Below are 115343 nucleotides of genomic sequence, written 5' to 3'. Positions count from 1 at the left end.
GGCACAAAGCATTGGGTCTGGGAGAAGAAAACTACAGATTCCACGACCATATTAACCTGGCGCACTACGCCAATGCGGCCACCGATGTGCAGTTCAACTTCCCAATGGGCTTTAAAGAGTTGGAAGGAATTCACTCAAGAACCGATTTCGACTTAAAAGCACACGAAGAGCACTCTGGTAAGAAGCTTCAGTTCTTCGACCCTGAGGAAAATAAATCTTATGTGCCTTATGTAATCGAGACATCGATTGGTTTGGATCGTATGTTCCTGGCCATACTTTCGGCCTCGTACACTGAAGAAACTTTAGAAGATGGCAGTGAAAGAACTGTATTGAAAATTCCTGCGGCTTTGGCTCCTTATAAAGTGGCAGTACTTCCATTGGTGAAGAAAGATGGGCTTCCTGAAAAGGCCAGAGAAATCCTTTCAGACCTGCAGTTCGACTTTAACTGTCAGTACGATGAGAAAGATGCTATCGGTAAGCGCTACAGAAGGCAGGACGCCATCGGTACTCCTTTCTGCGTTACTGTAGATTACGATACACTGGAAGATAACACGGTAACTATCCGAGATAGAGATGACCTGTCTCAAATCAGGGTTTCTATCGATGAGCTGAAAAGCAAGTTGAAAGAGAGCTGTGCGCTGGAGGGATTGTTGAGGAAACTGTAACATTTATGTCATTCCCGCGCAAGCGGGAATCTCCTCTTCAATTATTCATTTTCAATGAGTATTTAGATTTGAACGCTTGGATTTCCTCATAAGAAAGATTTTCTCCTAAGTATGTTCTACCATCCATGTACTCCTTGATTGGAACTCCATTCTCATAAATCTTTTCTAATACTTTAAGAAGTTTCTGTTGTGAGGCTGGCCCCCATTGCATGAAATGATATTTGTGGAGATTGCCTTTCTCTTGAAAGGAAAGATAATTTTCTGTTCCACTTCTCAAATTATAAAAGCTCCATGCACTGTATTCTTTCTTTTTGTAGAAGGATTCGAAATGTATGGTCAATTCATAGAGTTGATCTAATTTGAATTTTTGATTTTTAAGAGCTATAAATTCTGGAGTTATGGTTAATGATCCAATTATTCTTCCTGCGATTGGCTTTTGCTTATAATCAGCCCACCTAGCGAAAGAAATAAAACCTGCTCCAACCAACCCCGCTCAAAGGAATTTGGGATACCCCATTTCGAACAGTAAATAGCTAAGGGCACAAATAAGTGCTCCTATTAAATCCAATAGGTGCTTGGTGAGGGGCTTTTATGTGATGGTGGGTTATATATGTCCGCTTCAAAAATTGGAGAATTGGTCTTTCCATATCTAGTCTTAGAGCAACCCTTTAAATGTGTTATTTATTAATTTCAAGGCTTAAATAATACCTCGTAGCCTTTCTTTCTCCAGTCCTTTTTAAAGCCCCCATTTCTACCAGAGACTGTAAATCCCGGGTAGCGGTGGAGGCAGTGGTTTGAGCTATTCTTATATAGTTGGCGGCACTTAGGCCTCCTTTAAAGCCTTCCAGCCCTTCCCTAAAAACACGGTCTATGACTTTGGCCTGGCGCTCATTCAAATGCTTGTCGAACTTTTGGTATAACTTGGTTTTCTCTATCAGAAAGTCAATCAACTTTTGCGTGTATTCCTGGGCCTTAAGTACCGTCTGGGCATAGTATTCCAGCCATGGGTTAATGTTCAGGTCGAAACTGTTTTTGTTCAAGGCCTCGTAATAGTCCTTCTTATTTTGCTGAATCACTTTTGAGAAGGCCAGCAAAGCCGGTTTTCCCATTTGCTGTGAAATGGCCTTGATGGAAAGTGCCCTGCCAATCCTGCCATTACCATCCTCAAAAGGGTGTATACTCTCAAAGTAAAGGTGAGCTATTCCTGAAAAGACTAGAGGGTACAGACCGGCCTCCTCAGATGTAGACATGCGATTGAACCAACCAACAAACTCTTCCATTTCTTTCGGTACTCTTTCTGAAGGAGGAGCTTCAAAATGAACCTTTGGCTTATTGATAGAGCCTGAAACTACCTGCATAGAATCTTCATGGGTTCTGTAAGCACCAATGTCAATCAAGTCTCTACGGCCTAGAGTCAGCATTTTGTGCCATTCAAACATCATTTCGTGCGTAAGAGGCTTCTCATAGGTTTTATAAAGACTCACCATCATATCCGCTATGCCTTCTTCAGCCGGAGGCACACGCTTCATGTCTGTTTTAAGCCCTAAGTGCTTCCTGATCGATGATTTAAGCGAATCCCTGTTAAGTATTTCTCCTTCTATTTCTGAAGTATAAAGTGCCTCATCAATGAGTAGTTCAAGTTTCAGAGATTCATCTTCCTGGCTATCTAGGTGCTTTAAGCTGCCATCTAAGAGCCCTGAATTGTGTAAATACTTCTTTTCGAAAGAAGCGAATCTAGTCAGGTCATATTTAAAATGAGGCCAGCCTTTTTTCTTCCAGTTCCAGGGCATGAGCTATAAATTCTATTTTTATAGCTCAAATATAGTATATTTTATGAGCTATAAATAATCCGTTTATAGCTCATTATCTCAATACGCTGTACTCAATATCCGATACAATTTTCACCCCCCTTCCCTCTGCCAGTATATAAGAGGAGGCTAATAACCTCCTCTTACCATTTCCAACGCTCCGTTTTCTTTAACAAAGAGCAAAATCAATTCTCCATTTACTTCGGCCATACCTGTAGCCCCCGAAGCATAGGCTCCCAATATAGCTGACTGCTCCGACCAGCCGGCCTGAGCCAGTGTTCCATAACCGGAATTAGTTGTGGCCGATTGCGCAGGGTCGTACGAAATGGGGTGTTCCGGAGTCATTAATCCATGAATCGAAAACGATTCGGTAAGCAACAAATCGTTGCCAACTCCGCGATGCACCAGGTGCATCACTCCATCGAGCGTAGCACAAGCCAGCTCGCCTGAGCCCAAATAGGGTTGAGAAACAGGCTCTTTCTCCTTTGGTGTTCCTGCATAGGCTGCAGCAGAAAAATGGGCGACCGGATAGACATTGGGCGACCACTTGTCTTTAGAGGTGTTGCTCTGCGGACCATTATAGGCTGAAGTCTCAAGGGTGACTACATTGAAATCGGCCGTATTGTACGAACACACCTGAATTTGATGACTGTTTGTATCTTCCATCATCAGATAAATGGAAGCACCCAAAACTCCCAGCTCAATATCGCCATTGCTGGAAAAGCCAACGGAAACAGCCGTCTGCCAATGGTCTTGTGCATCGGTAGTCATGGAATAAACAGCCCCGGTGCTGTCCGTATAGGCCAGCATAAGTTGTGTAGCCTCGTTGTAAGACACAAGGCTGAGTTTATCGGCATTTTGCTGCAAGGTCTGAGGGTTCTTACTCCATCCGGTCTGTTCTGTATAAGTCAGTGTTTTTAGGGTGCTGCCTTCCACATAGGCAAGAGTGAGACTATGGTTCACAACGGCAAGTGCTATAGAGCCAGAAGCAGCAACGCCTACCGACTGTGTATCGCTCCAATTATCTCCATCGAATGTCGCATAGTGCAAGTTTCCGTCTGGAGCAGCATAAACCAGATAGAGTGCATCTTTGTAGTTGGCCAAGGCCATGGCGCCCGTTAGGGTAAAAGGTGTGGGTTCCGGAGCTTCCCAAATAAACGTTTCGCCCCACAAAAACTTAAACCAGTTGGCCTCTTTATCATTCTTACCCAAAGATCCCAAGCCAAAATTGTGCTCAATGGTTTTGATTAAACTGTAGTGGTTGTAGCCTTCCAAAGCTACTCCTCCTGCCTGTACCATATCTCCAAGAAGGACGGTATAAATCTGGTTGGGACCATCATAGAAATACTTTTTGTCTTTGGGCAGATCGTATGCCGCTTCAAAATCGGCCTCATCGAAAGTCACTACGACAAGCGTGTTGGGGGGAAAGTGTGAGTTGGGCCCTGGAAAGTTGAGCGAATTAAAAAAACCTTCCAGCCAAACGGCTGCCTGATCGACTAAAGTAGGGGCGCGCTCCTTGGGCTGCTTGTCTTTATCGGCCGGAATATCGATCGGATTTGTTCCGTCCAGATAGTGCCCATCGTTCCACATATTGGGAGTAAACCAGCTGTAGGCCGGAAGAGTACCATTGAGCAAATCGGAGTAAAGGGCTGCTTCGTTCTGGATTTTCTTCCACCTGGACTCATTCTCAATAATGTTTTTGAAAGAAGAGAATGGGTTATGTTTAATCATATACGGATACTCGTCTTTGGGCTGCATGCCTTCAGACCACGGTTGGTTTTGAGGTATGTAGCTATCCATATATGCCTTCCAGTCGAGTCTATAGGGCGATTCTTCTATCAGGTCTACGATGGTGCGCTGCTCAAGTGGGCTCGGAGGTGGATCATCGTCTGTCATATTACATAGCTCGGCAGCAATCGAAGCAATGTAGTTGGTTTGCGAGGGATGCATTACCCCAAAGTAGTTAGCCATGTCTATACCTTGCCTGGCGAGACCCCGGAAATATTCGTTTTCCATAACATAGCTCCGGTATTGGTTCTCGAACATGATAATGAATACATGGTCAAAAACCCGATTTGTGTTTGTGTTCATTGTAGTACGCTTAATTTAGTTGGTGCGTATGAAGATAAGAAATTAGAAGGAGTAGGAAAATGCTATGCTACTGACTATAAACATATGGCTCACGAAACTATCCATTCATAAGCTATAAACAATCCATTTATGGCTCATTTTCTTGCTAAAAACCACTCCTAAAACAAGCCCATTTGCCCCCTTTTGGTTTTCACGAATAAATCTGTCCTTAGAGGGGGCCTGTGATGTGAATTTCCAAAGTATTTGGTCTTGCTTATAGCAAACAGCTTATGAATCGATTCAACCATTATACCCTCTCCCTGCATTCGCTTTCCAAAACGGCTGTCGTTGAGTTGCCCGCCATGGGCTCCCTTTATTTGGTTAAGTATTTTAGTGGCTCTATCGGGAAAAGCCTTTTTCACCCAATGCTCGAAAACCTGACCAATTTGACCGTTTAGCCTGACCATGGTAAAGCCTGCACTCCTTGCTCCGGCCTTTGAGGCGGCCTCCATAATATTGGGGATTTCATGGTCGTTCAGCCCGGGAATAATTGGGCCAATCATAATGTTGCCGTTTACACCCAAACGGCTCAGCGTCTCTATTGCCCTGAGTTTCTGCTGTGTAGTAGCTGTTCGGGGTTCAAGTTTTCGCCTTACTTTTTCATCCAGCGTTGTTACAGAAAAGATAACAGTAGCCAAATCGTCCTTAGCCAGATCACTGAGAAGGTCGGCATCTCTGGTTGCTAACACATTTTTGGTAATAATGCCCACCGGATGTTTATATTTTAAAAAGACCTCCAGAAGTTTTCGGGTAATGCCGAGCTTGCGCTCTATTGGCTGATAGCAGTCTGTGTTGCCTGAAAGTACAATGGTGGCCGGCTCATAGCTGGGTTTCTGAAAATAGCTTTCGAGCAGGGAAGGGGCATTCTGCTTATAAAGGACTACGCGTTCGAAGTCAAGCCCGGCATTATAGCCCCAGTACTCATGGGAGTTTCTCGCATAACAATAAATGCAGCCGTGCTCGCAACCCTGATAGGGATTTAGCGAAAACTCCATGCCCACATCGGGACTTACCACTTTGTTGACTATGGTTTTGGGGAATATGGGAACATATTGGGTAGGAGGAGCCCCCTCATCGTATTCATCTATTCCTTCCAGATGCTCCTGTACGTACTCGTGCAGCAAAAACCTATTCTTCACCTGAATCTGTGCTCCTCTTCCTTTTATCATAGTATTATTTTTAGTATTGCTAAATATAATAGCAATTAACTAAATATTATCGGATGGGTGCTAAAAATGCGCTTCCAATAACTGGTGAAATCAGGTTTTTTGATCAGAGGAAAAAATAATTTGAAGCGAAGGACTAACTTGTTCTTTTGTCAGAATCAAACTCATTCTATTCATGAAAAAATATTTGCCCTACTGGCTTGTACTGGTAGTCCTTACCTGCTCCTTCTCATGGTATGAGGCACAAGCCCAAAGAAGAAATCAAAAAACGGAAAGTGCAGCGGTTCAAAAAGACCCTTCCGATGGCTTTTCATTAAACACCCTTCGTTTCAGAAGCGTGGGTCCGGCCCTTACATCGGGTCGAATAGCTGACCTGGCGGTGAACCCTGATAACCCTGCCGAGTTTTACGTAGCCGCTGCTGCCGGGGGGGTATGGAAAACCACGAATGCCGGTACTACATTCGATCCCATTTTTGATAATTATGGCAGCTACTCTATAGGAGCCCTGGCCATGGACCCCAACAACCACAATGTGATTTGGGTAGGAACCGGAGAAAACAACAACCAGCGCTCGGTTTCTTATGGTGACGGCATTTATAAATCCATTGATGGAGGAGCCTCATTTAAACACATGGGCCTAAAAAAGTCTGAGCATATTGGCATGATTGCTATAGACCCCAGAAACTCGGATGTAGTATATGTGGCTGCTTATGGCCCCTTGTGGAGTGCAGGAGGCGACAGAGGTCTTTACAAAACAACCGATGGTGGCGAAACCTGGGAAAAGGTACTCGAAATATCGGAGCATACGGGGGTAAACGAGGTACACCTTGACCCCAGAAACCCCGATGTAATTTATGCCACCGCGCATCAGCGCAGGAGAAGACAATGGACCTACCTGGGTGGAGGCCCTGAGTCGGGCATATACAAATCTACCGATGCCGGCAAAACTTGGGACAAGATAAACCGCGGACTTCCGGGAGTGGACAAGGGACGTATAGGTATGGCCATTTCTCCCGCCAACCCTGAAGTACTTTATGCCATTGTAGAAGCACAGAACGGGCAAGGCGGCTTCTACAGAAGCACGAATCGTGGCGCCTCCTGGCAAAAAATGAGCAACCATTCTACCAGCGGAAACTACTATCAGGAGATTGTAGCCGATCCGGTAGATGTAGACCGTGTGTACTCTCTCAACACATTCACCATGGTGACGGTTGATGGAGGAAAAACTTTCACCCAACTGGGAGAAAAGAGTAAGCACTGGGATAACCACGCCATGTGGATTAACCCTAAAAACAACAAGCACATTCTTCAGGGCTGCGATGGCGGTGTGTATGAAAGCTTTGATCAGGGAGAAAACTGGAAGTTTTTTACCAACCTGCCGGTAACGCAGTTCTATAAAGTTTCGGTAGACAATGCAGAACCCTTTTACAACATAATGGGCGGAACCCAAGACAACTACAGCCTACATGGCCCCTCGCAAACGGTGAGCCGACACGGAATTATTAGTTCCGATTGGATTGTGACTCAAGGAGGCGATGGTTTTGAGTCGGTACCCGACCCTGTTGAACCCAATATTGTGTATGCTCAATCGCAAAATGGAGGCCTCATTCGTTTCGATAGAAAAAGTGGAGAAAGTGTAACCATTGTTCCCCGTCCGGAAAAAGGAGAAAAAGAATATAACTTCAACTGGGACTCTCCCCTTATGGTGAGTCCACACGACCATAAAACCATATACTTTGCCGGAAACAAACTTTTCAAAAGTACCGATCGCGGGAACTCCTGGGAGGTGATTAGCGGAGAGTTAGATCAGGATATAGACCGGAACCTGTTGCCTGTAATGGGTAAAATATGGCCTATGGATGCAGTAGCCAAAAATGGATCTACTTCCAGATACGGTGCCGCAGTATCGCTCGATGAGTCCAGACTTCAGCAAGGGCTAATTTATGTGGGTTCTGACGATGGGCAGATTAGCGTAACGGAAGATGGAGGCAAGAACTGGTTTAAGATAAACCGCTTTCCCGGAGTACCTGAAAACACTTATGTATATGACCTTATTGCCTCAAAACACGATGTAAACACTGTGTATGCGGCATTTAATAATCACAAAAGTGGAGACTTTACTCCATATGTCTATGTAAGTAATGACAAAGGCAGAACCTGGCGAAGTATAAGCAGTAACCTGCCCGAAGGAGCGGTGTATGCTCTGGAACAAGACCATGTAAATGCCAACATTCTTTTTGCGGGCACTGAATATGGCGTACATGTAAGCCTGAATGGAGGTCAAAGCTGGAAAGCCCTAAAGGCCGGGCTACCTACAATTAACGTGAGAGACATGGCTATTCAGGAAAGAGAAAACGATCTGGTACTGGGCACCTTTGGCCGAGGGTTTTATGTGCTTGACGACTACAGCATTTTAAGAGAATTCTCTGAGGAGATTGCCGAAAAACAAGCTCATATATTTTCTATTTCCGAAGCCAAAATGTTCAACGAATGGACTCCACTAGGCTCTTTGGGATCGAGAGAGCACGGTTTTCAGGGCGAGATGCACTATTCTGCTCCCAACCCTCAAACGGGAGCTATTATTAACTATTATCTCAAAGAAGGCACTACCACTCTGAGGGCCGAAAGAAACAGGCGGGAGTCTGAAGCCTTTAAAAAAGGAGAGGCCATTCCGTATCCTAGTTTGGAGGAATACAAAGCCGAGCAAAATGAAGCCCCCTCTTACATGATATTCACTATTAAAGACCAGGCCGGAGAAGTAGTGAGTGAGCTGAGAAGTCCGTTGCGCAAAGGACTAAACCAAATAGTTTGGGATCTTACATACATGAACTTTTATAGCGTAAATGCCCGTCAGGCCAACCCTTCATCGAGCCTCAGCTCTACGGGCGTGTTTGTAGTGCCGGGTACTTACACGGTAAGCATGAGTCAGGTGCTGAAAGGCGAGCTTTCGGAGCTGGTTAGTAACGTACCTTTCCGCGTGTCGGAGCTCAATAACCGCACCTTGCCTGCCGCAAATTGGTCGGCCATGGCAGAGTTTAAGAAGAAAGCAGCCCGTCTGGTAGCAGCCATGAACGCCACTAGGTCGGTCCTTTCTGAAATGGGCGGTGAGCTGGATGTCTTCAGAGCATCGGCTAAAGCCATGCCTATTCAGGAATCGCTACAATTGCTCAAAGAAATTGATGAATTAGAAAAAGAACTGGAAGCCATAAACATAGCAATGAATGGAGACCCCAACCTGGGGAGGCTCGATATGGATGGTGACTATGACATGCGCCAGCGCGCCCAAAGTGCCGCCTACGACATCTATGGCTCGCTCTCAGATGTTACGGGCACATCCATTAAAAACTATGAAATTGCGGCCGATGAGTTTACTCCGATTTTGACCTCGGTGCGAGCTCTTCAAAGCCGAATGGAGGCAATGCACCGAAAGCTTGGCAGCAGAAACAGCCCATGGCTGGCAGGGGCTTTGCCTAACTGGAGCAAGTAAAAGCTATTTAGACTTTGCAAAGCGGCTCAATAGAGAAGTCTGCCGAATAGTGGCTAACCGAAGCCACTATTTACCACAACAGACCTAATCTCTAAAGAGCCGCTTTGTTTTTTGGGATTGTGCCAGGAATATCCCAGTTTTATCCGCAACGTATTGAATTACACCCTGATAGACACCTGTTTCGATTAAAAGCGTGTCAAATACATTTTTTTATATTTAAGTGTCTTGAAAAGAGGTGTATATTTAATTCTCATTCAAGCCTCAACTTTTTAATAGAATCTCTCAAATCTTTTAAATTTGCCACTAGCGGCAAGGCTGGATCATTGAAATATGTCGTCATCATATTGGTTTCCCTCTTAACCGAGCACGCTCGTGCGCAGGACCTGATTTCTGTGGCGAACACCTTCCTCAACGACAAGAACTATGTGGAGGCCAAAGCCGCGATAGATGAGGCCTTTCAAGCTGCGGAGGCTAAACAAAACCCAAGGGCATGGTACACTAAGGCAAGGGTGTATCATGAAATCTTGAAATCGAGCGACCCGGCCATTCAGGAGATTAAAGCCGATCAAAAACAGCTGGTTACCACCATAGCCGAAGCCTACAAGAAAACTAAAGAACTCACGGACCCTTCCAACAATCTTCACATTTTGGCGAACAATCAGATTGAACTACTGTGGGCTGACTTTATTAATAACGGCATCACCGATTTCCAAAGCAGCAAGTTCAGTAGGGCCTCCGAGTTGTTCGAGAAAGCTCAAATACTAAAGCCGGCAGATTCTACCGGCTATTTATATGCGGCCCTAAGTGCTCAAAATGCAGGTCAATACCAAAAGGCTATAGATAATTACCTGGCACTTAGAGATTTTATGCGCCTTTCTAAAAATGCTTACAACGGCCTCATTGTATGCCAGCAGGCTTTGGGTGTGCCCGATACACAGCAACTGGACATTGTGGAAGAAGCCCTTTTTGAGTATCCCAATCACTTGCCCTATATCTTTCAGGAAATCAGCATTCTCATTCGTCTCAAGCGATTTGAAGCAGCCGAGTCGGTGCTTAAAACCTCCATACAGCGTAACCCCAACAACGCCATGCTGGTGCTTAGACAGGCCGACCTGTACGATCGGATATTTAAAGAAGCCTACCTGAATGGCGAGCCTGAGCGATCGGAGCGCTACTTTGAAATGGCTTCCAGAAGTTACGAGCGTTATCTGACAAGCTTTCCAAACGACTTTACAGCCAACTACAATTATTCGGTAATGATTAACGAACAGGCCAATAGGGTTTATGTGCGCGTAAACCTTATGAGCAAGGAAGAATACGAAATACGCGGCAAAGAAACCGAGCAGATTGGCCATGATTGGACCCGAAGAGCACTGCCATATATGGAGAAGGCCCGGGAGGTTAACCCGAAAGATGAGAAAGTAATGAGGGCACTCAAGGTATACTATGAGCGCCTTGGCATGACGGAGAAACTGGCAAAGTTGAATGAAGGAAATTAAAGTAGTTGTTGCTTCTAAAAACCCGGTAAAGATTAACTGTACGGCTGCTGCCTTTAAAAAGGTATTTCCCGAGAGTCGTATACTAGTGGAGGGTATTTCGGTTCCATCAGGAGTGGCCGACCAGCCCATGACCGACAAAGAAACCTTGCAGGGAGCCCAAAACCGGGCCGAAAATGCCAGTAGGCTTGTTCCTGAGGCTCACTACTGGGTGGGTATAGAAGGTGGTATTGATGAGGTACACCAGAGCATGGAGGCTTTTGCCTGGGTATACATTGTTTCTTCCACCCGAAGGGGAAAAGCACGAACAGCCAGTTTCGATCTTCCTCCACAAATTCAGCAGCTCATTCATAAGGGCATAGAGCTCGGAGTGGCAGACGATATGGTTTTTAAGCGTTCCAACTCTAAGCAGAAAAATGGTGCGGTAGGTATTCTCACTAAAGACCTGATCAACCGAGCCGAATACTACGAACCGGCCGTAGTCTTCGCCCTCATTCCTTTCGTAAATCAGGATTTATACTAGCCCTCAGCCCGATAGTCTGACTTAGTAGGTGGCTTTTTTTAAAGGCCTAAACCTGTGGGCAATGGCATATAAAACAACTGCCGACCCTTGGCAGAGTCGGCAGTCTATAATGAGTTTTACTTGCAGTAGTTTACAAGCTATCTGCTTCTGTTAAGGTTATCAAATACCTTAGGCTTTCTAGGCATTTTCTGATCCATATTGGCGGTTTGCATTACCATTGTAGCAATGATCACCGCATTTTTTCTCAAGTCGGCTGCCTGTAGTCTTTCGTACAAATCCATATTGGTGTGGTGGGTTCTTGTACCGTAGTCTATAGGATCTTGAATAAACTGGAAGCCCGGCAAACCAATACCATCGAAAGCCTGGTGATCGGTTCCTCCGGTATTTCTAATGGTTACAGTACTGGCACCCATGTCTTCAAACACCTTGAACCACTCGGTGAAAATGGTACGAATGGCTTCGTTGCCCTGAAGGTAAATACCTCTGATGGCTCCTGTTCCATTGTCCATATTGTAGTAGGCCGAAAACTGCTCGTGCTTTTTGTTAGGCATACCATTGTTCATAAATTCTTTCTGAACATAGTTTCTTGAACCGTAAAGACCCTGCTCTTCACCGCTCCAAAGAGCAATTCGCACAGTTCTCTTTAACGGCACGCCCGACTCTTTAAGTATTCTTATGGCCTCCATCATGGTGGCCGAACCAGCCGCGTTGTCTGTGGCTCCTGTGCCCGCAAACCAAGAATCGAGGTGGGCACCAAGCATTACAACTTCGTCTTTAAGCTTAGGGTCTGAACCCGGAATTTCTGCAATTACATTGTAGCCCTGCAGGTCTTTGGTGTGAAATTCGGTTTTTGTGTCGGCTTCTATTCTAACCGGCTCACCTTTCACCAAAAGTCTTACCATTCGGTTGTAATGTTCCGGAGCTATTTCCATTTCAGGAAGGGGGTTCTCCTCTCTGCGAGCACCATTAGAAGTAAAGAAAGTACCTTGTCCTCCTCCTCTGTGTGTATTGAGCACCATGGCCACTCCTTCGTCTTTAAACATTTGATAGGCGGCATTTCTCAAGTTGGCTGCTCTTCTGAAGTCTGATATTCTTCTTTGGCTAAAAGAACCATCCGCATTACTCACTCTTTCGGTGGTCATGTCTTGCAGCTGCTCTTCCGTCCAACGGGTGGCATCTGCCTCAAAAGTGGTTTTTGCTTCAATGTTGGTGGGCATTAAAACTACCTTTCCTTTGAGTTTGCCTTTGTATTGAGCAAGATCGGCTTCGGAACTTACGTCTACATATATCGCTTCGGCCGAAATAGGTCCGTTGGTGCCCGGTGTCCAGGCTTTTGGAATACCGATTAACGCCTGATAGTATGGTACTGTCATGGCCAGATAAGACTTTCTTACGTCCCAGCCTTCTCCAAACTCACCCCATGGCTCTACTTTCACATTAGAAAGACCCCACTCCTTCATTTGAGCGGCCGTCCAATCGTAAGCTCTTTTTAAACCCTCTGAACCCGTAAGCCTAGGTCCAATCCTATCGGTGAGGTTCCAGGCAATGTCCATTACCTGGCTGTTGTTCAGGCCTTCATCCTTTATTTTATAAAGTGCATTGTAATCGATTTGGGTGTTTTGAAACCCAAATGCGGAGTATGTGCATAGCAATAAGCACACAAAAAATACTTTTACTGTCCTCATTTTATCATTGGTTTTTGTTAAAGATAGGTATCCGTACAAATAGTAGGCTCAATTTTGGGATGTGTGGAAAATAACCGTTCTCAATTGCCTTTCTGAGTAGCGGCAAGTCTAATTTGTTCCACAAAACGGGCAAGCGCCAAAAACCAGTCGCCCGAGGCATCCCACTCTTTTCCAACATAAATGGTGTTGGTTCGAAGGTCATTCAAATAGAATTTATACACCCTTTGCTTTCCGGTCTTTGTCCGGTTTGGAAAAGGAATCCACTTGCTTACCTCTTCTTCCGTTCCTTGAACCATTTGCAACTCATAGATAAACCCGGCTCTCCTCAATTCGGCTGAAGTGGCTGCACGATCTACCAGTGCCATGGTGTTAGTAGTGTCGGCCGCCAGAGCTTCCAGGACCTGGTTTTGCCTCATCAAGACTTGTTGCAAAGAGTCGGCTGCAAAAATATGGCTATGGTGTAATCTGTAAACAGGTTCCTTTTGGCCTCTTTGAGCATCGTAAGGCTTTAGAGCAATTTTGAACTCTGCCACCTGTGACGGAATAGACCGGGCTATCAAACCTGGCGCAACGGTGGGGTAAAACATTTCCGGATTTTCATTCACCAGCAGGTTGGTTCTCCTAAACTGGTCGGTCTTAAAATAGGAGCCCAGTTCTTGCCATACCGTTTTGGGGTCGGAAGCTAATCGGGCAAAAGCAGAAGTACCGGGGTTGTAGAGGGTGTTTTGTTTGTTAAAGGGTAATATGGCTATAAAATAAGGCCCTTTAAGGTGTGGGGCTGAAAAGATAATGAGATTTTCTATACCTCTGGTTTTGATAAACTCGGGAAAAGCCTGGGGGGTGTGCATACCCACATCGTAATTATTGAGCGGTAAATAAGCCACAGCATCTACCCCCACTTCTGCAAAAAACTGTTGCATTTCATCGAGCATATTCTGCCATTCGGTCGCGTCATCATCCATCGGCACAGAAAAAAGTACAACTGACTTTGTCTGTAAAATATCTTCAGGAGGATAAAGGGCTTGATTGAGCTTAAGGTTCTCAAGAATATTTTTGATATCGGTTTGTGCATGGCCAACCAAAGCGATGGTTAGCAGAGAGGTAATGAACAGAAATTTGTAGGCAAATGAGCGCAAATCTTGTTAAGGTATTGATTATGTTTAAGAAAGGATCGAATCAGCAACCAGATAGCAATATGCTTTCTACAACTCCCATAACGATGCAAAGGTATTCAAATTTCATTCTGTTTTCTCTTCTCTTTTGTCTGTTTTCCCTCAAGAGCCAGGCCCAGTTAGATCGGCTGGATACAGAATTTATGCTAGAAGACTTGAGAAAACTTTCTCATGACGCAGCCGAAGGCAGAAGGACCGGAACCAATGGAGCCGAGGCCGCCCGAAGATTCATTATTAAGCAAATGGAAAATATGCGCCTGAAGAGCCTTCAGGATGACTTCAGGCACCCCTTTTCTTTTACCACCTCCAGAGGCGATACCATTCAGGGCGAAAACATTGTGGGCTACATTAAAGGTGAACAACAAACTGCCTTTGTTATAACTGCTCACTTCGATCATCTGGGTGTTCGTGATGGGGTGGTGTACAATGGTGCCGATGATAATGCTTCCGGAGTGGCTGCCTTATTGGCACTGGCAGAATATTTTCAGAGTTACAAACCCCGACATACGCTGGTGTTTGCCGCGCTTGATGCCGAGGAAATGGGCTTGCAAGGGGCTAAAGCTTTTGTAAATGACCCTAGCATTCCGCAAGAGATGATCAAGCTGAACATTAACATGGACATGATCAGCATGAACGATAAAAATGAGCTTTACGTAGCCGGTACGCACCACTACCCTCAGTTAAAACCTATTATTCAGGAAGTGAATGTATTGCCTCTGCAGCTCAAGTTTGGACATGACTCTCCCGACCTGGGCAATGACGACTGGACCAACTCTTCGGACCATGGCCCTTTTCATAAAAAGGGAATCCCTTTTCTCTACTTTGGTGTAGAAGATCATGAGCATTATCACAAGCCTACCGATGATTTTGAGAACGTTAATAAGGATTTCTACATAAAGGCGGTGCACGCCATTTTGGACTGCATTTTAGCCCTGGATGCGGCTCTTAACTAAACCGTTATGATTCAAACACTACTCAGCCATTCTTTTAAACAGCAACTAAGATCTCCCATTTGGGCCAAAAACCTTATTGCTAATGTTTTTCTGGGCTTCGCTGCTTTAATGTTGCTGTTCTATGTATTACTTGTGGGTATTTTCTTGCCCAAAATACTGGAGTCGGTTTTTCCCGGGCAAAGCCCTATAGAGGTGGTGAGTGGTTTTGTCATTTATTATTTTGCTTTTGAGTTTTTCTTGCGATTCTTTTTACAAAATGTGCCGATATTGGCTATTCAGCCCTACTTGCACCTACCCATGCGCAAAAAGAAGATGCTGCACTTTATGCTCAGAAAAAGCCACCTGAGTGTTTTTAATTTTCTCGGAATACTCATTTTTCTGCCTTTTACATTAAGCACTGTTGTACCCGAAGCGGGTTTTCTTCCCGGTCTTGGCTGGCTTCTGGCCATTATTAGCCTTGTTTTTACTCTGCACTTTCTCACTATACTATTCAAGAAAAAGCTTAATGAACAGCCCAATCTGTTGTTGGTAATAGCAGGCCTGTTTATGGCCGTGGGGGCTGCAGACTACTATGAAGTATTTTCGCTCTCTGAGCTTTCCGCTACACTCTTCAATGGTTTGCTTGGTCAGCCTGTTTATGCATTGATTCCATTATTGCTGTGGTTTGTTGCCTACAATGCCAATTACCGCTTTCTGGCGGCCAATACCTATCCGGAGGAGATATCTACCAAAAAGAAGACATCGAAAATTGCCGGAGATTTTGCTTTTCTTAAACGTTTTGGCCGTGTAGGAGAGCTCATTGCTCTGGAGCTTAAATTAATCTTGAGACACAAACGCCCTAAAAGTGCGGTGTTTCTTGCCAGTTTTTTGCTACTCTATGGACTCATCTTTTATCCCGAGGAGCAGTATCAACAAATGAGCTGGATATTCTTATTTGTAGGCATTTTTATTACGGGTATTTTCTTTATTCAGTATGGGCAGTTTTTACTGAGTTGGGAAAGCAGCTACTTCGATTTTGTACTTACCCGAAAAGTTACCTTTCATCAATACTTTGAAGCCAAGTACTATCTGTTTGTAGCTACTAGCGCTATAGCCTTTGTGCTTTCGTTGGGCTATGCCTATTTCGGAATGAAGATTGTCTTCATTAACTTGGTTTGCTTCCTTTTTAACATTGGAGTCAATGTGTTTTTGGTTATGCGAATTGCTCTTTTTAGCCCCAAAAAAATTGACCTGAGCAAACGCGCAGCCTTTAACTACGAAGGGGTTGGGGCAGCCCAGTTCTTGATGGCACTACCGATCATATTTTTGCCATACCTGGTTTTTGTTCCATTTATAATATTAGACATAGAAGATTATGGACTCATAACGCTGGGGGTTGTGGGTCTGACAGGATTTATACTTCGCGATAAGTGGTTGAACTATATAGCCCAATCGTTCGTCAAAAACAGACACAAAATAGCAGCAGGATTCAGGGCTCAATAAATTCGAATAAGACATGATTAACGTAAAAGGACTTACAAAACAGTACAAGGGTGTAACCGTAGTCGATATTCCTGAGCTTGTCATTGGCAAGGGAGAGAGTTTTGGGTTGGTAGGTAACAACGGAGCCGGTAAAACAACCTTTTTTAGAATGATTTTGGATCTGGTAAGGGCCAGTTCGGGAGAGGTGCTTTCTAAAGGAGTGAATGTGAGCCAAACCGAAGACTGGAAGTACTATACCGGTTCTTTTCTGGATGAGTCGTTTTTGATTGACTACCTAACTCCTGACGAGTATTTTGAGTTTGTGGCCTCTTTGCACGATTACTCCCAGGGAGACCTCAAAGAGTTTTTGAGCCAATTCGAAGCCCTTTTTAATGGTGAAATTGTTGGCAAAAACAAGTACATCAGAGACCTTTCTAAAGGTAATCAAAAGAAGGTAGGTATTGCTGCTGCACTTATGGGTAGACCGGAGGTCATATTACTCGATGAGCCTTTTGCCAACTTAGATCCAACCACTCAAATTAGATTGAAAAACTTGCTGAGAGACTGGAAAGAAAACCATCAGTTGACCATGCTTATCTCCAGCCACGATCTTAACCATGTAACTGAGGTTTGCGAACGCATTGTATTACTGGAAAAAGGAGTGGTAAAACAGGATATTCAAACTAGCAGTTCTACCTTAAAAGAACTGGAAGAATACTTTGCGGCCTACTAACGAGGCATAGAAGGTCTTCTATACGGTCACTTTTTTGTCACTTAGCAAATATCTGAGATGGGTCTTTGAACGACTTAAATTCCAGTGCATTTCCGCTTGGGTCTAAGAAGAACATGGTGGCTTGTTCGCCAACTTCTCCTTCAAAACGGATGTATGGTTCTATCACGAAATCGATGCCGTGCTGCTTAAGCTTTTCTGAAAGCTCATGCCATTGATTCCACTCTAAAACAGCTCCAAAATGACGGACAGGTACGTTTTTACCATCAACAGCATTAGTATTGGCTTGAGCCAGTTCTTCAGGCTTAACATGCGCACTGAGCTGATGGCCGAAGAAGTTAAAGTCGATCCACTTATCGGTAGAGCGACCAATTTCGCAGCCGAGTAATTCGCCAAAAAAGGTTCTGGTAGATTCAATGTCCTTGACAGGGAATGCTAAGTGAAAAGGAGTATTCATTGTTTGGTCAATTAGGTAATTGGTTATTCGTTGATTGGGGGTGAATTTACGACTTAATTCTACTCAGCATAGCATTGTTAGAAATTCGTCACTTTTAGGTTGTGGTTGGTCACATTTGGTGGAATGGAGAACGGTGATTGGTTAATGTTGAAGTAAAAAGCATGAAAAAATCTATAATCTTAAAGGTTCTGGTGCTCGTTGCAGTAGTACTATTTTTTGCAGAAAAATATTTTCAGCTTAACGCATTACATGGTCTAGAATACCAAAGGAGAATATCACAACTGATCAATGACGATGCACTTATCGCTAATCAACTATTGACATTCAAAATTCAAAAATTCTCGGAATATACGGTCTACCTGATCATTGCCTACTTATCATTTAAACACATATATCAACCCCTAAATAAAAAGATAGGGTGGCAGGCCTCCTTGCCCATACTTGTTTTAATATCTATGGTTCTAGGGCTGATTTTTTCGATGATTATAAAGGCTACAAATCCCTATTTTTCAATCACTCCTTATAATGGTCAGGTGGCTGCCTCAGAAATTAGTATGTTCTCCCATTTGTTCTTAAGACAAACTATTCACTCTTTTTTTGCTGTTTCTTTGGGGCTATTGATAAGAAACAGTCTTCAATACTTAAACAATGAAAAAGGGAAACTATTTAGAGTATTAGGTTCGGATTTTTGGGTGTTGCTTTATACCGTTCAGTTTCTACTGATTCTCATCATAAATATACTCGTAAATGTTGGTGAAACTCCTTCACAAATCGCTCTAATGATTCCAACCTCGTTGCTATTTGCCTTAGTAACCTTTACTATGTCCTATCTATTTCTTGAAGCTTTTAGCGTAAATGATCAGTTGAGTTTTAAGAACTTTTGGAGTAAGATTTCGCAATGTATCATAATGACATCAGGCGGTGCAGCTATTATATATTTCTCAACTGAACTAAACCTTCATTTTGGTGACCGCTATTTGAATTATACCATTCCATCATTTTTGATAGTTTCAACCGTTCTTTTTGTACTCATTCTATCTGAATCGTTACTTCAATTCAGCTTTTATTCAAAATACATAAGAAAAAATCAAGCTCTGAGGCTAGAACTTCGACACAAGGACTCTAGTCTTTCACAACTCAAATCGCAAATCAACCCGCATTTTCTCTTCAACTCCCTCAATAGCTTGTATGGTTTGGCACTGGAAGAAAGTAGCCCGAAAACCTCAACGGGTATTCAAAAGCTTAGTGAAATGATGCGCTTTATGCTTCGCGAAAATGTGGAAGATACTATTGAAATCAGCCGGGAGTTTGAATATGTGGAGAACTGGTGCCTATATACCTGTTAGACCAAGTACCCCATAAAATCCATAGATATAATATTCTAAATAATTGAAAGACCCAAAGGTCTTTTTTGGCATCTATATAGATTATGAGATAAGAAAGCCTCCGCATCCAGTAAATAAATTTATTCTAAAATTTCATTTTATACATAATCGCAGCCCAAGAGCTTAAAAAGCATTAGTGTGTTTTTACACTATTTTTTTATTGTGTCACTTATTGTTTCTAAAAAATAATAGTCATACCTTTATAACCTCAAGATTCGGAAATCATGCAAGAGGTAGCAATTAAAGAATTAAAAGAAAAGATAGAAGCAATAAGAAGTGATGCAGAAGAAAAGATTGCATCACTTAAATTTGCTATTTCTATTCTTGAAGGAGATAATACTCCAAAGTCAAAACCGATGACTTTTAGTATTAAAGGACAAAAAGGTAGTGATGAGTTATATAATTTCGGTAGACTATCGGTAGAAGAAAGAGGTGAAAGGATATTAAGTATTACAAGAGGTACTGGTAGTTTTTTACATGTCAATGTAATAGCAAAAGAAATAGTTGGTTATGATGCTGATGAAAAGTCTATTGATGATTGTAAGGCATTAATCAGACCTCCTTTAAATGAATTACTTCAAAACAATAAACTTGTAAAATACAATCCTAGAGGTAATTCAAGAAAAACATTCACTTATGGTTTACCTGAATGGATTGATAATGATGGAGAGCCAATTGATGGTATTGAATATAAATTGGATTAAAATAAAAAGGACTGGTATCAGCAGTCCTAAGGGAGATAGCTCAATGGATAGAGCAGTATATAATCGTAAATGCAGGTTGGGGGTTCGAGTCCCCCTCTCTCTACTGGTTAACCACCGTGGTTCGAAGATAGTCTCATTAGCTATCCTAGATCGAGTTTAGCAGACTCAACACGGTTTTTCATTCAAATCTCCTTCATTTAGGAGTCAAAAAGGGTGTTCTAGCACCCTTTTTGCATTTCAAAGATATGAAAAACTTTTCAATACAACAATATTCGAAAATAATTGTATCAATATAGCCTTACTTTATGAATTGAGTAATTCCCAAACTCGATCACATCTTCTTTCTTTCTTGTCAATGTCCAGTAACTAGGAAAGTTAGGGTCTTCTTGTGATTCACAAAGGTTTTTAAGGTTACCCCAACACCCTATAACCACCCCATGTTTAATGAGAACAAACACTTTAGTGTTCTCTTTTCTCTCTTTGTATGTGACCATGAAACAAACATACAAAAATAACCGACAATAATTGTATATACATTAGGTAATACAAATATATTCGACTATATTTGTATATAACAAAACGGAAATGAACTTCAAATCAATCATACAATTCACCCAGTATTTTAACACTGACGATAAGTGTAGAGAGTTTTTGGAAGAACAAAGATGGGGTGACACTCCTGCGTGTCCTCATTGTGGTTCAACCAACGTTGTTAAGTTCAAAACTGACAACAAGACTTATAAGTGTCGAGAAAAAGTTTGTAGAAAGAAATTTACTGTAACCGTTGGTACAATGTATGAAAACACCAAAATCCCTTTGACTAAGTGGTTTTTGGCTACTTATATCCTTTCGGTTCACTCTAAAGGAATTAGCAGTTTACAACTTGCAGAATGGTTGAACGTTACGCAAAAGACAGCTTGGTTCTTGACTCACAGAATCCGTGAAATGCTGGCTGACAATGCGCCTGAGTTGTTAAATGAGGTTGTTGAGATTGATGAAACTTACGTAGGTGGAAAAATCTCTAACAAGCACGTTAGCAAAAGAAAGCAGTATAAGGCAAATGATAACAAGACTATGGTAATAGGTGCTGTTCAGAGAGAGGGAAAAGTAAAAACTAAAGTTATCCCAAATGCTGACGTTGAGAACATCCAGAACGCGGTTGTTGAATTCGTTGAGCCTAACAGCACAATGTATACAGATGAAAGCCGAGCTTATAATAAAGTGAAAGACAACTATAAGCATGATACGGTTCGCCATAGGAGCAAAGAGTATGTTAGAGGTGATGTTCACACAAACACAATCGAAGGGTTTTGGAGTGTGTTGAAAAGACAGATTCACGGAATTCACCACTTTGTTTCTCCAAAGCATTTGCAAAGATATTGCAATGAGTCTTCTTATAGATATAACACTAGAGGCTTAGAGCAAGACGAAAGGTTTGCAGATGTTGTCTCTAGATGTAATGGAAGATTAACCTATAAATCACTGATAAATGGATAATACAGACTTTCAAAAAAGAATGGGAGAAAGAATGAGGAGCATAAGGAACGAAAGAAAGATTTCTATTCGGGAATTATGCCTCCTTACTGGTTTAGACGAAAGCCACATGGCCAGAACAGAAACAGGGTACGTAGACCCAAAAGTAGGAACTCTTAGAAAGATTGCAGAAGCCTTGAATTGTGATATTAAGGACTTCTTATAACTGTTATATTTGAAGTATGGCTAAAGATAAGAAAAGCCCAAAAGAGGCAAGTGAGTTATTCGGAAAGATTATTAAAGCTTCGGTCAAGGGAGATAAAGACAAACCTAAAGACAAGAAAAAATAGTAGGACATTTATTTATACCTATTTTGCCTATCCTTAAATAAACAATAAGATGGGTAAAGAGTTAGTGTTTAACAATATTGTTCTACAATACAATGGTAAAAAGTACCTAACGGATGATATTTACGGTGATAAGCAAATTTATAATCAAGTAATAAGATTTTTAACTGGAACAGGATTAATCGTTCTTGCAGATCTTTTCAATAATGATGATGCAACACTAATATTAGTTAGTAACGATTTAGAAGTTTTTGATCTTAACATCTCTAATGCCAGCGAGGAACTTACCAGAAAGTTCTTTCTTAAGTTCAGACCTTGATTTTTCTTTAAAATACTCCTTTACCTGACATTCTGCCACATCTTGATAAAAAGAATCAAGATACCCTATTCTACTACATATATCTGCAACAAGTATTCGATGTTCAATGCTTCCTACAGGAAGAAATGCGCTAACTCTTTTGTCGATATCCATAACCCTCAACCCATAGTTAAGAGGTGGATTGTTTGTTAATCCTCTAATGTCTTTCATTTTCTTTTTGGTCTAACACGTATATAAGCACCGGAGAACTACATTGAGCTTCAAAAACTAAGGGTTGATGGAAATGAAAAAGTGAGATTGGAGTATGAGATAGACAAAGCGTGTGAGGGTAAAATAACCCCTATGCTTATTATTCCTTTTATAGAAAATGCCTTTAAGCATGGGGTCAGTGCGCATCACAATTCATGGATTGAGGTTAAATTGAGCTGTAGCAAAGAAGCCATTCATTTAAATGTGAAAAACAGTAATCATAAAAAGCTGAAATCTACCGAAGAAGAGAGTGGCATTGGGCTGGAGAATGTAAGGCAAAGGCTTACCATGCTCTATCCAGGCAAGCACCTTTTCCAGCTATTTGAGAATGAAGAAAGCTTTGAAGCCAACCTTAAAATTGAACTCAATTGATTAGAGCCATTGCCATAGATGATGAGCCTATTGCCTTAAAGGTGGTAGAAGAACATGCTTCCAAAATCCCCTTCCTGCAACTGGAAGAATCATTTACCGATGCCTTTGCAGCCTTAGACTTTCTACAAAAAAATAAAGTAGATTTGATCTTTCTAGACATCAATATGCCAGATATCTCTGGCCTCGACTTGCTAAAAGCTACCGATGCCAGGTTTCAGATCATTTTTACCACGGCCTATTCCGAATATGCTGTGGAAAGCTATGAACACAATGCAGCGGATTATTTACTCAAGCCCTTCGAATTTGGTCGCTTTCTGAAAGCAGTAATGAAAGTGAAAGAGGGTCTAAAACAAGCAAAGGAAGACTACTTCTTTGTAAAGTCTGGTTATGAGTATATACGCATCAACTTTGACGATCTGCTCTTTATTAAAGGAGAAGGTAACTATCTAAAACTGGTAGAAAAGGAGCGTAGCACACTTGCCAGAATGACTTTTGAGGAAGTTTTAGGCCAAATACCGGAAAGCTTTGTTCAGGTGCATCGGTCGTTTATCATTAATTCACAGCTCGTGGAAAAGCTGGAAAAACACCAAGCAAAAGTTAGGGAGCACCAAGTGCCAATTAATACAGAAGGATATGAGAAGCTGAAATCACTGGTCATCAAATAAAAGAGGCTGTCTCAAAAACTACCGTTATCGTTATTCCCAGCTTAACTGGGAATCTCTAAATGCTTTTGAAATGAATTTTAGGAGATTCCCGATCGGGGTCGGGAATGACAGTTAGCTTTTGAGACAGCCTCAATATCTAATTTCCTGATTAACCGATTGACTGACTTACCAGCTGCCTCCGGAACCTCCGCCTCCAAAAGAGCCGCCTCCGAAACCACCGAAGCCTCCGCCTCCTCCGCCAAAACCAGAGCCGCCACCGAATATACCACCGCCACCGCGGAAGTTATCCCAGTCGTCATCTCTTCTTCTGCCCATGGAGTTGCCCATCATTAGCCATGCCCACCATGGCAAGCCTCTGGAGCCAATTCCTCGGCCTCTTTTTCTACCCACAATAGCAGGTATGATAAAGAAGAACAGAATGAATAAGAAGAAAAATGGAATTCCTGAACCACCTTCTCCATCTGAGTTTCTTTTTCTATTCTGTCCAAATTGTTCCGCTTTGAATTCTCCAGAGGCCAATTTGAATATGACATCGGTAGCATCATCCAAACCCTTATAGAAGTTGCCTTCTCTAAATCTTGGGTTCATATATTCTTCGCGAATCGTATAGGTTGCTGCATCGGTAATAGAGCCTTCCATTCCATAACCCGTAACAATGGCGGCCATTCGATCATTAATAGAAACAACAATGAAAACCCCATTGTCTTTGGCCGTACCTACTTTCCACTTTTCTGCTGTTCTTTGCGCAAAATCTACTACCTCATAACCATTCAGTGACTCTACAATAAGAATTGCCACTTGAGTTGAGGTCGAGTCTTCATAGCCTAGAAGTTTATTCTCTAAGACCCGTAGTTCTTGCTGAGACAGTGTTCGGCCTGTATAATCATTAACCAAACGAGGAGGGTTTGGCGCATCCGGAATTCCTGTTTGTGCAAACCCTAAACTGCTGATCGATATAAATAGTATTACTAGTAAGTTCCGCATATTAGTTTTTGCCAAATGAGATATCGTCCGATAATTCGTTAATGTCGCCTTTCTGGTAAGGATAGAACTCCTTTAGCCTTTCACCTACACATAAAATGCCCTCCACTAAGCCTTCGGTAAAATTGCCCTCCTTAAAATGTTTTACCATTTTTTCTTTGGTAATATCCCAAAAGTCCGGCTCCACCTTAGCGTTGATACCGCCATCGCCTATGATGCCAAACTTATGGTCTTTAATGGCCATGTAGATGAGTACACCATTTCTGGCTTCCGTCTCATGCATTTTTAGCTGAGCAAAAACCTGAGCCGCTCTGTCCAACACATTGTCCTTTTTACAATGGTTTTCCAGGTGCACGCGAATTTCGCCACTGGTATTTAGCTCAGCCTCTTGAATGGCTGCTTTGATTCTGCGCTTCTGGTCCGATGTAAAATGTGCTTCAGCCATTAGTCAAAACTTACTTCTGGTGCCTTCTCTGCTCCTGTAGTTGCCTGAAAATACCCCTTGGACTCAAAACCAAAGAGGTTGGCATATATATTTTTAGGAAACGTTTTAATGTACGTATTGTAGCTCTGTACTTGTTCATTGAAGTTTCTCCTTTCCACGGCAATTCTGTTTTCGGTACCTTCCAGTTGAACTTGCAACTGTTGAAACTGCTGGCTAGCCTTCAAGTCAGGGTATCGTTCAATAGTCACTAACAATCGACCCAAAGCAGAACTTAATCCTTGCTGTGCCTGCTCAAAGTTATCAATAGCCTGCGGGCTTAAGCTGTTAGGGTCTACGCTAATAGATGTAGCCTTAGCTCTGGCTTCGATTACCTGGGTAAGGGTTTCTTGCTCAAAATCGGCATATCCCTTTACTGTATTTACCAGGTTAGGAATAAGGTCAGCCCTTCTTTGATATTGGTTTTCTACCTGAGCCCAAGAGGCACTAATGGACTCTTCTGTGGTCACCATAGTGTTGTATGTTCCTTTAATACTCGAATAACCGATGAGTAGCAGGAGCGCTACCACAATCAGTACTATCCACTTTTTCTTCATCGTCTATTTTGGTTTTAGTAAAAATTACGACAGAAGGCCTGCAACATATATGCTAACTTTGTTATCGGACAATATGGCAGATAAGCGTATCGGAATGAACACTGAAGACTTTAGAAAACACGCACACCAACTGGTAGACTGGATGGCCGATTACTTTGAATCGGTTGAAGATTACCCAGTAATGTCTCAGGTAAAACCCGGAGACATTCTGAAACAAATTCCTACTAAAGCACCCAACCAGCCTGAGTCTTTCGACCAAATGTTGAAGGACTTCAATGACATAATCATGCCTGGCATTACGCATTGGGAGAGCCCCAACTTTATGGCCTATTTCCCAGCCAATAAAAGCAAAGGCTCTGTTTTGGCCGAAATGCTGATGAGCACCTTGGGAGCACAATGCATGCAATGGCTTACTTCGCCTGCCGCAGCAGAACTGGAAGAACAAATGATGAATTGGCTACGCGAAATGTTGGGCTTGCCAGAGTCATTTACAGGTGTTATTCAAGATACGGCCTCCACCGCTACACTGTGTGCACTGCTCACTGCAAGGGAGAAAGCGACCAACTACAGCATTAACGAAAAGGGCTTCGATGAAAGAAAATTTACCATTTATTCCTCAGAGCAAATTCACTCATCTATAGACAAGGCCGTAAAAATTGCAGGTTTTGGGATTGAGGCTTTGAGAAAGGTAGAAGTAGATGATGGCTACGCCATGATCCCTGAAAAGCTTGAAGAGCTCATTGAAACCGATAAAGCCGCTGGATATATTCCTCTATGTGTGGTTTCAGCCATAGGTACTACCAGCACAACGGCTGTGGATCCTATTGATGAGATTGGGGACGTTTGCCTGAAGCACAATATCTGGCATCATGTAGATGCAGCTTATGCTGGAACAGCCTTGGTACTTCCTGAAATGCGCTGGATTTCCGAAGGCATTGAAAAAGCCGATTCTTTCGTTTTTAACCCGCACAAATGGATGTTCACCAATTTTGACTGCACAGCATACTTTGTGAAAGACCCGGTAAGTTTAGTCAATACCTTCACCATTACCCCAGACTACCTAAAAACCTCGGTAGATGGTGAGGTGAAGAACTATCGCGATTGGGGAATTCCCCTTGGCCGAAGGTTCCGGGCACTCAAGCTCTGGTTTGTCATTCGTGAGTTTGGAGTCGAAGGCATTCAGGAGAAAATCCGAAAGCATATTATGCTCGGAAAGTGGTTGGCCAAGGAGATTGATGCTCATGCCGACTTCGAGCTGATGGCTCCCGTTCCTATGAACACCGTTTGCTTCAGGTATACCAAAGGAGAAGAATCTGAGCTTGACGCACTGAACGAAGCCATCATGAATAAGATCAACAATTCCGGTAAGTTATTTTTCACACAGACCAAGCTAAAAGGAAAGTTTGTTTTACGTTTGGCCTTTGGAAACACCAATTTAGAGGCCTTTCATGTGGAAAACGCCTGGCGATTGATTCAAGAAACAGCGAGCGAAATCAAACTTTAGAACAATCATTAGGTTCCATTCGACATGAAAAGGTTGTCCTTATTGCTATTGAGCTTGCTTGTTATTGCCGCTTGCAATCCGGCAAAAGACAAGAAAGTTGATCAGACAACTATTGGCTTTAAAACCGATGAATCTTCTAAGCTATTCTTCAAAAACGTAAGACAACCATACTACGATGTAGAAGTGATGGAGGAAGCCAAACTGGAAATCTATCGACTTAAGAAGCGAGTTAAAGAATCGGAAGAGCCCGTGTTGAACCTCAGTATTGTTAATAACTGGAGATATGACGAAGCCTACATTCTACTTGAACCTAATTCAGCCGCAGGCTCGTTGTCCGATATAAAGGTTATTTGGGAAAATGAAGATGGAAAAAGTGGAGAAATCCGTTTAGAAGGCGGAAATAAGAAGAATCAGTTAGACTTTGCAGCCAAAGTATATGATCAGATACAAAATGGAAGTCAGTTCTATATAATGAAGGATGGAGTAAAAAAGGCATTCTTAATTGATTCGAAAAGCAGAGAAGCCTTCAGAGTTACCATGTTCGATTATTTTCGGCTAACTTTAGAGTATTGACACACTCACTCTAATGCATTTCCGAGCTCTCACCATTTTTATCTTAGTCATCACCTTTAGTTGCCAAAAAGAAAAGACTCCAAAATTCGATCAGGAGATCATTGATTTAAAGCTGACGAATTATAACCTCAATTATTTTAAGTTCAATAGAATTCCCTCTTATGACCGAGACACTTTTGAAAACCGAATGAAGCTTGCTTTAAGGTTGAAAGAGCGGGTGCTCGATCAGTCCAGGCCAATAATAAATCTTTGCATTTTAATTGACTGGAAATACAAGCAAAGCGAAATAATTGTTGAACCCAATGCCTATATAAAACATCCTGATGAGTTCGAACTATTATGGCGCGACTATGAAGGAATTAGAGGCCTTATCTTCTTTGAACAAGGGGACAGAAAAAAGCACCTTGAGTTTGCCGCTCAAGTTTTAGATCAACTAGAAAGAGGGTGTGAATTTTACCTCAAGCAAGATTCAGAATACATACCCATACTAGCAGATACTACCAGCCGTAAGGCCTTTCATATTACTATGCTAGACTATTATGGGCTTTTAAAGAGTCTTTAATGACTCTCGTCTTCTTTCTTTTTCTTGCCTTTGAAAAGAGCATCGTGCTGTGAAATTGCGCCTACAAAAGCAATCAGGATTACTACAATCCAAATGAAAGTATTGGCTCCGCTAGCAATTGGTGGATCGAATAACATATCTCTAATTGTTTAGGTCGCAAAGATATGGCAAAAGCTTCATGTTAAGAAGTGGTTCATAGTTTTTTAACAGGGGTGTAACACACAAGGCATTCTGCGGCTCAAAATGTAATAAAAAGTTAACCAGTTTCAGGATAAGTCAAGGCGGTTTTGCTTCTAATTTCACAGCGAAAATAAACCTCATCGAATGAAGAATTCCCTGAAGGTAGAGCGAAAGAAGAAAAAGATCACCCAAGAGCAGCTGGCCACAATGGTTGGTGTTTCCCGACAAAGCATTAACGCTATAGAGCGGGGTAAATACACTCCGTCTACCGCCCTGGCTCTTAAAATTTCCGAAATATTCAATACCACGGTAAACAAACTTTTTGAGTTGGAGCCGGTAGACTACCAGCACTAACCATAGATTAAAATTATTGAAGTGTTTTTGCTACCTTACCTAAGCAAAACACACTTCACTATGCGACTTTTTATACTGGGCCTTTTCTTATTGTTTTCTTTTACAGGCCAATCACAAACCCCACAGTCCGCTTTTCAACATATTAACCTCAAATCTGTTCAGGTGCTCGAACCGGGTCGTGGCAATCCGCAAGAGGTATTTATGGACGATTTGATTGAGTTTCGTTTCGAAAAACCGGACAGCCTGGCTCTGCGCGAACCGCAAGAGCTTTTTCTTTACATCAATGGTTACCGAATGACCTCCTTTCCGGCCAAATATGTAACTAACAACTCTGTGGTTTTTCAGATTTATGAGGCTGATACTCTTCGTGGTCTTCTCAGTCGGGAAATAAATAGTTGGGGAGTGCACGAAGTGAAAGTAAGAATGAGCTTTGGCAACAGCAGCGGCCAACACATTCATATGGACGAGGCAAACATACTCATCGATTTCGACCCCTACTTCCCCATTAGAAGCTGGGTGGGCAGAGGCATTATTCTTCTCATTATTTTCGTTTTCTTCAGCCTGGTACGAAAGAATTACTTTCTCAAGGGCATTAACAGTACAAAGTACAGCCTTTCTCGAGTGCAATTGGCCTGGTGGACTATGATTGTTATTTGCTGTTATATTGCCTTATGGTCGGATAGCGGCATTCTTGTGCCTCTTTCAGGAGACACGCTTATACTTATCGGAATTAGTGCGGGAACAGCCGCTGCGGCTCAAACCATTGACATAAGCAAAATGCGTACTTTGGAACAGAGTGGTGCAACTGCCCAGGCACAAACGAAAGAACCGATTCATAAAAACCAGACGTTCCTCTTTCAAATTCTGTCTGATGAAAACGGTATCAACATTCAGCGCTTCCAAAGCGTGGTTTTTACCTTTTTTATAGGCATTTTCTTTGTGTTTGAGGTAATAACCAAGTTTGAAATGCCCGACCTTGATTCGGGCATACTCGGGCTGATGGGCATTAGTTCAGCCACTTATGCCGGGCTAAAAACCAATGAGGGTAAAACCTGATGTAAACAACACGGGCTCCTTTTCAGGTAGTACCATGTGCCGTAAGCACCAGGCTCCTTGAGCCTCCACGGTTTCGGTGTTCGCATAAGTAAATTCCCTGCCATGTACCCAGGTTCAATCGGCCGCTGGTAATGGGAATAGTCACTGATGGACCCAGCAATGACGCTTTAATGTGAGAAGTCATATCATCGGGCCCTTCGAAGGTGTGCTGATAGTGTGTGGCCTCTTCAGGAACCAACATATTGAAATGTGTTTCGAAATCGGCCCTCACTGTAGGATCGGCATTTTCATTAATAGTAAGACTGGCCGAAGTGTGTTTAATGTGCACATGGAGCAGTCCGGTTTGCAACCGATTCAGCTCGGGCAAGCGAGACAATACCTGTTCGGTAATCAGATGAAAACCTCTGGGGTAAGGTGGTAGCGTTATTTCCTTTTGGAAATAAATCATTGAGCACTTTCCTCCAGCTTGGAGGTGTTTTCAGCTATTCTCAGCTTCTCTACAAAATCATCTAACTCCCCGTCCATTACAGTAGGCAAGTTATGAACTGAGTAGCCAATTCTATGATCTGTCACTCTTCCCTGAGGGTAGTTGTAGGTTCTTATTTTGTCGGAACGATCGGCCGAACCTACAAGTGATTTTCGAGCCCCTGCAATTTCGTCTTGTTGCTTCTTAAGCTCCATCTCATAAAGTCTGGAACGAAGCACAGTCAAAGCCTTGTCGTAATTCTTGTGTTGAGAGCGGCCATCCTGACACTCAACCACAATACCGGTAGGAATGTGCGTGAGGCGTACGGCCGATTCGGTTTTGTTTACGTGCTGGCCACCTGCTCCTGAACTTCGGTAGGTGTCTTTCTTCACATCCTTCATGTCCAGATGAACATCTACATCCTCCACTTCGGGTAACACGGCCACTGAGGCAGCCGAGGTATGTACCCTGCCTTGCGATTCGGTAACAGGAACCCTCTGAACCCGGTGTACACCAGATTCAAACTTGAGTGTGCCATAAACATCTTCGCCAGAAACACTAAAAACAATTTCTTTAAAGCCACCGGAAGCAGCCTCGTTCAAGCTTATCAGCTCTCTTTGCCATCCTTTAGAGTCAATAAATCGCTCATACATCCTGTACAGGTCTCCGGCAAAAATTGCGGCCTCATCGCCACCAGCTCCGGCTCTTATTTCCATAATTACATCTTTATGGTCGTCCGGGTCTTTGGGTATGAGCATCATTTTAAGTTCTTCTTCCAGCTCTTCGTGTCGTTGCTCAAAATCGTCCAGTTCGGCCTTGGCCATTTCCCTGAAATCCTCATCCTTCTCTGTCTTGAGCAACTCTTTGGTAGACTTAATGTTGTCTATGACGTTTTGATACTCATCGAACTTTTTGACAATCTTTTCGAGGTCTTTGTACTCTTTATTCAGTTTTGAGTAGGCCTTCATGTCAGCCATTGCATCGGGCTGCACAATTAACTGAGAAACCTCCTCGAACCTTCCTTTAATTGCCTTTAATTTATCGATCATAGACTTTAGTATTAGGCTGCAAAATTAACAAACAAAACCAATAGCTGTTTACCTTTGCAAAAACATGCTGTTGTGAAGTACAAGGTATTTTCTTCTTTTATTCTCTTGGGAGTGCTATTGGCCTGTAGTAATCAGAAGATAGATACCTCTCAGGTACAGAAAGAGATGGAGGCTCGTGAGATTAAGGTGGTTTCTGATGCTCAAATATTGGAAAAGGCCATGGAAATAGGCAACGCACTGGCCAAAGGCTTTTTACTGGAAGAAACGGAGGCCGGTTTGGAGGCCAAAGTGGACTCAACAAAGGCCAACGTATCGTTTTACTTTTTCGATAGGGGCGAGCAACCCACCGGAAAGGAATTGGCCGTATTCAAAGCTTATGACTACAACCGAAAGAATAGTGTAGCCTCAACCCCTAATGTTCAGAAGCTTGACAACGGGCAAACTCTCTTATATACTACTCCTATGGTACACCAGCAGCAAATAGTGGGGATGTGGTCTGTTAAGCTAAGCCGAAAAGAAGTAGTGCTAAGTATTGAAGACTAAACCTGACTGTAGCGAAAACAGTCGGTTGTGTGGTCATTTACCAAACCGCAAGCTTGCATATAGGCATACATTATGGTGCTTCCTACAAACTTGAACCCTCTTTTTTTCAGGTCTTTACTCAGCGCATCAGACTCGGGCGTAGTTGCGGGCACATCTTTCATGTTTTTGCGGGCATTCACAATTGGTTTTCCTCCTACGAAAGACCAAACATAATTGTCGAAAGAGCCAAACTCCTTTTGAACTTCTAAAAACTTCTGTGCATTAACTACCGTACCTTGGACCTTAAGCCTGTTTCTTATGATACCCGGATCGAGCAACAAGGCCTCCACTTTTTCATGGCTGAATTGTGCTACCTCCTCAGGGTTAAAATCTGCAAATGCTGCGCGATAGCCGTCCCTTCTTTTTAGAATAGTCGCCCAACTCAGGCCTGCCTGAGCGCCTTCCAGAATAAGAAACTCAAAGTGAACCCGATCATCATGAACAGGAACACCCCATTCTTCATCATGATACCTTATATATTCGTCAAAGGTGTTTTCGCACCAGGTGCAACGTTTTTTCATTTCTTTAGAATTCAATGCACATAACTCCCTGCATTAATATCAATAGTGCAGCCAGTGGCATGGTCTGCCATTCCGGAGGCTAAAAGCACTATCATTGGAGCTAAATCCTGCGGTTCCGTAAGCTTATTCAATGCAATATCGCTTAAAGCAAATTCTTCACCATACTGATCCATGAAATCCTGGGCCATGTCCGTCCGCACAAATCCGGGAGCAATATTAAAAGCCACAATATTCTGCTTACCATAGTGCCGCGCTATTGATCGGGTCAAGGCCACAATAGCCCCCTTAGAAGCTCCATAGGCCAAATAATCTCCGGTATCTCCTCTAAAGGCCGCTCTCGATGAAATATTAATTATTCTACCCCCACCGTTTTTGGCAAAGTGGTCAATAGCCAGCTTACACAATAGGCCCTGAGCACGAGTATTCACAGCAAAAGTAGTATCCCAATCTTTTACCCAAGCCTCGTTAGAGCCTTCCATGTCTGATGAAATAGCAATACCCGCATTATTGACCAGCACATCAATCTTCCCAAAATGCTCAACTACTTGTTCAAACAACTGAATAAGTGAATCGGTATTTCCTAAATCGGCCTGAAACGCTCTTGATTCAGCGTTCAACCCTTTTAATACCTCATTGGCTTGGGCTTTATTGGAGTTGTAATGCAGGGCCACTTTAGCTCCTGAGCCTGAGCAAGCCTTTGCAATAGCCGCACCAATGCCTCTTGAGCCACCTGTAACCAAAACCACCTTCCCACTTAAAGAAATTTCCATGTCTTATCCGATTGAAGTGAATAAATTACATGCTTATTGTGAGCTTAAAAAACATATTTACAGCAATTACGAATAAGCCTTAAACGACACGCTATGAAGAAGACTTTTCTTTCTGTTGTGGCCATTTCCCTGCTAGCCACCACCGTCTCCGCACAAACCGTTTCCTTTGAAGAATACAATCCACCCTCATCGCTGGTAGTTCCGGAAAATCCTGTACAAAGGGCCAAGTATCCGTTTATCGATGTGCACAGTCACCAATGGCGAATGGGCGAACGCAACCTCAACGAATTAGTAGCACAGATGGATAGTCTGAACATGGGCCTGATGGTGAACCTTTCCGGAGGAAGCGGAAAAGCCATAGCCGATGCAGTAACCAATATTGAGGCTAACCAACCTAAGCGTTTTGTGGTTTTCGCCAACCTCAACTTCAACAATTTTGATGGTGAGTGGGGCACCCGAGCGGCAGAACAACTAGAGCGCGATGTGGCTCAGGGCGCAAAAGGGCTTAAGATTTTCAAAAGCTTAGGCTTTTCTGTAAAAGATAGTGATGGCAACAGGGTGGCAGTAGACGATCCAAGGCTCGATCCGGTTTGGGCCAAATGCGGTGAGTTGGGCATTCCTGTGCTCATTCACACAGCAGACCCCAAACAGTTTTGGGAACCCTTCGATGCCAATAATGAAAGATGGCTAGAGCTTAAAACTCATCCGCGTAGAAAACGGGAAGCCGATGATCCGGCTCCGTGGGAGACACTCATTCAGGAACAACACAATGTTTTTAAAAAGCACCCCAATACCATTTTTATAGCTGCTCATATGGGCTGGTTTGCCAACGACCTGGCCAAGCTGGGCCAGCTTTTAGACGAAATGCCCAACATGATGGTAGAAATTGGTGCGGTGATTGCCGAACTTGGCCGACAGCCAAGAATGGCCAATGCTTTTTTTCAGAAGTACCAAGACAGGGTTCTTTTTGGCAAGGATGCCTACAACCCAGAGGAGTATCATACTTATTTTAGAGTGCTTGAAACCAAAGACGAATACTTCCCATACTATAAAAAGTATCACGCCTTTTGGCGCATGTACGGACTGGGTCTGCCCGATGAAATACTGAAGAAGGTGTATTACAAAAATGCACTCCGAATTATACCCGGGTTAGATGCAAGCCAGTTTCCGAACTAATTGAACCTTGCAATATCCCGATTCGGTCATTGAAAACGCCTGTCCAATCTCATCCGGTTCTTCTTTGGCAACTGAGTGCCTACGTTTGTAGTATGCATTCAAAGCAACACAAAGGTCAACAACTTATGAAAAACATATTGCTCGTAGTAGGGGTGGGTATTGGGTTATTTATTCTCATGGCCGAAGCCAAAGCCCAAAATGCTAAAGCCTTTATTTATGGCGAAGTAGAAACGGTTGGGGGCGATGTGTACAAAGGCCCCATACGCTGGGGCACTGATGAGGTGTATTGGGTAGAACTATTCAATGCCTCAAAAAGCAGCAACGACTTTTTAAAGTACCTATCCAAACGACAAATCGAAGAACTTAATCGCCAGCAGGGAGAAGGTTCTTCCTGGCTGGGATTAGACCTTGGGGTTTTGAGCATTTGGGAAGACAAATATTCGCGCACCGAGCATCAGTTCGACATACAATTTGGAGATATTAAATCTATAGAGCCCATAGGCCGGTCTAAAGCCAAAGTTCAACTCAAAAACGGGGTGGTTTTTGAGGCCAGCGGCAATAGTGGTTATTATACTGATATAGGTGGCAGTGTTGTAGTATTTGACTTTGAGTTGGGCGAATTTGCCATACGTTGGGACAGGATAAAACAAGTGCGCTTTTCGGGGGCACCGGCAAGCACCAAGCCGGGATTTGGCGAACCCATATATGGCAAAGTAAATGCCGGAAGAAAAGGGGAGTTCCAGGGTTTGATTCAGTGGGACACAGATGAGCGTTTTTTGGATGAAATACTAAATGGTGAAGACCGAGATGGCAAAAAGGACATTCCCTTCAGAAGTATTAAGCGGATAAAACGTAGAGGTAGCGGAGTAGAGGTGTTGCTACACTCTGGTCGTAATTTCTACCTCACCGGCTCTAACGATGTGAACCCTGAAAACCGCGGTGTAGTGGTTTTTGACCCTGAAATGGGAAGAATACTGATTCCATGGCGCGATTTTTATGAGCTGGAAATAATTGAGCCACAAACCGACTGGAAGCTGGGCTACTCAGATTTTCCAAACCCCAGAGGGCTTTCCGGTACAGTGGTTACCATTGAGGGCGATGAACACAAGGGTCTGTTGGCCTATGACCTCGATGAAGCCTGGGAGTTTGAAATACTGGATGGAAACGATGACGATGTGAGCTATCAGATCCCTTTTCGACACATCAAATCCATTATTCCCAAGAACTATAACTATTCCAGCGTAATTCTAAAAAACGATAAAACCCTACTATTGGGAGGAGGCCGGGATGTGAGCCGGGAAAATGATGGTATTCTGGTTTTTCCTTCGCGCAACGCACAACCCATTTATATTCGTTGGTCCAAGATCGATCAGGTAATTTTTGATTAACTTTTCCTGAGATCATGTCCAGAAAGCTAATCATACAACTCGTATTGGCCTTAGTGCTAACGGCAGGGGTATTTCTTAGTCTTTATTTCACCGATGCCGAAAGAGAACTGTACCTTACTGCAGGCCTGATAACTATTACTCTGGCTCTCGTTTGGCTGTGCAATTGGTTACTCACCCGAAAGCTCGACAAAAAACTACCCTGGCTTAAATACGGAAACAAACGCTTTTATTGGCAATTGGGGTTGGGCATTCTTTTGTCTCTGCTCATCATCAATATTAGTTATCTGGGACTCAAGCTGGGGCTCACTGTAGACCCCCCTAACCAACAGCAACTCATTACCATGAACGTGCTGGGCACATTAATTTTGTTACCCACCATTTCCATAAACTTCGGTATTCAGTTTTTAAGCAACTGGAAAAACGCTCAGCTTGCCTCTGAGCAATTTCAAAAAGAAACCATAAGAGCCGAATTAACCACACTTAAAAACCATTTAGATCCGCATTTTTTATTCAATAACCTCAACATTCTGTCTTCACTCATCAGCAAAGACAAGAACCTATCGCAAAGCTATTTGGAAAAGTTTGCCGATGTATACCGCAATATTCTACAAAGCAGTAAAGAGGAGCTGGTAACCCTAAACGATGAACTGAAGTTTATTGCCTCCTATCTCTATTTGCTCGAAATACGTTTTGAAGACACCATTCAGACTTTTATAGATGTGCGCAAAGAAGACCATCTGAAGCTGATACCACCGCTTACCCTGCAAATGCTCATAGAAAATGCCATTAAGCACAACGCTATTTCTGAACTTAGACCTCTAAAAATCTATGTATCCAGTCAAAACGGATTCATCTCTGTTAAGAACAATTACCAGCCCAAGAAAACAGAGATCAAAAACAGCAACAACTCCGGCCTGGACAACATTAGAAGGAGGTACTCCTACTTTACAGATAAGAAAGTTCAGATTTTTGAGAATACCGATAGCTTTATAGTAAAAATTCCATTGATTGAACTAGAAGACTAACGCATGAGGGTTGTTGTATTTGAAGATGAAAAGCTGGCTTCCGAGCGACTCATTGAATTAATTCAGGAGTTAAAACCTCAAGCAGAGGTAGTGGCTTCGCTCAAATCGGTCGAAGCCGCCCTGCTTTGGCTAGACAATAACCCCGAGCCCGACCTTCTGGTTAGCGATATCCAGTTATTAGACGGTTCGAGCTTCGAAATATTTGAGCAAAAACCCATTAAGTGCCCGGTAATTTTCACAACAGCATACAACGAGTACGCCATAAAGGCTTTTGAGGTAAACAGTGTGGATTATTTGTTAAAGCCCATTCAAAAAGAAAAGCTTGCCAATGCGTTGCTAAAACTTGAAGAACGGCAAGCCGAAGCGGTGGTTTCTCCGCTAGACATAGACCAAATTCGGCAAGTAATTCAGGGAACAAGTGTTGAGTATAAATCTCGCTTTCTGGTAAAGTTTGGCCAGCGTATTAAAGCCATTCCGGTAGAGCAAATTGCCTACTTTTTTTCCCAAGACAAGCTCACCTATTTGGTTACTTTCGAAGGTAAAAAACTACCGCTCGATCAGCCACTTGAAGAGCTGGAAGGCCTTATCAATCCGAAAAACTACTTCAGAGTAAACAGAAAATACATTGTTCATTTCGATGCCGTAAGTGACATTCACCCCTACTTTAAAGGGAGGGTTAAGCTTCAGCTGGAGCCCGATGCACAAGATGATATTGTAATTAGCTCCGAAAAAACACCCCTGTTTAAGCAGTGGCTCGATAGTTAATTCCGACTAACATTGGTACAACCCAAACGGACCGACCGCTTCGGTTGGCTTCAGTCCCGATTCGGTGATGCCATACCCCGATATGCCCCTTCTTCATTGGCCAGGAAACCAAAGGGTGACATTTTTGAAGAGTCAATTAAAACAAAAGGTCATGAACTCAAAATTTAGAATCTTAACACTATCACTACTTACCGTGTGCCTCTCTTTTTCGGCACAAGCCCAGCAATCACTTATTTACGGCAAGGTTACAACCATAAGCGGAGAAAGTTACACCGGTCAAATCAGGTGGGGTAAAGAAGAAGCCTTCTGGACCGACCTCTTTAATGGAAACAAAGAAGGCAATGACAATTATCGTTACCTGAGCCGGGAAGATCGCTCAAGGCTGAGAGAAAAAATAAGAGATAATAACCGCTGGGGCGGGGTTTGGATAAGCTGGGGCAGCCGCGATGAATATGAAACCACTCATGAATTTCAGGCTCGTTTTGGTGATATATCATCTATGGAGATGAACCGCAGATCTGAAGTACGGCTTACTATGCGCAATAGCGAAACAATGTATGTAGAAGACGGATCGAACGACTTTAACACAGACATCTATGTGATGGATCAGGAATTTGGAGAAACCAAAATTCGCTGGAGCAGAATTGAGAAAGTTGAATTTATGGACACTCCCAACAAGCTTTCTTCAAAGCTCGGAGAACCTTTATATGGTACGGTGCAATTCTACGGAGGAGAATACACAGGGGTGATTCAATGGGACCATGATGAGCGACTGACTACTGACATATTGGATGGCGACTCTCGCGATGGCGATGTAAAAATAGAGTTTGGCAACCTGGCCTCCATAGAAAGAGAAGGTTCCGGAAGCCGGGTGATTACCAAGTCGGGCAGAGATATGTATTTGCGGGGGTCTAACGATGTAAACTCAGGCAATAGAGGCATTATAGTGACTACTGAGTTTGGAAGGATAGACATCCCCTGGAGAGAGTTTAAAAAAGTGACTTTCTCAGAAGCTCCGGCCAATCTGAAGACTTACCGAGATTTTGCTGGGCTCAAGAAGCTATCGGGCACAGTAACAACCACCCGTGGCGAAACCCTTTCGGGAGAAATAATCTACGATCTGGATGAGGCCTACACCTTTGAGATGCTTCAGGGAGAAGACCATGATGTCAGCTATATTATTCCGTTTGAATCGGTAAAAAGCATTGTGCCCAAAAACTATGATAACTCACTGGTTGTACTGAAAAGTGGTGAGGAGCTAATACTGGGAGAGTCTCGCGATGTAAGCGAAGACAATGACGGAGTTATTGTTTTTGTGAATGGAGACCCAAAGTACATCCTCTGGGAAGACATTAAAGAAATAACCTTTAACTAAGGTAAAGCATTCTTCATAAGTCTATTGCTTAAGGTCGCGTTTGGTCACGCGGCCTTTTTTTGTGAAAAAACTTAAACAGGTAGAACCATTTTTCATTACAATAGCTAATTGATTGATTACAATAAGATTATAGGGTTACTTAAGTCGCAAGAGGTATTTCTGAACCCTGCCTCCATTTGTATCTTCGCAAATGGTTGTAAAAAGATGCTGTGAGGACACAGCTTGTGGCTAGTATACTGGAATCTAACAAATGCGATCTAAATGAGTAACCCTAATGATTATATGTACTTAAAACCCAAAAGGACTTTGGCATTTTCCTTAGTCCTTTTTTTAACCCTCAGTCATGGAATAGCTCAAAAGTCGGTGGTATTACCTTTTGATGCTTATAAGGCGGAAAGAACAGAGTTTATCGAATTTGGTCTGTTAGACATAATGGTTATTTACTCTTATAAACTTTCGCAAAATGATTTGTATTTAGAAACCGTTAAAGTCAATGCTCAACCTCTGCTCGGTTATGAACTAAAATCAATCTCTTTATCTAAAAATAAGATTGATAATCATCACTATAGGTATGAATTATCGGCAGTACTCACAAAAACACACTTAGGAAAGGATATCTTCTCAGCTCCTATTACAATAGTTGGAAGCCTATTTGTTGATGTAGATGATACCAGCGGATTTTCAATAAATCACGAGTTTCATGAAATTCCTGTAATTTCTAAACCCTTCTTGGCCATTCAATACATATGGAATCTGCACTATTGGTTGGTTTTAATAAGTGTATTGGTTCTTTTGGCACGAAAAACGTTACTCAACCTGAGGCATGCTTTAATTGTTGTCATTCCATTAATAGGCCCACTAGTCTATTTGATAAAAGAACTAAAGGTTCTGTTAAAAAAAGAAATGTCTAAGCTCAAGTCAGATAAAAACGATGGAGTTTAGCGGTTGGAAAGTTTAAAAAGTACAGTCTAAAAACTGAACAGAAAGTAGAAGAAAATAACCACCCACACCGCATCTACAAAATGCCAGCTATTTGACAAAATCCTGAATTTTATCTTTTGATAGGGGTTGGTTGAATATACCAGATGCCTTACCACATCTTTTGAGGTTTTATGACACTCCAGCAGTAGATAGAGCAAAAAACCCATAATACCAGCCATGTGTATTACATGTAGCCCCGAGATTACATACAGATAAGCACCCGAACGCTCTCCGGTAAAGAGAATGTTGTGAGCTTGTAATTCCTTCCACCCTACCACCTGAAAGCAGGCAAAAACCAGCCCCAACAGAAAGGTTATTCCAAGCCACTGCTTAAGCTTGGGTAAGTTATCTTGCTCATATAGAGGCATAATCCGGGTAACACAGTAGCTTGACAATAACAATATGAATGTGCTGAGAATAAAGAATTTCGGAAACTCAAACTTGAAGAATTCGACCTGGGCAGGGCGAGAAGCCGTGAAGGCAATGATGGTAAAAAGGAATATGACCGCACTGCCAACCATAGATACATATACAAGCACTTCGTGCGGATGCATACGTTCCATTTTTCTAAAGGCCTCTTTGCTCAGGTTCAGCTTTTCCTTCTGGGTTTTCATTGCCACATTAACATCTAAATAAACGAAAGGGTTGGCAATTGAAACAATTAATTTCCTTAAGAGGTTTTTATGCTTTTCAGTGTTCAACTTGAGAATTCGTTACATTTGCAAGCCATTTGAATTCAGGTTTTGAAGGTTAGAGATTTCATTAAGATTTATAGGGAAGACTCCGTGGTTCAAACTATTGCTGAGCGCATAAAGCCCAACGAAACATCGCATATCCGATTAAAAGGTTTGGTGGGAAGTCTCGATGCCGTAATTGCCACAGCTGTTTATCAGCTCAACAAGCAAACCTGCATATTTGTAATGCACGACAAGGAGGAGGCTGCCTATTTTCACAACGACTTGCAAAACCTGCTTGGAGAAAAAGAGGTACTGCTATTTCCTACCTCATACAAAAGGCCCTACCAGTTCGATGAAACCGAGAATGCCAACATTCTTATGCGGGCAGAGATTCTCAACCGAATTAACCACAAGGCCTCTACTGGTGAACTAATTGTGACCTACCCGGAAGCCCTTACTGAAAAAGTAATCAACAAAAAATCCTTATCTAAAAATACTTTTTCGGCCAAGGTGGGTGAGCAACTGGATGTACCTTTTTTGACCGAGCTGCTTCAAACCTACGACTTTGAACCCACTGACTTTGTGTATGAAGCCGGGCAGTTTTCGGTAAGAGGGGGAATTGTAGATGTTTACTCCTATGCCAACGATCTGCCATATAGAATTGAGCTTTTTGGCAACGAAATAGAGAGTATTCGAACCTTCGATCCGGTATCGCAATTGAGCCAGGAGAGTATAAAGGAGATAAACATTATTCCTAACGTTCAGACACGACTGTTGGAGGAAACCCGCCAGTCTTTTCTGAGTTTTATTCCTAAAAACTCAAAAGTTTGGTTCAAAGACTACCAGCAAACGCTAGATACCATTGCCAAGTACTTTGAAAAGGCAAGCGGCAATTTTTCGGAAGTTATAGCTGCAAGCGGCACCCAGGTGGTGCTTAGCCCAGAAGAACTGTTTGAACAAACACATACTTTTGAAGAAGAGCTGAAAGGTTTTCAACAAATTGAGTTTGGCAACCGATTCTATTTAAATACCGACTTTGAATTGCGCTTTGAGGCCGAACCTCAAACCTCTTTCAATAAAAACTTCGACCTGATTGTAGAGAATCTGGGACAGTGGCAAGTACAAAACTTTAGCCTCTGTGTGGCAGCCGAATCGTTGGCGCAGTTTAACCGGTTGGAAACCATTTTCCGAGAACTCGATCCATCGTTAGAAGTACAACCTTTGAACATTGGTTTGCGAAGCGGTTTTATAGACAAAAACAGGGAAGTACTTTGCTATACCGACCATCAACTGTTCGATAGGTTTCACAAATACAAAACCAAAACCAAGCATTCGAAGTCTAAAGCACTTACACTTAAAGAGCTACGCTCACTTCAGCCGGGAGACTATGTAACCCATATTGACCACGGCATTGCCCGCTTTGCAGGCATGGAAAAGGTCGATGTGAACGGCAAAATGCAAGAATCTATTCGACTGGTCTATCGCGATGACGACTTGCTCTACGTAAGTGTGCACTCCATTCACAAAATTTCGAAGTACACGGGTAAAGAGGGAGCCCCTCCAAGTATAAGTAAGTTGGGTTCTCCCGAGTGGGAAAACAAGAAAAAAAGAGTAAAAGGCAAGGTTAAGGATATTGCCAAAGACCTTATTGAACTCTATGCCAAGCGCAAAAAAGCATCTGGTTTTGCCTATTCTCAAGACGGATTCCTGCAGGCAGAACTGGAGTCTTCTTTTATTTACGAAGATACCCCAGACCAGGCCAAAGCGACTGAAGATGTAAAAGCCGACATGGAGCAACCACATCCAATGGACCGATTGGTTTGTGGCGATGTAGGTTTTGGAAAAACCGAAGTAGCCGTTCGTGCAGCCTTCAAAGCTGCGGTCAATGGCAAACAGGTGGCAGTACTTGTGCCAACAACTATTTTGGCCATGCAGCACTTTAGAACCTTTTCCGAGCGGCTAGCCGACTTTCCGGTTAAGGTGGAGTACATTAACCGTTTTAAAACCACCAAGGAAATTAAAGAAACGCTGCAACGGGTAAAAGAAGGAAAAACCGAAATACTCATTGGCACCCACCGTATTGTGAACAAAGATGTTCAGTTCAAAGATCTTGGCCTGCTCATAATAGATGAGGAGCAAAAGTTTGGGGTAAAGGTGAAAGATAAGCTCAAGGAGCTGCGGGTAAATGTAGATGTACTCACACTAACCGCTACCCCAATTCCGCGCACGTTGCACTTTTCGCTCATGGGGGCTCGAGACCTTAGCGTAATTGCTACACCTCCGCCCAACCGGCAACCGGTTACTACCGAAATCCACACGTTTAACGATGAACTTATTCGCGATGCGGTGAGCTTTGAGCTGAGAAGAGGGGGCCAGGTGTTTTTTGTACACAATCGTATTAATGATATTGAGCAGGTAGGCAACATCATTCTGCGGCTGGTTCCGGATGCCCGAATTGGTATTGCTCATGGCCAAATGGATGGCTCACTGCTTGAAAAACGAATGGTTAAGTTCATTGAAGGGGAGTATGATGTGCTGGTTTCTACCAACATTATAGAATCAGGACTGGATATACCCAATGCCAACACCATCATCATCAACCATGCCCATATGTTCGGCCTTTCCGACCTCCATCAAATGCGGGGACGAGTGGGCCGCTCTAACCGAAAAGCCTTTTGCTACCTCCTTACTCCGCCTACTATTGGTCTGACCAGCGATGCCCGTAAACGCCTGAGCGCCTTAGAGGAATTTTCCGATTTGGGTGATGGTTTTAAGGTGGCGATGCGAGACCTTGACATTCGCGGAGCAGGTAACTTACTGGGAGCCGAGCAAAGTGGTTTTATTTCGGACCTGGGCTTCGACATGTATCACAAAATTCTCGATGAGGCCGTTCAGGAACTCAAAGAAACAGAATTCCGCGACCTTTTTATGGGCGATTTAGTGAAAGAGGCAGCCCAAATTGTTGCTCAGGACTGCACCATTGAAACCGACCTTGAAATTCTAATACCAGACACTTACGTATCTAACACCACCGAAAGAATTGGTCTGTACGCCAAGTTGGATAATATTAAATCTGAAGAAAAACTCGAGCGATTTATAAAGAATCTAAAGGATAGATTTGGGCCTATACCCGACTCGGTTCAAGACCTGATTCAAACCGTTAGGTTGCGGTGGGTAGCCGAAAAACTTGGTTTTGAAAAAGTGATTATCAAAAACGAGTCTATGAAATGCCACTTTATGCCTTCGGATAAAGAGGCCTACTTCCAGTCAGAAACATTTGGTAAGATTATAGCCTTTATTCAGCAACACCCTAAGCGCTGCAAAATGAAAGAATATAAAACCCGCCTTATTCTTAAGATCGATGAGGTACTTACCGTAAATGAAGCCAAAGACTGGCTCACTAAGATGTTGGAATAGCCCGGTGGTTCTCCAAAAACTGTTGCGACTCCCCAAGGTATGCCTTAATGGTGTTATGAATGAGGCCGAGATGAAACCTCAACTGTCGGGCTTTATCTGCAAAGGCTTCTGCGTTTTCTTTAGACTCCGCACGGCCCATAGCCCCCATAATATCGAACAGCTTTATGGCATTGTCTGAATAGAAGTTCTGTGCCGCATAGACTTCTGCGATTTGCATGTTTACTTCATTGGGAAGGTAGGTAAGCGAATTATTAATTTTGGCCACCTCAAGTGCCGATTTACTCAAAAAAGAGAATGAAAAATGAACCCCGAAATCTTCATTAGAAGCATTGTTCTGAGCCTGAAGCCAACGGTCTATAAAAGCTATATCCTGGGAAATTTTGGCGGAGTCTTCCATAAGCTCTCGCCTGTTTTCCTGCACCTCTTCAATAATATTTAGCAGCGACTGTTGGGCAAGTTTTTTATTAAGGTAATCTTGTCGCCACTCGGTGAGGGTCATGGCCAATACAACGGCCACCACAATGGAAAAAAATTCAAAACCCGCCTTTCGCAAATCTATTTTTACGGCCATCAAAAGCTCATTAGATCCTTAAACTTAAGCGTTTGTCTTCTGGAAACATCTATTTCTTCTCCTCCTTTCAGATAAATACGAAGGCTACCACTAAACCAAGGCTCTATTCGCTCAATCCACTTTAGGTTTATGATTTGCTGACGATTGGCTCTAAAGAATGTTTTATCGTCCAGGCGCGACTCCAGATAGTTGAGTGTACGGGTAATCATGGGTTTACTATCGCCAAAATATACAGTGGTATAGTTGCCACTCACCTCAAACAAACGAATGTCTGATAGCTGCACAAACCAACACTTCTCACCATCTTTTACAAAAACCTGATCGTGAATGGTCAGTACATCATCTGCCCTTTCTTCTTCCTTCTGCTTCTTCTTAATCTTATCGAACACTTTAGAGACAGCTCCTGCAAGTCGCTGTTTTTCTACAGGCTTCACCAGGTAATCCAGCGCATTGTATTCAAACGCTTTAAGAGCATGCTCATCGTACGCTGTAGAGAATATTACTTCAGGCACCGCTTCAAGCTCCTCCAGCAAATCGAACCCACTTTTGCCGGGCATCTGAATATCGAGAAAAATAAGTTCAGGCTTCAGTTCGGCTATTTTTTCAATGGCCTCGTCTACATTGGCTGCCTCACCAACAATGTGCACGTTGTCAAATTCTTTGAGCAGTCTCTTGAGCTCATTTCTGGCCAGGCGAGAATCGTCTATAATCAGTGTCTTCATAGTCTAAGTAAAGTTTAGCGGTACTTTCACGGTGGCGCACACCATATTTTCGTTCATATTCTCAATGGTCAGGCTGGCCTGTTCTCCATACAACAGCCGCAGTCTTTCTTTTGAGTTGCTTATACCAATGCCTCTTCTTCGGCCCTTTGTGGCTGCATGAGGCCTCAGCTGGCCGGTGTTTTTCACGTAAATATTTACAAACTCGTGATTCAGTTTTGATTCCACAATTATTTCACCACCATTCGGCAAGTTATTAATGGAGTGTTTAATAGCGTTTTCCACCAGTGTTTGGATTATCATGGGCGGAATCATGGTTTCTTTAGACTGTTTGTCTATGATGAACCTGTACTTGAGCCTTTCCTCCAGCTGTATGGCTTCCAGGTTGAGGTAGTCTTTTACTACCTCCAGTTCTTTTTCTAATGATACCTTTTCGTACTGATCGAATTGAATGGAAAACCTTAGAAGATCGGAGAGGTGGGTAATAGAATCTCTGGCCTTTTCAGAGTCTTCGACCACTAACGATCGAATATTATTGAGGCTGTTGAATATAAAGTGAGGATTAATCTGCGCTTTCAAGGCGTTCAGTTCGGCATCTTTAATAGAAGCCGAGAGTTTCCACTTTTCTATTTCTACCTCCCTGGTTTTCTGTAAATACTGGTAGGCAAAGTACAGGGCAGACCAGCTGATGAAATACACGGCATAGCTACCCACATAACTAATTAGGAACACCAGAATTTTACTGCTAGTAAAGCCTTTTTGAGTAGCCGCTCTGATTTTTTCTAAAGTAGCCTCATCAACTCCTTCCATTTCCGGAATACCCATTACCTTATCCATGGCGCTGGGGTCTACCTTGGCCATTAAAAGAAGAGCGCCTATGAGCGCACCCAAACTAAGAACAGACATTATAGTACCCTGAATTATACTGGCCAGAAAAACCCTGGGTACCAGGCGAGCCACCTTTAATTCTTTCCAGTTTTTGCTTTTTACATACTCTCTGTACAAGTGGCTGGTGAGAACCGATAGCAATATGGTAATGGTATTGACCCCAAAAGCCGTGACAAATGGCAAAAACATAGCCATAGTCATAAAGCTGGTGAGCATGAGACCCGTCCACCCGCCAAACTGTAGAATCCAATACAGTTTATTCTTATTCATAATTCAAAGAAAATACATCTACATCTAAGCCCCCGTGCGAATTGACTGAGTGGTTTTATGCCCTGATTAAATGACAATTATGCCCGCCAGCCTTTTTCTAGACAGGCATATTATTATATCATTACGAATAAGCAAAGACCTTATAAAACAAACAGTTGTACAATAAATCTGGCTAATTTTGAAAATATTATAGGCAAACCGGGCGTTCACCCTTTGAATTGACCGTCTGGATTGTGATAGATTTGCACATAAGTTTATATTAGCAAGTTCAAATTTCACCTAGACTTAGGAAAAGAATACTAAAATGAAAACAAGCGTGGGTCAGATAAAAGCAGGACTATTGGGTTTAATGGTTCTCTGCTCAGCCAGTTCCTGTTCACTTCTCGGTATCGGCAAAAAAGACAATATCAGTGCTGCAACAGGCGAGGAGTATGCTACAAAAAAAGATCTTCTGGGTTACCGCCCGTATGACGACAAAGAACTACCTAACCCTCCGGGAATGGTGTTCATTCAAGGCGGTAGAACTATACTTGGGTCTTTCGAACAAGACTTGTATGGCTCCAGAGACAATATTGAACGTACGGTTACTGTAAACTCGTTCTTTATGGACGAAACGGAGGTAACCAATAGCAACTGGAAGGAATACGTGTGGTTTCAGTACAACCCTCAGCCCCTGTCTCTTCCCAAGAACGTGAGTATACTAGACCCCAACGATGATGATAATCAGAACCTGAGCAACCCTCCTCAGGCATGGATTCCTGACTACACAGGGCCTACTCACAGCAAAAGCAACCCACAGAATTACGAAGACATTATACCAGACGATGATGTTTGGGCCAGTGACTTCTCCTTTAATGACGTGTATTCAGAAAACTACTACAGCAACCCCGGTTTTAATAAATACCCGGTTGTTGGTGTATCGTGGAGACAGGTTGTAGACTATTGCAAATGGAGAACAGACTTTGTAAACCTGAAGCTCATCTTTGAAATGGATTATGATGATCTTCCGGCAGAGTTTCTGGAAGAGTTTCTGGTCAAAGATCAGACTACCGGAGAATATCAATTAGCTATTGGTGGGCAACCTATTGGTACTGTAAATGCTGCAGGCCAGGGTCAGGTAATAGAGATAGCCGATTTTGACGAGTTTCAGCAAGAGGTTGTGGAATACATTAACCTGCCACAAAACAGAAGAAGATTTATTGAAAGAGGTATCTATTTGCCAGACTTTAGACTACCCAATGAAGCCGAGTGGGAGTACGCTGCAAAAGCTACTGTAGGAACGGTTTACCTGGACGAGAACGAAGAGTACGGAAGAATTTACCCTTGGGATGGCCGAGGCGTAAGAAACCCTTACGGTAAAAAGAGAGGCGAATTACTAGCCAACTTCAAAAGAGGCCGTGGTGACTATGCCGGTATTGCCGGAAATGTGAACAACGATGCTTCCGTAATACCCGAGCCGGTGGGCAACAGAGAGCCTAACGATTTTAACTTATTCAATATGGCCGGTAACGTGAGTGAGTGGGTTTTCGACACCTACAGACCTCTTTCGTTTGGCGATTTTGATGACCTGAACCCTGTAAGAAAAGACGGCACCAGTGACCCCGAAACTAATTATGGATGGCAAACTGTAAGAACCCGAGACAGTGTGGCTGCTAACCAAAGCCTTGAGTATAGATCATTGATAAACGACAGAGCAAAAGTTTATAAAGGTGGTTCGTGGAAAGATGTGGCCTACTGGATGGCTCCAGGTACGCGCAGATACTTAGATTTAGACAAAGCCACCAACACCATTGGCTTCCGTTGTGCAATGATTTCGATTGGTACACAACAGCTCGACCAATCGAATGGCATAGTAGGCAAAGTGTTTGGAGGAAGAAAATAGGCTTATACGAAAAAGCATTGCTAAAGGCGGTTTCAACAACCGCCTTTTTTATTACCACATGCTTTAAGTTTACTTAACGCCTGCCATAACGGCCACACTTAATGCCTGGCAAGGCAGTGCCAGAAGAGGTGTAGCGCAAGCCACCAGTGTCGAACCTGTGGTCAGCACATCATCGACCAAAAGCACGCGTTTATTCTTCAGCCGATCTATTTCCTGAACCTCAAAAATTCCTTCAACATCTAAAATTCGGTTCACTTTGCCTTTCTTGGTTTGGCTATCGATATGTTTGGTGCGAATGAGGCCATGTTCAACCACCGGAGTTTTTAATACTTCCGAAAGGCCAATCGCAAAGCAATACGCCTGATTGTACCCTCTTATCTCCTGTTTCTTTGGGTGCAATGGCACCGGAACAATAGCATCAAAAGCATCGGCATAACCGCCTAGAAGCAAATCATGGCCATACCACCGACCCAACATTATACCAATCTCCTGATTATCGTTGTATTTCAAAGCGTGCAATACGTGCTGCATTATACCATTCTTAATAAAGTAAGCATACACCAACACATGGCTGAAAGGCACCAAGCCCATGAACTTTTCCTGAAAAGTATGCCTTTCTAAGGCGTGAGTATTCGTCTTGGGCAGGTTGTAATGACACTTAGGACATATATATTTGCTTCCCTGTGGAAGTGGATCATCACATCCCAAACACAGATTGGGGTAAATGAGAGAAAGAAAATCATTCCAGTATTCCCTGATTTTCATATTCATCCAATTTAATCAAATTAATATGAGTATAGTTCAAGAATTTAATGACTACAGAGCCAAAATGAACGAAAAGATCATGGCGGCCGACAATAAAGTGCTGAAGCGCTTCTTTAATCTGGACACCAACGCCTACGCTGAGGGAGCACTGGATGTAAAAACTAAGGAAATTGTGGGCTTAGCCTGCTCTATGGTGCTTCGTTGCGATGATTGCATCAAATACCATCTGGGGAAATGCCACGAACTCAAGATTACTACTGCCGAAATGTATGAGGCCTTTTCAATTGCCAACTTAATTGGCGGATCAATTGTAATACCGCACCTTAGAAGAGCTGTAGAATACTGGGAAGCACTTCAATCGGAAGAGAATGTATAAGAAGGATCTTGAACTCCATGTAAGGTGGGCAAAGTTAATGGCATCTATACAAGAAGTTATTGGCAAACGCCCTAAAGACCTGAATGGTGTTCTTTTTCTTATTGGGGTACAAGAGTTAGGCCGCGGGCCCTCACAGTTCAGCAAAGAGGAAAAGCAAGACCTTATGCACATAGCTATTTGCAAAGTACTGAGCTACTCAGGATACTATGAGCTGCAAGGTCACGATGCAGACGGCTGGCCACATTGGAAACTCATTAAAAAATTACCCCGGTTCGATCTGCTGGACCAGGAAAAGCTTCTCAAAATGCATGTATTAGAGTATTTTGAGAGAGAATTTGAATTAGTAATACAGGCATGAAAATAATCTCCTACAACGTAAACGGCATTCGAGCTGCTATTAATAAAGGTTTTAAAGAGTGGCTGGCAGAAGCCAACCCGGATATTCTTTGCTTGCAAGAACTAAAGGCCATGCCAGATCAAGTAGAAAACTTCTATGAAGAAATGGGCTACTATATGTACTGGGAAAACGCAGAAAAGAAAGGCTACTCCGGTGTTGCAATTCTTAGCAAAACAAAACCCAACCACGTGGAACATGGCTGTGGAAACGAAACCTATGATAATGAAGGAAGGGTTATTCGAGCCGATTTAAACGACTTCTCTGTAATGTCGGTTTACATGCCCAGTGGAACCAGTGGAGATATTCGACAAGACTTTAAATACCAGTGGCTCGACTTCTTTCAAGATTATGTTGACGATTTAAGAAAGCAAATCCCCAACCTCATTATTAGTGGAGATTACAACATTGCTCATAAGGAAATAGACATTCACAACCCGGTTTCAAACAAAAATTCATCAGGCTTCTTACCTGAAGAGCGTACCTGGTTAACCAAATACGTTGATTCAGGCTTCATTGACACCTTCCGGGTGTTTAATCAAGAACCTCATCAATATTCCTGGTGGAGCTACCGGGCCAATGCCCGGGCCAACAACAAAGGCTGGCGTATCGACTACCATATGGCTACCTCACCATTAAAGGATCGATTGAAAAATGCCTATATAATGCCCGAGGCCAAGCATTCAGACCATTGTCCTATTGTACTGGAAATAGACTAAACACAAAGTTTATTTGCCTGTTTATCAATTGTTTTACAATCCTTTAGAAACTATTTGCGTAATTAAGGTAGGCTAACGCATAATGCTTATGGGTTCTAATGAGTCCTTGATAAGACAGTTAAACGATTACAAGAGAAAATACTATAAGAATAAAGCCATTAGAGGTAGTTTTATTCTAATCGGCATTCTGTTACTATCTTTTCTACTAATTAATACCATTGAGTTTTCTGCACACCTCTCAAAAACAGGCCGTGCCCTACTTTTTTACGGATTTGTGTTTGGCGCATTGGTAGCATTTATTGTCTTGGTATTCAGGCACTTGTTGTCCATGTTCAATCATAAACAACAAATGAGCAATGAAGAGGCTGCCATTCAAATTGGTAAGTTCTTTCCGGAGGTTTCCGATAAATTGCTCAATGTAATCCAGCTAGAAAAACTAAGCGACAAACAAAGTGATCTGTTGGTGGCGAGTATTCAGCAAAAAAGCCAACAGATTCAAAAATTCCCTTTCGCCAGTGCCATCGATCTTTCGGCCAATAAGAAGTATCTCAAATACAGCTTTTTACCTGCTACTGTCTTAATACTACTGCTCATTTTTGTTCCGCAGTTCATTACCGAAAGTTCTACGCGCATCATTAGCTACAGTAGCGATTTTATACCAGAGGCTCCATTCAACATTTTTATAGACCGAGATGCCCTTACAGGCTATAAAGACGAACCCTTTACCGTTCGTGTGAAGACAGAGGGAAGAGCCGTTCCACAAGACTTATTCATAAGGCTTAACGGCCGAAAAATCAAAACAATTAAAACAGGTCCCGGCTTGTTCGAATATGAAATCAATCGCTTGCAAAACAATACATCTTTTGTAGTTGAAGCAGAAGGTGTAGTATCGCCCACCTATACCGTAAAAGCCTTTGCCCGACCTAGTCTCTCTTTATTCCACATTGAGTTGGATTATCCAGACTATACCCGCATAGCCAATGAGTCGGTTAAAAACTCCGGAAACCTCACCATACCAGAAGGCACAATAGCCACGTGGAACATTTCTGCAGCAAATGCCAATGGTGTAAATCTCTTTTTTGAGTCAGCCTCCAAAACATTGCAGGCGCAGAAAAAATCAGGGCAGCAGTTTGTGGCCGAAGATAAGCTTAAGCTTTCAGGAGCTTACTCTATCAGACTTTTCAACGAACACAGTACCAACAAAGACTCCTTAAAATTTCAGATTGAGGTAATTAAAGATCGCAACCCTGAAATCGTACTGGATCAGTATCAAGACACTGTTCTTTACCGCAACATTGTCTTAGGTGGCAAAATTGAAGATGATTATGGCTTTTCTTCTCTAGCCCTTTTTTATAGCTACGATGGAGAAAATTATGAAACGGAAGAGGTATCGTTCAACCCTGCCACACTCGATCAATCCTACTATCATATTTTTAAGCTTGATACGGCAAAAGTAAAGGCCGGAGCTGAGCTTACTTATTATATGCAAGTGTCTGACAATGATGGAGTTAATGGCTATAAATCATCTAAATCTGCTGCTTATACCTTTAAAATTCCATCTAAAGAAGAGTTAGAAGAAGACATAGAAAGGTCGAGTCAGGCTATTCAACAATCCATTGACAACACCCTTAAAGAAGCTGAGGAGCTGAACAGAAAAATTCAGCAAGCTGACGAAAGGTTAAAGACCAAAAAAGAGATGGATTGGCAAGACGAAAAGCTAATGCAGGAAATTCTTGAACAAAAGGAAAAGCTTGCCAATAAAGTTGAGGAACTGAAAAAGGAAAATCGACTCAATAATCAAAAACTCGATCAATTCAATCCTCAAAGTGAAGAGATAAAGCAAAAAATGGAGCAGCTTCAGGAAATCATGAACAATGTGCTCGATGAAGAAACCAAAAAGCTCTATGACGAATTACGTCAGTTGTTAGAAGAACAGTCTGATATTGAGGAGTTTAGAGAAAAAATGGAAGAATTGCAGCAAAATAGCGGCAATTTGGAAGAAGACCTGGAGAGAACTCTGGAACTCTTTAAAAAGCTTCAGTTTGAAATGACATTGGATGAAACACTGGAGCAGCTTGACGAAGCCATTCAAGACCAGCAACAGCTACAGAAAAAAACGGAAGAGTCTTCTAAAACCGAAGAAGAATTGGCCCAGGAACAGAAGCAAGAAAAAGAAGACATCGACAAACTCAAAGAGCAAATAGACAAGCTCAATGAGATTAACAAGAATCGTAAAAATCCGGACGATCTGCCCAAAGATGCCCGCGAGCAGTTAGAGGAAATACAGCAAGACCAGCAAGATGCGCAAGATGCCCTGGAGATGGACGAAAAGAATTCTGAAGATGGTCAGAGCCCTCAGCAACGGGCCGTAAAGTCGCAGCAACGGGCAGGCGAGAAGATGCAGCAGCTCAAGCAAAGTTTGGAGTCTGTTCAAAGCAATATGCAAATGGAGCAGCAAATGGAAAATATGGACAACCTCCGCGATCTTGTAGATAATCTGGTTACCCTTTCCTTTAACCAGGAAGAGCTAATGGAATCTTTCAAAGAAATAAGAGAGGGCGACCCTCGAGTTGTTAAGCTCGGACAAGAACAACTTAAACTAAAAGATGATTCGCAAATTATTCAAGACAGCCTTGTTGCCCTTTCTCAACGCGTTTTTCAGATATCCTCCTTCATAATGAAAGAGCTTTCCGAAATGAATCGTCAAATGGATGGTGCCATAGAATCACTCAAGGAGAAACGCATCAACGAAGTAATCGGTAAACAACAGTTTACCATGACCTCCATAAACAACCTTGCCTTATTGCTCGATGATGTATTGCAGCAGATGCAACAGCAAATGGCTAGTCAAATGAGTAATGGCCAGGGCAAAGATCAAAAGAACAAACCTCAGCCAGGAGGTCTATCGGAACTTCAAAAACAGCTAAGCCAACAAATTAAAGACCTGAAAGGAAGTGGAAAAAGTGGCAGAGAGCTATCGGAAGAACTAGCTCGTATGGCTGCTCAGCAGGAACGACTAAGAAATGCGCTCGAAAACTTTGAAACAGGCATGGACGGAAATAAATTAGGCGAAAAAATTGAGAAGCTTGTTGAACAAATGGAGCAAAACGAATGGGACCTCATCAATAAAAATATCACTGATGAGACCATTGAACGTCAGCAAGAGATACTTACAAGGCTTCTGGATGCGGAAAACTCCATGCGAGAGAGGGGAGAAGATGATGAGCGTGAGGCCAAGACAGCGCGCGATTTCGAGCTATCAATTCCACCTTCACTCAACGAATATCTAAAAGCCAAAGAAAAAGAAATTGAACTATTAAGGACAATTCCGGCAAAGCTCAATCCATATTACAAGAAAGAAACCAATAAATACTTCAAACGGATCAAAGAAAAGAACTGAGTTCATTGCATGAAGCACATAAGTATCGAAATACCCTCTCTCGTTGAGAACATTCGTATTGTAGAGAGTTTTATAGACAACGCTAAGGAAAAGTACCATCTAACAGACGATGTGTATGGCAACATTATGATAGCCGTAGTAGAATCGGTAAATAATGCCATTCTCCATGGTAACAAAACCGATAAGACAAAGAATGTGCGACTTAGCGCCAATCTTCTCGAAGGACAAGTAATCTTCTCCATTACCGATGAAGGCCCTGGTTTTGATCACAAAAACCTACCAGACCCCACAGCACCTGAAAACCTCGAGAAAGTAGGAGGCCGGGGAATATTTATAATGAAAAACCTGGCTGATGAGATTCAATTCAAAGATGAGGGGCGTACAGTGGAGTTAACCTTTTATCTCGACTAACACTATGCCAGGTGAAATCAACTTCTTCACTGAAGACATTTCTTACACCCTTAAGCATAAGACCAAGTTGCGTCAGTGGATACATTCCATTGTACAATCGGAAAATCGAGCTATCGAAGAAATCAACTACATCTTTTGTTCTGATAACTATTTACTGAACATTAATAGGCAATACCTCAATCACGACTACTACACAGACATTATCACGTTTGACAACACAGACGACTATGATCCAGGGCTGTGTTCAGATATATATATATCGATCGATCGTGTAAAGGATAATGCCAGACAACACCAATCCAACTTCTCCACAGAACTACACCGTGTAATGATCCACGGTATACTCCACCTATTAGGACAAGGCGACAAAACTCCTGAGCAAAAACAGGCCATGAGAAAAAGAGAAGAAGCTTGCTTATCTTTGCTCCATATTTAAAACATTAGTGTTCCACGTGAAACTTTAAGTCTTCAAATACACTTATTGTTCCACGTGGAACAGTTGGTTATAGAAAGCATATGTATCCTAAATACGATGTCATAGTAGTTGGTGCCGGTCATGCAGGTTGTGAAGCAGCACATGCTGCCGCAACAATGGGTTCTAAGGTTCTGGTTATAACCATGAACATGAACACAATTGCCCAAATGTCTTGTAACCCGGCAATGGGGGGAGTGGCTAAAGGTCAGATTGTACGTGAAATAGATGCCCTTGGTGGTATGTCCGGAATAATCTCGGACAAGTCTATGATTCAGTTTCGAATGCTCAACAAGTCCAAAGGGCCTGCCATGTGGAGTCCTCGAACTCAAAACGACAGGATGCGATTTGCAGAGGAATGGCGACTTGCCCTTGAACGCAACCCAAACGTAGACTTTTGGCAGGAAATGGTCACCGGAATCACCACGTCTGGTGATCGTGTAACCGGAGTTACCACAGGGATGGGCATACAGTTTGAGGCCCAAGCTGTAATCCTAACCTCCGGAACATTTCTCAACGGTATCATCCATATAGGAGAAAAACAGTTTGGTGGTGGCCGAACAGGTGAAGCAGCCTCTAAAGGCATAACCGAACAATTGGTAAACCTTGGTTTTGAAGCCGGACGAATGAAAACAGGAACGCCACCTCGTGTAGATGGCCGATCGCTCAATTACCAGTTGATGGAAGAACAAGCCGGAGATGAAAAGCCTGAAAAGTTCTCTTTTAGTGATGAAACCAGTCCTTTGCAACAACAAAGAAGCTGTTACATCACCTATACCAACCCTCAAGTTCATGAAATACTGGAAAAAGGTTTCGACCGATCACCAATGTTCAATGGCCGTATTCAGGGATTAGGTCCAAGATATTGTCCATCTATTGAAGACAAAATCAACCGTTTTGCTGAACGTAATCGACATCAAATATTTGTTGAGCCGGAAGGATGGAACACGGTTGAAATCTATGTCAACGGATTCTCAACCTCGCTACCCGAAGATGTGCAGTATGAGGCTATTCGCAAAATACCGGGTTTCGAGCAAGTCAAAATGTTCAGACCTGGCTATGCCATAGAATACGACTTCTTTCCACCAACCCAATTGAGCCAGACTCTTGAAACTAAACTCGTGGAAAACCTCTTCTTTGCCGGTCAAATCAACGGTACCACCGGTTACGAAGAAGCCGCATGTCAAGGACTCATTGCCGGTATAAACGCGCATCAAAAAGTCACTCAGCAGCCGGAATTTATACTTTCACGGTCTGAGGCATATATAGGTGTGCTTATAGATGACCTGATTAACAAAGGGACCAATGAACCTTACCGAATGTTTACCAGCAGGGCCGAACACCGGATTCTACTACGCCAAGACAACGCGGATCTCAGACTTACAAAAAAAGGATACGACATAGGCCTGGCTAGTGAAAAACGCTTCGAGCAAATGCGTGAAAAACAACGGCAACTCAACCTGCTCATTAATGACCTTCAACAGAAAAAAGTAGATCCAGAACTGGCCAATCCTATGCTAGAAGCACATGGTACGGCAGGTATTCAACACCGCACTACTTTGAATAAATTAGTTAAGAGACCCCAGCTTGATATTAATCACCTAAAAGAAATTGGTCCTGACTATGCCAACTACCTCAATAAGTATGATGAGAAAATAATTGAGTCGGCAGATATACACATCAAATACGAAGACTACATTGATAAGGAAATGAAACTGGCTCAAAAAATGGCTGAGCTCGAAGATTTAAAAATTTCTACGTCAATCGATTTCTCCCAGATTCCGGCACTTTCTGCAGAGGGCAGGGAAAAGCTCAATAAAATTAGACCTTCTACATTAGGTCAGGCTTCGAGAATAAGTGGAGTGTCACCAGCCGACATATCTGTACTAATGGTTTATATGGGAAGATAGCAGACGGTGGAAGAAATTAGAGATTGCCTTATTTGTGGTTCAAACTCGCTGGAAGACCACCAGTCGGTCAAAGACCATTTCGGTACCCAAGAGGTGTTCCAATTGCAGGGTTGCAGGCAGTGCCACACTCTCTTTACCAATCCCAGACCAGAAGAGAATAATATTATAAAATACTATAAATCAGGTAGTTATATATCTCATGGAGACAAAATCAATAGTCTGTTCAATAGATTATACAATCTTATTCAGTCACAAAACTTAAAATACAAGCAACGCATAGTAGAGAAATACTCTTTTAAAGGAAAGCTACTTGACTATGGCTGTGGTGTGGGTTCATTCCTTCAACACATGAGCCAAAAGGGGTGGGAGGTAACAGGAGTAGAACCGGATGAGCAAGCCAGAAAGATTAGCACAAGCAGGGACCTTCCGGTTAAAGAGCTAAATCAAATCGAGGATTGTTTCAACTGTATTTCCCTTTTTCATGTATTAGAACATGTGCACTCACTCAATGAAACCTTGGAGCAACTATGCACTTTGCTCGATAGAAATGGCATCCTGATTCTTGCCCTCCCCAATTATAAAAGCTACGATGCCCAACACTATCAACAATTTTGGGCAGGCTATGACGTACCCAGACATTTGTATCATTTCTCCCAAAAAAGTATTACTCATCTAGCCAAAAAGTTTGGTTTAAATATTGTGGCCACCCACCCGTTGTATTTCGATAGCTACTATGTGAGTTTGTTGAGCGAAAAATATAAAGGAAGCAAGTTCCCCATAGCACCGGCCGCGGTACAAGGATTTATATCCAACCAAAAGGCCAAACGAAACAAAGAATATAGCAGTTTAATCTACATTTTGAGTAAATGAGAGGTATAGTCCTATTTATCATAGCCATTGCAGTTTTTGGGTGTGCCAACGTGAGTACTCCCTCAGGAGGACCAGAAGATCACACACCACCCAAGCTCATTTCCTCCACTCCAACTACCGGGCAAACACAGTTTAAAGGACAAACCATACTTCTAACCTTTGATGAGTGGGTAACTACACAAAACATAGAATCTAATTTAATAATAACCCCCAGAATAACCGGCAGCTTCAGGGCAAGGGTAAAGAAAAACGAGGTAGAGCTTTATTTCTTTGAACCCTTTAAAGACAATACCACATACTCTATCTCTTTTGGTAAGACCATAAAAGACATTACCAACAACAACCCCGTAGACAATCTAAACATCAGTTTCAGCACCGGAGATTATATCGACTCTCTCAGCATAAGTGGAAACATTAAATACCTATACACGCAGGAACCCATGGAAAACGCTCTTGTTTCGCTTTTTCCTTCCTCAGATACCACCAATATATTGAATGGTGTGGCCTCTTATTTTGCACTCACTGATTCCACAGGCAACTACACCTTCAATAATCTGCCCTCAGGTAAATACCGTATATATGCCACCAATGATAAAAACAACAATAATAAGGCAGATTCAAAAAACGAACGATACGGTTTTTTTCCTGACACGCTAAATCTCCAAAGCCCTTTAGAAAATATAAATTTTACGGTCCAAAACCTGAATACCTCCGACCTCCGCAGACTCTCGGCCAGGCACTATGCCAGCTATTTCGATATTACTTTCAGTAAACCCATTACGGACTTCCGCATAGAGAATGACGACAACTTTTACTATCAGCCCCAAGGGCCCGAGAAAATAAGATTCTATCGGTACGAACAGAATTTTAACGATACAGTACCTCTCATATATACCGCAAAAGACTCCCTCAACAATACTCTACGCGATACTGTGAAACTATACTTCACACAGTCAAAACTCGAAAAGACAGCCTTCTCCGTTAACACTGTTCCGGAAAAACCCAATGTAGTAAAAGGCACTCAGCTAACTCTTGCGTTTAGCAAACCTATTTTGGAATTGCGTGCTGATAGTCTTATCCTTCAACTAGATTCTACTAGAACCATTCCCCTCAACAGCCAAGATTTTCAATTCAACCCGTACAAGACGGAACTGTATACCAACCTTATTCTAGGTGATTATATGAGTAATGCCAACCCCGAATTAAAATTTGCAGCAGGCAAAGGGAGTTTCATATCCATAGACCAAGATACCTCCAAACAATACACTCAAACGTTCAAGTTTATACCCGAATCAGAATTGGCATCAATCTCAGGTCAGGTCCTAACAAACAAACCAAACATCATTGTACAGCTCCTAAATGCCACCACACTAAAAATACTTAAGCAGAGCTACAACAAAAATTACAGCTTCACACAATTGCCTCCCGGACGATACATGATACGAGTTATTGAAGATGTGAATGGCAACGGACTTTTCGATATTGGTAATTTACTCACCAATACCCCACCTGAACCCGTTCATTTCTATTACGACAATTACTACCAAACCAAAGTAATAGAAGTCCGAAAAAACTGGGCAACAACAGATACTAACATCAACTTTTAGTTGTGAATAACTATGGATAAGTCTGTGGATTCCCCACTCACTATCCCCAACAAGTCGCCAATTAGTACCCAAAAGAGATATCAACAGTCTCCATTCACATAATATCCATAACTCATTCACATCCCTCAGAGTTAATGCTCAATATCCACAAAATGCCTACGTTATCAACAGTTAGCAATAAGATGTTATCTATCAGTAACTTAAAAAAGCTGCTTGTGTGAATAACCATGAACTCATCAACGTTTCATACACCTTTTCATTTCTTCCACATGGATAACTCACTTATCCACTTTTACACAGCCCTAATAGAAATGATAAAAAATTATTTAATATTTAATTTAATATATAAGGCATGTTGAAAGTGTTGATAAACCCCAGACGTTTCGGACTTACCACCCTAGTCGCACTTGGCTTTGCTGCAGCCCTATTTGCTCAGTCTACCAACCCCATACAATTGGCCGAAGAATATTTGCAGCAAGGCGAGGTGGAAAAAGCAAAAGCTGAATTTGAAAAGCTGGCTCGTAACCGTCAGATTTTACCGCTTATCCACGATAGCTATTTCAATCTACTCCTTTCCGAAAAGTCTTTCGATGAAGCCGAGAAATACCTCAAGTATGCCATCAGGCAACTGCCCAATGATTTTAACTATGAAGTAGACATGGCGGTACTATATCGGACCATGAAATTAGAAGATCAGGCCGACAAACACCTGGATCAACTAATAGAGGAAATTGCAAAGGACAGCGATGAACGACAAAAGCGAAACAATATTCGAATACTCGCACAAATGCTTTTTCAGAAAGATTTTAGAGAAAAAGCCATTAAAACCTATGAAGTAGGCAGAAAGGTATTTGGAGATAGCGACATGTTTGCTCTTGATTTGGCAACGGTATACAGGGTCATGGGTGAGAAAGAGAAAATGATACGAGAGTACCTTCATTTTTCTAAAACTCAACCCACCAGTGTGGGATTTGTGAAAAACTCTCTTCAGCGGTACTTGGAAGAACCTGAAGACATGGATTTGTTGGAAGGAGTACTTTATGAGTTTATTCAGGAAGAAGCAGGAAACCCAGTGTACAATGAATTGTTAATCTGGACCCACCTTCAGCAAAAAAATTTTTCGGCCGCTCTGCGGCAAGCCAGAGCCTTAGACAGAAGATTGGACAATCGTGCCCATAACATTTTGAATGTGGGCATAATTGCCTATGAGAACAAAGACTATAAAAATGCTGCTAAAGCATTTGAGTATATCATTGCCGATTTCAAAGAAAGCCCGAATTTTCGGCTTGCCCAACGCTACTCATTACTTGCAGAAGAAGAAGTTATAAAACAGTCGTATCCTGTAGATACAATGAGAGTACGGCAACTTATTGGTAAGTATCAAAGCTTTAAAGAAGAATCCAAAGACCTCTTTACGGCTCTGGAAGCTCAGCGCAGAATAGCCCTTCTCCAGGCTTTTCAGCTTAATAAAATTGACACAGCAATAGCCACACTTACCGAACTGGTTCAACAACCCATTGGTAAGCACAGGATTCTGGCTGAGGCAAAAATGGATCTGGCCGATATTTATTTACTCGATCAACAGCCATGGGAGTCAATCCTCTTGTATGGTCAGGTAGAGCGAATGTTCAAAGACGAACCCCTTGGCTATATGGCGAAACTAAAAAGTGCCAAGCTATCATACTTCAAAGGAGAATTCGAACTCGCTCAAAGCCATTTAGATATACTCAAGCTAGCCACTTCCAGAGAAATTGCCAACGATGCATTAGATCTCAGCATACTTATTAAAAACAATACCGTTTTTGATTCCACCGATGTGGTGATGCAAGATTATGCCAATGTGGAACTAATGATCTTTCAAAACCAGAGAACGGAAGCTTTGGCAGCTATGGACTCCATGCTGGCTAAATATGACAGGCATTCGATAACCGATGAGGTGTTGATGCTTAAAGCTCAAACGCTTAGACAGTTAGGTGAATTTGAGCAAGCCTTAAATGCCCTCCGGCTCATTAATGAAAAATACTCTTACGATATACTAGCCGATGATGCCCTATATCTTACGGGTGTGATTTTAGAAGAAGACCTGAAAAAAAGTGATGAGGCTATGAAAGTGTACAATGACTTGCTCACCAGATTCAAAGGCAGTATCTATGTGGCCGAAGCGAGGAATCGATTTAGAACGCTTCGAGGCGATTTTAACAATTAAGATACCAGAGTGGCATATTCATTCAATAACCTCAGAGTAGGCAAAAAATTCAAATTGACCAATTTTGGGGAGCAATATGAATTTGAAATACTGGAAATAATGGCAGACGGAGACTGTCTGTTGAAGGATATAAATACGCTAGAAAAATACAGGCTTTACACGTTGATAAGCTTTGGAAAAGGGGCTGACTTCAATGTAGAATCTCTCTAATCTTCAATTATTCTTTTATTAATTCTATTTTGTCGTTGGGTTGACTTAAATAAGTTTTGCTATCTTACATACCCTGATTTTTCAGGTACCCTTCAACCAAACAGTTTATCATTCATGCCAATGAAGCGGCTACATATCGCTATCGTTATTTTTTGCCTTTTATTCTCCATCGATGCCAAGTCTCAAACCGAGCAGCAGATTAAGAATGAACTGGAAAAGCGAGGTATAAATACCTATGAAGAAGTTCAGGCTGAACTGAGAAAACGAGGAATGACCGAAGCCGATGCAAGACGACAAGCCAGACTTTACGGAATCAATTACGATGAATACCTCAAAAAATACATTCTAGCCAAAGCCAATCAGGAAGAAGCCTTAGAACCGGTGACCAGCATAACCTTGGATACGGTTGACTATACTACAGAACTTACCGATGAGGCCAATCAAATTATTCCTCAAGACACGCTTAAAATTAAAGAACCACAAGGCTTACCCTATTTCGGCTACGATATTTTTACAAATAACCCTTATGCCAACCAGCAAGCCCTGGTGGGAAACATAGATCCTGGCTACATTATAGGTCCGGGAGATGAACTGAGAGTTTATTTATGGGGCGAGGCAGAGTTTCAATTCGAGGGGAAAGTAGATATTAATGGAAACCTGTTTATACCTAACGTGGGTCAGGTGTTCGTATCTGGAGTTACATACCAGAGTCTCCATGAACGACTAAATCAATACCTTTCCAGGTTTTATTCCGGTCTGGTGAAATCTCCACCAGCCATATTTCTTGATGTTTCACTCACCAAACTAAGACCCATTCGGGTAATGGTAATGGGCGAATCAAAGAATCCCGGCTCATTAATGATCAACTCATTTGCCACAACACTCAACTCCATTTATGCCTCCGGTGGTATTAAAACCACCGGCTCGTTGAGAGAAGTAAAAGTTTTTAGAAACAATAGGTTCATTTCTACCATAGACCTCTATGACTACCTAATAAAAGGGGCTGTTTCGGAAGATATTCGCCTAATGAGTAACGATGTTATATTCATTCAGAGTAGAATGAATGCCATTTCAATTGAGGGAGAGGTAAATCGTGAAGGAATCTATGAGCTCAAGGGCAATGAAGGACTCATAGACCTAATTGGCTTTGCCGGTGGTTTAAAACCTACAGCCCACACACAGTCCGTAACTATTAAGCGAATAAGGCCTTTGCTAGGCCGTTCAAAAGACAACTCTTTCGATCGGGAAATTATTACGATCAATTATAATGACTTGCTCTTGGAAGGGGTGAATTTCAGGTTGCAGGATGGTGATCAGATACTCTTCGATAAAGTGCTGGATAAGTTTGACAACATGGTAACCATTGCCGGATCCGTATTCAGGCCGGGAGACTATCAGTATACAGAAGGAATGTCTGTGGCAGATCTTATTGGAACGGCTGGTGGGCTAAGACCCAATACCTATTTCGAAAAAGTAGATCTCTTCAGGCGCGATCGTAGCGGAGAACTCAGGTTCCTTTCTTTAAACCTTACTGAGGTGTTAGGCGAAGGCTCACAACCCAACTTCCAGCTTCAACCCGATGACTCGCTGAAAGTATACAATACCCAGGAGCTCAAAACCCTGGAAACCGTTTCTATAGAAGGCTTCTTATCCAAACCGAAAACCGTTCTATGGAGAGAGAACCTTTCACTTTATGATCTCATTTTTATGTCTGCCAATGTAGAAGACCTTGAGTATAAAAATCGAATTCTTACCAGCCGAGCAGATTTGTTGCGCTATCAGGAAGGAAAGACAGAGTATCAGGTGATACCATTTAATCTTGATGAGGTTTTAGATAAAAAATTCAATGCAGTGTTAAAGCCCAGAGATCGGGTAATTCTGTACAGTCGAGATATCAATGAGGTGCTCGACAGCTACGTTACCATTCGAGGAGCCGTTAAGAACGAAGGTCGCTATGCGCTAACAGATGATATGACGGTTGAAGATCTGATCCTTCAAGCAGGCGGTTTTGTCCGCACGGCATTTAGAGATTCGGTAACGGTGAGCCGCGAAAATTTTGATTTTTCAGGCAATATGATCGCTCAGGTGCGAAGAGTACCCACAAACATGGACTATCTGTTGGGAGCAACTACTAAACCAAACGGATCTTACATTTTACAGCACAACGATAATATTACAGTAGACCTCATTCCGGGTTCTTCGGAGTCCAGAGAAGTAAAGTTGAGTGGTGAGATAAAGTTTCCGGGAAACTACTTTCTGAGAAGTAAAGAAGAAACACTCAAGGAGGTAATTACCCGAGCCGGTGGTATATCACCAAATGCCTATTTGCCCGGTGCAAAGTTCTACAGAGATGGTAAACAACTTGCCCTTTCTATAGATGACCTGATGACCAAACAAAATGAAGCATTCAATATTGTACTTCAACCCAATGATAGTATTTATATTCCAGAGTCGTTTTATACCGTGAAAGTAGAAGGAGAAGTAGCCAACCCATCCCTTCAAAAATACCAGCTCAACCAGGGAGTAAAGGCATATATCAGAAACGCAGGCGGTAGAACAAAGAATGCACACAAGATCTATATAACCTCGTCCAATGGGTTTACCAGAAAAGTGGGCTGGCTGAGCAACCCCAAAGTTCTTGACGGAAGCATCATTACCGTTTCGGCCAAACCACCCAAAAAGGAGAGAGAACCGGGCAAGTTTCTCGAGAATTTCGGAACACTGGCCGCCATTATCAGCTCCACACTTACTACCATTTATCTGGTGGAGCGACTCAACTAAGCCCGTCATATCCACAAGCCTGTTAAAGAAATTCGGCTTCTTGAGAAAAAATAGTATGCATGCATAACAAATTTTTTCTAACTTCGTAACCCTTCAAGGAGAATATGAAGAGAGAAGAAACAGTAGATCACCATATAAAAACTTGTTGGCACGCGATTTACCGAATGTACAATCAAGAAGCCGCCAAGCATAATAGCACCACATCGCAAGCCTTTGTGGTCTTAAATATTGACCCGGTAAAAGGGACTCCCGCAACTAAAATTGCTCCTCTCATGGGTCTTGAAAGCAGAAGCTTAACGCGCATGCTCAAATCCATGGAAGAGATGGGAGTTATTTACAAGCAGAAGGATCCGGATGACGGACGCTCTGTACGAATTTTTCTTACCGATTTAGGAAAGGAAAAGCGTAGAATTTCAAAGGAAACGGTCATTTGTTTTAATGAAGCCGTAAGGCAATCGATTGCTCCAGAAAAGCTGGAGGCCTTTTTTGAGGTGATTGCCAAGATTAATCAGATAGTAGAATCAAAAAGCATATTTCAATAAAAAGCATTCTCAAAAAGAAGAAATACTTTCTTTCAGGATGCTCACACTTAGAAGTAAAACTTATAACTGATGAAAAGAGCTATTAAAAAAGTTGCAGTGCTGGGTTCAGGAGTAATGGGTTCCCGAATAGCCTGTCATTTTGCCAACATTGGGGTTCAAGTGCTCTTATTAGATATCGTTCCGCGAGAATTGTCCGATCAAGAAAAGAAAGACAAAAATGCTCGCAATAAAATTGTGAACGACTCTTTGGCATTTGCCCTTAAATCCAAGCCATCGCCAATCTATGACCAGAAATTTTCGAGCCTTATTAGCACCGGAAATTTCGAAGATGACATGCCAAAGATAAAAGATGTGGATTGGATCATTGAGGTGGTCGTTGAGCGATTGGATGTAAAGCAGACAGTTTTTGAGCAAGTGGAAAAATTCAGAAAACCTGGTACGCTCATTACCTCCAATACCTCAGGAATACCTATGCACATGATGTGCGAAGGGCGAAGCGATGATTTCAAAAAACACTTTTGCGGCACACATTTCTTTAATCCCCCTAGGTATCTCCGTTTGCTCGAAATTATTCCCGGCCCGGAAACGGATAGTGAGGTAATAGACTTTCTAATGCACTATGGCGACTTATATCTGGGCAAAGAAACAGTACTCTGTAAAGACACCCCTGCATTTATAGCCAACCGTATTGGTATTTACGCCATTATGTCGGCTATGCACACTATTGAGGATATGGGCCTTACGGTTGGCGAAGTAGATCGCATGACCGGCCCTATAATAGGTAGAGCAAAGTCTGCTACCTTCCGTACCATGGATGTTGTTGGTCTTGACACCACAGTAAAAGTAGCCAATAACCTATATAGTGGACTGCCTGCCGATGAATCTAAAGATACATTTAAGCTTCCCAACATAGTAAAAGAAGTTCACGACAGAGGTTGGTTCGGAGATAAATCGGGCCAAGGCTATTTTAAGAAAACTAAGGATAAAGACGGCAATAAAGAAATCCTGGAGCTCGACCTCAAAACTTTTGAATATGGCCCAAGAACGCGGGCGAACTTCAAGGCACTAGAGGCAGTAAAAGAAGAGGAAGATTTGAAGAAACGAATTGTTACACTGGTAAACTTTGATGATAAAGCCGGTGAGTTCTATAGACGAACCTTCTTCGATACTTTCAGATATATCACCTATCGCATTCCTGAAATTTCTGATGAACTCTACCGTATAGATCAGGCCGTATGTGCAGGCTTTGCATGGAAAATGGGTCCTTTCGATACCTGGGATCTACTCGGTACCAAAAAGGTGCTTGAGCAAATGGAGGCCATGGACATGAAACCGGCCTCTTGGGTATATGAAATGATTGAGGCAGGTAACGACTCCTTCTACAAGATTGAAAATGGGATCAAGAAGTATTATGACATTCCATCTAAGTCTTACAAAACTATTCCAGGTACAGAAGACCTCGTTATTCTCGAAAACATTAGGGAAACCCACAAGGTATGGGGCAATGCCGGTGCATCGCTATTCGATATAGGAGACGGGGTTTTATGTCTCGAATTCCACACCAAAATGAACGCCATTGGCCAAGAAGTTATAGAAGGAATTGAAACGGCAATTTCAATGGCCGAAAAAGAGTATAAAGGTCTGGTCATAGGAAATGAAGGCGATAATTTCTCTGCCGGAGCCAATCTGGCCATGCTCTTTATGTTTGCTGGCGATCAGGAGTTTGATGAAGTGAACCTGATGGTTGCTCAGTTCCAAAACACCATGAAGAGAGCTAAGTTCTCTTCTGTTCCTGTGGTTGCCGCCCCTGCCGGCCTTACCCTTGGAGGAGGCTGCGAGCTTTCTTTGCATTGTGATGCAATTCAGGCACATGCTGAAACCTATATTGGCTTGGTTGAAGTGGGAGTTGGCCTTATTCCTGGTGGTGGAGGTACAAAGGAGCTAACCCTTCGCGTGTCCGATTCGCTTAAAGACGGAGACCCCGAGCTGAATCGACTGCAAGAGGCATTCATGAACATTGCCACAGCCAAAGTAGCCACATCGGCTCACGAGGCTCTGGCCATGAATATACTTCGTCCGCAAGATGGAATCACCATCAATCGATCGCGCTTGCTCACCGATGCAAAAGCAAAAGTGCTTGAGCTGCACGCAGCGGGCTATACCCAGCCGGTTGAGCGTAAAGACATTAAAGTACATGGAAGGGTCGGGCTTGCTCTTTTCGAAGCAGGAATCAATGGCATGTTGCTGGGAAATTATATTTCAGAACACGATGCTAAGATTGCCAAAAAACTAGCCTGGATAATGTGTGGCGGTGACCTTACCTCTCCTCAAGAAGTATCGGAACAATACCTGCTCGATTTGGAGCGGCAAATGTTTGTCGAATTGACGGCCGAGCCAAAGACCCTGGAAAGAATTCATAGTATTTTATTCAAAGGTAAACCGTTACGCAATTAGGCTTCAGTATTCAAACATCAGATAAAGAGCTATGCAAAATTTCAAAGAGTTAAGAGTTTGGCAGAGAACAAGGGTGCTTGTAAAGCAGGTGTACTTGTTGACTACTGAATGGCCTAATTCTGAGAAATACAATTTGCGTTCTCAAATGGAGTGTAGTGCTGTTTCAGGTATGTCTTCAATAGCTGTAGGTTCTGGTAGAGGATCAGATATTGATTTTGCCAGATTTCTAAATATGTCATTAGGTTCAGCCCATAGGACTGAAAGTCAACAGATCGTTTTATGCGATTTAGACAATTCGTCTGAAGATACTTTAGGTCAATTCACTTCTGAACTATCTGAGATAGTAAGAATGATTGTTCCATTAATTAAAAAACTAAGAAACAACTAGTTGGACATCTAAATGTCCGACATCTTAAATCTAAAAATATGGATGCTTATATAGTTGCAGGATATAGAACAGCAGTAGGTCGTGGTAAGCGAAGCGTTTTAAAGAGCGTTCGCCCCGATGATATGGCTGCAGATGTGATTAAGCACTTGGTCTCGCAAATTAAAGACTTCGATGCCACCCGGGTCGATGATTTAATAGTGGGTAATGCCGTGCCCGAAGCAGAACAGGGTATGCAAATGGGGAGGATGATTTCCTTACTTGCCTTACCCATTCAGGTTCCGGGTATGGTTGTAAACCGTTACTGTGGTTCAGGTTTAGAAGCTATTGCTTTGGCATCGGTCAGAATACACTCAGGTACTGCCGATTGTATTATTGCCGGAGGCACTGAGTCTATGAGTATGGTGCCAGTAATGGGTTATAAAACAGCCCTTAATTACAAGCTGGCCACCGAGTATCAAGACTACTACCTCAGTATGGGGCTTACGGCAGAGCAAGTAGCAAAAGAGTACAAGATAAGTCGCGATGAAGCCGACCAGTTTGCTCTAGAGTCACATCAAAAAGCCATTGCAGCCCAGCAGGCCGGTAAGTTTACTGGTGAAATTGTACCTATTAAAGTGACCGAAAAGTTTGTAGATGGATCGGGAAAAATGGCTGAGAAAACGTACACGGTAGATGAAGATGAGGGGCCACGAGCCGACACTTCTCTGGATGTACTGGGAGGTTTAAAACCCGTTTTCGCGCAAGGAGGCCAGGTAACAGCCGGAAACTCCTCCCCGGTGTCTGATGGAGCATCGTTTGTGATGGTAATGTCTGAGCGAATGGTTAAAGAACTGAACTTGGAGCCCATAGCTCGAATGGTCAGCTACACAGCCGTAGGAGTACATCCCCGTATTATGGGAATTGGTCCTGTTGAGGCGGTGCCGAAAGCATTGAAGCAAGCAGGGTTGAAGCAGTCAGACCTTGACCTAATCGAACTAAACGAAGCTTTCGCAGCGCAGTCATTGGCAGTAATAAAAGAACTAGACCTAGACCGAAGTAAGCTAAACGTAAATGGTGGTGCAATAGCTCTGGGTCATCCGTTGGGCTGCTCTGGTGCCAAGTTGTCCGTTCAGCTCTTCAACGAAATGAGGAGAAGAGGCAATGCCAAATACGGTATGGTTACCGCTTGTGTTGGTGGTGGCCAGGGTGTGGCAGGGATTTATGAATTCTTGAATTAGTAACTAGTACTGGGTAGCTAGTATTGAGACTAGTTCATCAAAAACAATAACACTATGCACAACTACAGAGAATTAAAGGTTTGGCAGCAGTCGGTAGACTTTGCAGTTGAAGTTTACAAACAGACAAAGGCATTGCCTCCAGAGGAAAAATACGGATTGACCTCTCAAATAAGAAGAAGCGCTGTTTCCATCGCTTCCAATATTGCAGAGGGAGCTGGGCGAAATACAGATGGGGAATTCAATCAGTTTCTTGGGATAGCTTATGGCTCTTCTTGTGAACTGGATACTCAGTTAATTATCGCTAACAAGTTGAATTTTATAAAAGATCAAACATTTGAGGAATTGGAAACAGGTTATCTCGGTTTGCAGCGAATGATTTATAGTCTGAAGAAATCAATTCGGTAGTCGAATCTGTCTCAATACTCAATACTATGTACTAAAATACCTACCAAAATGTCAGTCGCAGTAGATAAGAAATCAATCAAAGGCGGTGAGTTCATCGTCAGAGAAACAGAAGCAAACGAAGTCTTTATTCCGGAAGAGTTTTCTGAGGAACAGAAGATGATGGCGCAAGCATGCCAGGACTTTATAGATACTGAAATTTCACCCAAGGCCGATGAAATAGACTCCATGAAAGACCCGAATTTGGTACCAGGCATCTTCAAAAAAGCTGGAGATCTTGGTCTTTTGGGAATTTCGGTACCAGAACAGTATAACGGCATGGGTATGAGCTTCAACACCTCCATGCTCATTGCCGATATTATTGGAGCGGCCGGTTCATTTTCCACCACATACGGGGCTCATACAGGTATAGGCACTCTGCCTATTCTTTACTATGGAAACGAAGAGCAAAAGAAGAAATATCTGCCAAAATTGGCTACCGGTGAATGGGCTGCCTGCTATTGCTTGACAGAACCCGATGCAGGTTCTGATGCGAACAGCGGTAAAACCAAAGCTGTACTTTCTGAAGACGGAAGTCACTACAACATTACCGGACAGAAGATGTGGATCTCCAATGCCGGTTTTGCAGATATTTTTATAGTGTTCGCTAAGATTGAAGACGACAAGAATCTCACCGCATTTATTGTCGAAAAGAGTTTTGGCGGAATCACCATGAACGAAGAGGAGAAAAAGCTTGGTATCAAAGGTTCTTCCACACGCCAGGTATTTTTCAACGATTGTCCTGTTCCCGTAGAAAACATGCTCTCTGAGCGAGGCAACGGTTTCAAGATTGCTGTTAATATTTTGAACATTGGCCGTGTGAAACTAGGAGCCGGAGTATTGGGGGGTTGCCGAACGGTTATATCTCAGGCTACCAACTATGCCAATGAGCGCAAGCAATTTGGGGTTTCTATATCCAGCTTTGGCGCCATTAAAGGTAAGCTGGCCGAAATGGCTACCAAAACTTATGTAGCAGAGTCTTTGTGCTACCGTGCCGGACAAAACATTGAAGACAAAATCAACGATCTGGTTGCTGGTGGTATGGACGATGCAAAAGCCAAACTAAAAGGAGTGGAGCAGTTTGCCATTGAATGTGCAATAGCAAAAATCCATGGCTCGGAAGTGTTAGACTATGTGGTGGATCAAGGTGTGCAGATATATGGCGGAATGGGCTACTCGGCCGATGCCCCCATGGAGAGGGCTTATCGTGACGCTCGTATTGCCCGGATCTATGAAGGAACCAACGAGATCAACCGAATGCTTATGGTAGGCATGTTGTTGAAGCGCGCAATGAAGGGCGAGGTAGATATTTATGGGCCAGCCATGGACGTTTCTAAGGAACTGACCTCTGTGCCTACATTCTCCACCATCGATAAATCAGTACTTTTTGCCGGTGAAAAAGAAGTGATTAAGAACTTGAAAAAGGTATTCTTGATGGTAGGCGGAAAAGCTGCTATGGCACTGCAAGACAAGATTGAAGACGAGCAGGAGGTAATGATGAACCTTGCCGATATTTTGATTGAGGTTTACGCTTGCGAGTCGGCTATGCTAAGAACTGAAAAGCTGGTGAGCCAAAAAGGTGAGGAAGCATGTACGGATCAGATTGCCATGACGCAGATCTATATGGCTGGTGCTGTTGATAGAGTAATAGCAGCTGCTAAAGAAGCCATAGGCTCATTCACCAAAGGCGATGAGCAAAAAGTAATGCTAATGGGTCTTAAGCGATTCACTAAAATGGACTTGGTGAACGTTAAAGAGCTCCGCAGACAAGTAGCCAATACCATGATCGCCAAAGGTAAGTATCCTTACTTTTTTGGATAGTAAATACAAGCTTAGAACGTCATTCCCGTGAAAACGGGAGTCTAATAAGTCTTAGAAATCAGTTAAAACTCAAGCCAACTTTCTCTTGCGAGAGAGAGTTGGCTTTTTTCTTTTCCTATGTTTCATCGGTATATATTTAAGAAATAACAGAGTGACATAATTGAGAAGTTTGGTAATGTTGGGGCTTGGAAAAATAGAGACAAGCGAGCCCCATATAAACCGTTGCTGATTCTTTATGCCTTACACAACTTCAAAAGGGTGATAAATCCATTAGTTTTTCTGGTTCGGAGGAGGAATTAAAGGAATTATTGTTAGTTATGGAACCTCATCTAAACCTAGACTAGAGTATCCATTTACTCGGCTTCAAAATGATGGTATTTGGTGTCTGGACAAACCCGAATTGTTAAAATAAATCTTCGGATACTCGGAGACCATTTTTAATAGAGAAAGTATATCTGCGGGTTTTGACATTGTTTCCTGGAGTTTTTGAAAAATGTCCAGAATCTATTTTTAAGATTCCCAATCAGGTAGTAGAAGAGTTCTTTCCAGAGCCACTGCAAGAATAAATTCTTAACACAATTAATTGGTTTATAAGAAATTAATCAAACTGTGAGTAGACGGAAAAAAAGAGACCCGGCTTTTAGAGATAAAGTATTGATTGCATACGAATATCAGTGTACAGTCTGTGGATTTAATCTGAGGTTAGGGTATCAACCTTTGGCACTGGAAGCGGGTCATATTAAAAGGCATTAAGCTGGAGGTCCAGACATTGAGCGAAATTGTTTCGCAATGTGCTAGCTTCATTATAAGCTATTTGATCTAGGAGCATTCACCATAAATGACTATCATCAATTAATAGTGTCAGATAGAGTGAATGGTACAACTGGAAAAGTTGAATGGCTACTGGCCTTTCATAAAAAAGAAATTAGAAGACCTCAGTCCAATCTTTATAATCCAAGTGATTCCTTTTTCAGTGACATTAAGAAGAGGTTTTTAAGGGATATGGGCGAGAATTACACTGGCATTATGAGGAATAACATGGGTAACACTTGGGTTTTTCCATACTCGTTCTTTCTTCTTTTCCACATGAGTGACAAAAATTTTCAGGGTAATCCACATTGGCATAACTTGCCCATGTCCGAAAACAATTGTAGCAATAAGGCTTATTAGTATTTAATTCGATCTGTTCTTTGCACCTAATGCAGTAACCATCATTAACCGGACTATGTCTGTCTTTAACTTTTTGAACATTGTATTGGTGTTCAGACATTTGTCTTTTGGGCTTTGGAGACTGATCAAATGTTACGAATTTTTCTTTATCCAAAAACTCGAAAATATTATGCCTTTCTAGTCTTTTGTTGTTTATCAAGTCTTCTATTATATCCCATTCAACGGCAGAGCCAACATAGTCCTTTGCCAAGCCAAGTAACTTCTTCTTGTAGTTTGGTCTCCTAGCAAAAACGGCATAGCCATCTTTGAGTATTTTAATACTATAATCAAATGCCGCTAAGTCAAATTTATCACCATTCCCTAATAGACTAGCTTCTCCTAAAACGCCAAATTCAATATTGTTTTTGAAAGAGGAATCCAGAAGATTTATGCTGGTTACAAGACCAATTTTTTCATTAGAGTAGTATTTGGCGTGCAGGTTAGGAATGTAAACAATGCCGATATTTGGAAAGTCTTTAAAGAACTCGAAGTCTTCATAATTTAGGCTTCTTGAAACATTTTCTTCATTCTTACCGAAGCCAATAATTATTTCTATTTCTGAGTTGCTCCTATGTTTTTCAAAGAGCTTTTTGAAGTGACTATCAAGTCTTATGTATGGAGAAATTATTAATAGTCTTGATTTTGCATTGTAAATGATTTCATCGACTGCTTCTACAAGTTCTTTGCCTGCTATAAACTTTGCCATGTTTATCGAAATTTATGCAGGGCAATAAACAACTTTCAATTGAAATTTGAAATGGACTTTTTCTTATACTACCCCCCCCTCCCAAACGGGGCAAAGGCTAAACCTGCGAGCTTAAAGTGCTGTAGGCCGAAGGGAATACCAATAATGGTGATGCAGAAGACAAGACCCCAAAAGAGGTGAGTGAGGAATATCCAAAAGCCTCCAAATATTATCCAGATAATGTTGAGTGGCAGAAAGAGACATCCGCCAGTAGCTGAGCCGGGCTTTACTTCCTTACCAAAAGGCGCAAAGCCGAGAATGGCCAGTTTAAAACACTGAATGCCAAAAGGAATACCCACAATGGTCATGCAAAGAGCAATACCTCCAATGATATACTCCAGTGCAATCATCCAGCCGCCAAATATTATCCAAATGATGTTAGCAAGTAAACGCATTGTATGTTAACGATGAGTTGGTTCTTAATGGTACAAGTTATCTGTTATCAGGGAATAGTCAGGGATCTGGTAACTGATCACCAGTAGCTGTTAACTAACCTCCTTAAATGAGATTACGCGGTTATTTTCCCTATCCAACTCAAATACAGCAGACATGTCTTCTCCATTTATTCTGTATTCATGAAAGTAGATAATGGGTTGGTTTTCAAAATCAATGCTGTAGATCGAAAGGTTAAACTGGCCCAGCAGTTTTCCTAGTGTTTCAATGGCCAACTCCTCTTTGGCCAATACTAGCTGGTAAGATTCTGAATATGACTTTTGTTTCCGCCTTAATTCACCTTCGGCAGAAGCTCTAAGCTTCAGGTAGTCATCTAACCGGTCTATCTGGAAAGGCTGAGTAAAAGCGGATATACTCTCAACCTTATCAGATAAGTTGGTCAAATGCAACTGCTTTACTCTTTGACGGGTAGTATCTTGCAATACTAGCAACGCGGTTTGAACCGTTTGCTGGTTGTTTAAAAATGCTGCATCAACCTTGTAAAATCTGAGTGGCACATACGATTGGCTGTCATCTTTATATTCATAGAAAAAAGCTCTAATCTGCGCTTCCCATTTTTCTTCGGCTGTTCGATTGTCGCAAGACAAAAGGGCAAAAGAGGCAATGGTGCCAAGTAACAGGCTATTCTTAATAAGTGTTTTCATGACCTTTTTTTATGGATTGAGTTCTCTAAAATAAACCAGCCCTGGTTAGAAATCTTGTTTTTAACATTATTTGGGCAATGTTGAAAATCGACTTCGGAAAACCTTTTTGGGCATGTAGTTAATGCCCCAGCAAGGTTGAGGCAATCTCTTGTTTTTGCATATCAGGTCCGGCTATAAAAGCCTTCAGGCTTTCACCACCTCCAGCTTCAAAGTATTTAATGAGTATAGGATGATATCCTGCTTTAAGCGCAATTTCGCCCGAGCGTTCTTGTGCACCATGCAAACCATCGTTGTTCACCACCACTTGGTCGCCAATAGAAAGTATACTTCCATCGTCAGATGAAGTATAAAATGTATAAACCCCGTCTTGTGGTACATTAATGAAGCCCTGCATTATCAGCCCGAACTGCGTGGGTATTTCGGCAGGCAAACCTATGGTTTCGGCCACATAGCTTATGGTAGAGCTCCCCTTTACCTGACTAGTTCTTTGAAAGCTTCCTTCTATAAGCTCCGCTTGTAAGCCGCGGTCTACTTTTAGCGGCTTTACTGCCTCCCGGAGTTGGGCCTTTTTATAATTTCCACTAACCACGGCACTTTTTCTACCTTCTGCCGTTACCGTTACGGCTTTTACTTCTATGGCTTCATTGGTCAGATTCAACACAATGGGCTTTTTGTACTCCAATGCGTTTTCATCGGGCTCTGAGCCATCGAGAGTATAATAAATAGTGGCCTCTTCATAGGGAGCGTTTAAGCGAATTTCTAATTCATTGGAGAGTGTAAGGCCCTGTTTTAATCCCTGGGGAGCACTAATGTGATAGTTTACATTTCGGGCATCGAGCAGCTTGTATTGATGGCTCATTTTTTTCTGAAAGTGATCCCAGTCTTTATTGGAAGGGTTTGTCCAGACCACCTCTGCCAGAGCTATTGCACGCGGGTACACCATATATTCTACATGGTCAGAGGTTTTCATATACTCTGTCCACACATTGGCTTGCGCTCCCAACACATATTGATGATGCGCCTCATCTAGTGCAGCCGGAACGGGCTCATAATGATATACACTTTCCAGGGTAGTGTAACCCCCAATAGCCAAAGGCTCGGTGGAAGGGTAGGCCTGATAATGGTCGAAATACATATCCGCATTAGGGCTCATCACTACATAATGCTCTGCTTCGGCAGCTTCAATGCCTCCGGCTTCTCCTCGCCAAGACATCACTGCTGCACCAGGAGCAAGCCCGCCTTCTAAAATTTCATCCCAACCAATAAGCTGCCGTCCATTGGCGTTCAGAAATTTTTCAATGCGCTGAATGAAATAGCTTTGTAACTCATACTCATCTTTCAGGCCTTCGCGCCTAATCACATTCTGAGCCACTTTACTCTTTTTCCATACGGTTTTGGGTGCTTCATCGCCCCCTACATGAATGTACTTTCCGGGGAAAAGCTCCATCACCTCGGTGAGCACATTCTCTAAAAACTCGAAAGTGAGTTCACTAGGACAGTAAATGTCGTCATAAACACCCCATTTGGTGCCCACTTCGTATGGTCCGGGTCCGCAGCCCAGTTCGGGATAGGCGGCCAGAGCGGCCAGCGAGTGCCCGGGCATTTCTATTTCAGGCACAATGGTTACTTGTCTTTCTTTGGCATAGGCCACCACCTCTTTAATCTCTTCTTGTGTGTAGAATCCCCCGTAGGGCTTACCATCTCCCACATAGGGGTCAAAGTTTTTTTCCAAGATGGTTTCTTTACGTTGGCTTCCTATTTCGGTGAGTTTGGGATACTTTTTTATTTCTATCCGCCATCCCTGATCTTCTGTGAGGTGCCAATGAAATGTGTTGAATTTGTATAGAGCCATCAGGTCTATATACTTTTTGATAAAATCAACCGGAAAAAAGTGGCGACCCACATCTAAATGGAGTCCTCTCCAGGCAAACCGAGGCTCATCTTTTATCTCCATATAAGGAAGCGTGGCAATTTGCTTTCCGGGAGGAAGCAACTGAATAACACTTTGTACGCCATAGAAAAACCCTTTTTCATGGCTTGCTCTTACATGAATGCCGGTGGCATTTACAGAAAGCTCGTAGGCCTCATCGGCTAAGCCATCGGTTTCTTCAAATCTAATTTCGGCCATGTCTCGCTTGGTTTCCTGACACTCCCAGTTAGCGGCTTTCATAAAATCCGAAAGAAAACGGAGTGCTCCCTGCGCTTTGGGGCTTGATGTATGCAAGTTCGGCTGGCTGTTGAGCGTAAAATGCTTGTTCATGGCCACCTCCATATGCTGAGGTTGAGGAACAATGGCAGGTTCGATAACCTGAGGTTTGGGAGTATTGCAGCTAAAAATGAGTAGGGCTAAGGCAAAAAGCGATAAAAATTTTTTCATGGGGGAATTTAGTCAGAAGCCGGAATAAATGAAACGTTTGACAATTGGTGGCCGGGAAAAGGAAGGTTTTAATAAATTGACAAAAATTTTTTCCATGACTGACAGACGCAAATTTCTAAAATCGACCATTTTTGGTGGTTTAGCCGTAAGTACCTCCAGTGTTTCAGGGTTGGCCTGTAGCACTAAACCAAGCCCCAAAAAGCCAATTGTAATTTCTACCTGGAACCACGGCAAAGAAGCCAATGCGGCTGCCTGGGAAGTATTGAGCAATAAGGGGAGGGCGCTGGATGCCGTGGAAAAAGGGGTTATGGTAACCGAGGCCGACCCGGATAATGCAACTGTAGGCATTGGTGGCTTTCCTGATAGAGACGGCAACGTGACATTAGATGCCTGCATTATGGATGAAAACGATAATTGTGGTTCGGTAGCGTTTCTGCAGAACTTTAAACACCCAATATCGGTAGCTCGAAAAGTAATGGAAGAAACGCCCCATGTTATGCTGGTGGGAGAAGGTGCCAAACGCTTTGCACTATCTCAGGGCTTTGAAGAAGAAAACCTCTTAACACCCAAAGCCGAGGCCGCCTGGAAGAAGTGGTTGGAAAACCAGGAGTATCAGCCAGAAATTAATATCGAAAACCATGATACCATTGGCATGGTAGCACTAGATGAAAACGGCCATCTTTCCGGAGCTTGTACTACCAGTGGAGCCGCCTGGAAAATGCATGGCCGGGTGGGAGACTCGCCAATTATTGGAGCAGGGCTTTTTGTAGATAATGAGGTGGGCGCTGCCACTGCTACCGGACTCGGTGAGTTTGTTATAAAAATATGTGGAGCACATATGATTGTAGAGCTCATGCGGCAAGGATATTCACCACAAGAAGCCTGTGAGCAGGCGGTAAACCGAATTGTAAAAAAATACCCTAACGACTACAAAAACCTTCAGGTTGGGTTTCTAGCGCTTAATAAGAATGGAGAGTACGGTGCTTATTCAATTCACAAAGGCTTCAACTTTGCCGTCAGATCTCATGATCAAGACGACCTCATTGATGCTGGCCATTACAGCGGCTAGGTTTTTATCATGGGTTGAACTTTGCCATATGCAAGCGAGCGCCAGAGCCATTCAAGTGGGCCAAAGCGGAAGTAACTGAGCCAAATGGCAGAGAAAAATAGAATAATTACCCATATGCCCAGAACAAGCACGGCCAGCAATGAGCGATCTATGTCTCCAAACAAAGAGAGGCCGTGCCCATAAAAGATAAATGAGCAAATGATGGACATTAATATGTAGTTGGTTAAAGACATGCGGCCAACTTCTGCGAGTCTGCGGGCTATAAAACCCCGCGTAGAAGATTTGCACAGCAGCATAATGAGCCCAATGTAACCCAATGCCATCAGTATGCTGCCCCAGTAATTGAGCTGAGAAATGAAGAAGTAGCTAAGCCTAAAATCCCAATCGAAGTTGAAGTGAAACATGGCTCCTACCACAACCAGAGGTAGACCCAGGCCAAAGCCATAACCAATAAGTTTGTAATAATAGCTGGAAGATTGCTTGGCCTTGAACACTTTTCTTCGGTAGAGGGCCATGCCCAATAGAATCATGCCGCTATATTTCCAAAAATCGCGGAACACAAACCGAGAAGTTTGCACCTTAAAAGCCTGAGGTGCACGATAAAGAATTTGGCGTTCCCAAGGGCTGGTATAATAGTCTATCTCTTCTGAAATAGTCGTGGCCGATGGCTCCCATATTTCTTCTTTGGCTGCTTCATATTCTCCGGGTTCCCACACAGGTACGGAGTAGCCAATAATTAGGCTAATAACTGAGCCAATAACCAGAAAGATAACACCTGCCCTCAATTGTGTGGCCGATTTTTTCCTTCGGAAAATAAACATGAGCAGGCCGCAAATGGCCAGTGTAAACAAAATGTCTCCATACCAGAGCAGGTAAGCATGCAATAGACCCAATACACCAAGGTAAATGAAACGCCTGTTTTGCAGATCGGTAGACCTTAAGTTTTCACGTTGAGCTTTTTGGGAAAGCATTACCATACTGGCTCCAAAAAGCATGGCGAAAATGGCCTGAAACTTTTGGTTGGCAAACACATAGCTGGCAATCCACACATACAAATCATTGTTTTGTAAGCTCTCGTAAATACTGGGGTTAATGTATGCCGCCATAGGCATAGCAAAACTCTGAATGCTCATAGTGAGCATGCCCAGTACGGCTACTCCACGAAGAATGTCGATAGAGGCATACCTGTTTTGGGGCGTTGTTGGTGATAAGATATATGCTGCGTTTGCCACGAAAACGAAAAATATACAATTGAATTGAAACGGAAAAGAACTTAATACAGGTTGATAAACACACCTTCCTGTCTTATTTCCACTTCGAAGGTTTTTAAATCTCTGCACTTTTGGTTGGCTTCGCTGCCAGTTTGCAAGTGGAAGCGGTAGGCATGAAGCGGGCATACAACTTCACCAAATGCGGTAATTTGTGCTTCTGAGAGAGGGTGCATTTGGTGCGGACACAGGTGTTCAAAGGCAAAGAAAGCCTGCCCGTGCCTGGCCAGACAAACCTTCTTTTCGCCTATGCGCAGCAACCGTATACTTTTATGTGCAAAAGCCTGATGGAGCTCAGCGGTATTTTCAAAAACCCTGATGGAGGGCATTAATTTTTAAGCTGTTTGAGTACTTCCTCAATGGCCTTTTCCAGCTGAGGGTCTCGACCTTTTACCCGATCTTCGAAAGTGGTGCGCACATAAATATCGGGCTGTACTCCAACTTGTTCTATGTTTTTGCCATCGAGAGTATAACAACCCCAGCTTGGCAGTCGATACGAAGAACCATCTACCAGACCTGCCCCGCTGGTGAAAATAATCCAACGGTAGGTTTCTGTGCCAATTATAGTGCCCAGCCCCAGTTCTTTAAATCCTGTGGCGGTCATTTCTGCATCGCTGAGACTTTGTTCATTAATGAGTAAAACCATTGGTTTTGCTCCTGCACCAAAGTTGCCTTGGGGAGTCAGCTTACCCTCTCTAAACTTCCATTGCAGATAAGGCTTTTGCGAAAGGAATTTTAGTACCTCATCGTGCACGTTTCCTCCGGTGTTGTATCGCAAATCCAGTATGAGTGCATCTCGGTTATAGGCTTCGGATGTCATTTCAATGAGAAACTCCTGCAGTGAACCTCCGCTCATATTCTTCATGTGCACATAGGCCACTTTCTTATCAGTTTTGGAGTCTACCACCTTTTGGTTACCGGCAATCCATTCATCGTATAGGTTGCTGCGAAGACTGCCCGTACTGTTGGGGTGAATTTTAACTTCAATCGTATTGCCGTTTCGGTTGAGCGTTAAATGTACCTCCTCATCTATAGAGGGTTTGGCCAGGTAGTATTCTCGGTTCATGCCCGGGTCTATGGTTTCACCGTTGATGGCCGTAATGAGGTCTCCGGGTCTGATGTTTTTATCGGGAAAGTCGGCTGGCCCTTCGGCCACTATGTGGGCAACTTCATAAGGATTATCGTTCGAGAACAGCAGCCCGAGGTTCAGGCTTGAGGTTCGGTAATAAGTTCTCTCATCTCTGCCAAAAGAGTTGAAACCCATGTGCGAAGAATTAAGCTCGCCCAGCAAATCGTTGAGCAAGGTGCGCAATTCCGTACGACTATTTAGGTGCGGTAAAAACCGGGCGTACTGATCTTTTAACTTGCTCCAATCTTCTCCGTGAAAGGTTTCATTGTAAAAGTTCTGCTCAATGCCTGCCCATGTTTCGTAATACATTTGTTTGAACTCGCTTTGCAAGGATCTCCGGAAATCGAACTTTATATCGATAGGGGTGATTTTCTGGTTGCTCAGGTTCAGTTTAGCTATTTGGCCCCCATTGTTTAAATAAAGGTTCTTCTTTACCTGAATAATTCCGCCTGCGCTTGCCGAACCATTGATTTTTTCTGTGTTTGGTCGCTCAAAAGGCTCCAAGGTGGTTACCCAAAGCGCATTCCGGGCTTCATCGTGATTGGACCGGTATATAATATGCGTTTTATTGCCAGACTTAACAACATAAGGAGAGCTTTGACTTCCGAAGTATGGGCCAATTTGCTCCATTTCTCTCAGCACATTGGCTTCGAAATCAATGGCCGTTTGGGGTTTAGAATCGTCATTATCAGTGGTTTTTTCTTCTTTCTTTTCCTCAAAAACCTTGGCTAGCTCATCCGATTTAAAGTCTCTTTCATGCCTAACTAAAGGAACACGATATATACGGGCGTCTCTCATTCCAAACGGGTAGCTTGGCTCTGTGCGGTTACTCACAAAATAAATGTACTTGCCCTCAGGCCCCCAAAAAGGGCTGGTTTCTGGCACCCCTGTTTTGGTGTAATTGTGTGTGGTTTGGGTTTCGAGACTGTATATATAAATGTCTTCTTCAAAATCGTTGCGAACGGTAAAGGTGAGGTATCGGCCATCAGGAGAAAAGCGTGGCTGGGGGTTGTATAGGCCCCATAGCTCTTCGTTGGCCACCGTTTCACTTTTCAATGTCTCCAGGTCCAACAGCCTAACCTCCCGAATGCCACTGTAGTAGGCTGCTTTGGTAAGGTCGGGGTTAAGTTCCAGGTTGCGGTTAGAGCCCTTATCAAACGTAAGCTGTTTTTCACCTGTACCGGTGGCAGCATCTATGGTGAATAAGTTGGTATATCCGCCCACCGTTTGGGTATATAATAGAGTTTTGTTGTCTTTCAGCCATTTTACTTCAACCACCCGCTCTTCAGGTTTGGTCTTTAGTTGCTTCACAAACTTGCCGGAGATGTCAGAGACAAAGAGCTCTCCGCGACTCACAAAGGCCAGCTTTTTTTCGTCTTGAGAAACATCGAACTCTGAAATATTCCCATCGGTAGAAAACTCCTGCTCCTGAGCCAGCGTGTTATTCTTGAAAACAGAAATATCTACTTTTTGGCTTCTCTTTCGGGACACATCATATACATGAATCTGATAGTCTTTTTCAAAAACCACAAAGCCTCCATTGGCATTTACCTGGGGGTTTTTAATGGAGGTGTTGAAGTTGGTTAGTCGGGTTTTGGTGCCATTCACAAAGCCATACAGGTTGTATTGTCCGTTCGATTCATCCGATGCAAAGTAGATGTTGCCATTTTTGTCTATGGAAGACCACATGTCCTTGCCTTCGTAGTCGGTTAGCTCCTCATAGGTCCCGGTTTTGGTATTGTAGGTTTTAATATCCGGATTAAAGGCGCCTTTGTAGCGCTTACGATGCACCTGATTGCTGCTTTCCCAACTCTCATTAAAGAAAACTCGCCCATCGGGGTGTATGGCCAAATTGTGAGGCCAGTTGAAGTAGTGTTCAAAAAGGCGTTTTGGAGTTCCGCCCTGCACACTTACTGTGTAGGCAGCCGTTCGGTTATATCGCCCCGACCGGAAATAAATGGTTTGACTATCCCACGACCAGGTTTCCACTTCATCGTTGGCAGAGTTATAAGTAAGTTGTCGGATTTCTCCTCCATCAATCGGCATCAGATAAATATCGGCATTGCCATATTGGTTAGAAGAAAAGGCAATCCATCGGCCATCCGGGCTTATTCTGGGGTATTCTTCCACACCATCCATGCCTGTGAGGCGAGTGGCTGTTCCACCGCTGCTGCTCACTTTCCACAGGTCACTGTCGTAAGAGAAAACTATTTGGCTACCGTCTGGTGTTAAGGCAGGGGTAGAGGCAAAATAAACATCCTGTTGAGCCTGAATAGAAAAAGCAATCAGCAGGCATAAGCTGAATAGTGTTGATTTAATCATAATGTTAGCATTTACCGATTAATGAAATAGCCGTTTGTAAAGTGAGCAAAAGCCACTTGTTTAGTGCCTTAAACCTTTATTGCCGACTAGTCTGAAAAGTATGCCCATGAATTTAAGAAGATATGGCCTAATGCTCTTGGTTTATCTGATGGCTTTTACACCATCGGTAATCTGGGCACAAAGCCAGCTGCTTATTTTAACGGAAGCCCTGAAACCGGTGGAAGCAGCCATGATAAGCACTAACACCGGCCAGTTATGGCTAACCGATAAGGAGGGTAGGGCAAACATTCCGCTGGCCGAGCCTATGCGCTTGACGGTTCAGTATGTTGGTTTAGAGACTAAAGAAATCTTGCTAAAGCCTAAGCAGAGTCTTACGGTGGTGCTTGAGGTGCAAACCACTCTGTTGAACGATGTGTTTGTGGAGGGCTTCACCGATAGTGAAAGGCTTTCCAAAATGGCTGGAGGCATTGCTCGGCTTGACGCTAAGGATTTGAATCGATTCGATAACTTCTCGTTAGTTTCGGCAGTGAATACGCTTCCCGGAGTGCGGTTCGAAGAAAGAGCCGGAGCCAGTTATCGGATATCCATTCGAGGAAGTTCTATTCGTTCTCCATTTGGAGTGAGGAATGTGAAAGTCTACTGGAACGGAATTCCTTTTACCGAACCAGGGGGAAACACATTTCTGAATCTGCTTGATTTGGCGAATGTGGGCAACATGGAAATCATTAAAGGGCCTGCGGCTAGTGCTTATGGTGCCGGAAATGGCGGAGTGATCAAACTGCAAAGCACCAACTTGTCTCAGCTTTCCAATGCTACGGAAGTGGGGTTAACGGCTGGTTCTTTCGGAAGCTTCCGTTCCAGTGTTCAATCAAACTGGCTGGGCGAAAAAACGAGCATCACCGGCAAATATGCTTTTCAAACTAGCGATGGTTACCGCGATCACAACGCAATGCAAAGGCATGTGGCCGAAGTAGATTTGCTGCATTTCGCCAACGAGCACAAAGCGTATTCAGCTTCAATTCTCTATTCCGATCTATTCTATGAAATTCCCGGAGGCCTTAACCCAACCCAGCTTGCTGAAAACAGAAGACAAGCCAGACCGGGTAGCGAAGCCTTCAATGCCTCAATCGATCATCAGTATTTCATTATCCGTGGAGGGCAGGAATATGAATTTTCTGACAACTTCCGCAGCGATGTAAATGCCTACTTCTACAACCGCAACTTTGAGAACCCCTTCAACCTAGATTATAAGCGAGACCAGGAAAACAGTGTTGGGTTTCGTGTTCAGCTAGAGAATGATTTTAGCTTTTTAGGCCGAAGGTCTTCCGTTACCTATGGAAACGAGTTTCAGGTAGCCTACTTCGATGGCAGCAATTTCGGGAATGTGGGGGGCGAAGCGGACACCATTCGTTTTAGAGATGAACTCACCAACAAGCTTTCTTTCTGGTTTGCCGATGTGAAGCTCAATCTGACTGAAAGCCTGAAGCTCACGGTTGGCGCAAGTTTAAACCACATTGATTATGATATCAACCGGGTGGAGGATAAAATCAATAATTTGCCCGGCCAATTCAAAAAAGAATTCGATCGGGTATTTAGTCCAAGAGTAGCCTTGAGTAAGACTTGGGCCGAAAATTTCAGCACACACCTTTCAGTTTCGCATGGCTATTCTCCGCCAACTACTACGGAGGTGCGCACCAATGAAGGCAGCATTAACACAGCCTTACAGCCAGAGATTGGCATTAACTATGAGCTGAATATTCGCGGAGCCGCGGTATACAGAAGGCTTTCTTATGATGTGGCGCTGTTCATGTTCAACCTGGACGAATCCATAACGACAGGAACTGACGGCAATGGAGTGGTGCTATTTCAAAACTCAGGTCAGATAGACCAAAAAGGTTTGGAGGCTGCGTTGCAATGGAATTGGCTGACTCAGCCTTCCACCAGATTTACAAGCTTCAATAGCCGATTGGCCTATACGTATCACGATTTTGAGTTCAAAGAATATGTAGATGGTGGTGACGATCTGAGCGGAAACGCCCTGACCGGAACGGCACCGAATGTATTTTCGCTGATGACCGATTTCAGCCTGATAAGTGGTTTTTACGCCAATCTAACTTATCAGTATTCGGATGAAATTCCTTTAAATGATGAGAACACAGTTTACTCCGGTGCCTATCAGGTGTTTCATACCAGAGTGGGCTATAAAAGAGCAAACGCAAATACTGATTATGAGTTTTTTGTAGGAGTGAACAACTTGTTCAATGAGGAATACAGCTTGGGCAACGACCTGAATGCTTTTGGACAACGATATTTTCAACCTGCCCCGGAAAGAAGTTTTTATGTGGGCCTAAACCTGAAATTCAAACATTGATATGACAAAGTTCGATACCCAATCGGTTAATGATTTAATAAGAAGCAGACGTTCTATTTACCCTGCGCAATATTCTGATGAGCCGGTTGACGATGCCATCATTAAAGAGATGCTGGAGAATGCCAATTGGGCTCCAACGCACAAGCTTACCGAGCCATGGCGGTTTGTAGTTTTTAAGGGCGAAGGATTACAAAAGCTGGCTACCTTTCAGGCCGAGCTATATGAACGCGTAAGCATGGCAAGAGGCACATTCAATGAAACTACGCGAGAGAAACTAGCTACCAAACCCCTATTGGCCTCGCATATTATTGCCATTGGCATGAGCCGCGATGCGAAAGAAGTACTGCCTTTGGAAGAAGAAATTTCTGCTGTGGCTATGGCCGTGCAGAACATGTATCTGACAGCCACCGCCCATGGTATTGGTTGTTATTGGGGCTCTGGCGGCATTACTTATTACGAGGAGGCTAAGGCATTTTTTGGGTTAGAAGCTAAAGACAGGCTTTTGGGCTTTCTCTATGTTGGAACGGTAAAAGAAGGATTCGCCCCTCAAGGCAGAAGAAACCCCATTGAAGATAAAGTGAGTTGGGTGGGATAAAGACCGTCCTTAGCACCCAAAAAAAATTGCTCAACATTTTTTGCAAGCCCTATTTTCTCCCACCATTGCTTTAGGTTTGCATTGAGTAGTTTAATTAAATAATACGCACATACTATTCGCCTCACGGAATTTAGCTGTACAGTTTTTAGTCTTTGAGTATTCAATGCTTTTCAAAAAGAGAAGTACGGTTTGCTAAACCTGTCTTCTCTTGGTCGACAATTTTATTCGTCAATAAATCTCCCGAAAAGGACATTGTTATTGACAAATAACCCAATTGAATATTAGTAGAGAATTCACGTCAAAAGACATTAGAGTTTTAGTCTGAAAATTGACAAAAACATATGTCCTACGGTCAATGAAATGTAATTAGTAGGTTGCCAAATAAGGCTTGTCCTTTAGGGTAAGAACTTGATTTGAGTAATTGAGATAGTAAATTTTAAAGATATGTATACAGTAGTTGCGGTCATCCTTTTGTCAATTCTAGTAATTGGCTGTTTAGTTGCCCTTTGGATGATTTTAAGATATAAGGGACCAATAGAATTGGATTTAGATTTGAAAAGAGGTGGGTTGAAGGTTAAAAAAGAAAAATGACTTTCTTAGACATTTTTGCTGGTGCTGGTGTTTTCTTCATTACCTAAAAAACCAACTGCCACCTAAAAGCCCACATCCATTGGAGGGTGAAGCGGTCAATTTCTGCATCGTTCATTAGCTGAACCAGCTCTTTTCTTTTGAAAGCTCGAAGCACTGAGAGTGGCCCATCGTTTTTCACCATTTCTGATTTAGAAAATAGGTTCACCAGCAGCTTTATTGAATGATAGGCCAGCGGGTGTCTGTGCAAGTCGTTAATGACAACCCCAATTTTCGCTTGAGACTTAAACTGCCTGAAGATACCTGTTAGCTGATTTTCTGTAAAATGGTGTGTAAAAAGCGTGCAGAGAATGATATCAAATTCCCGCTGTTTGAATTCTTCAGAGAAGATATCCTGCACTTCGAACCGAATGTTCTTAAACTCCTTACAGTTTTCTTTGGCATATTCGATAATGTGAGGGTTAGCATCAAAGCCCACCAACTCAACTTCGAGCTTCTTTTTGGAAGCCCACCTGGCCACGAGTTTGAGAATGTCCCCACCACCGCAACCTAAATCGGCAATGACTAAAGGACGAGAAGGTAATTTCTTCAGCAGTTTTACCAGGCCATCGATGGTCACAAAGTTACCTCCTAACCACCTGTTAATGGTTTCTAGTTCGCGAAGCGTCTGATCCATTAAAGGACCTCCGGCCGTGAGGTCATCCATAAGCTCTTCATTGTAAGCGCGGTGTTTATACCTGTTCATGGGGCTTTTCGGGGCGTCTTCTTCTTTGGATTAAACATAATGATTAAATTAATGGCTATGGTTAGGGCCTTACCGATTTGTTTTGTTCTGTGGTTTTGCACCGGCTTTTTGGCTAAAGGGCAAAGCACCGAAGAGGCTACTCAGGCCTTTATACTTAAGGTAATGTCTGACTATAAAAACCCTTTGGCCTATTATCCTTTTAACAGAGACATTTTTCTGCCTTCACAGCAAGAGTTGGACTCACTCGATCGGGCTTTTCAGCGATCGCCTTATGTGCGGGGTCGTTCTCCTTTCTTGTTTGTTTATGGCGATTCATTAAAGCGAGAAAGTTTTGTGGACGCTACGGGCAGGCCTCTGTTTCCGCAAGGGTTGTTGAACCTCAAAACCAACTTACCGAGTGGCTACGACTATGCGTTGAGGCGTCAGCGGGTTTTACTGAAAAGTAACCCTAACGCAGGTCGGTTTTTATTGTACAATCAGGAGTTCCGAAAATTAAACAAGTCGCAAAAGCATTGATTCCATGGTGAGTCCCGGGCCGAAGGCCAGAGCCAGCACCCGGTGGTCTTTGTGGTTGGAGTCGAGACTTTCCCAAAGCATTTTCAAAACAAATAGTATGGTGGGGGAAGACATGTTGCCATATTCGGCCAGCACTTTTCTACCGGCCCAGTCGGCATGCTTTTCTATGCCTAAAGCCTTTTCTATAACCTCGAGAATTTTTTTCCCACCCGGATGAAGCGCGTAGTGGTCAATCCGTTGGTTAGAGGTGCTTGCCAGAAGGCGGGTTACCAGATGCCCTATTCCTTTTTCAATAAGCGTGGGCACATAGGCGCTCAACTTCATTTCGAAACCAAAATTGCCAATGCCCCAGGCCATCTCATCGGCACCTTCCGGATAAATATCGTTTAAAAATGCTTCCGGGCTCAGCACTGTAGGTTGGAGACTGTCGGCTCTTTGAGACGACATAACCAATGCGGCCGATCCATCGCCAAAAATGGCATTGGCCAAAAGGTTATCGTCATCGCCCGATTTCTGAAAATGAATGGTACACAGTTCCGTAGCTACAATAAGTACCTTGGCATTTTCATTGGCTTTGCAAATTTGGTCTCCCAGTTTAATGGCCGTGAAGGCCGCATAGCAGCCCATAAAGTTGATGCAGCTCCGTTGGATGGAGGTATTGAGTCCCAACTCGTGTACCAAGTCGATATCCAGGCCGGGAGCATACATGCCAGTGCAGCTTACTGTGATGAGGTGTGTGAAGTCTGAGGCAACCAAATTCGTTTGTTGCAGGGCCTCTTGAGTGGCCCGAACCGAAAGCCGGGCAGCATTTTTCCGATAAAGGTCGGCCCTGTGACTTGTGGTAGGAAAAGGCTCCAGTTGCTCAGAGTTTGGATAAAAGTTCCACTTTCTGGAGTCGGCCTGTTGATAGTCGCCTATTACCGAGTAGCGCTGTCTTATGCCGGTGGCTCTATAGAGTGCCTGAAGCCTGTTTAATGCCGAACCGGTAAATCCATGGGCTTTCCCCATAAATTGGTATACCTGCTGTTGTTCTATGCAATGTGCCGGGTTGGCAACGCCAATGGAGATAATCTTACTGCCCACATTCTATAATAGTCGTTTTATGCTAAATTGTTCAGACAAAAGATTAATATGTTCAAAAAGGCTACCTGGCTTCATTTACGCCTTCCGTTCTCTTACTTTTTGCTGCCTATTTTCCTGTTGGCGCTTTCTATAAGCCACAACCTTTCCGAAGAAGCTATACTCTGGCTTTTTATTATCCTTCACATATTCATTTATCCGGCCAGTAATGCCTTCAATAGCTATTTCGATAAGGACGAGGGGAGTATTGGGGGGCTTAAAAACCCACCAAAGGTAGACAGGAACGTGCTGTACATGGCCAACTTGTTCGATACTCTCGGTCTGGCTCTGACGCTTTGGTATTTTTGGGGAAATTGGGTTTTGGCAGCTATGCTTGTGGTGTACATCGGTGTCTCAAGAGCCTATAGCCACCCAATGATTAGGCTTAAAAAGTTCGCTTTTTTAAGTTGGTTCATTGCGGGGTTCTTTCAAGGGGCGTGGGTGGTGTGGACGGTTTACATAGGCCTTAACGACTTTGCTTTTTCCAGTCTGTTTAAGGCACCCGTATTAATACCGGGTTTGCTGGCATCGGCTATTCTGTGGGGTTCTTACCCCATGACACAGGTGTATCAGCACCGGGAGGATAGTAAAAGAGGCGACTACACGCTTTCCATACGATTAGGCATTTTAGGTACCTTTCACTTTACGGCCATTTGCTTTGCTGTTGCCACACTGGCCTTTTGCCTGTATTTTCAGGCCTATTGGCAACTCTTCTATGCCTGGCATTTTTTGCTGGCTATGCTTCCTGTACTCCTGTTTTTTGGTTGGTGGTATTTGAAGGTGCTAAAGGATAGTTCCATGGCTAATTTTACAAATACCATGAGACTCAACTTCATAAGTGCTACCTGCCTGGGAGGCTTCTTTCTCTATTTCTTTTTACACAGCTCTCATGTTCTCAACGTAGTAGGGCTGTACTAGAAAGGCTTACCGTGGGTATTTCTCATAATCGCTTTGGCCAAAAACGGAAGGTGTTTCATTGCATTAACAGCCAACTCTGAACTCCAGGCAGAACCAAAGAGTTGCTGAGTTTGCCGGCCCACCCAAAGACGCTTGCGGAAAAGCGCACTCCACACATGGGTATATTCCCGTTCTAGCAAAGGCCGTTGTAAGGTGCTGTGTGGCCAGTGCTTTGCGACCAAATCAGACAATATTTTTCCGCTATGAATAGCCATGGCCATACCATTTCCGCAAAGTGGTGTTATAAGCCCGGCCGCATCTCCTGCCATTAGTATGTGTTTTTCTATCGGCTTTTTGGGAGCAAAGCTAAAGGCATTGATGACTTCGGGTTTTTCCAAAACAAAATCTGAATAGAGAAAAATAGAACGGAGAAAAGGGTTTTTAAAGAGAACAGCTTGCTCCATGGCCTCTATGCTCCCATACTTTTTCAGCCTGTCGCGGCTGCCCATATAACATAGATTATAGGTGCCGTTTTCTATGGCACTTATTCCGCAATAGCCACCCTCAAAATTGTGTAGGCTAATCTGATCTCTGGGAAAGTCAGTTCGAATGTGATACTTCACTCCCAGAAAATCGGTTTTTTGGTGAATAAAAGAACGTTGCAGACGTGTATCGAGCAGCGATCGTTTGCCATAAGCCCCAATAACTAATGGAGCAGTGAGCTTCTGGCCATCAGAGGTCTGAAGACGGAATTGTTCTTCTTCGAATTCACAGGAAACAACACCCACCTGCTGAATAAGTTGTACGCCTTCCTCTATGGCCAAATGAGCCAGGTGTTGATCCAACGTGTACCTGCTAAGTCCAAAACCACCTAAATCGAGAGGGAGCCTGAGGCTTTTGCCTTTAATGGAGGTAAATTCAAAACGATTGATCTGAGCAGGTTCTACAGATTTTGGAAGTAAGCCCGAACGTTTCATATAAGGTAATACTTCGTTGGATATGTACTCCCCACAAACCCTGTGAAAGGGATACTTCTTTTTTTCGAATAAGTGAACTGAAAAGCCTGCTCTGTTAAGTTCAATGGCCGATATGAGCCCTGATAGACCTCCTCCTATTATGACTATTTCTTTCAATACTCTATCTGTTCCCCTGTTGTATCGACCACTTAAATAAAATGAAAAATACCTGTTGCTTTTTGGCTTAAGTTTAATGTTCGATATTGATATCAGTGAAGATAACTATTGTTAACATGAGACCTTTAAAAACAACTACAAAGAGTTTGTTCACTTTGTTGTTGGCCGCAGCGATGATATTCTCATTGAATGATGCCAATGCTCAGAGGAGGAACAAAAAGAAACAGGAGGAGCAAAAAGCCAGCACCCCTCCACCAGAGCAAAAGGCACCACCCAAAAAAGGAGGGATTCAGCCTTTTGAAAAAGTAATTACGAAAGACGCTGAGTCCGATGAAGGACTGTTCAACGTACACAAGTTAGATGATAAGTACTACTTCGAAATACCCGATGCCTTATTGGGCAGAGATATGCTCATGGTTACCCGAATTGCCAAAACAGCCTCAGGTATTGGTTTTGGTGGAGGAAAAACCAATACTCAAATGTTGCGATGGGAGAAAGTACAAGACAGAATTCAGGTAAGAATTATTTCTACTACCATTACGGCAGCAGATTCACTGCCCATTGCCGAAGCAGTTTTGAACTCCAATTTTGCCCCAATACTGGCTTCATTTCCTATTAAAGCTCATGCTAAAGACTCTGCCGGAAGTGTGATTGATGTAACCTCCCTGCTTACCGGGGATAACAAAACAATGGGCTTACCCAACTTTTACAGAACACAATACAGAGTTACCCGACTTGATAACGATCGGTCGTACGTAACTCGGGTAAGCAGCTACCCGGAAAATATTGAGTTGAGACATGTAAAAACCTATCTGGCCGGCAACTCGCCTTCGGCCGATGACGATGGTTCCATTACGGTTGAGATGAGCAACTCTATGATTCTGTTGCCTAAAGAACCAATGAAAAGAAGGCTCTATGATAGAAGAGTAGGATGGTTTGCCAGGGGTACAACCGACTATGGTTTGGACGTTCAGCAATCGAAAACTATCCGATACCTGGATCGATGGAGACTGGAAGTTAAAGAGGAAGACATAGAGAAGTTTAAAAGAGGCGAGCTGGTAGAGCCTAAGAAGCAAATAGTTTATTACATAGACAGAGCCACACCTAAAAAGTGGGTAAAGTATATAAAGCAAGGGGTGGAAGACTGGCAAGTAGCTTTTGAAGCCGCTGGTTTTAAAAATGCCATTATTGCCAAAGAGGCTCCGTCTCCGGAAGAAGATCCGGATTGGAGCCCGGAAGATGTTCGTTATTCTACCGTGCGTTACCTGGCTTCACCAATTCCTAATGCCAACGGTCCGCACGTTTCTGACCCACGATCAGGTGAAATTCTGGAAAGCGATATCAACTGGTATCACAATGTAATGACACTGCTAAGAAGGTGGTTCTTTGTGCAAACCGCAGCCATTAACCCAATGGCACAATCGCCTGAGTTCGATGATGAAGTAATGGGTAGACTCATTCGTTTTGTGTCTTCTCATGAAGTAGGACATACCCTGGGCTTGCCACACAACTTTGCCTCCAGCTATGCCTATCCGGTAGATTCGCTCAGGTCGGCTTCATTTACATCCAAAATGGGTACTGCACCATCAATTATGGATTATGCCCGCTTCAATTACATAGCTCAGCCGGAAGATAAAGGGGTGGCCTTAATGCCAAATATTGGTATTTACGATAAGTATGCCATTGCCTGGGGTTACATGCCTATTTTAGATGCTAAAACCCCTGAAGATGAATTGCCAACCCTGAGAAGATGGATTGAAGAGAAGAACGGAGATCCCCTTTATCGCTATGGGCGTCAGGGCAATCCGAACGATTACACGGCTCAGAGTGAAGACTTGGGTGACGATGCAATGAGAGCTAGCAACTATGGTATAGAGAACCTCAAGCGTATTATGAAAAACCTCAGAGACTGGACCTATGTAGAGGGTTCGGATTACTCTGAACTGGAAGAAATGTATGGTGAGGTTAGGTCTCAGTTTAATCGCTACATGGGCCATGTGGGCCGCTATGTGGGTGGTGTAAAAGAAGATTATAAGACTGCCGATCAGGATGGAATGGTGTATACTCATGCCCCTAAAGCTAAGCAGAAGGAAGCGGTAGAGTTCTTAAACAACCAGCTGTTCAATACACCTAAGTGGATGTTGGACAATGAGATTCTGGGCAGATTGCAGGACTATGGTGCTGTAGAAAGCATGAGGTCTTTGCAGGTAAATACACTCTACAGCCTTCTTGAGTGGAGAAAGCTTGGTCGGGTAATAGAGAATGCTGCCCTCAATGGCTCTGATGCTTACACTATTACCGAGCTCTTCAGCGATGTTCGCAACGGCATTTGGTCTGAACTAAGAAGAGGTAGCGCAATAGATACTTATAGAAGAAACTTGCAGAGGGCTCACATTGAGCGTTTGGAGACATTGCTTACAGAAGAAGCACAGTCTTCGCGCTTTGCTCCAAGCATAGACGCTTCGCAGTCAGACATTAGAGCAGTAGCCAGAGGTGAATTGAAAGCACTTCAATCGGCTATTAGAGCAGCCATTCCAAGAACGTCAGACAGCATGTCTAAACTGCACCTGGAAGATGCACTGGTAAGAGTAAATAATATACTCGACCCTAAATAAAATTAGTTGGAAGACTGGTGTTCGTCTATGACGACCCGGTCTTTTATATGAAAGGCCTTTCTGATCATGGTAAAACAGTAGGCAGCGCATTCGTGCTGCTTGCTGTTTCTTTCTAATGCAAAATCAACAGCAAGGAGTAGAGAAAGAATATGACCATCGGAAAGGCCTTCGTGTTTTCATTAAATGAGCTTTCTTAACCTAAGGGTCTTTTTAAACAGCTCTCCGTTTCTACGGATTATGATATCGAAACTGGTGCCTGTATCGCCCCTTAGAAAACCATTTATTTCAGAGAAAGTATAGAAAAACACCGGTTTATTGCCAATAGCTATGATTTCATCATTTGGTTGGAGACCAATTTTTTCTGCAGGAGAATCTGGAATTATATCGGCTATAAAATATTGATTGAGTTCTTTGCCTAAAGCGGTAAAGGTGAAGCCTGCGCGATTAAACTTAAACTCCTCCTTATACTCTTTGGTCTTCTTAAAATAGACTGCTCCGTTCAGGTAATCATAAATAACATTAAATCTGGAAAGCATATCAGAACCCAGAGTACCATGCCGAATAATGGTTCCGTCTCTATCGCTCACCTCTGTTTGTATTTTCCATTGTTGAGGGTAAGAGGTGATTACGTTTTTAAATTTGAAATGCTTGCCTAGCCAGACTTTCTTTACTCGGCCTATTTTTCCTGACAACAAGCCTGTAATTCCGCTTCCTATCGTATGATCTAAGGTTTTCTTTGGAAGGTCAATTTGTTCATGTCGCTGTTCATCGAGAAAAAGAGCACTGCTAGCACCAGAATCAATCAGTAGGTTGAACTTTTGCCTTTTTCTTCCTTTTTGCTTGATTTCTACGGTTATGTAGGGTCTAAAGCTTTTAACCTCAATATCCATTCGTTTATAACCTTTTGGCGCTTTGAAATTATCGTGTTTGTACAAGCGGATTTTTTCGTTCTGATAGTCTATTTCTACCACAAAGCGATTGAAGAGCTCTGAACCCAGCACCCCGTGAGCATTTATACCCAACATACCCTTAATGTCCAGGTTGTTCTCTTTCAAAACCAACATGGTTTGCTGAGAAGCTTCTACGCCTGTCATTTGTATTTTAAGGTCGTTGGCCACTAGCAGATCTGTGACTTTGTTCCCGTTGGAAGCATAAATGGGTATTTTTCTGGCGTTCACCAGATTGTTTTCAGCGATTACCCAACGATCGAATATTAGGCCAGACTCTGAACCGGTATCGAGAATAAAGTTGTATGGGCCGTTTCCGTTAACAAGAATGGGAATAACGATTAGATTACTTTCCTCTTTAAAGCTAAGTTCAACAAAATCTTTATTGTCCGACAGATAGAAGCCAAGAGGGTTTTGGGCATTGAGGTGAATTGAAATAAAAAGAAGAAGAAACAGTATCCAACCTTTCATACCCTTTGTGTTTGAGTTACCTATTAAACAGATACGAAATATGTTCACCCTTAGTTTTTGCCGAATATATTCTTGTATATTGGTTTTCTATAAATAAACTGTATTGCCAATAGGGGATAAAGCAGAATATCCAAAAACCATAAACCGGTCGTGTAATAAACATCATCAGTGATTATGGTTCCCTCACCATTTTTCTCGAGTAAGTGTTTATGTCTCCAATGTTTTAAGGGGGCAGGAATTTTTGTGCCTTCATCAATGAAGTAAAACTGCCCACTATCTTCCTGATCTTCAGTGATTGTACTTGTCCACCACTGTTTAAAAAGCAAGAAATCTAGCCTGAGAGCTACAATATGGCCTTTGCGACAGCCATCGAACTGAATTACCTTTACTTTAGGAAACGGAGGACTGAGTCTTTTGAAAAGATCTTCGTTAAACCCTTGAACTACTTGATCAAGTGGCTTTTGTACCGGTGTAGACAAACGGATTCTCATTTAAGCTAAAACTAACATAATTGAATAATGTTGGCTTAGCATGTTTCCGTTTTGTTGATTGGTTCGAAAGTAACTATCTTCATTATAATTCACCTATTCACAACGAAATGCGCGCCAATCTTTTCATAAGATGGTTATGTCTGTTTATACCGATGCTGCTGTTAATTATTCTTGCAGCCTCAGGCCTACATGGGCAAGACTTTAAGTTCCAGAAAAAGCATGATTACAAAAACAATGAAATAGAGCGGGTGAAGCCACTGCTTCAGCGCGCTCGCGATGTGAGTGAGTCGGAGGCAGTAAAGCTGTATAAGCAGGCGGCAGCCTCATTCGAATCTATTTATGAGAGAGCCATTGTGAATGAGGATTATGAGCTTGCGGTGGTTGCGCTAAACAATCTGGCCGACACACAAAGAAGGTATCTGGCCAAGGAAAAGTCTTTGGAAACTTTAAAGCGTGCCAAACAAATCCTAATAAACCACATTCCGGTAAGTAGCATTCTATGGAGCGAAACCTACCTGAATGCCGGAGTTATTGAGCACCGCTGGAATGACTATTACAGGGCCATCGACTTTCTCGATTCTGCTCAGTTACTTTATGAAAAGGCAGCGGAATATGATAGTGCTATTTATCAGGATATTTTAGACTATAAGTTCTACGCCTATTGGTACTCCAAGTCCAATGTAGATACTCTACTCAAGTATATTAAAGTAAGAATAGATTTTGAGGAAGCGGTTCAGAAAGACAATTTCAATCCAGATGAAATACTATACATACGGCAGGACTATCCTCGTATCTATCTGGCAAAAGGTGAGTATGACATGGCTTTGGCTTACGCCATAAGCAATTATAAGTATCTGGAAGAAAACAGCCGAAAAATATATGATGGCACAAAGCATAGTATTTTATACGATCTGGCCTGGGTGCTGTATCAGAAAAGGGAATTTCAAAAGGCTCTGGATATTGCCATGGAATCCTATGCCACTATTCCTAAAGATGTTAACTACACGGCCTATCTGGACCTTACCTATTTGATGGGTTTGTTGTATAATGGCCTAGATCAGCCGGTAGAGTCTAACAAATACTTTCAAAAAGTACTCGATGCGAACATTGATGCCCGACTAGGGGCTCAAAGAGGTATATTTAAGGCGAACGCGCTGCTTTCGGTTGGCTTAAATATGATAGCCATGGGAAAAGTAGACGAGGCCCGTAAGCTCATGTTAGAGTCGCTCGAAAGGGTTAAGGCTTTGGTAAACTTTCCCAGTTCCGACATGTTTCAACACTACCGTTACATTGGAGACTTTTACGCTTCTCAGAACAATTGGAACTCAGCCCTACTCAACTATGATTCAGCCTTGAGAAATACAGAGCTTAATTATCCGGACGATATTCTCGCCTTTCCTAAGACAGATTCGGCCAGTAAGTTTTCATTTCAGACCTTAACCGTACTTACCAAAAAGGCTCAGGCATTGTCTTCTATGAGTAGACAAGATTCTGTAGACTACCTTGAGGCTGCGTTGGATTATGTAGATAACACTCACTTTAAACTTCAGAAGAACCGAAATGATTTATATCAGGCCGAAGGAAAATTATACCTAAGCCAATTTTTTAAAGATTTGTACGAAGCGGGAATTAGTGCAGCTTACCAGTTGTACATGGTTACGAAAGATGACCGTTATACCCACAAAGGTTTTTACTATGCACAATTGAGCAAGGCCAATCTGTTTCTCGAACAATCAAAAAACTACCAAAGCCTGGTTGGCTCCAATGTTCCTTACGACCTCAAGGAGGAGTACTTCCTGATTAGTAATGAACTTCAAGAGCTAAAGAACCAATTGTATGAGTCGCTGGATAATTCTGTAACGAGTGACTCGGTTATTAAAGTGAACGATCAGATATTAGTTCTACAGGAGCGCCTTTTGAGGATAAAAGATAGTATTGAGAACAACTATGTGAGTGGATTGCTTCAGTACGAGTCTGAACCCAGCGCTCCGGCCCTTGTTAAGGGCCAGTTACTCATGGAGTACTTTGTGGGTAAAGAAAATATTTATGTTTTTGGTTTTGACGCATCGGGCAAGGTGGTCTTTAGACGAAGCCCCTACGACTCAGAGCTGACTTCCCATCTTGAAACTATGATAGCCATCGTTTCGCGGCCACCTAACCTTAATGGTGGCGATATCACTGCTCAAATGAAAGACTTTGAGGCGTCTTCCTATTTTCTGTTTAAGAAGCTTGTAAGTCCTGTTCTGAACCAATTCAGAGCGGAAGAAATATTACTTATACCTGATGAGCTTCTCACAAGAATACCTTTTGAAGCTCTTATAACCCGTGCTCCGCAAAACGACAGCTACAAAACATACAGATACTTGGTAAGAGACTATAAGGTCAGGTACGCTCTGTCTTCTAACAACCTTAAGTTAGGGTCTTTTGAAAAGAAGGCTACCAAAAACATTTTGGGCATGGGTTATAGTGGTGTACAAAGTAGTAGTCAGCCCATAAGGTCACAATTCGCAGCACTGCCAGGTACCGATACGGAGATTAAGTTTCTTCGGGCACGGTTTGATGGCACCTACTACCTTGGTATGGAAGGATCCAAGAGCAAGTTTTTAGAAGAAGCCTCAGACTATGATATAATTCACCTGGCTATTCATGGTAAGGCCGATAGTATTAGCCGGTTTCAATCCAGCTTAATTTTTAATGGTCAAGATAGCTTACTAAGTACTAGTCAGCTTTATCTGGCCAACCTGAATGCTCGTCTTGCGGTTTTAAGTGCTTGTGAAAGCGGGACAGGTACCAGCGAAAAAGGAGAAGGTACTTTTAGTATTGCGAGGGGCTTCGCAATAGTGGGAGTTGACAATATTGTAATGAGTCTGTGGGAGGTTAACGACAAAATTACCTCAGAACAAATGGTTAGTTTCTACAATGGGTTTCTTGAGCAACGCAACGACTTAAATACGAGTTTGAGAAACATGAAGCTGGGATATCTTGAGGCTAACGATTCTTATTCCTGCCATCCCTATTATTGGGCTAGCTTTATTCACCTGGGTAGCAATATGTATTTCGATGATGGTGGAGCAAGTAAGAATATCATGTATTGGCTTCTGGGCTTTGTGATTGTAGCGATTCTAATCTTGCTCATATGGTATAGAAATAGAAAAAGGGCTTATTAAGCCCTTTTCCTCGCGTGCATATGTTGTGATTAGAGAGTATTTTACATTTTGTCAAGAACGAATGCCCATCCCATTTTAGAGCGACCTTTTCCTCTTGACTTTTCGAACACCATGAAGACCGCCAAGTCACCTTCGGTTAAATCTTCAATTGGGTCATCAGTCATGAACTGAAATTCTTTGTCGCCAGCCAAATTGGTAACAACACCGAACTGATATCTTCTTTGACCTAGAGTATTGTCAACATCTGAGCCATCAGGAGTGTTTCTTTCTCTTGGTCTTTGTTCTACCTGAACTACCGGACCGTTGTCCATTTCAGTTTCGTCAAAGCTTAAGCCCATGTCTTCCAAAATAGCTTCAGCTTTTTCTTTGTACTCGCTTTTGTTCACCAAAATATGAGCAAGGTTCCCTAAAGCAGCTTTCTCATCGTTGTTTTTTAGGTGAGCCAGAGCTAAGTACCATCTGGCTTGCTCTTTGAATGTTGAGAAGTTATTCACAACAGAGTTTAAGCTTTTGATAGCCTCCTCAGACTCGCCAATTTCCATTTGGCTCACACCGAGGTAGAAGTAGTTCATGGCACTTGGCTGCATGGTTACAACTTGTGAGAGTGTTTCAGACGCAGCTTCAAAATTTCCTGCATCGTATGCTACCATGGCTTGCTGCTCTAACGTCAGCGCCTCAGTAGCCGCACCCCTCACTTGTCCAGCCAAGTTGTTGTAAGTTGTGTAGTGCTTGTCGTATAATTCTTGGTTGTTGAGGGAGGAACTGTTGGTTAACCCAACATAGGTGATTGCTGCTATGAGCACTATGCTCGCAGCGATTGAAATTACTTTTTTCATAACAGTCTGATCTTTGGTTGTTTCTTCTTTTTCAATGCGCATTTCAAACTCATTGAAAAGGTCTTTTACGTCCTGACGTGCTTTTTGCTTTACGCTCAGACGAATGTCTTTGAGCTCTTGAAATTCTTGATTGAAGGCGGGATCGTTGAGGAGCCTATTCCTGAAAGCCTTTTTTTCTTCCGCTGAGAGTTTCCCGGAGAGGTACTTCTCAATCAATTCAAAATCACTCATAAAATTTTATTCTAACAGTCTTTTAATTCTTTGAATACACTTGTATTTCAAATTTTTAACTGTGTTGCCATTCTTATAGCCCAGTACTTCAGCGATTTCATCGTTGGATAAATTGTTGAAGTAGAACAATTTCAAAATGTCAGCACAGGGGTTTTGCAGAGTTTCGATGATGCTCCTGACTTTCTCAAGCTTACCTTCTCGGTCTTGCGTTTGATCGTCAATTTCTTCTAGCAGCAAATTGTCTTCAAGCTCTTCGTTGAAAGATAGCCGTGAGTCTCTTCTGGAATCTGACAACAACTTGTTTTTGCCGATGGAATACAGATAAGTTTTTATACCTGCATCATTGATTTCCTCAACAGTGTCTTCTAGAACGTTTTCATAGAAGGAGAGTATAGCGTATTGAAAAATGTCGACCGCCTGCTCTTTTGTACACTTGTGTGAATAGGTGATCCATTTGATGAAACTTACTCGGTACGACCGATAAATCTCTTCTAATGCGTCCCTATCACCTCTTCGAAGCCGCAAGATCAACGAGTTTTCACTCATGCTCTCATTCTTTAGTGATTAGAATTGTAAAATGTCACCCAAATCAGGGAGTTTTTTTTCATTTTTTTTTTCAGACCTGTCATTTCTCTGAAAATTCTCGATTTATAAAAACTAATTGTTATTTATATCTTATTTGAAAAAAAATTTCAGAAAAACTTCTGTCTAAAGGGTGACAATTTCGGTTTTCGATCACTAATAACATACAAGGGAGATGTTATGGGAATGAGATCGTACTACTTAATTGACAACAAGATTCAATCGCTGGAAGAACCGGAGGTTGCCGCTTTGTCAAAAATGAACAAATCAAAATCAGCCACCTTATTGGCTGATCAACAAGTGCTGGTTATCGATGACAGTCCCATCAACCTAATAGTAGCTGAAAAGACTCTATCAAAATTTGGCGCCAAATGTTTCAGGGCAATTTCTGCAAAAGAAGGTCTAAAGGTTTTCCATGAAGAAAAAATAGACCTTGTGCTTATGGATTTGCACATGCCTGTTATAGATGGATTCAAAGGTACCGACCTAATAAGAGAAACAGAAAAGTTTCAAGCTCACCCTGTTCCCATTATGGCTTATACCACTTTTTCACACGATGAGGTAATGGAGGGTATAAAAAAGCACAAGCTTGATGGCTACATTGGCAAACCATTTACTCAAGCTCAGGTCATAGGCTCTATCTTTGAGGTGCTTAGCCTGAGACAGCAAAAGTATAAGCAGGCCTAGCTAATTTTTAAGCCCCTATTCTTACTGCTCTTCTAAATTGTTAATTCAATACCCATAGACTATTTTTGGCACAAAAAGAACGCATGGCCAAAGACAACATCATCTTCGATTTAATTAGCAAGGAGAAAGAACGCCAAACCAAGGGCATCGAACTTATTGCATCAGAGAATTTTGTTTCTAATCAGGTGATGGAGGCCATGGGCTCCGTGCTCACCAATAAATATGCTGAAGGGCTACCTGGTAAGCGGTACTATGGCGGTTGTGAAGTGGTAGATGAAGTTGAGAACATAGCTATCGACAGAATCAAAGAACTATTTGGTGCCACCTGGGCCAATGTGCAGCCTCACTCAGGAGCACAGGCCAATGCCGCAGTGATGCTGGCCTGTTTGAAACCGGGAGATAAGATTCTCGGGTTTGATCTTTCTCATGGCGGACACCTTACACATGGTTCAACGGTAAATTTTTCCGGAAAGCTATATCAGCCATCGTTCTACGGTGTAGAAAAAGAAACCGGTCTAATAGACTGGAATAAAGTTGAGGATACGGCCAAAAAAGAAAGGCCCAAAATGATTATTTGTGGTGCTTCGGCCTATAGCCGCGATTGGGATTACGCTAAGCTTAGAGAAATTGCCGATGCAGTTGGAGCACTTTTATTGGCCGATATTTCCCATCCTTCCGGATTAATCGCCAGAGGTCTTTTGAATGACCCTATAGAGCATTGCCATATTGTAACCACCACTACTCATAAAACCTTGAGAGGGCCTCGTGGTGGATTGATTATGATGGGGCAGGACTTTGAAAACCCTTGGGGGCTTAAAACACCAAAAGGTGAGACCAAAATGATGTCTCAGCTTTTAGACGGAGGGGTGTTTCCCGGTACACAGGGAGGACCCCTGGAGCATGTAATAGCCGCCAAAGCGGTAGCCTTTGGTGAAGCCCTTTCTGACGGTTACATGAACTACATAGTTCAGGTAAAGAAAAATGCAGCAGCTATGGCTTCTGCCTTTGTGAAAAAAGGCTATAACCTTATTTCGGGTGGAACAGACAATCACCTAATGCTGATAGACCTTAGATCCAAAGGGCTAACCGGTAAGCTGGCTGAGGCAGCACTTGGTCATGCCGATATAACCATCAACAAGAATATGGTTCCGTTTGACGACCGATCGCCTTTTGTAACATCGGGAATGAGGGTTGGTACAGCGGCTATTACCAGCAGAGGCCTTGTTGAAGACGATATGCTGAGAATAGTTGAGTTGATTGATGCGGTTTTAATGAACCCCGAAAACGAAGAGAATTTATCTTCGGTGAAAAAAGAAGTTAACCACTGGATGAGTTCGTATCCGTTATTCAAAGCATAATTGGCACTAGATCAACTTCACGATGATGACAAGGAAATGGGTTTCCTTGATCACCTGGAGGAACTAAGGTGGCACCTGGTTCGTTCGGTGGTGGCCATTGTGGTTTTTTCCGTTGCTGCTTTTTTGGCGAAAGACTTTGTTTGGAAAGGAGTAATATTGGCTCCTATATATTCTGATTTCTGGACATACAAACAACTGTGCTATTTAGCAGAGCTCTTTAAAACTCCGGTGTTATGCTTGGGAGATATTCCCATCGATATCCAAAACAGAACCATTACGGGGCAGTTTACCATGCACATTAAATCCTCGTTGGTAATAGGTCTGGTTTTAGCCTTTCCCTACGCTTTTTGGGAAATTTGGAGGTTTGTGAAGCCCGGTTTACGGCACAGCGAGCGTAGTGCTTCAAGAGGTGTGGTTTTAGCTGTTTCTTTTCTATTCATAACAGGTGTTTTGTTCGGTTACTACATTGTTACCCCACTCAGTTTAAACTTTCTGGGCAACTACTCTTTGGTAGATAGCATCGACAACAACATTGATATAACCTCAATTCTCAATACTATAACCACACTAGTATTGGCTTGTGGGTTTATGTTTCAGCTACCCATGGCTACCTATATTCTGTCTAAGGCAGGCATTGTAACGCCTGATCTAATGAAGCGCTACAGAAGGCATTCTATAGTGGTTATTCTTTTGCTTTCGGCTATTATAACCCCGCCCGATGTAATGAGCCAGATACTTATAGCTCTTCCATTGAGCCTCTTATATGAAATAAGCATTGTTATATCTAAAAGGATTAACAAAAAACGGGAACAAGAACTTTACGAATCATAATGAAAATAGGAATAGGTGGCGATCATGCCGGATTTGCTTATAAGCAGCAAGTAAAACAGATGTTAGAAGAGCAGGGCCACGAGGTGAGAGATTTCGGTCCGAATAGCGAAGAGTCTACCGACTATCCTGACTATGTGCACCCACTAGCTTCGGCCATTGAAAGTGGAGAGCTTCAGTTGGGTATTGCCATTTGCGGAAGCGGCAATGGAGTGTGTATGACTGTAAACAAACACCAAAACATTAGAGGTGCTTTAGTTTGGAACACCGAGCTTGCTGCACTGGCTCGCCAGCACAACAATGCCAATGTTGTGTGTATTCCCGCGCGTTTCATAGATCTGGATTTGGCCAAAAGTATAGTGAACACCTTTATCGAAACCAATTTTGAAGGCGGAAGGCACCAGCGTAGAGTTGATAAAATTGCCTGTCAATAAAAAGGCTGTAAAAACAGCATGATGACCGAGAGGGCTATTAGGCTCAGAAAAAAGAGTTCTGCAAGCCATTTGCGCTGAATGTGCAGCAAGAACTCCGTACAAAAATAAGCTAGAGCCAGTGTAAGGGTTACTATTCCTGCTATTTGACCTCCCGATAGAAAGCAAAAAGTAAGAATTCCGAAAATCCCTATCCAGGTAAAAACACGCTTGAGTGTTATTTGCAGGTTAGTCATACCCATACCCGCTAAGTTGCTCGTGCTCGCAACAAAACTAAAGGCCACCGGCAGGCAGAGTCCCATAAGAGCATTGAGAACAAGAGGCTGATTAAAGTCAAAGTCCACTAAGACAGGTGCATAGAGCAGCCAAAAATCAGCCCCCTCTTCCTGAAAAAGAAAAACCATCCATATACCAATTAAGGTAAGGCTAAAGCCCCAAAAAAGAAGAAGATAGCGTCTGCCCAAAGTGCCGGAGTAGAATAGGAACAACAGTAAGGCCAGCACAACATACCAGGCAAAAGGAATGTAGAACAGACTACTTAGTCCCAGAAAAATACCGGCCGTTAGCACGGTCTCGTCACTGTTTCTATAGCGGAGGTGCCGCTGCAGATAAACAAGAGCCAGTAAGAAAAACGTGGAGGCTATTAGTTCTGCACTTAGCCAAAGCACTGATGGATGAAAGCTAAAAAGTATGGTGAAGAGGGCTGCCGGTACGTAAGTGTTTTCTTCGAAGGCCGAATTGCGGATAAGCAAAGCGTTTAGGGTAGTGGCATTTACCAATACAAATGCTGATGCCAGAAACATATTGAGCAAAGGGCTGTTGAACACAAATGCCAGCCCCCACTGCAGTAATCCATAAAGCGGCCCCGCGGCTCCTACAAACAGGTCGGAGGGGAAAGCCACCGTTAGTACTACAGGGTCAGGAACGGCTTTTAGACCAACTAAAGCTATTGCCCGTGAGGCTAGTATAAATAATACAATACCTATAACCCTGAAAGGATCGTTCTGTCTGAAGTAGCGTAACAACCGATTCTTTTTTTGAAAAGGCTAAGGTAAAAAAAGCACTTGAAGGAAAATCAATCAATAAATCAGATATTTGCACAATGGCTACAAAAAGACAGCAGAAGTTTTCCAAATTAATCAAAGAGGAAATCAGTAAAATATTTCAGCACCAATTTTCAGGAGCCTTTTCCGGCAAGCTGGTGACCATTACCGATGTGGAAATGAGCCCCGACCTTGGCTTTGCCAAAATATTTGTGAGTGTGTTTCCTATAATTCATTCCGATCAGATTCTGGATCATATCGAAGAAAATAAAAGCAAAGTACGAGGAGCACTTGGTCGCACCATTGGTAAACAGGTTAGGGTGATTCCCGAATTAGCCTTTTTCCTTGATAGTACGGCCGAGTATGCCTCCAGAATGGATTTACTTATTGATTCGCTCGATATTCCGGAAACAGACCCTACAGACGAAGAAGATTGAATGTATCTACCTTCATAGCCAAGCGGTACTTTACCACCTCCAAAAAAAAGAACTTTATTCAGGTTCTTTCCTGGATATCTATGATTGGTGTAGCCATAGGCACCATGGCTCTTATTGTGGTGCTTTCCGTTTTTAATGGATTGGGCGATGTACTTCGGTCCGTGTACCATACTTATGATGCCGACCTGAAGGTGGTGCCCAAGACCGGTAAGTCTTTTTCTTTGAGCGAGGAGCAGCTCAAACAAATCCGTGAGCTTAACGGGGTATCATCACTTTCCAGAATTATAGAAGACAATGCCGTAGCCGTTTATCGAGACAAACAAGCTGTGGTTCAGATAAGGGGTGTAGAAGAAAGTTTTATGGAAACCGGCAAGCTAGACTCCTTTCTTTGGCGGGGCAAGACAATGCTTAGAGAGCAAGATCAGGAATATGCCGTTTTAGGTGCTGGTCTTTCGGCCGAGCTGGGCATATTAATAGAAAGTGATTTTTACCGCATTGAGCTCATTTACCCCAGAAACTTAAGACCCGGAGCTTTACCTTCTACCAATTCGGTGAGAAGGTTGCGCGTAAAACCCTCCGGCATAGTGAGTATCGATGCGGCCATAGATGAGCGGCTAATGGTTGTTTCCTATCCGGTGGCATCGCGATTACTCGACTACGACAACCGATACACCGCCCTTGAGCTTTACCTGAAACCGGAGGCCAATACCAGCAGAATAGAACAGCAAGTAGCGTCAATAATTGGTGAAGAGTACTCCATACTTGACAGTGATGAGCAACACGGTGATCTTATGAGAGCGGTTAAAATAGAGAAGCTTTTTGCCTACATAGCTCTTTCATTCATTACACTCATTGCCTCTTTCAATATCTTCTTCTCTCTTTCCATGTTGGCCATTGAAAAGAGACGAGACATGGCCATTCTATTTGCCGTAGGAGCCACTCATAAAATCATTCGACAAATATTTTTAAAGCAGGGCATAATTATAGCTTTTGTAGGAGCCATTTTTGGGCTCGTGCTTGGGCTTTCGCTCTGTTATTTGCAAGACCGCTACGGGCTGGTAGGCTTAGGTATGGCCAATGCAGTGGTTTCGGCCTATCCCGTAAAAGTGGTTTGGACGGATGTTTTGCTGGTTACGTTTAGTATTACCCTAATAACTATGGCTACCGCTTACAGGCCAGCCATTTTGGCCAGTAGGCTGAACCCCATAGAGTTCCTCGATTAATTTCTACTATCGTCACAATTCGTTTTTTAAGAAAGGCCTAAAAGCATTATTTTGCGAATCGGTCTAAACAAAAAATGAAGGTATCTACAGCTCAACCTTTCCAGTTAATATACTCCCTTTATCAGCACGAGTATTTAGGGTACTTGTTCGAGTCTTTTGTTATACAGCTCGATGATAAGGGAAGGCTCACCCTGCAACATCAGAACATATCGTCCAAAAATGCACCGGAGTTTGCTTCCGGACTTGATGAGAACGATTACAAGCTCATAAAGCTAATGGATGAAATACAGCAGGAGGCCGTGGTACTTAAGTTCTATAAGAAAAAGACCAAACCGGAAGACTTCTTTCTGAAAGTATATGATAAAGAGCGTGGAGACAAAGTACTGCAGGAAACAATTGAGCAGTATCTGGAAATAAGAAGGGCCAAAATTCTGGAGTTGCTGGGAGGAAAAATGATTTTTGAAATGGGCCGTGATGGTGAGCCGGCCTGGAAGCAGATTCACTGGATAGAAGAAAAGGCCTCGGTACTTTTTCATTTTAGAAGAAACGAAGACAATACCCATTATTTTCCGACCATTAAGCTGTATGGCGAAAAACTGGACTGGCAATATAAAGGAGCCTACCTGGTTTGTTCAGAACCGGGCTGGATGGTGGTAGAGGACAAACTCATTAGCTTCGAAAAAAACATTGATGGCAACAAACTCAAGCCATTTCTCAACAAGAAATTCATTGTAATTCCTCAAAAGGTAGAAGAAACCTATTATCAAAAATTCGTGACCCAATTGGTGGCTAGCTTCGATGTGTATGCCAAAGGTTTTGAGATCAACTCAGTAAAGTATGAGACTCAGCCGGTCATTAATTTTTCAGAACTTGTTCAGGCAAGTAATGGAACTCTTTTCGATAAACCCTCGGGCCATTCGGCTGTTCAAGACCAGGAAGACTCAAAGATCCTATTCAAACTGGGATTCAACTACGGACCATACCAATTCTCTTACGAGAAGCAACCAACGGCTTCAGTAAAACTGGAAAAGCAAAACGGTTCTTACATTTTCCACAAAGTGAGTCGCAATGCAGCCCTGGAGACTGAAACCGTTAACGAATTACAAAAGAGAGGTCTTAAAATTCAGAACGGAAGGGCAACAATGTCTAGATCTCAGGCCTTTAACTGGCTCAATGAGCATAGCGAGTTTTTGAGTGAGCGCGGAATTTTGCTCAAACAAACCGATACCGAGCGAAAGAAATACTTTGTTGGAGAATCGGTATTGGAAATTAAAGTAGAAGAGGGAATCGACTGGTTCGATATTAAGGCCATTGTGCGCTTTGGCCAGTTCGAAATCTCCTTTCAGGAACTGCGCAAACTCATTAACCGGCAAAAAAGAGAGATAAAACTCCCCAATGGAGAAGTTGCTGTAATTCCGGAAGCATGGATTAAAGACTATGCAGAACTGTTTGCCTTTATGGAAGAAACAGGAGACAGCAAGGTACTAAAGCTCAGAAAACACCACCTCTCATTGGTTCAAGACCTGCACAATGGCAACTTAGCTCAAGTGAGCATGAATAGAAAGCTTCATAAGCTGCAAGGGTTTGAAGAAATAGAAGATTATGAAGTGCCAAAGGGTTTTGCCGGTACGTTAAGGCCCTACCAGAAGGCGGGCTATAACTGGATGCGCTTTCTTTCAGAGTATAACTTTGGAGGTTGCCTTGCCGATGATATGGGTTTGGGTAAAACCGTTCAGACACTGGCCCTATTGCAAGCTCAAAAAGAGCTAATCTCGCAGCAGGCATCGCTGCTAATCATGCCGACATCACTTATATACAACTGGCAAATTGAAGCATCTAAGTTTACCCCCGAACTCAAAGTGTTGGTGTATACCGGTACCGGAAGAGACAAAAATGCCGAACAATTTGCCAATTACGACTTGGTGGTTACCTCATACGGCATCACCCGTATCGATATAGACATTCTTTCCAGTTATTACTTCAACTACGTTATTCTCGATGAGTCGCAGGCCATAAAAAACCCCGATTCGCTTATTGCCAAATCAGTAAACAAACTCAAGTCCAGGCACAGGCTTATTCTTACCGGTACACCTTTAGAAAATAGCACCTTCGATCTGTGGTCTCAGATGAGCTTCATCAACCCAGGCCTGCTCGGTACGGCCAAATATTTTAAAAACGAGTTTCAACTACCCATTGAGAAGAAGGCCGATGTGGAAAAAACGCGCAAACTCAATGTCATTATTAAGCCCTTTATACTCCGCAGACAAAAGTCGCAGGTAGCCAAAGATTTGCCTGAAAAGTTTGAGAGTGTGAAGTATAGTCAAATGACCCCGGAGCAGGAAGAAAGATACGAGGAGGTAAAATCGCACTATCGCAACCAAATACTCGATACTATTGAAAAAAGTGGTATCAAAAAGTCCCAATTGCTTTTGCTACAGGGACTTACCAAACTCAGGCAAATTGCCAATCACCCTAAAATGGTAGAGCCGGACTATACCGGAGACTCTGGCAAGCTGGAAGACATTACTTATATGATTGAGTCGGCTATTAGCGAAGGCCACAAGATTCTCATATTTAGTCAGTTTGTTAAGCACCTGGGACTTATACGCGAGTATCTTGAGGACAAGCAGATAGAATTTGCTTATTTGGATGGGTCAACCAAGGACAGGCAGGGGCAGGTAGAAAAGTTTCAGGAGAATGACCATATAAAGGTTTTTCTTATTTCACTAAAGGCCGGAGGGTTGGGTCTTAATTTGACCAAGGCCGACTATGTGTTTTTACTAGACCCCTGGTGGAACCCTGCCATTGAAGAGCAGGCGGTTGACAGAGCTCATCGAATTGGACAAAAGAAAACGGTATTTACCTATAAGTTCATAACCCGCAATTCGGTAGAAGAAAAAATTCTGGCTTTGCAGAAAAACAAACTCAAGCTTGCCAACGAGTTGATAACCACCGAAGAGAGCTTTATTAAGAAGTTGACAGCCGAAGACATTTCCGAGCTATTGCAGTAATGCTCCAGTTCAGATGCACTATATTGAACACTTATGGCTAAAGCAAAGTCGGTATACATCTGCCAAAATTGTGGTGCCTCTTCCGCCAAGTGGATAGGCAAATGTCCCTCTTGCAACGAGTGGAATACCTACTCCGAAGAAGTTATTTCCAAAACCAAAACAACCGAAACCTCGTGGCGCGAAGATTCGGGCGCACGCGTGCATCAAAAACCAGTGAATATTCGGGAAGTAGAAAAAAGCTCGGAAGAGCGACTCATTACCTACGATAACGAGCTGAACAGGGCGTTGGGAGGAGGTATTGTGGCCGGCTCATTGGTGCTCATTGGTGGCGAACCAGGCATTGGTAAATCTACACTCATGCTTCAGTTGGCCTTGGCCGCACGCAAGAAGAAAGTACTCTATGTAAGTGGAGAAGAAAGCCAGCAACAGATTAAGATGAGGGCAGAACGCATAGGCATTCAAACAGACCAATGTTTTGTACTTTCCGAAACTAATACACAAAACATCTTCTATCAGATCAAAAATGTAAAGCCTGATTTACTTATTATAGACTCTATCCAGACTTTACATACCGAAAGAATAGAAAGTGCTGCCGGCTCTGTGTCGCAAGTCAGGGAGTGCACCGGAGAGTTAATGAAGTTTGCCAAGGAAACCCAAACACCTGTTTTTCTAATAGGTCACATTACAAAAGAAGGAAGCATAGCCGGGCCAAAGGTGTTGGAGCACATGGTAGATACGGTGTTGCAATTCGAAGGAGACAGGCACCTCTCGTACCGCATTTTGCGGACCGTCAAGAACCGGTTCGGCTCTACATCTGAGTTGGGTATTTACGAAATGCAAACCAATGGATTGCGTCAGGTTTCCAATCCATCGGAAATTCTTATTTCTCAGAAGGCTGATGACCTGACCGGCATAGCTATTGGTGCCACCATTGAAGGTAACAGGCCATTGCTTATAGAAATACAATCGTTGGTAAGCTCAGCTACATACGGCACGCCACAACGCAGTTCAACGGGCTTTGATGCCAAGAGGCTCAACATGCTATTGGCCGTGCTTGAAAAACGTGGCGGCCTTCGGTTTGGTGCACAGGATGTATTTCTGAACGTTGCCGGGGGTATACGTATAGATGAGCCTGCCCTCGACCTGGCCGTTTGTGCTTCTCTGGTAAGCGCATATCACGACATAGCCATCTCCGATAAAGTGGCCTTTGCCGCAGAAGTTGGCCTGGGAGGGGAGATTAGAGCCGTGAATCGTATTGAGAGTAGAATTGCCGAGGCAGAAAAGCTGGGTTTTGAAGAAATCTATATTTCAAAGTTCAACACCAAAGGGCTAGACCTAAAGGGCAAAAAGGTAAGCATAAAGCCGTTTTCGAAACTCAAGGAGGTATTTGAAGACCTAATGGGTTAGAGTCCAAAACCAGCTCTACCCTGAAGCCCCCCGGTGTGGATGGCCAGCACCTTAGAGCCCTTCTTAATTTCTCCTTTGTGAATCATATCCAGCATACCATAAAGCATTTTTCCGGTATACACAGGGTCGAGCAAAAGGTCAAATTCGTCTTCCATGGTTTTTATAAACTGCATCAACTCTGGCTTTACTTTGGCATAGCCTCCAAAATGGTAATTGTTCTGTACAAACCAATTGTGGTGGTGCTTAGCTCCACAGTATTCTAACAGACGATTGACTTCACCGGCCAAAAAAGAACCTTTCAAGGCACTGAAACCTACAACCTGCCCCCTATTTTGCAAGCCCATTATTAAGCCCGCCATAGTGCCTCCGGTACCAACAGGCAAGCAATAATAGTCGAAGCTTTCGGGAATGTGTGTGGCTATCTCTTGTGAGCCTCTGATGGCCTGCGCATTGGTTCCCCCTTCAGGAATAAGGTAGAAATAGCCAAACTCATCTCTGAGCCTCTCTAGAAACTCAGGCGTGTCCTTAGCCCTGTAGCTGGTTCTATCTACATACCTCAGCTGCATATCCTGTTCTTGGGCAAATTGTAAGGTAGGGTTGAGAGACTGCTGAGCTTCTCCGCGAATTAGGCCAATGCTCCTAAACCCGAAGAGGTTAGCTGCTGCAGCAACGGCATAAATATGATTCGAATAAGCTCCTCCAAAAGTTAAAAGGGAGGTGAAGCCCTCTTTATTGGCCTGCATTAAATTATGCTTCAGCTTAAACCACTTGTTTCCCGAAATTTTGGGGTGGGTTTTATCCAACCGTAGAATTCGCAAGTCTACCTGGTTCTCTTCAGCAATCGGGTGAAGTAATTTTTCTATCGGAAGCCGTTCGTTGATCACTGAAAAGTTCATGAGGCAAACATACAAAATACGCCAATTGGTTAATCTTTCTGAGTTGGGCACCCATATAAACAAGCGAGAAGAGAGGTGAATAGAATTTTCTCAAATGCGATTGTCAATTATTGACCTAAATTTGTAGCTGAATGGAAGAACAGGAAGAGCTTTTTGAGCATCACAGACTGGTGTGCGACCCAGGCCAGGAGCCGTATCGTATCGATAAGTTTTTGATGGACCGACTACCCAACGTAACCCGCAATAAGGTGCAACAGGGCATTAAAGATGGTTTTGTCAAGGTAAACGGTAAAGAGGTAAAACCCAATTACAAAGTACATCCGGGCGATGAAATTGTGGTGGAACTGCCGGAGCCACCGCGTGACACCGATGTAGTTCCTGAAAATATTCCGCTCAATATTGCCTACGAAGACGATCATATATTGGTCGTAAATAAGGAAGCGGGTATGGTGGTGCACCCGGCCTATAATAACTGGACAGGCACTTTGGTGAATGCATTGGCTTACCACTTTCAGCAGTTGCCCACCATGGAAGGTAATGATGGACGCCCCGGACTGGTGCATAGGATAGACAAAGACACCTCGGGCCTTCTGGTAATTGCCAAAACCGATAAGGCTATGAATAGCCTGGCCAAACAGTTTTTCGATCATAGCATAGAAAGAACCTACTATGCGCTGGTTTGGGGTGTGCCGGCACAAGAGAAAGGAACCATAGATGTGCATTTGGGCAGAAGCGAAAAAGACAGACGAGTAACAGTGGCCATTGAAGATGGTTCTCGCGGAAGAAATGCCATTACACACTATAAAGTACTGAAAGATCTTCGGTACGTATCCCTCATTCAGTGTAATCTGGAAACGGGCAGAACACACCAAATTAGGGCACATATGAAGCACATTGGCCATCCGTTGTTTAACGATGCTACCTATGGAGGCGATAAAGTGCTAAAAGGAACTCAATTCTCTAAGTATAAGGCATTTGTAGAAAATGCCTTTAAGCTCATGCCGAGACAAGCCCTCCATGCCAAATCGCTAGGCTTTAAGCATCCGGTATCGGGTAAGTTCGTGCAGTTCGACTCAGAGCTACCGGACGATTTCAGGGCGGTAATTGAAAAGTGGGAAAACTATGTACAATACGAATAGGGCTACTAACCCACCACGTAGGTAAGAATGGCATACAGATGAAACCCTGTTCCCCCCAACACAAATAGATGCCATATGGCATGGTGGAAGGGGAGCTTTTTCATGACATAAAAAATGACTCCTGTCGTATACGACAGCCCACCATAAAGCATAAGGTTTACCACCTGAGCATTAAGCACGGTGGCCAGCTCATCGAACATCACAAAACCCAGCCATCCCATACCCAAGTAAGAGGCCAACGAGAGCTTTTCTAGTTTACCCGTGTAAAAAACTTTAAAAACAATACCCGCAAGCGCAATTAGCCAAATGGCCCAAAGCAGGTTTTTGCCCAGTGCTGTGTGGCCCAGCACCCCCCAACAAAAGGGAGTAAAGGTGCCGGCAATTAGCAGGTAAATTGAAATATGGTCGAGTTTTTTGAACAGAAGTTTCTGTTTCTTACTCTTCACACTGTGGTAGAGTGTTGAAGCCAGATAAAGCGTGACCACGGAGAGCAGAAAAACCAGACAACTCCAAAACACCGAGGAATCAATCTCCTGATGCTTAGTAAACAGGTAAATCATTCCACCAATGCCGGCCAATATGCCTAAACCATGCGAAAGGGCATTGGCAAGTTCCTCTTTTGGGCTATAGGCTTCTGTAGTTGCAGGCTTTTTCATACCGGCAGCTTTTCTCCACAAAATTTACAAAATAGCGCCTCACTGTCATGGCCTTTCGAGGCGCACTTCAGGCACGCTTTTTCTTTCTGTTTGTTTTGGTCTTTCTGAAGCTCTACGGTAACAATTCCTGTGGGAACAGCAATAATGGCATAGCCCAAAATCATTACAAAAGAAGCTATGGTTTGGCCGAGAATGGTTTGCGGAGCAATGTCTCCATAACCCACGGTGGTGAGCGTAACAATGGCCCAGTAAATGCTCAGCGGAATACTGCTAAAACCATTCTCTCTACCTTCCACCAGATACATTACCGTGCCCAGCATGATTACCAGCATAAGCACAGTACCCATAAATACCGTAATCTTGTGTCTACTGGCTTTGATTGCCCTACCCAGTTGTTCTCCCTCACCAACAAAGCGGCCTAGTTTTAAAATTCGGAATACACGCAGCAATCGCATAGCCCGGATAATGAGCAGATATTGTGTTCCGGCAAAAAAGAAACTAAGGTAAGTGGGCAGTAGAGACAGTAAGTCTATGAGTCCGTAAAAGCTGAAGATGTACCTTCTTCTTTTGTCGGTTACGTAGATTCTCACAATGTACTCCAGGCTAAAAATTACCGTAAAAAACCACTCCAGATACTTAAAAAATATGCCATACCGCTGGTTAATGCTGTAAACACTTTCCAGCATTACGGCCAATACGCTAATGAGAATAGCAATCAGCAGGCCGACATCGAAAGCCTTACCTGCTGGTGTATCTGTACCGAATATGATTATATAAAGCTTCTTTCTAAAACTCATTCTTCAGTTTTGATCCTGAAACTTGGGGCTCTATAATCTTCCGGCAAATAGCTTTGCGGAATGGTGCTTTGATTACCATCTCTGTGCGCACCATAATGTGGCGACATAATTTCTACCCCGGCCTCATTAAACTTGTCCTGAATATTTTTGTGCAGCTCCGAATAAATTAGTGCCATTTTCTGAATCTCACGCGTACGGGCATTGAGCTGGTAGCTCACATAGAAATCGTCCAGGCTGGTTTGCAGCACAAACGGATGTGGCTTTTTCTTTATATGCTCAGTAGCCAGAGCGGCCTCTACCAGCAGTTTGTGTACTTCGCGCCACGGCACATCGTAGCCAATAGTTACTGTGGTATGCAATATAAGGCCTTCTTCTTCATTGGCGGTGGTGTAGTTTATGGTGTGGCTGTTGATCATCTGCGAATTGGGAATAGTGATGATCTCGTTTTTAATGGTTTTTATTTTGGTGTTGAGTAAAGCCTTTTCCTTCACATCGCCAATTACCTCACCAATTTTTACACGGTCGCCAATTTTAAACGACCGCATATAAGTAATCACCAACCCGGCAATAATATTGGAGAATGCTCCGGCACCACCCAATGCTACTAACAAACCAAAAAAGGTAGAAACCCCTTTGAATATCTCTGAGTTGCTCATGGGCAACAGGGGCCAAATACCAATAAAAGCAAGAGCAATAAAGATAGCCCTCACAATATTAAAAGTTGGGCTCGCCCACTCCGGGTAAAAGCCCTTAATTTCCAGTCTGCCCGTGGCTACCTCTTTCTTAAAGAAGCTAAGCAACTTGAGGAAGTATTTTAAAATAACCACTATAACTATGATAAACAGCAGGTTGGGGATATAACCCACTATTTTGTGGCCTAAGGCAACCAGCGGGTCTACCACATAGTGTATAAGCTTATTGGCCAGGCCCTGGGTCCATGGGAAAAGAGCAAAAAGTGCCGGCAGTAGCAGATAAATAATAAAAAGGAGTAGGGCATATTTCGCCACAGTGAGCAGCCAACCGGCTATAAGCAGTTGCTTCTCTACAGTGAGCAATTCATATTGCTTTACCTTAAAGCCTTTAAAAACCTTGCCTTTTTGTGCCTGTAGCTTAAAAGCCAGCAGTCTGAACAGGCGGTTATAGTACTTTAAACCAAAAATAAACAGCCCTATAATGAGCAGGGCTATACCAATATTTACAAATAGCAGGTTACTAAAGCCTTCTTCTTCCTGAGTAAGGGCATTCTTCAATAAGTCTTTGTAATACTCTGTGGTAGCTCTGCGGCTAAGGCCCAGGGCCTGCGCATCGGCATCGTTTATACTCAGTATAATTTGGTCTTGGCACAGAATGTCGTTAACCTCCTGATTATACTCCACTTTGAGCGGAGTAATATCCAGGTTTACGTTTTCCAGAGCGGTGAGCTTCTCGCGTACGCGGGCTGCCCGTTCTTCCAGAGAGTATGGGCCAATACCTTTAAACAGAAAGATGGTAGAATCGGCATCTACCGGAAACCCACCCTTTTCAACCATAGGGTGAATGGTCTTTTGTTGTACCGCACTATCAACAACCATCGGTTGCTGTGCCGTTTGCCAAAAGAAACTGACAAGGAGAAGCAGCGTTTTCATTACTCTTCAATATAAAGCATTTGCAAGTTTGCTCAATAAAGTTGGAAGATTATCTACGCAATCCAAATATTGTTTGGGTTTGGGGTGAGGGAGCCTATGGACTTAATTGGGTAGAATCTAATCCGGTAATAGTTGTGACTAGCATTCAAATTGTATCTTAGCTGAGGTCTTCACGCGGAAGCCGTAACTGTTTACTTGTTGTGACTAGCATTCAAATTGTATCTTAGCTGAGGAATGGAACTGGCTGTTAAGTATGGCCAATCGTTGTGACTAGCATTCAAATT

101 protein-coding genes and 2 pseudogenes (1 of these 103 only partly in view) are annotated in these 115343 nt (G+C 42.9%); 63 read left to right on the top strand and 40 right to left on the bottom strand.

What is annotated here, in order from left to right; genetic code table 11:
* On the top strand, positions 1-665 hold the final stretch of the coding sequence (locus B3O12_RS03355; protein ID WP_286755304.1) for a glycine--tRNA ligase. The gene continues 880 nt to the left of window position 1, outside the view; the window shows 665 of its 1545 coding nt (coding positions 881-1545); the start codon falls outside the window, past its left edge; its stop codon occupies positions 663-665.
* A 37-nt stretch (positions 666-702) separates the two neighbouring features.
* Here the strand turns inward: B3O12_RS03355 and B3O12_RS03350 are convergent, their stop codons facing one another.
* From B3O12_RS03350 to B3O12_RS03335, 4 genes are all read right to left on the bottom strand, one after another.
* Positions 703-1152, bottom strand: a complete 450-nt coding sequence (locus B3O12_RS03350; RefSeq protein ID WP_286755302.1) for a hypothetical protein — start codon at positions 1150-1152, stop codon at positions 703-705.
* Between the two features lie 190 nt (positions 1153-1342).
* The gene (locus B3O12_RS03345; RefSeq protein ID WP_286755300.1) at positions 1343-2455 is read right to left on the bottom strand and encodes a Fic family protein; all 1113 of its coding nucleotides are present in this window, start codon (positions 2453-2455) and stop codon (positions 1343-1345) included.
* Between the two features lie 147 nt (positions 2456-2602).
* Positions 2603-4564 carry an alkaline phosphatase family protein gene (locus tag B3O12_RS03340; RefSeq protein ID WP_286755299.1) on the bottom strand — a complete coding sequence of 654 codons (1962 nt, stop codon included), beginning with the start codon at positions 4562-4564 and terminating at the stop codon, positions 2603-2605.
* 158 nt (positions 4565-4722) lie between these two features.
* Positions 4723-5772: a PA0069 family radical SAM protein gene (locus tag B3O12_RS03335; protein ID WP_286755298.1), complete on the bottom strand. Its 1050-nt coding sequence runs from the start codon at positions 5770-5772 to the stop codon at positions 4723-4725.
* A 172-nt stretch (positions 5773-5944) separates the two neighbouring features.
* On the opposite strand from B3O12_RS03335, the gene B3O12_RS03330 reads away from it, so the two are divergent.
* The 3 genes from B3O12_RS03330 to yjjX all read left to right on the top strand — a co-directional run bounded on the left by B3O12_RS03330 (position 5945) and on the right by yjjX (position 11275).
* Positions 5945-9256 carry a VPS10 domain-containing protein gene (locus B3O12_RS03330; protein ID WP_286755297.1) on the top strand — a complete coding sequence of 1104 codons (3312 nt, stop codon included), beginning with the start codon at positions 5945-5947 and terminating at the stop codon, positions 9254-9256.
* Between the two features lie 392 nt (positions 9257-9648).
* On the top strand, positions 9649-10755 hold the full coding sequence (locus B3O12_RS03325) for a hypothetical protein (protein WP_286755296.1): 1107 nt from the start codon (positions 9649-9651) through the stop codon (positions 10753-10755).
* Positions 10742-11275, top strand: coding sequence for an inosine/xanthosine triphosphatase (yjjX, locus tag B3O12_RS03320; protein WP_286755295.1), 534 nt, complete (start codon positions 10742-10744; stop codon positions 11273-11275). Before B3O12_RS03325 ends, yjjX begins: the two co-directional genes overlap by 14 nt.
* Positions 11276-11412: 137 nt before the next feature.
* Here yjjX and B3O12_RS03315 read toward each other — a convergent pair whose 3' ends face one another.
* Positions 11413-12960, bottom strand: coding sequence for a M20/M25/M40 family metallo-hydrolase (locus tag B3O12_RS03315; RefSeq protein WP_286744744.1), 1548 nt, complete (start codon positions 12958-12960; stop codon positions 11413-11415).
* A gap of 80 nt (positions 12961-13040) precedes the next feature.
* A complete protein-coding gene (locus tag B3O12_RS03310; protein WP_189628838.1) occupies positions 13041-14096 on the bottom strand; it encodes a hypothetical protein in 1056 nt (351 codons plus the stop codon).
* An 83-nt stretch (positions 14097-14179) separates the two neighbouring features.
* Here B3O12_RS03310 and B3O12_RS03305 point away from each other — a divergent pair, with 83 nt between their 5' ends.
* From B3O12_RS03305 to B3O12_RS03295, 3 genes are read left to right on the top strand one after another with little or no spacing between them, the layout of a single operon-like run.
* A complete protein-coding gene (locus tag B3O12_RS03305; protein WP_229838510.1) occupies positions 14180-15085 on the top strand; it encodes a M28 family peptidase in 906 nt (301 codons plus the stop codon).
* A gap of 6 nt (positions 15086-15091) precedes the next feature.
* Positions 15092-16567 (top strand): DUF5687 family protein, encoded by a 1476-nt coding sequence (locus B3O12_RS03300; RefSeq protein ID WP_286755294.1) that lies wholly within the window; start codon positions 15092-15094, stop codon positions 16565-16567.
* Between the two features lie 13 nt (positions 16568-16580).
* Positions 16581-17279, top strand: a complete 699-nt coding sequence (locus B3O12_RS03295; RefSeq protein WP_286755292.1) for an ABC transporter ATP-binding protein — start codon at positions 16581-16583, stop codon at positions 17277-17279.
* A gap of 37 nt (positions 17280-17316) precedes the next feature.
* Here the strand turns inward: B3O12_RS03295 and B3O12_RS03290 are convergent, their stop codons facing one another.
* Positions 17317-17733, bottom strand: coding sequence for a VOC family protein (locus B3O12_RS03290; protein WP_286755291.1), 417 nt, complete (start codon positions 17731-17733; stop codon positions 17317-17319).
* A 161-nt stretch (positions 17734-17894) separates the two neighbouring features.
* Here B3O12_RS03290 and B3O12_RS03285 point away from each other — a divergent pair, with 161 nt between their 5' ends.
* The 5 genes and pseudogenes from B3O12_RS03285 (at position 17895) to B3O12_RS03265 (ending at position 21521) form a co-directional block, all read left to right on the top strand.
* Positions 17895-19079 carry a histidine kinase gene (locus B3O12_RS03285; RefSeq protein ID WP_286755290.1) on the top strand — a complete coding sequence of 395 codons (1185 nt, stop codon included), beginning with the start codon at positions 17895-17897 and terminating at the stop codon, positions 19077-19079.
* A gap of 263 nt (positions 19080-19342) precedes the next feature.
* The gene (locus B3O12_RS03280) at positions 19343-19822 is read left to right on the top strand and encodes a hypothetical protein (RefSeq protein WP_286755289.1); all 480 of its coding nucleotides are present in this window, start codon (positions 19343-19345) and stop codon (positions 19820-19822) included.
* A gap of 29 nt (positions 19823-19851) precedes the next feature.
* Positions 19852-19925, top strand: a pseudogene (locus tag B3O12_RS03275).
* Between the two features lie 482 nt (positions 19926-20407).
* Positions 20408-21319, top strand: coding sequence for an IS1595 family transposase (locus B3O12_RS03270; protein WP_286755288.1), 912 nt, complete (start codon positions 20408-20410; stop codon positions 21317-21319).
* Positions 21312-21521, top strand: a complete 210-nt coding sequence (locus tag B3O12_RS03265) for a helix-turn-helix domain-containing protein (protein ID WP_286755287.1) — start codon at positions 21312-21314, stop codon at positions 21519-21521. Before B3O12_RS03270 ends, B3O12_RS03265 begins: the two co-directional genes overlap by 8 nt.
* A 362-nt stretch (positions 21522-21883) precedes the next feature.
* Here the strand turns inward: B3O12_RS03265 and B3O12_RS03260 are convergent, their stop codons facing one another.
* Complete coding sequence (locus tag B3O12_RS03260) at positions 21884-22171, bottom strand: hypothetical protein (protein WP_286755286.1); 288 nt, start codon at positions 22169-22171, stop codon at positions 21884-21886.
* Positions 22172-22303: 132 nt separating this feature from the next.
* Between B3O12_RS03260 and B3O12_RS03255 the strand changes: the two genes are divergently transcribed.
* Together B3O12_RS03255 and B3O12_RS03250 are read left to right on the top strand one after the other, a co-directional pair.
* Entirely contained in the window at positions 22304-22582 is a 279-nt protein-coding gene (locus tag B3O12_RS03255) for a GHKL domain-containing protein (RefSeq protein ID WP_286755285.1), read from the top strand.
* Positions 22579-23247, top strand: coding sequence for a LytR/AlgR family response regulator transcription factor (locus B3O12_RS03250; RefSeq protein WP_286755284.1), 669 nt, complete (start codon positions 22579-22581; stop codon positions 23245-23247). Before B3O12_RS03255 ends, B3O12_RS03250 begins: the two co-directional genes overlap by 4 nt.
* Positions 23248-23412: 165 nt before the next feature.
* On the opposite strand, the gene B3O12_RS03245 is transcribed toward B3O12_RS03250, so the two are convergent.
* Genes B3O12_RS03245 through B3O12_RS03235 form a run of 3 tightly spaced genes read right to left on the bottom strand, consistent with a single transcriptional unit; the run spans position 23413 to position 25266 of the window.
* Positions 23413-24231 (bottom strand): TPM domain-containing protein, encoded by an 819-nt coding sequence (locus B3O12_RS03245; protein WP_286755283.1) that lies wholly within the window; start codon positions 24229-24231, stop codon positions 23413-23415.
* Position 24232: 1 nt separating this feature from the next.
* Positions 24233-24673, bottom strand: a complete 441-nt coding sequence (locus B3O12_RS03240) for a TPM domain-containing protein (protein WP_189628831.1) — start codon at positions 24671-24673, stop codon at positions 24233-24235.
* Positions 24673-25266 carry a LemA family protein gene (locus B3O12_RS03235; protein WP_189628830.1) on the bottom strand — a complete coding sequence of 198 codons (594 nt, stop codon included), beginning with the start codon at positions 25264-25266 and terminating at the stop codon, positions 24673-24675. The genes B3O12_RS03240 and B3O12_RS03235 overlap by 1 nt, the downstream gene beginning before the upstream one ends.
* Before the next feature lie 73 nt (positions 25267-25339).
* Between B3O12_RS03235 and B3O12_RS03230 the strand changes: the two genes are divergently transcribed.
* From B3O12_RS03230 to B3O12_RS03220, 3 genes are read left to right on the top strand one after another with little or no spacing between them, the layout of a single operon-like run.
* Complete coding sequence (locus B3O12_RS03230) at positions 25340-26770, top strand: pyridoxal phosphate-dependent decarboxylase family protein (RefSeq protein WP_286755282.1); 1431 nt, start codon at positions 25340-25342, stop codon at positions 26768-26770.
* A gap of 24 nt (positions 26771-26794) precedes the next feature.
* A complete protein-coding gene (locus B3O12_RS03225; protein WP_286755281.1) occupies positions 26795-27343 on the top strand; it encodes a hypothetical protein in 549 nt (182 codons plus the stop codon).
* A gap of 13 nt (positions 27344-27356) precedes the next feature.
* Positions 27357-27905 carry a hypothetical protein gene (locus B3O12_RS03220; protein WP_286755280.1) on the top strand — a complete coding sequence of 183 codons (549 nt, stop codon included), beginning with the start codon at positions 27357-27359 and terminating at the stop codon, positions 27903-27905.
* On the opposite strand, the gene B3O12_RS03215 is transcribed toward B3O12_RS03220, so the two are convergent.
* A complete protein-coding gene (locus tag B3O12_RS03215) occupies positions 27902-28042 on the bottom strand; it encodes a hypothetical protein (RefSeq protein WP_189628827.1) in 141 nt (46 codons plus the stop codon). The genes B3O12_RS03220 and B3O12_RS03215 overlap by 4 nt on opposite strands.
* 187 nt (positions 28043-28229) lie before the next feature.
* Here B3O12_RS03215 and B3O12_RS03210 point away from each other — a divergent pair, with 187 nt between their 5' ends.
* Positions 28230-28439 carry a helix-turn-helix transcriptional regulator gene (locus B3O12_RS03210; protein WP_189628826.1) on the top strand — a complete coding sequence of 70 codons (210 nt, stop codon included), beginning with the start codon at positions 28230-28232 and terminating at the stop codon, positions 28437-28439.
* A 60-nt stretch (positions 28440-28499) separates the two neighbouring features.
* Entirely contained in the window at positions 28500-29495 is a 996-nt protein-coding gene (locus B3O12_RS03205) for a hypothetical protein (protein WP_189628825.1), read from the top strand.
* Between the two features lie 22 nt (positions 29496-29517).
* On the opposite strand, the gene B3O12_RS03200 is transcribed toward B3O12_RS03205, so the two are convergent.
* Together B3O12_RS03200 and prfA are read right to left on the bottom strand one after the other, a co-directional pair.
* Entirely contained in the window at positions 29518-29943 is a 426-nt protein-coding gene (locus tag B3O12_RS03200) for a secondary thiamine-phosphate synthase enzyme YjbQ (RefSeq protein ID WP_286755278.1), read from the bottom strand.
* The gene (gene prfA / locus B3O12_RS03195) at positions 29940-31010 is read right to left on the bottom strand and encodes a peptide chain release factor 1 (protein ID WP_189628823.1); all 1071 of its coding nucleotides are present in this window, start codon (positions 31008-31010) and stop codon (positions 29940-29942) included. Before prfA ends, B3O12_RS03200 begins: the two co-directional genes overlap by 4 nt.
* 72 nt (positions 31011-31082) lie before the next feature.
* On the opposite strand from prfA, the gene B3O12_RS03190 reads away from it, so the two are divergent.
* Positions 31083-31553 carry a hypothetical protein gene (locus B3O12_RS03190; protein ID WP_286755277.1) on the top strand — a complete coding sequence of 157 codons (471 nt, stop codon included), beginning with the start codon at positions 31083-31085 and terminating at the stop codon, positions 31551-31553.
* Here the strand turns inward: B3O12_RS03190 and B3O12_RS03185 are convergent.
* Both B3O12_RS03185 and B3O12_RS03180 read right to left on the bottom strand, forming a co-directional pair.
* Positions 31550-32113: a DNA-3-methyladenine glycosylase I gene (locus B3O12_RS03185; RefSeq protein WP_189628821.1), complete on the bottom strand. Its 564-nt coding sequence runs from the start codon at positions 32111-32113 to the stop codon at positions 31550-31552. The two genes, B3O12_RS03190 and B3O12_RS03185, sit on opposite strands and share 4 nt — an antisense overlap.
* An 11-nt stretch (positions 32114-32124) precedes the next feature.
* On the bottom strand, positions 32125-32883 hold the full coding sequence (locus B3O12_RS03180; protein WP_286755276.1) for an SDR family NAD(P)-dependent oxidoreductase: 759 nt from the start codon (positions 32881-32883) through the stop codon (positions 32125-32127).
* A 93-nt stretch (positions 32884-32976) separates the two neighbouring features.
* On the opposite strand from B3O12_RS03180, the gene B3O12_RS03175 reads away from it, so the two are divergent.
* From B3O12_RS03175 to B3O12_RS03150, 6 genes are all read left to right on the top strand, one after another.
* Entirely contained in the window at positions 32977-34059 is a 1083-nt protein-coding gene (locus tag B3O12_RS03175; protein ID WP_286755274.1) for an amidohydrolase family protein, read from the top strand.
* Positions 34060-34184: 125 nt separating this feature from the next.
* Positions 34185-35447 carry a hypothetical protein gene (locus tag B3O12_RS03170; protein WP_286755272.1) on the top strand — a complete coding sequence of 421 codons (1263 nt, stop codon included), beginning with the start codon at positions 34185-34187 and terminating at the stop codon, positions 35445-35447.
* A 14-nt stretch (positions 35448-35461) separates the two neighbouring features.
* A complete protein-coding gene (locus B3O12_RS03165) occupies positions 35462-36472 on the top strand; it encodes a sensor histidine kinase (protein WP_286755271.1) in 1011 nt (336 codons plus the stop codon).
* A 3-nt stretch (positions 36473-36475) separates the two neighbouring features.
* Entirely contained in the window at positions 36476-37237 is a 762-nt protein-coding gene (locus tag B3O12_RS03160) for a LytR/AlgR family response regulator transcription factor (RefSeq protein ID WP_189628816.1), read from the top strand.
* A 151-nt stretch (positions 37238-37388) separates the two neighbouring features.
* Positions 37389-38612 carry a hypothetical protein gene (locus B3O12_RS03155; protein WP_286755270.1) on the top strand — a complete coding sequence of 408 codons (1224 nt, stop codon included), beginning with the start codon at positions 37389-37391 and terminating at the stop codon, positions 38610-38612.
* Positions 38613-38873: 261 nt separating this feature from the next.
* Positions 38874-39554 (top strand): hypothetical protein, encoded by a 681-nt coding sequence (locus B3O12_RS03150; protein ID WP_286755269.1) that lies wholly within the window; start codon positions 38874-38876, stop codon positions 39552-39554.
* Between the two features lie 26 nt (positions 39555-39580).
* On the opposite strand, the gene B3O12_RS03145 is transcribed toward B3O12_RS03150, so the two are convergent.
* The gene (locus tag B3O12_RS03145; RefSeq protein ID WP_286744692.1) at positions 39581-40207 is read right to left on the bottom strand and encodes a cytochrome c oxidase subunit 3; all 627 of its coding nucleotides are present in this window, start codon (positions 40205-40207) and stop codon (positions 39581-39583) included.
* A gap of 129 nt (positions 40208-40336) precedes the next feature.
* Between B3O12_RS03145 and mfd the strand changes: the two genes are divergently transcribed.
* Entirely contained in the window at positions 40337-43687 is a 3351-nt protein-coding gene (mfd, locus tag B3O12_RS03140; protein WP_286755268.1) for a transcription-repair coupling factor, read from the top strand.
* Here mfd and B3O12_RS03135 read toward each other — a convergent pair.
* The 3 genes from B3O12_RS03135 to B3O12_RS03125 are packed head-to-tail and all read right to left on the bottom strand — an operon-like array spanning position 43671 to position 46135.
* Positions 43671-44258, bottom strand: coding sequence for a hypothetical protein (locus tag B3O12_RS03135; RefSeq protein WP_286755267.1), 588 nt, complete (start codon positions 44256-44258; stop codon positions 43671-43673). The two genes, mfd and B3O12_RS03135, sit on opposite strands and share 17 nt — an antisense overlap.
* Positions 44258-44980: a LytR/AlgR family response regulator transcription factor gene (locus B3O12_RS03130; protein ID WP_286744686.1), complete on the bottom strand. Its 723-nt coding sequence runs from the start codon at positions 44978-44980 to the stop codon at positions 44258-44260. Before B3O12_RS03130 ends, B3O12_RS03135 begins: the two co-directional genes overlap by 1 nt.
* Positions 44981-44983: 3 nt before the next feature.
* On the bottom strand, positions 44984-46135 hold the full coding sequence (locus B3O12_RS03125; RefSeq protein ID WP_189628809.1) for a sensor histidine kinase: 1152 nt from the start codon (positions 46133-46135) through the stop codon (positions 44984-44986).
* Between the two features lie 304 nt (positions 46136-46439).
* On the opposite strand from B3O12_RS03125, the gene B3O12_RS03120 reads away from it, so the two are divergent.
* A complete protein-coding gene (locus B3O12_RS03120; RefSeq protein ID WP_189628808.1) occupies positions 46440-48017 on the top strand; it encodes an SUMF1/EgtB/PvdO family nonheme iron enzyme in 1578 nt (525 codons plus the stop codon).
* 69 nt (positions 48018-48086) lie between these two features.
* Here the strand turns inward: B3O12_RS03120 and B3O12_RS03115 are convergent, their stop codons facing one another.
* Positions 48087-48782: a ComF family protein gene (locus tag B3O12_RS03115; protein WP_286744682.1), complete on the bottom strand. Its 696-nt coding sequence runs from the start codon at positions 48780-48782 to the stop codon at positions 48087-48089.
* Between the two features lie 25 nt (positions 48783-48807).
* On the opposite strand from B3O12_RS03115, the gene B3O12_RS03110 reads away from it, so the two are divergent.
* The 19 genes and pseudogenes from B3O12_RS03110 to B3O12_RS18755 all read left to right on the top strand — a co-directional run bounded on the left by B3O12_RS03110 (position 48808) and on the right by B3O12_RS18755 (position 72038).
* On the top strand, positions 48808-49158 hold the full coding sequence (locus tag B3O12_RS03110; RefSeq protein ID WP_189628806.1) for a carboxymuconolactone decarboxylase family protein: 351 nt from the start codon (positions 48808-48810) through the stop codon (positions 49156-49158).
* Positions 49151-49516, top strand: coding sequence for a hypothetical protein (locus B3O12_RS03105; protein WP_189628805.1), 366 nt, complete (start codon positions 49151-49153; stop codon positions 49514-49516). Before B3O12_RS03110 ends, B3O12_RS03105 begins: the two co-directional genes overlap by 8 nt.
* A complete protein-coding gene (locus tag B3O12_RS03100; RefSeq protein WP_286755266.1) occupies positions 49513-50271 on the top strand; it encodes an exodeoxyribonuclease III in 759 nt (252 codons plus the stop codon). The genes B3O12_RS03105 and B3O12_RS03100 overlap by 4 nt, the downstream gene beginning before the upstream one ends.
* A 106-nt stretch (positions 50272-50377) precedes the next feature.
* A complete protein-coding gene (locus B3O12_RS03095) occupies positions 50378-53671 on the top strand; it encodes a DUF4175 family protein (protein WP_286755265.1) in 3294 nt (1097 codons plus the stop codon).
* A 9-nt stretch (positions 53672-53680) separates the two neighbouring features.
* Positions 53681-54082 carry an ATP-binding protein gene (locus B3O12_RS03090; RefSeq protein WP_189628802.1) on the top strand — a complete coding sequence of 134 codons (402 nt, stop codon included), beginning with the start codon at positions 53681-53683 and terminating at the stop codon, positions 54080-54082.
* 4 nt (positions 54083-54086) lie between these two features.
* The gene (gene ybeY, locus B3O12_RS03085; RefSeq protein ID WP_286755264.1) at positions 54087-54518 is read left to right on the top strand and encodes an rRNA maturation RNase YbeY; all 432 of its coding nucleotides are present in this window, start codon (positions 54087-54089) and stop codon (positions 54516-54518) included.
* Between the two features lie 80 nt (positions 54519-54598).
* Positions 54599-56464: a tRNA uridine-5-carboxymethylaminomethyl(34) synthesis enzyme MnmG gene (mnmG, locus tag B3O12_RS03080; RefSeq protein ID WP_286755262.1), complete on the top strand. Its 1866-nt coding sequence runs from the start codon at positions 54599-54601 to the stop codon at positions 56462-56464.
* 6 nt (positions 56465-56470) lie between these two features.
* A complete protein-coding gene (locus B3O12_RS03075; RefSeq protein ID WP_286755261.1) occupies positions 56471-57334 on the top strand; it encodes a class I SAM-dependent methyltransferase in 864 nt (287 codons plus the stop codon).
* The gene (locus tag B3O12_RS03070) at positions 57331-58941 is read left to right on the top strand and encodes an Ig-like domain-containing protein (protein WP_286755260.1); all 1611 of its coding nucleotides are present in this window, start codon (positions 57331-57333) and stop codon (positions 58939-58941) included. Before B3O12_RS03075 ends, B3O12_RS03070 begins: the two co-directional genes overlap by 4 nt.
* Positions 58942-59293: 352 nt before the next feature.
* A complete protein-coding gene (locus tag B3O12_RS03065; RefSeq protein ID WP_286755258.1) occupies positions 59294-61147 on the top strand; it encodes a tetratricopeptide repeat protein in 1854 nt (617 codons plus the stop codon).
* A gap of 9 nt (positions 61148-61156) precedes the next feature.
* Complete coding sequence (locus tag B3O12_RS03060) at positions 61157-61357, top strand: hypothetical protein (RefSeq protein WP_189628796.1); 201 nt, start codon at positions 61157-61159, stop codon at positions 61355-61357.
* Between the two features lie 120 nt (positions 61358-61477).
* Positions 61478-64138 carry an SLBB domain-containing protein gene (locus B3O12_RS03055; protein WP_286755257.1) on the top strand — a complete coding sequence of 887 codons (2661 nt, stop codon included), beginning with the start codon at positions 61478-61480 and terminating at the stop codon, positions 64136-64138.
* Between the two features lie 164 nt (positions 64139-64302).
* Positions 64303-64680, top strand: coding sequence for a MarR family winged helix-turn-helix transcriptional regulator (locus B3O12_RS03050; RefSeq protein ID WP_370298692.1), 378 nt, complete (start codon positions 64303-64305; stop codon positions 64678-64680).
* Positions 64681-64749: 69 nt separating this feature from the next.
* Positions 64750-67134, top strand: a complete 2385-nt coding sequence (locus B3O12_RS03045) for a 3-hydroxyacyl-CoA dehydrogenase/enoyl-CoA hydratase family protein (RefSeq protein ID WP_286755255.1) — start codon at positions 64750-64752, stop codon at positions 67132-67134.
* 31 nt (positions 67135-67165) lie between these two features.
* Complete coding sequence (locus tag B3O12_RS03040; protein WP_286755253.1) at positions 67166-67522, top strand: four helix bundle protein; 357 nt, start codon at positions 67166-67168, stop codon at positions 67520-67522.
* Between the two features lie 38 nt (positions 67523-67560).
* On the top strand, positions 67561-68739 hold the full coding sequence (locus tag B3O12_RS03035) for an acetyl-CoA C-acyltransferase (RefSeq protein WP_286755252.1): 1179 nt from the start codon (positions 67561-67563) through the stop codon (positions 68737-68739).
* A gap of 54 nt (positions 68740-68793) precedes the next feature.
* On the top strand, positions 68794-69144 hold the full coding sequence (locus tag B3O12_RS03030; RefSeq protein ID WP_286755251.1) for a four helix bundle protein: 351 nt from the start codon (positions 68794-68796) through the stop codon (positions 69142-69144).
* A 48-nt stretch (positions 69145-69192) separates the two neighbouring features.
* A complete protein-coding gene (locus tag B3O12_RS03025; RefSeq protein ID WP_286755250.1) occupies positions 69193-71001 on the top strand; it encodes an acyl-CoA dehydrogenase family protein in 1809 nt (602 codons plus the stop codon).
* Positions 71002-71157: 156 nt separating this feature from the next.
* Positions 71158-72038 (top strand): annotated as a pseudogene (locus B3O12_RS18755) (phosphorothioated DNA-binding restriction endonuclease).
* Here B3O12_RS18755 and B3O12_RS03020 read toward each other — a convergent pair.
* The 4 genes from B3O12_RS03020 to B3O12_RS03005 all read right to left on the bottom strand — a co-directional run bounded on the left by B3O12_RS03020 (position 72026) and on the right by B3O12_RS03005 (position 76429).
* Positions 72026-72916, bottom strand: coding sequence for a phospholipase D family protein (locus tag B3O12_RS03020; RefSeq protein WP_189628789.1), 891 nt, complete (start codon positions 72914-72916; stop codon positions 72026-72028). The pseudogene B3O12_RS18755 and the gene B3O12_RS03020 sit on opposite strands and share 13 nt — an antisense overlap.
* 68 nt (positions 72917-72984) lie before the next feature.
* Positions 72985-73350 carry a YccF domain-containing protein gene (locus tag B3O12_RS03015; RefSeq protein WP_286755249.1) on the bottom strand — a complete coding sequence of 122 codons (366 nt, stop codon included), beginning with the start codon at positions 73348-73350 and terminating at the stop codon, positions 72985-72987.
* 90 nt (positions 73351-73440) lie between these two features.
* Positions 73441-74052 carry a hypothetical protein gene (locus B3O12_RS03010; RefSeq protein WP_286755248.1) on the bottom strand — a complete coding sequence of 204 codons (612 nt, stop codon included), beginning with the start codon at positions 74050-74052 and terminating at the stop codon, positions 73441-73443.
* Between the two features lie 118 nt (positions 74053-74170).
* The gene (locus B3O12_RS03005; RefSeq protein ID WP_286755247.1) at positions 74171-76429 is read right to left on the bottom strand and encodes a family 20 glycosylhydrolase; all 2259 of its coding nucleotides are present in this window, start codon (positions 76427-76429) and stop codon (positions 74171-74173) included.
* 94 nt (positions 76430-76523) lie between these two features.
* On the opposite strand from B3O12_RS03005, the gene B3O12_RS03000 reads away from it, so the two are divergent.
* Positions 76524-77498 (top strand): isoaspartyl peptidase/L-asparaginase family protein, encoded by a 975-nt coding sequence (locus B3O12_RS03000; protein WP_286755246.1) that lies wholly within the window; start codon positions 76524-76526, stop codon positions 77496-77498.
* On the opposite strand, the gene B3O12_RS02995 is transcribed toward B3O12_RS03000, so the two are convergent.
* The 3 genes from B3O12_RS02995 to B3O12_RS02985 are packed head-to-tail and all read right to left on the bottom strand — an operon-like array spanning position 77495 to position 82217.
* A complete protein-coding gene (locus tag B3O12_RS02995; protein ID WP_286755245.1) occupies positions 77495-78730 on the bottom strand; it encodes a DUF418 domain-containing protein in 1236 nt (411 codons plus the stop codon). The genes B3O12_RS03000 and B3O12_RS02995 overlap by 4 nt on opposite strands.
* 41 nt (positions 78731-78771) lie before the next feature.
* The gene (locus B3O12_RS02990; RefSeq protein ID WP_286755244.1) at positions 78772-79095 is read right to left on the bottom strand and encodes a Rieske (2Fe-2S) protein; all 324 of its coding nucleotides are present in this window, start codon (positions 79093-79095) and stop codon (positions 78772-78774) included.
* Positions 79095-82217, bottom strand: a complete 3123-nt coding sequence (locus tag B3O12_RS02985; RefSeq protein ID WP_286755243.1) for a S41 family peptidase — start codon at positions 82215-82217, stop codon at positions 79095-79097. Before B3O12_RS02985 ends, B3O12_RS02990 begins: the two co-directional genes overlap by 1 nt.
* Before the next feature lie 106 nt (positions 82218-82323).
* On the opposite strand from B3O12_RS02985, the gene B3O12_RS02980 reads away from it, so the two are divergent.
* Together B3O12_RS02980 and B3O12_RS02975 are read left to right on the top strand one after the other, a co-directional pair.
* The gene (locus B3O12_RS02980; RefSeq protein ID WP_286755242.1) at positions 82324-84588 is read left to right on the top strand and encodes a TonB-dependent receptor family protein; all 2265 of its coding nucleotides are present in this window, start codon (positions 82324-82326) and stop codon (positions 84586-84588) included.
* Position 84589: 1 nt separating this feature from the next.
* A complete protein-coding gene (locus tag B3O12_RS02975; protein WP_286755241.1) occupies positions 84590-85183 on the top strand; it encodes a nitroreductase family protein in 594 nt (197 codons plus the stop codon).
* Positions 85184-85817: 634 nt separating this feature from the next.
* Here B3O12_RS02975 and B3O12_RS02970 read toward each other — a convergent pair.
* Positions 85818-86516 carry a methyltransferase domain-containing protein gene (locus B3O12_RS02970; protein WP_286755240.1) on the bottom strand — a complete coding sequence of 233 codons (699 nt, stop codon included), beginning with the start codon at positions 86514-86516 and terminating at the stop codon, positions 85818-85820.
* 39 nt (positions 86517-86555) lie between these two features.
* Here B3O12_RS02970 and B3O12_RS02965 point away from each other — a divergent pair, with 39 nt between their 5' ends.
* Positions 86556-87032, top strand: a complete 477-nt coding sequence (locus B3O12_RS02965) for a hypothetical protein (RefSeq protein ID WP_189628778.1) — start codon at positions 86556-86558, stop codon at positions 87030-87032.
* Here the strand turns inward: B3O12_RS02965 and B3O12_RS02960 are convergent.
* On the bottom strand, positions 87009-88115 hold the full coding sequence (locus B3O12_RS02960; RefSeq protein WP_286755239.1) for a type III polyketide synthase: 1107 nt from the start codon (positions 88113-88115) through the stop codon (positions 87009-87011). The two genes, B3O12_RS02965 and B3O12_RS02960, sit on opposite strands and share 24 nt — an antisense overlap.
* Positions 88116-88163: 48 nt before the next feature.
* Between B3O12_RS02960 and B3O12_RS02955 the strand changes: the two genes are divergently transcribed.
* Entirely contained in the window at positions 88164-89069 is a 906-nt protein-coding gene (locus B3O12_RS02955) for a UbiA family prenyltransferase (RefSeq protein ID WP_286755238.1), read from the top strand.
* On the opposite strand, the gene B3O12_RS02950 is transcribed toward B3O12_RS02955, so the two are convergent.
* Positions 89066-90181, bottom strand: a complete 1116-nt coding sequence (locus tag B3O12_RS02950) for an NAD(P)/FAD-dependent oxidoreductase (RefSeq protein ID WP_286755237.1) — start codon at positions 90179-90181, stop codon at positions 89066-89068. The genes B3O12_RS02955 and B3O12_RS02950 overlap by 4 nt on opposite strands.
* Positions 90182-90297: 116 nt before the next feature.
* Here B3O12_RS02950 and B3O12_RS02945 point away from each other — a divergent pair, with 116 nt between their 5' ends.
* The gene (locus B3O12_RS02945) at positions 90298-92796 is read left to right on the top strand and encodes a zinc-dependent metalloprotease (protein WP_286755236.1); all 2499 of its coding nucleotides are present in this window, start codon (positions 90298-90300) and stop codon (positions 92794-92796) included.
* A gap of 179 nt (positions 92797-92975) precedes the next feature.
* Here the strand turns inward: B3O12_RS02945 and B3O12_RS02940 are convergent, their stop codons facing one another.
* Entirely contained in the window at positions 92976-94214 is a 1239-nt protein-coding gene (locus tag B3O12_RS02940) for an aspartyl protease family protein (RefSeq protein WP_286755235.1), read from the bottom strand.
* A gap of 50 nt (positions 94215-94264) precedes the next feature.
* A complete protein-coding gene (locus tag B3O12_RS02935; RefSeq protein WP_348655140.1) occupies positions 94265-94693 on the bottom strand; it encodes a hypothetical protein in 429 nt (142 codons plus the stop codon).
* 164 nt (positions 94694-94857) lie between these two features.
* On the opposite strand from B3O12_RS02935, the gene B3O12_RS02930 reads away from it, so the two are divergent.
* Positions 94858-97872 carry a CHAT domain-containing protein gene (locus B3O12_RS02930; protein ID WP_286755234.1) on the top strand — a complete coding sequence of 1005 codons (3015 nt, stop codon included), beginning with the start codon at positions 94858-94860 and terminating at the stop codon, positions 97870-97872.
* A 41-nt stretch (positions 97873-97913) separates the two neighbouring features.
* On the opposite strand, the gene B3O12_RS02925 is transcribed toward B3O12_RS02930, so the two are convergent.
* Positions 97914-98939: a tetratricopeptide repeat protein gene (locus B3O12_RS02925; protein WP_286755233.1), complete on the bottom strand. Its 1026-nt coding sequence runs from the start codon at positions 98937-98939 to the stop codon at positions 97914-97916.
* 6 nt (positions 98940-98945) lie between these two features.
* A complete protein-coding gene (locus B3O12_RS02920; RefSeq protein ID WP_189628770.1) occupies positions 98946-99485 on the bottom strand; it encodes an RNA polymerase sigma factor in 540 nt (179 codons plus the stop codon).
* 222 nt (positions 99486-99707) lie between these two features.
* On the opposite strand from B3O12_RS02920, the gene B3O12_RS02915 reads away from it, so the two are divergent.
* The 4 genes from B3O12_RS02915 (at position 99708) to rpiB (ending at position 102828) form a co-directional block, all read left to right on the top strand.
* Positions 99708-100208 (top strand): response regulator, encoded by a 501-nt coding sequence (locus B3O12_RS02915; RefSeq protein ID WP_189628769.1) that lies wholly within the window; start codon positions 99708-99710, stop codon positions 100206-100208.
* Positions 100209-100291: 83 nt separating this feature from the next.
* Positions 100292-101566 carry a serine hydroxymethyltransferase gene (glyA, locus tag B3O12_RS02910; RefSeq protein ID WP_286755363.1) on the top strand — a complete coding sequence of 425 codons (1275 nt, stop codon included), beginning with the start codon at positions 100292-100294 and terminating at the stop codon, positions 101564-101566.
* Entirely contained in the window at positions 101567-102397 is an 831-nt protein-coding gene (gene tatC / locus B3O12_RS02905; RefSeq protein ID WP_286755232.1) for a twin-arginine translocase subunit TatC, read from the top strand.
* Entirely contained in the window at positions 102397-102828 is a 432-nt protein-coding gene (rpiB, locus tag B3O12_RS02900; RefSeq protein WP_286744560.1) for a ribose 5-phosphate isomerase B, read from the top strand. Before tatC ends, rpiB begins: the two co-directional genes overlap by 1 nt.
* On the opposite strand, the gene B3O12_RS02895 is transcribed toward rpiB, so the two are convergent.
* Positions 102822-103850, bottom strand: a complete 1029-nt coding sequence (locus tag B3O12_RS02895) for a hypothetical protein (RefSeq protein WP_286755231.1) — start codon at positions 103848-103850, stop codon at positions 102822-102824. The genes rpiB and B3O12_RS02895 overlap by 7 nt on opposite strands.
* 77 nt (positions 103851-103927) lie before the next feature.
* Here B3O12_RS02895 and rbfA point away from each other — a divergent pair, with 77 nt between their 5' ends.
* From rbfA to radA, 4 genes are all read left to right on the top strand, one after another.
* A complete protein-coding gene (gene rbfA / locus B3O12_RS02890; protein WP_286755230.1) occupies positions 103928-104305 on the top strand; it encodes a 30S ribosome-binding factor RbfA in 378 nt (125 codons plus the stop codon).
* The gene (locus B3O12_RS02885) at positions 104302-105528 is read left to right on the top strand and encodes an ABC transporter permease (protein WP_189628764.1); all 1227 of its coding nucleotides are present in this window, start codon (positions 104302-104304) and stop codon (positions 105526-105528) included. Before rbfA ends, B3O12_RS02885 begins: the two co-directional genes overlap by 4 nt.
* A 74-nt stretch (positions 105529-105602) precedes the next feature.
* The gene (locus tag B3O12_RS02880; protein ID WP_189628763.1) at positions 105603-108539 is read left to right on the top strand and encodes a DEAD/DEAH box helicase; all 2937 of its coding nucleotides are present in this window, start codon (positions 105603-105605) and stop codon (positions 108537-108539) included.
* A gap of 33 nt (positions 108540-108572) precedes the next feature.
* Positions 108573-109946 carry a DNA repair protein RadA gene (gene radA, locus B3O12_RS02875; RefSeq protein WP_286755229.1) on the top strand — a complete coding sequence of 458 codons (1374 nt, stop codon included), beginning with the start codon at positions 108573-108575 and terminating at the stop codon, positions 109944-109946.
* Here radA and B3O12_RS02870 read toward each other — a convergent pair.
* The gene (locus tag B3O12_RS02870) at positions 109943-110842 is read right to left on the bottom strand and encodes a 1-aminocyclopropane-1-carboxylate deaminase/D-cysteine desulfhydrase (protein WP_286755228.1); all 900 of its coding nucleotides are present in this window, start codon (positions 110840-110842) and stop codon (positions 109943-109945) included. The genes radA and B3O12_RS02870 overlap by 4 nt on opposite strands.
* A 131-nt stretch (positions 110843-110973) precedes the next feature.
* Here B3O12_RS02870 and B3O12_RS02865 point away from each other — a divergent pair, with 131 nt between their 5' ends.
* Positions 110974-111981: an RluA family pseudouridine synthase gene (locus tag B3O12_RS02865; RefSeq protein WP_189628760.1), complete on the top strand. Its 1008-nt coding sequence runs from the start codon at positions 110974-110976 to the stop codon at positions 111979-111981.
* A gap of 5 nt (positions 111982-111986) precedes the next feature.
* Here B3O12_RS02865 and trhA read toward each other — a convergent pair whose 3' ends face one another.
* The 3 genes from trhA to B3O12_RS02850 are packed head-to-tail and all read right to left on the bottom strand — an operon-like array spanning position 111987 to position 115059.
* On the bottom strand, positions 111987-112637 hold the full coding sequence (gene trhA, locus B3O12_RS02860; protein WP_286755227.1) for a PAQR family membrane homeostasis protein TrhA: 651 nt from the start codon (positions 112635-112637) through the stop codon (positions 111987-111989).
* A complete protein-coding gene (locus B3O12_RS02855; RefSeq protein ID WP_189628758.1) occupies positions 112634-113434 on the bottom strand; it encodes an ion transporter in 801 nt (266 codons plus the stop codon). The genes trhA and B3O12_RS02855 overlap by 4 nt, the downstream gene beginning before the upstream one ends.
* The gene (locus tag B3O12_RS02850) at positions 113431-115059 is read right to left on the bottom strand and encodes a mechanosensitive ion channel family protein (RefSeq protein WP_189628757.1); all 1629 of its coding nucleotides are present in this window, start codon (positions 115057-115059) and stop codon (positions 113431-113433) included. Before B3O12_RS02850 ends, B3O12_RS02855 begins: the two co-directional genes overlap by 4 nt.
* Positions 115060-115343 lie beyond the last annotated feature (284 nt).

Origin of the sequence: Roseivirga sp. UBA838 (assembly GCF_002296035.1) — a bacterium.
Classification (GTDB): domain Bacteria; phylum Bacteroidota; class Bacteroidia; order Cytophagales; family Cyclobacteriaceae; genus Roseivirga; species Roseivirga thermotolerans.
Note: the sequence above shows the minus strand (reverse complement) of the source record. Positions and strands in the feature narration are given on the sequence as shown.

Coding starts and splice junctions, on each gene's coding strand:
- B3O12_RS03120 (WP_189628808.1), top strand. CDS start 46,440: ATGAAAACAAGCGTGGGTCAGATAAAAGCAGGACTATTGGGTTTAATG.
- B3O12_RS02990 (WP_286755244.1), bottom strand. CDS start 79,095: ATGCCCTCCATCAGGGTTTTTGAAAATACCGCTGAGCTCCATCAGGCT.
- B3O12_RS03125 (WP_189628809.1), bottom strand. CDS start 46,135: ATGAATAAGAATAAACTGTATTGGATTCTACAGTTTGGCGGGTGGACG.
- B3O12_RS03165 (WP_286755271.1), top strand. CDS start 35,462: ATGTCCAGAAAGCTAATCATACAACTCGTATTGGCCTTAGTGCTAACG.
- B3O12_RS03280 (WP_286755289.1), top strand. CDS start 19,343: ATGCAAGAGGTAGCAATTAAAGAATTAAAAGAAAAGATAGAAGCAATA.
- B3O12_RS03135 (WP_286755267.1), bottom strand. CDS start 44,258: ATGGCCGTAAAAATAGATTTGCGAAAGGCGGGTTTTGAATTTTTTTCC.
- B3O12_RS02980 (WP_286755242.1), top strand. CDS start 82,324: ATGAATTTAAGAAGATATGGCCTAATGCTCTTGGTTTATCTGATGGCT.
- B3O12_RS03295 (WP_286755292.1), top strand. CDS start 16,581: ATGATTAACGTAAAAGGACTTACAAAACAGTACAAGGGTGTAACCGTA.
- B3O12_RS02930 (WP_286755234.1), top strand. CDS start 94,858: ATGCTGCTGTTAATTATTCTTGCAGCCTCAGGCCTACATGGGCAAGAC.
- B3O12_RS03065 (WP_286755258.1), top strand. CDS start 59,294: ATGTTGAAAGTGTTGATAAACCCCAGACGTTTCGGACTTACCACCCTA.
- B3O12_RS03130 (WP_286744686.1), bottom strand. CDS start 44,980: ATGAAGACACTGATTATAGACGATTCTCGCCTGGCCAGAAATGAGCTC.
- mnmG (WP_286755262.1), top strand. CDS start 54,599: ATGTATCCTAAATACGATGTCATAGTAGTTGGTGCCGGTCATGCAGGT.
- B3O12_RS02940 (WP_286755235.1), bottom strand. CDS start 94,214: ATGAAAGGTTGGATACTGTTTCTTCTTCTTTTTATTTCAATTCACCTC.
- B3O12_RS03245 (WP_286755283.1), bottom strand. CDS start 24,231: ATGCGGAACTTACTAGTAATACTATTTATATCGATCAGCAGTTTAGGG.
- B3O12_RS03030 (WP_286755251.1), top strand. CDS start 68,794: ATGCACAACTACAGAGAATTAAAGGTTTGGCAGCAGTCGGTAGACTTT.
- B3O12_RS03185 (WP_189628821.1), bottom strand. CDS start 32,113: ATGAAAAAACGTTGCACCTGGTGCGAAAACACCTTTGACGAATATATA.
- B3O12_RS03260 (WP_286755286.1), bottom strand. CDS start 22,171: ATGAAAGACATTAGAGGATTAACAAACAATCCACCTCTTAACTATGGG.
- B3O12_RS02850 (WP_189628757.1), bottom strand. CDS start 115,059: ATGAAAACGCTGCTTCTCCTTGTCAGTTTCTTTTGGCAAACGGCACAG.
- B3O12_RS03205 (WP_189628825.1), top strand. CDS start 28,500: ATGCGACTTTTTATACTGGGCCTTTTCTTATTGTTTTCTTTTACAGGC.
- B3O12_RS03045 (WP_286755255.1), top strand. CDS start 64,750: ATGAAAAGAGCTATTAAAAAAGTTGCAGTGCTGGGTTCAGGAGTAATG.
- B3O12_RS03345 (WP_286755300.1), bottom strand. CDS start 2,455: ATGCCCTGGAACTGGAAGAAAAAAGGCTGGCCTCATTTTAAATATGAC.
- ybeY (WP_286755264.1), top strand. CDS start 54,087: ATGCCAGGTGAAATCAACTTCTTCACTGAAGACATTTCTTACACCCTT.
- B3O12_RS02855 (WP_189628758.1), bottom strand. CDS start 113,434: ATGAGTTTTAGAAAGAAGCTTTATATAATCATATTCGGTACAGATACA.
- B3O12_RS03290 (WP_286755291.1), bottom strand. CDS start 17,733: ATGAATACTCCTTTTCACTTAGCATTCCCTGTCAAGGACATTGAATCT.
- B3O12_RS03265 (WP_286755287.1), top strand. CDS start 21,312: ATGGATAATACAGACTTTCAAAAAAGAATGGGAGAAAGAATGAGGAGC.
- B3O12_RS03270 (WP_286755288.1), top strand. CDS start 20,408: ATGAACTTCAAATCAATCATACAATTCACCCAGTATTTTAACACTGAC.
- B3O12_RS02920 (WP_189628770.1), bottom strand. CDS start 99,485: ATGAGTGAAAACTCGTTGATCTTGCGGCTTCGAAGAGGTGATAGGGAC.
- B3O12_RS03020 (WP_189628789.1), bottom strand. CDS start 72,916: ATGGCAAAGTTTATAGCAGGCAAAGAACTTGTAGAAGCAGTCGATGAA.
- B3O12_RS03040 (WP_286755253.1), top strand. CDS start 67,166: ATGCAAAATTTCAAAGAGTTAAGAGTTTGGCAGAGAACAAGGGTGCTT.
- B3O12_RS03050 (WP_370298692.1), top strand. CDS start 64,303: ATGTACAATCAAGAAGCCGCCAAGCATAATAGCACCACATCGCAAGCC.
- B3O12_RS02880 (WP_189628763.1), top strand. CDS start 105,603: ATGAAGGTATCTACAGCTCAACCTTTCCAGTTAATATACTCCCTTTAT.
- B3O12_RS02955 (WP_286755238.1), top strand. CDS start 88,164: ATGTTCAAAAAGGCTACCTGGCTTCATTTACGCCTTCCGTTCTCTTAC.
- radA (WP_286755229.1), top strand. CDS start 108,573: ATGGCTAAAGCAAAGTCGGTATACATCTGCCAAAATTGTGGTGCCTCT.
- B3O12_RS03090 (WP_189628802.1), top strand. CDS start 53,681: ATGAAGCACATAAGTATCGAAATACCCTCTCTCGTTGAGAACATTCGT.
- rpiB (WP_286744560.1), top strand. CDS start 102,397: ATGAAAATAGGAATAGGTGGCGATCATGCCGGATTTGCTTATAAGCAG.
- B3O12_RS02965 (WP_189628778.1), top strand. CDS start 86,556: ATGATTAAATTAATGGCTATGGTTAGGGCCTTACCGATTTGTTTTGTT.
- B3O12_RS03335 (WP_286755298.1), bottom strand. CDS start 5,772: ATGATAAAAGGAAGAGGAGCACAGATTCAGGTGAAGAATAGGTTTTTG.
- prfA (WP_189628823.1), bottom strand. CDS start 31,010: ATGATCGATAAATTAAAGGCAATTAAAGGAAGGTTCGAGGAGGTTTCT.
- B3O12_RS03210 (WP_189628826.1), top strand. CDS start 28,230: ATGAAGAATTCCCTGAAGGTAGAGCGAAAGAAGAAAAAGATCACCCAA.
- glyA (WP_286755363.1), top strand. CDS start 100,292: ATGGCCAAAGACAACATCATCTTCGATTTAATTAGCAAGGAGAAAGAA.
- B3O12_RS03025 (WP_286755250.1), top strand. CDS start 69,193: ATGTCAGTCGCAGTAGATAAGAAATCAATCAAAGGCGGTGAGTTCATC.
- B3O12_RS03105 (WP_189628805.1), top strand. CDS start 49,151: ATGTATAAGAAGGATCTTGAACTCCATGTAAGGTGGGCAAAGTTAATG.
- B3O12_RS03010 (WP_286755248.1), bottom strand. CDS start 74,052: ATGAAAACACTTATTAAGAATAGCCTGTTACTTGGCACCATTGCCTCT.
- B3O12_RS02925 (WP_286755233.1), bottom strand. CDS start 98,939: ATGAGTGATTTTGAATTGATTGAGAAGTACCTCTCCGGGAAACTCTCA.
- B3O12_RS03305 (WP_229838510.1), top strand. CDS start 14,180: ATGCAAAGGTATTCAAATTTCATTCTGTTTTCTCTTCTCTTTTGTCTG.
- B3O12_RS03225 (WP_286755281.1), top strand. CDS start 26,795: ATGAAAAGGTTGTCCTTATTGCTATTGAGCTTGCTTGTTATTGCCGCT.
- B3O12_RS03180 (WP_286755276.1), bottom strand. CDS start 32,883: ATGGAAATTTCTTTAAGTGGGAAGGTGGTTTTGGTTACAGGTGGCTCA.
- B3O12_RS03230 (WP_286755282.1), top strand. CDS start 25,340: ATGGCAGATAAGCGTATCGGAATGAACACTGAAGACTTTAGAAAACAC.
- B3O12_RS03315 (WP_286744744.1), bottom strand. CDS start 12,960: ATGAGGACAGTAAAAGTATTTTTTGTGTGCTTATTGCTATGCACATAC.
- B3O12_RS03235 (WP_189628830.1), bottom strand. CDS start 25,266: ATGAAGAAAAAGTGGATAGTACTGATTGTGGTAGCGCTCCTGCTACTC.
- B3O12_RS03215 (WP_189628827.1), bottom strand. CDS start 28,042: ATGTTATTCGATCCACCAATTGCTAGCGGAGCCAATACTTTCATTTGG.
- B3O12_RS03000 (WP_286755246.1), top strand. CDS start 76,524: ATGACTGACAGACGCAAATTTCTAAAATCGACCATTTTTGGTGGTTTA.
- B3O12_RS03070 (WP_286755260.1), top strand. CDS start 57,331: ATGAGAGGTATAGTCCTATTTATCATAGCCATTGCAGTTTTTGGGTGT.
- B3O12_RS03160 (WP_189628816.1), top strand. CDS start 36,476: ATGAGGGTTGTTGTATTTGAAGATGAAAAGCTGGCTTCCGAGCGACTC.
- B3O12_RS02945 (WP_286755236.1), top strand. CDS start 90,298: ATGAGACCTTTAAAAACAACTACAAAGAGTTTGTTCACTTTGTTGTTG.
- B3O12_RS02985 (WP_286755243.1), bottom strand. CDS start 82,217: ATGATTAAATCAACACTATTCAGCTTATGCCTGCTGATTGCTTTTTCT.
- trhA (WP_286755227.1), bottom strand. CDS start 112,637: ATGAAAAAGCCTGCAACTACAGAAGCCTATAGCCCAAAAGAGGAACTT.
- B3O12_RS03300 (WP_286755294.1), top strand. CDS start 15,092: ATGATTCAAACACTACTCAGCCATTCTTTTAAACAGCAACTAAGATCT.
- B3O12_RS03330 (WP_286755297.1), top strand. CDS start 5,945: ATGAAAAAATATTTGCCCTACTGGCTTGTACTGGTAGTCCTTACCTGC.
- B3O12_RS03170 (WP_286755272.1), top strand. CDS start 34,185: ATGAAAAACATATTGCTCGTAGTAGGGGTGGGTATTGGGTTATTTATT.
- B3O12_RS03015 (WP_286755249.1), bottom strand. CDS start 73,350: ATGCGTTTACTTGCTAACATCATTTGGATAATATTTGGCGGCTGGATG.
- B3O12_RS03115 (WP_286744682.1), bottom strand. CDS start 48,782: ATGAAAATCAGGGAATACTGGAATGATTTTCTTTCTCTCATTTACCCC.
- B3O12_RS03200 (WP_286755278.1), bottom strand. CDS start 29,943: ATGATTTATTTCCAAAAGGAAATAACGCTACCACCTTACCCCAGAGGT.
- rbfA (WP_286755230.1), top strand. CDS start 103,928: ATGGCTACAAAAAGACAGCAGAAGTTTTCCAAATTAATCAAAGAGGAA.
- B3O12_RS02865 (WP_189628760.1), top strand. CDS start 110,974: ATGGAAGAACAGGAAGAGCTTTTTGAGCATCACAGACTGGTGTGCGAC.
- B3O12_RS03155 (WP_286755270.1), top strand. CDS start 37,389: ATGAACTCAAAATTTAGAATCTTAACACTATCACTACTTACCGTGTGC.
- B3O12_RS02915 (WP_189628769.1), top strand. CDS start 99,708: ATGAGATCGTACTACTTAATTGACAACAAGATTCAATCGCTGGAAGAA.
- B3O12_RS03145 (WP_286744692.1), bottom strand. CDS start 40,207: ATGAAAACCCAGAAGGAAAAGCTGAACCTGAGCAAAGAGGCCTTTAGA.
- B3O12_RS03255 (WP_286755285.1), top strand. CDS start 22,304: ATGCTTATTATTCCTTTTATAGAAAATGCCTTTAAGCATGGGGTCAGT.
- B3O12_RS03150 (WP_286755269.1), top strand. CDS start 38,874: ATGAGTAACCCTAATGATTATATGTACTTAAAACCCAAAAGGACTTTG.
- B3O12_RS02970 (WP_286755240.1), bottom strand. CDS start 86,516: ATGAACAGGTATAAACACCGCGCTTACAATGAAGAGCTTATGGATGAC.
- B3O12_RS02975 (WP_286755241.1), top strand. CDS start 84,590: ATGACAAAGTTCGATACCCAATCGGTTAATGATTTAATAAGAAGCAGA.
- B3O12_RS03055 (WP_286755257.1), top strand. CDS start 61,478: ATGAAGCGGCTACATATCGCTATCGTTATTTTTTGCCTTTTATTCTCC.
- B3O12_RS03005 (WP_286755247.1), bottom strand. CDS start 76,429: ATGAAAAAATTTTTATCGCTTTTTGCCTTAGCCCTACTCATTTTTAGC.
- B3O12_RS03285 (WP_286755290.1), top strand. CDS start 17,895: ATGAAAAAATCTATAATCTTAAAGGTTCTGGTGCTCGTTGCAGTAGTA.
- B3O12_RS02870 (WP_286755228.1), bottom strand. CDS start 110,842: ATGAACTTTTCAGTGATCAACGAACGGCTTCCGATAGAAAAATTACTT.
- B3O12_RS03100 (WP_286755266.1), top strand. CDS start 49,513: ATGAAAATAATCTCCTACAACGTAAACGGCATTCGAGCTGCTATTAAT.
- B3O12_RS03340 (WP_286755299.1), bottom strand. CDS start 4,564: ATGAACACAAACACAAATCGGGTTTTTGACCATGTATTCATTATCATG.
- B3O12_RS03035 (WP_286755252.1), top strand. CDS start 67,561: ATGGATGCTTATATAGTTGCAGGATATAGAACAGCAGTAGGTCGTGGT.
- yjjX (WP_286755295.1), top strand. CDS start 10,742: ATGAAGGAAATTAAAGTAGTTGTTGCTTCTAAAAACCCGGTAAAGATT.
- B3O12_RS03175 (WP_286755274.1), top strand. CDS start 32,977: ATGAAGAAGACTTTTCTTTCTGTTGTGGCCATTTCCCTGCTAGCCACC.
- B3O12_RS03220 (WP_286755280.1), top strand. CDS start 27,357: ATGCATTTCCGAGCTCTCACCATTTTTATCTTAGTCATCACCTTTAGT.
- B3O12_RS03110 (WP_189628806.1), top strand. CDS start 48,808: ATGAGTATAGTTCAAGAATTTAATGACTACAGAGCCAAAATGAACGAA.
- B3O12_RS03240 (WP_189628831.1), bottom strand. CDS start 24,673: ATGGCTGAAGCACATTTTACATCGGACCAGAAGCGCAGAATCAAAGCA.